Consider the following 115,343-nt stretch of genomic DNA (forward strand, 5'->3'; position numbering starts at 1 on the left):
TCTTCCCGTTATAAAGACCTTGCATAGCTTCATCTTTGAAGCGTTCAAAGTCGAATGGGGTCTTTTCTTTCATGACCATGTCGTTTGAATAATTAAATATAAAAAATCTTATTAAATTATTCCCTTGACACAGTTCACGTTACAATCTCTAGTGATTTGATTTTTATAGTTTTATTCTAATTGGTAGTTTGCTTATTTATTTACGATTTAACTTAACTAATATAAAAGAAATATTCAAACTACATCACTATCGCCGAATTTTATTGCTCATACGGCATCTTGATTACAGATATATATGCTTATCATTTAGATTTTATTTTCTGGATTCTTTGAAGGAGAGAAAGTTATTAAAGATCTTCATTATCGGCCAGTGGAGCAGGATGGCTATGTTGAAAATGAGCGTAAGGTTATTTTCGATCTGTATTGTACCGGCATTGATGGTGAGCATTTCATTATTGAGATGCAACAGCTATATCAAGATTTTTTTAAAGACCGAACCGTTTTTTATACATCCAGGCTTATCAATAAACTTATACCTAAGGGCTATAAGGGAAATATATATGAACTTCCCGAAGTATATTTTATCGGTATCTTAGAGTTTGAATTATGAGAAACTGAACGGGGTAAGTATTTTTATGATGTTGCTCTCTGCGATAAGCAGAATAATCGTGTTTCTTATGAAAAGCTTGGTTATAAGTTTTTTAGTATTACCAAATTTCACTAAGAATGAAACTGATATAAAGACAGATATGGATATTTGGTTATATCTATTGAAAAACATGAGTAAACTTGATAAAATATCGGATTTTTTGGATAAGCGGGTATTTGGTCTTATATTTTACATAGGCGAAGTCGCAAAATTAACACCAGAGGATAAGATTGCATACGAAGCAAGTTTAAAACATAAGCGTGATGCAGAGAATACCTATTCTACTGCTCAGCTTATTGGGCATGATCGAGGTTTAAAAGAGGGCTTAAAGGAAGGTATTGCTAAAGGTGCACACAAAAAAGCCATTGAGACAGCTTTGAAATTTGAAAATATGGGTTTACCTATAGAGCAAATTGCTGGGGGTACCGGGCTTACGATCGACGAGATCGAAAGACTGAAATAAAATATATAGGTCATATAAAAACAACTAAAGCCATTCTGTTAAGAATTGCTTTAGTTGTTCAATACCTTCCTTAAGGCTTCCCTTATTTTTTAATCAAACCGATTAACACAACAATCCCATTGTAGCAACAGCCGTCATTGGAGACAGTACTTTAAGTGCTTATTGTAGTTTACACCTACAGATATAAATAAAAAGCCAATTATCGATGATTTTATATTACTGTTTAATTCTTGGTAAGAGAACTTCCTGCATTTGCAATAACAACATGCTGAAATGCCCCTACATCGGGATTACCAGAAGATAGTGCATTTCCAGAAAAATCCTTTCCACCATTATTTCTAATAAAAATACCTGCATTAAGAACCGGTGCTCCCTTCCTGACTTGATAACCTTTCGCTGCATCAAGTCCGTTTCCGCCAACAGGATTAACAAATAAAGGGTCTTTATAAAAATTATTACTAAGAACAGTCGTCCCCCAATTCAAAGCAGTAAATGTACTCGCCGGATATAGACAATTATTGTTAAACCGGAGGCCGGTATCTGGCTGAGTAGAAAGACTGTTTATTGTTGAGGTTGTATAAAAAATATTATTTGAAAAAGTTGCATAAGGTTTTCCTGAACTTTCCCCATTCATGACATGAAACAGGCTCTCCACTGGATTTTTGATATAGAAAACATTATTGTAGATCTCACGTGAGTCATATATCGTTCTTTCGAACAAAAATAGTTTCTTTAACTGAGTTGTACCGATATCATTGACAGAGACATTATAACGTACCTTAATATTCTTGGATTGATTCATAAAAAGCATAAAACCACCATTATTATCATGCGAATAATTGTATTCAAAGATATCACCATCGGTCTCAGAATCATTATCATATCCATCCGCATCAAAGGCTACACCATCGTTGACTCCACCACCTGTCAAACCATATACTTCATTGTAAGCCACAAGTGTGTTCAAGCTACCGATTGTCCATATACCTGCATAATTATCTGATCCAGTGTTCATACAAGCTTTGTAAACCGTATTGTGCGTGATCTTGCTTCCACCAGTTACCCCGGACATGACAATACCATCACCATAGATATATTCAATCAAGTTATTATCGATTATAATATCTTTAGATCTTGCAACCATTGCTCTATCCCCAGTTGTTCTTATCCCTTCCACGGAACAATTCGCAACATGACAACTTTGTATCAATGCACCATATATTTTGCCATCAAGAATAATTCCACCAGAACCTTTGTTATAATTCTTATTTCCATCAATAGTGCCATTCACATCATGGACATAACAATTCTTAATCACAATATTATTAATTGCCGGCTCTGATGGACTACCTCCTGCCACACGGATGCCGGTAGACGCATAATTTGTACCCGTTGATACTGTATTGGTCACTTCTAGATTATTCACCTCGAAATAAGAAACTTTATTGAGAAAAAGACCATTAGATCCATTTCTCTGTCCTCCTCCATTTATAATTGGCCGAACATCGCCACCATATTTATCTATGATAATAGGCGCTTTCGCTGTTCCCGAGTTTTTCATATGTAAAGTATCATTCCATACCCCTCCGCTTTTAAACAAGATACGGTCACCCGGACCAAACACCGAAGCATTGATTTTAGCGAGTGTTTTCCATGCCCCTATTATACTCGTACCCGTGCTGTCATCATCTCCAGAAGGATCTATATAATAGGTTTTACCCATATTTTTCACATCTATTTTTGTTTTCTGTGCGATCAAACTATGCAACTCAATAGGTTTATGAGAGCTTAATAATCCAACCATTGCAACTGAAATCAACATAATAAATTTTCGCATATCTTATTTAGTGTTATAATGCTTATCGTTTGTTGCACATGTAGCTAATGTGCTGATGACATAAAGCCGTAAATTAAGAAAGAAAACGGAATATATCATCATTAAAAAATGAATAAAAGTATGGAGAACCATACAGCGCAAAAAAATTAAAGAAACTACAGATGATATCTCGTTTCCTTTTCGGATTAGTACATTATTTGTTTTTCGCTTTTCCTTTATCATATTGGTTCGCAGATCGCTTTTTTCTCCAAACATATACGTACAATGTAGTTATTGGTTGGAGTGTCTTTGTACTTTCAGTAGCAGGTGTTTTGTTATTAGCAATTGCAACAGTAAGCACTCAGGCTATCAAAGCGGCCTTAACCAACCCTGTGACATCGTTGAGAGATGAATAAATCAATTAGACTGTTGGAATTCAAATACAATTAGAACAGTTGCAGTACGATCAACATTACTCATCTGGATTAAAAAAGCCTCGTCAATCACAGTTAAAAAAATTGAGGATGGTCTACATCGACGAGCTACTGAGCTTCAGGCGGTGGAATTGGTATAATTAAATATAAATTGGTTAGTTGAGTATTATAGGTTAATCGTATTAAGTTACGAATAAATACCATATATACATCATGGAAAATAGTTGCAAATTCTTGAAAATCCATATACATCAAAAGGGCCTAATTCTCATTAGACCCTTTATCTTGGCGTTTAACTGCACAGTAATTTTTATGTTTCTTATCGTTTCCTCTTTTTTGTTTCATCATCCAAATTGTTTTGAAGCAATTGGATTTATTTACTGTACTACGTCATTTATCGTTATACACTTTCATGCTGAAAGTATGTTCGTTATCGCTTTGTATTATAAGAACACCTGTTGAATAGAATAGTTCAAAAAAGTTTAAAATAATTTCACCTCTTCATTTTGACCGTTCACCGAGTTTTTAGTTGGTTTAGTCTAATTGCCATAGGGTAGGGACGATCTACATCCTACTTTTGAATCAACAAATAAGAACTAACAAACTATAAAATAAAGACATTATGAAAACTTTAGCAAAAACATTCGCAGCGGCAGCCTTGATCGCAGTCTCTACTTTCACTATGGCAGCAGGCAAACCAGAGGTATCAAACCCTAAAAAAGCGGTGGTCAATTTATCTACAGCAGATCTCGCCATTGATCATTACGTTGCGGTTATGACAGAAGGACAATCGGCAGGAGTAGAGCAGTTGTTTACAGCAGATTTTAGCCAAAAAGTAAAGGCATCAGAAGATAAAACCAATAGTCGTTCAGAAGTTATTTCCTTCTTGAAAAAGCAAAAAGGTGAGCAGTTAAACTGTAAAACAAGTACCACCATCGTACAGGAGTCAGCAGACTATATGATCGCCAAAGTAACGATGCAGTTTGAAGGTTTTACCAAAACCGATCTCGTGACTTTAGTCAATGAGGGCGGTAATTGGAAAGTATCCCAATCGATCAATTCTTATAAGTAATCAAGTTTAATCCATATATTAACTAGAAGCCACGTCATGAGATGTGGCTTTTTTTGTGTCCGGAAAGCAAGACTAGGTTAACAGGTTAATGCTTTTGTTGCCAGCTAGCCGACAACAAACGATTACTGTCGACTACAAACGTTTAATAACCGGCTAATAATTTTAGTTTTTCTGATGTTTGCTTAGCAACATTAATTATTTAAGCAAAGCATATTATTATGAAAAAGACAAAAAGTAACATGGGCAAGTATGTTGGTTTTAGTGGCGACTGGAGCTTTAAATTTTATTTTGGAAGAGAAGAAAATAAGCCGATTTTAATTGGATTTTTAAATGGACTCTTTAAGGGAGAGAAAGTTATTCAAGATCTTCATTATCGGCCAGTGGAGCAGGGTGGCGATGTTGAAAATGAGCGTAAGGTTATTTTCGATCTCTATTGTACCGGTATTGATGGTGAGCATTTTATTATAGAGATGCAACAGCTTTATCAAGATTTTTTTAAAGACCGAACGGTTTTTTATACATCCAGGCTTATCAATAAACTTATACCCAGGGGCTATAAGGGAAATACATACGAACTTCCCGAAGTATATTTTATTGGTATCTTAGAGTTTGAATTAGGAGAAACTGAATCCGGAAAGTATTTTTATGATGTTGCTCTTTGTGATAAGCAGAGTAATCGTGTTTTTTATGAAAAGCTTGGTTACAAGCTCTTAGTATTACCAAATTTTAATAAGAATGAGGCTGATATAAAGACAGATATGGATATGTGGCTATATCTATTGAAAAACATGAGTAAACTTGATAAAATACCGGATTTTTTGGATAAGCGGGTATTTGGTCTTATCTTTGACATAGGCGAAGTCGCAAAATTAACACCGGAGGATAAGATGGCATACGAAGCAAGTTTAAAACATAAGCGCGATGCAGAGAATACCTATTCTACTGCTCAGCGTCTTGGACATGATCGAGGTTTAAAAGAAGGTTTAAAAGAAGGTATTGCTCAAGGCCAGCACCAAAATGCTATTGAGACAGCTTTGAAATTTAAAAATATGGGTTTACCTTTAGAACAAATTGCTGAGGGTACCGGTCTTACCATCGAAGAGATTGAAAAACTGAAATAAATCAAATAAATTATATAGATAAACGTATAAAGCCATTCTGTCAAGAATGGCTTTATACGTTTAATACCCTCCTTACGGCTTCCCGTATTTTTTAATCAAACCGATGCTTTATTTTGGGGCTTTTAAAACAGTATTCATCATACATCATGATCGTTACCAGTACCAATAACATCGAGGGGAGAGAAGTCCAGCGTTATTTTGATCCCATATCAGCAACAGCTGTTATTGGAGCTAATGCTCTGAGTGAAATCGGAGCGAGCTTTGTAGCGTTTGCTTCGCAGATCCCTTCGGGATTCTTCGGTGGGCGCTCCCGCAATTATGAAAACAAAAACAGGAGCTATATAAGAGCGTAGTGGAGTCTTTAAAGCAAAATGCACGTAGCCTATCGGGCAGATGCCGTTAAAGGTTTCAGCGTCAAATATTGATGAACTCTCTGGCCCAGTTATACCATCTAAGATGAAAAGGAAAGTGTTAAGGCTAAATGTAGAGGGAGATGGTCATTGAGCAATGGAATGTCGCTGGGAGCGACATCGGAGTAAACATTCAATCTTTGATTATCATAAAAAATTAATAGAAAGTTCCTTTATGAAAGGATCTGTAAATATTTTAAGTTGCATTAAACCGAATATTCAACCGTTAAAACTTTTAAATATGCTCTATTTCGCGTGATTAAATTATTATTTTTGTATCAAAAAAGATATGCGCCAATTTTATTATGTATTTATTAGTTTTATTTTTCTTTCTCAAAGCCTTATTTGTCAAAATTCGTTATCTCAAACGATTTATAGCAATGAATTTAAATGGTCAATAAAGATTCCTGAAAATTATAAAAATTTAAGTCATTCAGAATTAGAGAAATTAAATGATTTGGGCAAAAGGGGGATAGAGAATACTTACAATGAAAAAGTTACAAGTAACCCTAAAATAATATTTTCGTTTAAAAACGATGAGTACAATTTTATGCAAGCAAGTTATCAAATTTATAATCGAGATAAAAACGGTGATTTTGCAAGATTGTGTGCTGGGATAAATAAGGTCCAGTATGAGACTTGTAAGAATCAAATTCCAGGTGTGAAAATTGATGCTACTAATGGAATTGAGAAAATAAATAATTTAGAATTCCATAGATATAAAATGGTATTGCACTATCCTAGCGGACAAGTACTCCATTGGATCACCTATTATAGATTATTTGGTAAAAAGTTTTTAACCATTAGTGTTACATATATTGACAAGGACAAAGGACAAGAGGCCATTCGCTGTTTGGAAAAATCAAAGTTCGGGAAATAAGCAAGCAACAAAACCTAATAACTTTAAATACCATTAAAACCTTTATCATTATTTAAAAGTTGAATTAAGAAAAGCAATTGGAAGAGACTAAAGCAGAAGGCGAACACAAAAAAGCCATTGAGACAGCTTTAAAATTTAAAAAGATGGGGTTATCAGTAGAGCAAATTGCTGAGGGTACCGGCCTTACCATCGACGAGATTGAAAAACTGAAATAAATCAAATAGATCATATAAAACATCTAAAGCCATTCTGTCAAGAATGGCTTTATTCGTTTTATCCCCTCCTTACGGCTTCCCGTATTTTTTAATCAAAGCGATCCTTTATTTTCGGGCTTTTAAAACAGTATTCATCATAGACCATGATCGTTACCAGTACCAATACCATTGAGGGGAGAGAAGTCCTGCGTTATTTTGATCCCATTTCAGCAACAGCTGTTATTGGAGCCAATGCTTTGAGTGAAATCGGAGCCAGCTTTGTCGACTTCTTCGGTGGGCGCTCCCGCAATTATGAAAACAAATTACAGGAGCTATATAAAAGCGTAGTGGAGTCTTTAAAGCAAAATGCTCGTAGCTATCGGGCAGATGCCGTTATAGGCTTCAGCGTCAATATTGATGAGATCTCGGGCAAGGGCACGCAGATGTTTATGATCACCGCTATCGGTACACCAGTATTGCTCAATGAAATTAAACATATACAAGTAGAAGCTGAAGATATTATTTTATTGAAGCAGTATTTATTTTACTGAAAAGGTGTATATTATATCAATTATGACCTTAAATGAAATCAGAAGGAATAAATGTTTTACTTTTGTTTATGGGTAACGATTAAAATAAAATCTAAATTAAAATATGTGCTCATTTATCAAAAATATATGTATTGTTTCTTTTTTTCTTCTGTTCATTTCATGTGATGATAGATTACAAACAATGTCACTAGAAAAGTATGCTAAAACCGTATTTAATCTACCGCTTGATTTGAAAAAAGATAGTGTCATATCTGAGTTTAGAAATTTTGGAGAGGAAGAAAATAAAGGTCAGGCTATAATTGTTGTTAGTGTAAAGGGGGAAAAAGTGAAAAAATTCATTAGCCGCATCCCTTGGTCAAAACCTAAATTACAGTCATTGGATCCTGAAAGTATTAAACAGTATAAAGAGTTTAAAAATATTACTGTATTTTTTGATATTCAGAATCAATATGTTCAGATTTGGTATTCTGAAATGGAAAGTAGATTTATAAAATTCGCAAACTATGCTATAGGTAACAAAACCAATGATGTATATTATTATAAAGAATTTTTTTCTGATGAGTATGGTCAACTTCAAAGGAAGCTTCTTCTTTTTGATAAAAAAAATCAGATACTATTCTTGCTTTTTAATAATATGTGAATTTAACATTGGAAATATCTCTCAATAACTAAATACCGAATTACCCCTGTCTGATTAGAAGCAATTTTTTATTCATACAAAAAAACCTATAAAGCAATTCTGCCAAGAATGGCTTTATAGGTTTTATCCCCTCCTTACGGCTTCCCGTATTTTTTAATCAAACTGATGCTTTATTTTTGGACTTTTAAAACAGTATTCATCATAGACCATGATCGTTACCAGTACCAATACCATCGAGGGGAGAGAAGTCCTGCGTTATTTTGATCCCATTTCAGCAACAGCTGTTATTGGAGCCAATGCTCTGAGTGCAATCCGGAGCCAGCTTCGTGGCGTTTGCTTCGCAGATCCCTTCGGGATTTTTCGGTGGGCGGTCCCGCAATTATGAAAACAAATTACAGGAGCTATATAAGAGCGTAGTGGAGTCTTTAAAGCAAAATGCCCGTAGCTAACGGACAGATGCCGTTATAGGCTTCAGCGTCAATATTGATGAGATCTCGGGCAAAGGAACCCCAATCGTTTATGATCACCGCTATCGGTACTCCTGTATTGCTCAATGAAATTAAACATATTCAAACAGAAGCAGTAGGTGGAGATATCGATGGATCTGTTATTAAGAACAAAGTCAAAGCAAGCTTGATCATAGAACGCAATACCGGTATCTATACCATGGACAATACTACAGCGGAGTTTATAGCCACATCCCGATTGACCGAATTTGTACCCCTGCTATTCAAAGCGATGAATGAAACAGGGGGGGGCAGACGTTACTTTAAGGTCACTCCATCTTACATAAAAAATAATGAAAAAATTTTAATCGCAAGATATAAAAATTTTATAAATTTTTATATCTTCGACAATTAACTGAACCATTTTATGAAGAAAAAACTATTATTTGCTATAACGACATTTATATTATTGAATTTTAACGCACAAGCTCAAAATAAAGATGTCCAAAACATTGTACTACGATTTTTAGACTCCGTACAAACCAATTCTTATATGAGTCTGAATGTGAAATGGGATTCTGTTCGTCCAGATTTTATAGAACAAACTAAAAATATTAATAATATTAATGATCTCAAACCTCATTTAACTTCCTTTATCAAAACATTGAAAGACGGTCATTCATCAGTTATATTTTTGAACAAAGAAGAAGATAATACAGAAGAATCCAAGTTTGCTTTTTACAAATTAATTGGAACAACTACTGATGCGGAGGCAGGTCTTCCTCCCAAAAACTTCCAACATCGCATACTTCAAGATAAATATGCTTATATTAATATACCATCGGTAGCTCTTGAGAATCGTAAATTTGTGGATACCATTGGAATACAATTAAAAGAGTTGGATGCGAAAAATCCAAAAGCGTGGATTATTGATTTAACCGAAAATAACGGCGGAAATATTATGTCTATGATTTGGCATTTTCCAACATTAATTGATGTGAATCATTGTTATTCGTATTTTAGTCGTACTAAAGATGAAAAAGTTTCTACAAGGTTTATTGAAACAAGTCCTGATGATATAAAAGTTGCTCAATTGATAAACTTAGAATATGAAAAAGTCCTACCTATAAGTATTAAGAATAATAATGTGCCAATAGTGATTCTGACGAGTCAAATAACGGCTAGTTCAGGAGAATTATTTGCGGCTTATTTCAAAGGTCAAAAAAATGTTAAATTAGTAGGTCAAAAAACAACTGGTTTGACCTCTAACAATAGCCCTATTGATATTGGCGGAGGTATTACTATAAATTTAACAACTTCTGTTTTGAAAGATCGAAATGGAAAAATTTATAAAATTGGTGAAGGAATTGATCCTGACATTCAGTTGAATATTGATTATACAAAACAGGAAGGAAAAACAGATTTGACCTATCAAGAATTGAGTCAGGCTATAAAAAAGAACAAACAAAAATATTTGGATGAAGCTATCAAGATTTTGGGAAATGATAGCTTCAAATAATATAATGCTTAATTAATATTGCTCATTATATTGCCAAGTCTAAGTACTTAAAAAAAAATAGATACCAAATTATAACAATGAATTAATATGACTAACCAAATTAAAATCGAACAATTGTCAGCGATATTAGAGGTATTGCAGTTAGCGGAAAAATTGAAATTTGAACTGAGACATAGTTGGTTATCCAATGGTCGACAAGAAAGTGTTGCTGAGCATACCTGGAGAATGTCACTAATGGCAGTTCTAATCGAACCTTTGCTGGATAAAAAGATTGATCTCGCTAGATTGTTGAAGATGATCATTATTCATGATCTTGTTGAAGCCGAAGCCGGAGATGTATCCGTTCTTGATCAGATCCGTAATCCAGCGATCAGAAAGGTAAAACAGCAAAATGAAGAAAAGGCTATAGAGAATATACGTGAAATGCTTAGTAAAAGTAATGGACAAGAGATTTATGATCTATTTTACGAATTTGAAGAAAAAAATACATTTGAAGCTAAAGTGGCTAACGCTATTGATAAACTAGAAGTGCAATTACAGCACAACCATGCTGATATAAATACTTGGGAAGAAATTGAATATGATCTTTCATTTGTTATTGGTAAACACGTTCAATTTGATGAAACCTTCACTTTACTAAAAGATCTCATTGAGAAGCAAGCAGAACAAAAACTGCATATAGCAGGATTTGATATATTAGAGATACGTGATCGGGCTCTTACTAATTTTAATTAAAATAAATTGAAAGTCAATTGACCACATACCTGGATTGGAACCTAAAACATGTTGGTAAAGTGAAAAATAAATCATGAAAAATATAGTTGAAATATTAAAAAGTCATTTTATTGTTTTACAAATAGTTATTGAAAATTTTACCATTTTGGATAGTAATTTGGAAATACTTATTAAAATTAAATCATCAGATTTTGATGAGAAAACGATACTTTTTGACAGGGTATCAAGCATTAATATAAATTCAGATTATTATTTTTGTTCCTCCAAATCTTCTATAATTATAGAAGATTTGGCTCATGCACAAATAGAGGGAGTTAAATACAAAATAGCTGTTGCAGAAGATTCAATGACCTTTTATTGTGAAAATATTATCTTGGCTAATTAATGCCACTAAGAGGAGAGTTGCAAATTGAAGAGTTTTTGGTTTAGACTTCTAATAGTTCTCTTCATATCAACTACATATTTTCTTTGAGATTGTAACGTGAACTGTGTCAAGGGAATAATTTAATAAGATTTTTTATATTTAATTATTCAAACGACATGGTCATGAAAGAAAAGACCCCATTCTATTTTTCATTCGTATTTGTTTTTTAATTGTATTCAAGAGGGCTTCGCCGTATTGAACGCTTCAAAGATGAAGCTATGCAAGGTCTTTATAACGGGAAGAGTTTATCTCCCAACGACGGCGTTCTAGCGCCCTTAATGAAGCATTTATTGGAGTCAATGATGGATGGCGAGCTAGAGAGTCATCTTCAGGAAGATAAGGCCTCAGGTAATTCCAATCGTCGTAATGGTAAGACCAAAAAGACTGTCCGCGGCCTTAATACAGGTACTTTTGAACTGGAGTCTGGACGGGATAGATCCGGTACATTTGAACCTAAGGTAATTCCCAAACGTCAGCTCATTATTACAGAACAATTAGAAGGCCATGTTCTAAGTATGTATGCCAAAGGGATGAGCACACGTGCTATAAGTGATTTTATCCGTGAGATGTATGCTATGGATATTTCTGCGACCGAAATATCCCGTATCACAGAAAGTGTTATGCCAGCCGTTAATGAGTGGCGAAGTCGTCCGCTAGAGGCCGTCTATCCCTTTGTTTTCCTAGACTGCATGCATTATAAAGTCCGTCAGAACGGCACGGTTGAATCTAGGGCTATTTATAATATATTAGGTGTAGGAATGGATGGACACAAAGATCTGATAGGTCTTTATAGTTCAGAGAATGAGGGTGCCAAGTTTTGGTTATCTGTTCTCACAGACCTAAAACAGCGTGGTGTCCAAGACATTCTAATTGCCTGTGTCGATGGTTTAAAAGGCTTTCCTGAAGCTATTGAAGCTATTTTCCCTAAAACTAAAGTTCAGTTATGTATCGTTCACCAGATCAGATCAAGTATGCGCTATGTTACAGAAAAGGATAAAAAGGCTGTCATTGAAGACCTAAAGCCCGTTTATTAAGCTGTTAACGAAGAAATGGGCTATGAAAACTTAATTATCTTCGAAGAGAAATGGGGTAAGAAATATCCAATTGCTGCTAAATCCTGGATGGATAATTGGACGAACTTATCTACTTTTTTTGAATACGATGAACAGGTACGTAAGACTATTTATACTACTAATCCTATTGAAGGAATGCACCGCCAGATTCGTAAAATAACGAAGTCTAAGGGTGCATTCAGCTCTGAGCAGGCGTTAATGAAGTTAATGTTCTTGATAATAAGGGACATCTCTAAAAAATGGACGATGCCAATGCACAATTGGGGCTTGACTATATCTCAACTTTATATTAAATTGGGGATAGACTAAAGCTCGACAGAGGCTATTAGGAGTAAGCTAATTATCCAATGACGCAGTTGAAGTTACACTCCCCAACGTTATACTATGCTTCGCTTTTTCGTTTTTTATGAAAATTTCATCAATATCTTCCATGTAGATTTCAAAGGGCAATTCATTATAAATGTCCTTAAGAACATTTCCAGATAAAAAAAAGTCCTTCGCTTTCTTTAAATATATCGACGCGGCGGAATACTTTTTCTGTTCGTATAATACTTTGCCTAAGTAATAGTTTGCATCGCTACTCTTTGGGTAATCTTCTAGCACCTGATTTATCAACTTTAAAGATTCATCTAAATCGCCAATTTCAAACAATGCAATTGCATAGTAAAGATTAATTTTATAATCTCTTGCATTTTCCGCAGTAGTTTTGACTGCACTATCAAATTCCTTAAGTGCTTCTGATCTTTTATTTAACTTAAAAAGACAGACAGCTTTGAGCATATGTATGTTTTCACTCATTGGGTAATCTATGTGAAGAACAGTCAGAGAATCTAATTTTATAAAATCATTTAATGCTCCTTGGTAGTCTCTTATTTTGTAAAGCTTAATCCAGCCTCTGTAACCTAAATGTGAAACTGGTTTCAATTGAACTGCTTTATCCAAATAAGTAAAACCTTGATGATACAATCCTCTTTTATTGTACGCTACAGATCTTTCACGATAGTACTCGCTATTGTCTGGAAACCGATATGTTAAGTAAGAAAATATCAGGTCAGATTTGAGACTTCCTTGATTTAATTCAGCGTATTTAAATTGTTTTTCTTCGGGCAGTGAGATTAATTTTATGTAAGAAAAAAGTATAAAGAAAAGCATAGTAATCTTTACCGTTAATATTATTATGCTACTATTTCTTTTAATAAATTTCATTAATTTTGCATTTAAATATCTTAAATTGAATTTTTTGGTGATATTTTCGAATTTTGCCATTAATAAAACCTTTTTGCCAATTACAGTTATTTATCAAAAAGTATTTAATATCTTCAATATGACTTAATTCGGCCGTAATTGGATTGAGTTTTTCATCTAATTGACTGAAACTTAATAGTTCGGCTTTACCATTTTTATTGATAAGTATCCTGAAAATCAAATATCCATCATTGTTAAAACTAAATTCATGTTTAGTGATAAATCTTTGGATTGATTTTTTTAAAGGATATTTGTTTATAGATTCATCTAACTCATAATATTGATAGTAATTATTTCCAAGACTATTAATATGTATTTCAGTAGCAGAAGTTGCACTTAATAAATCACGATGCAAAAAGAGTACATCTAAAAAACAAATTGTTATTGCGAGTATAAGTAAAATGTTTAATAATTTATGTGCATTTTTCATACAAAACGATTTTTATATATGGTATTTTAAAAATTCAAGATGCTCAAAAATAATTATTGCGATCTTATTATCTTTCAATAAAACCTATCTCGTGGCTTTGGAAATCATGGCGTTAAATGGAAAGTATCACTATCGATCAGCTCGTACAAGTAATTTACCGTGTAATCATTTGTTCAGTTACAGCCAGGTCGTGAGATGTGACTTTTTAGAGCCTCTGTATTTAATATAAAGAGTGATTTCAATAAGTTATTATTTAATTTTAAATATAGGAGTTTGTACTTTTTTTAGTGGCCAATCCTTTTTTCTTGTAACCAATTCCTCCTTAAGCCCGTCAGAGGAGTAAGATGGTCTTGACTGCCTAACATATATCGGGACATTATAATTTGGGATCACATCCAATTCAGCATAACATTTTTTTGCCATGTCAACTATTGCTGTCCTGTTTTCCTCTGTACCTGCGATCTGACTAGCAATGTAAGAATCAGGGCCATACAGTTGTTCATATATTTTTGAATCTTCAAATGTCGTGAATTTTGCACGCATCATAATCTGAACTAATACTGAGTATAAGCTATTATCTTGAGGAGATAATTCTATTTGTTGCAATATATTGGGGATCTCCTCCCACATGATCAATTCTACCAATAGATCTTTTGTGTTATCACCAATAAATTTTAAATCGGACCACATTTGATCCACGTAACCAATGATTTCTTTTCTATTCTTATGTAAAAATTGTAATTGTCTATCGCTCCAATACTCTAAAGGTAAATCTGATCGATAAAAGGCACCGTATATTCCTGTTGATTTAAATCGACCAAGACTTCCACAATTTTGCATATAGTATTCTTGTGTCATCATACAGTAGTTAAATCTATCGCGATTGTTTAGCGAATTAAATGTTTTGGCTGAAAGATGGTGGCTCAATGCATAATAGCGATCCTTACTTAAGGTCTCATTTCCTGAGACCAATTCATCAATGTAATATTCTCGCAACAGAGTACTTACAATTGATTTTCTATCAATAACCGGTATATTTTTATATTTATACTGGTCCAACCTGTTTACATAAGCCGGCAAATTATTTTTTACAAATTTCGTGGTATCCATAAGTTTGTATTGAGAAAAACACAACATAGGACAACTAAAAAAAAGTAATATTGAAATGTATTTTAATAAGTTTTTAAGAAAAGGCGTATAATTGGTCAATATCATATGAAGCAAAGCTATTATAAGTCAATAATATTATATTTCATTTATTAAGATAATGAAATTAACGTCCTCATCCTATTTTTTAATATAATTAATTAAGAAAGCCATTGCTCTTCGTTTATGATTTGTTAATTGATCTATGTTTTCAAGTCTCGCTTCGTCTTACATATTTTATTCTTTTCCTACCATTATTTTTTGATCGTTTCTATTTAAGGTGATTTGGTCATGATCATTTATTTCTATATAAGATCTAGATTTTCATAATTGATAATTAAAGATAACATGAAATTCTGCTTGTTTTGTCTTCAGTTTTTTTAAATAACTATTAAGCCAATAAAACTAATATTTATAGTAAATAAAAGCTAATATATTTAGTTTTTATTTGTATCTTTATCTCTGTTAACCAATTGATAGACAGTTATGAGTGTAGATTCAAGACATTTAAAGCCTGCCAAGAAGAATGATGAGCTTTTGAAAGCCATTTTTGAGGATAATTTTCCTGATTTTTTACGGTTTATGTATCCAGATGCCGATGCTACCTTTGATCTAGGGCGTGGATTGACTTTTATGGATAAAGAATTGTTGGAGATCATTCCCTTCCGTGAGCGTAAAAAAGGGAAGCGTGTGGCAGACCTTCTGGTCAAGGTTTATTTAAAAGACGGAAGCGAGAAGTGGATTTTAGTGAATACCGAAATCGAAGGCGGACATGATTCCGATTTCTCACATCGTATCTTTCAGTATTTTTACAGGCTATTAGATCGTTACCGTGTTCCTGTGGAGACCATTGCTGTTTTTACTGGAGGACGTTCGCAGCCATGTACTGATGAATATCATTTTGCTGTTTTTCGCACGTCGTTACGCTTTCAGTACCTGAGCTATCAAATTTTTGATCATGACGAATCAGAGCTACTCGATATGGACAATATATTTGCTTATATTGTCTTGGCATGCCAGAAAGCTTTAGATGAAGATAAGGTTCCAGAGCAGGAGCTCGCAGAGCAGCGTAGCACAATCGCAAGAAGGCTTATCGAGACCAATAAGTATAGTAAAGATCGCATAATGAGCTTTTTAGTTTTTTTAAAGAGTTTTCTTTTTATACGAGATAAAGAAATAAATAGTAACTTTGATCAATACATTTATCAAGTGACAGGAGGCACAATCGAAATGGGTGTAATAGAAACAATCAAACGACAAGAAAGAGAAAAAGGAATCCAAGCTGGAATCGAAAAGGGAATTCAGTCTGGAATTGAAAAAGGCAAACGAGAAGAATCAATTGCCATTGCTTTAGAGTTCAAGAAAATGGGCTTACCTATTGCCGATATTGCAAAAGGTACAGGCCTTACCATTGAAGAGATTGAAAAACTGAAATAAATCAAATAAATAATATAGATAAACAAATAAAGCCATTCTGCCAAGAATGGCTTTATTTGTTTTATACCACCCTTACGGCTTCCCGTATTTTTTAATAAAACAGATGCTTTATTTTCGGGCTTTTAAAAACAGTATTCATCATCGACCCCTGATTGTTAATGGAACTGCCCAAGACGATATTATTGAGCTATTGTTATTTACTTTGTTAATAGTTTTTCTAAGGTTGCCATCAATTGCTCCCCTCTCAGTCCTTTTGCTATAATGACACCATTTGGATCTAGTAAGTAGTTTTCAGGAATAGATGTAATTAAAAATCTCTTAGCAACTTCATTATTAAATCCTTTTAGATCAGAAAGCTGAGTCCAGGTTAAACCATCATCATGAATTGCTTTTAGCCATGATTTTTTCTCCTTATCAAGCGAAACTCCCACAATTTCGAAACCTTTTGACTTAAATGTCTCATACGCTTTAATCAAATAGGGGTTTTCTGCTCGACATGGCCCACACCAAGATGCCCAGAAGTCGACGAAGACGTACTTGCCACGAAAACTAGACAATTTTATAAAGTTCGATGCGGTATCCGGCTGCTCAAAATCTGGTAGTACCTGACCGATCTGACTCATTTCGTTACCGGAGATTTTAGAATAGATTTCTTTCCCTAAATAGGTCGAAGTAAGTGATTCAGGATAACTCGAGATCCATTTCTTTACTTGTTGAATTTCAAAAATTTTAGTTGTTAATTTTTTATTAATCAAATATAATCCATAATAGTTTTTAGGTTCACTTACAATAAAAGTATTTGTAATGCTATCATAAACTGCTAATGATTCATCATTGTTTAATTCAGACCCCTTTTGTTTCTTACGAGAATCTAGCGCCTCGGACCATTTCTTTTTATAAATTTTATCAAGACTATCTAAGACCGAATTTCTAAGTTCATAGCGGTCCGATCTTGAAGCCAGTCCATGTAAACCTTTTATTAACCATCCGCTGTTACCTTTTAATAATATCGTTTTGCCTGGCTCTACCCAAAAAGAATAGACAATAAAATCTCCTATGATTCTATCGTTGTAAATATTGGGCACGCTTAAGGAAAAAATTGTTGGTTCATGAATTGTAGCCTGATATATAAAACTGCTATTTTTATCCAGTGTTATTGTATCATGCATTATTTTATTGGCATTTGCATATCTTATAAAGTAGGTTGCATTAGGTACGGTATCGATGACAGCTTTTAATACAAACTGATCTTTTGACTGCGCAGACAAATTTGTAATACCTGAAAAGATAAACGTTAAGAGGAGAGAAATTCGAATAGCTTTTATCATTTATTTGTGGTTTAAAATTAGGGTAAATTGACCAAAAAGGGTGACTGTCAGTAATTTTACGTTTAATTCTATTTGAAGTTAATAATTTTGATTGATATATTTCATTTTTAAGCTATCATTTAGGTCGAAAAGTTTATTTATTGTTAAATATTATAAAAGCATTAATTCTGAAAATAAAAATTCAGACATATTGAGCCGGCTCATACTGAGTATTTGTCATGTACTGCTAACATAATCTACAAAAATTGAATAGCAAGGTAGTTTGTTTAGGACCGTCACAACTTCACCTATCCATTTCCTTCATTCACCGAGTTTTTAGTTGGTTTAGTCTAATTGCCATAGGGTAGGGACGAATTACATCCTACTTTTGAATCAACAAATAAGAACTAACAAACTATAAAATAAAGACATTATGAGAACTTTAGCAAAAACATTCGCAGCAGCAGCCTTGATCGCAGTATCAACATTCACTATGGCAGCAGGCAAACTAGAATTAGCAAACCCTAAAAAAGCAGTGGTCAATTTATCTACAGCAGATCTAGCCATTGATCATTACGTTGCGGTTATGACAGCAGGTCAATCGGCAGGAGTGGAGCAGCTGTTTACAACAGACTTCAGCCAAAAAGTACAGGCATCAGAAGATAAAACCAATAGCCGTTCTGAAGTTATTTCCTTCTTGAAAAAGCAAAAAGGTGAGCAGTTAAACTGTAAAACAAGTACCACCATCGTACAGGAGTCAGCGGACTACATGATAGCCAAAGTAACGATGCAGTTTGAAGGTTTTACCAAAACCGATCTCGTGACTTTAGTCAATGACGGTGGTAACTGGAAAGTATCCCAATCGATCAATTCTTACAAGTAATTTACTATTTAATCATATGTTTAGTTAAGGCCACATCGTGAGATGTGGCTTTCTTTTTTACCATAATTGCTCATGCTGAGTTCTTCAAAATGAACGACTTTTCGGTAGATCTCGTTTACCGCTTAGATAACACCTATTCTTCTTAGATCCGCTTAGGGTTAGCTATACTTTTGTTGTACAAATTTAAAAAACATAAAATATGGCAAATCAATTTTTAATTAAGAACACGATGGCAGATATGCGTAACTTATCTGCAATTGAAATCGCATCATTGCAAGGCTCAAACCCAACATATGCTGGAGTGGAGCTATTGGGATATTACGAAAAGGGTGATACACCAGCGCCAATTATTTATTACCTAGCTCCAACGAATTCAGATCCTGGAACAGATGATGGTGGTAGCGTAATCGAAGTTGGGGGAATTAATTTAATACATGATTTCGCTGGAGATATCAATGTGTTATATTTTGGATGCAAGGCTGATTTTAAGAATGCTATTAGTACCTTTTTTGACAATACACCTTGCATAATAAAATTAATCAATTATGCTAACAGTATAACTTCAATTGCTCGTACTGTATCCTATAAATTTCGTATTATCTTTCCAAACACATCTAATCCATACCTCGGATATAGTGTTAATGGCAAATTAAAATTTGGAAGTGGGTATGATATAATTATGGAAGCTCCTCTTATTTATACTGGAAGTGATAATTCGGTGGGGGTGTTTTTAGATATTGGCGATTATAGCGATAACGATAGACTTACTACAACTAATCGGACCTACAAATTGAATGCTAGAAACAAAACAATAATTTGGAATGGAGACGGATTTATTGGAATTAAGCTGAATAATATAATAAGAAGTATAATAGATATCGTTGAATGTCATGGTTTTGACGTTGGTGTTCAATTCAAAGGACATAATGCGGGATTTGCTTATTCAAAAATTAATCTTGGAAATCTTTCCGATAATAGAATTCACGCTGATTATACCTCTTATTCTCCATTAGGTGATTCAAGTGGCTATATTACTTCGACAATAACAAGTATGTATGGAAGAATGGGAAATTCAAATTATACTGCGGAAAAAGATTTTGATCGAGTAGGTATTAGGATAGGCTTCGAGGGCTCCAAAGGATATGCTCCAGAGTCATTGACATTCGAATGCGGGATTATTGAAGGGTTAATGCATATAGATACCCCAAACCAATTTCGTGGAATCCCTGTTCAAATTGTAAATGGAAGTCTAAACACTTTTAATAATTTTAGACATGAAGGAAATTTTAAAACATCACAAAGCCCTACATTTCTGCAGGTGAAAAATGGACAAGGTAATCTGGCTACATTGACAATCGTGGTGCCTGTTGGCACGACCGGAGAATCAAACCTGAGTGATTCAGCTTTTTTGGAGGATATGAGTACCGTAAAGCAGGGGAATAGTGTTATCTCTCGCAGAAGTATTGCTCAAAAAGAGAGCTTATATCGCAATAATGTTGTTTTCGACTCAGGTTTGTTTTCCAAAAATATTATTCCTTATGATTCTACTGGTAAATGCCAAATAAAAAACTTTGGAAGAGTTAATAGTACTGGGGCTACATTCAGAGATTTACCACCCAATAGTTTACCCCAACATTATCAAATTGATGTAGATGGTTATCTGAATATACCAAGCGGCGGCGGTCTATATTTGGAGATCGATACAGAAAACTGTAAACGATTTGCAATATATCCTGTCGAAAAGAACTCAAATACCGCCGCAAGTAAGCTTTTTTATTACGCTTATGGTAATAATAGTGAGACATTGATGCCCGCTGGAAATATATTTGGCGTATTGTCTAATACTAATGTAAATACATTCGGTATTAATGGAGCTGCAGATTATGCTGAAGATGGTATTCTGAAGATTAGGAGCTCTGTTAGGTTTATCTCCTTATCCAATGATGTAAAGAAATTAAGAATAATAATCTCAGGACTTAACAATACTAAAGTAAAAGCGCTCAAGATATTATCCTTAGATGGAGAGGGAAGTACTGGTAATGTAAGTGTATTTGCCGATGATAAGTTTTATGCAATAGAGCCTCCTAATTCAGGTAATTATAGAAAAGGAGATATTGTCTTTCATGACAATTCATCTTCAATTTTAGGCTGGATAGCGCTTGCTAGTGGATCTAATAATACTATTTGGAAGGAGATTCCCTATGGTAAGATGTTAAGCACTGAAGGAGTTTATTTAGCACCCGCTGATGGAACACGATTATTGGGTACTGCAATAGTTGGAACAATTTCAAGCGCCACTATACAAACGACTGGACACACCGGTTATCCCATTAGCTCAGGCGGAGCTGTATTTACATTTGGAGGAGCAACTTTTCAAAGAAGTATGTCCATGTTTTTTCCTAATCTTTCATCCAATATTACACATTATGTCCAATATTATAATCCATCTGGGGAGGGTTTGGGATGGCATCCTGTAAACAAACAGGCATTGTCGTCACCAAACTCAGCACTAAACCCGGGAGTAACTTATGAACAGTCAGAGGTGCAAGGAATCTTGACGGAGCTTCGCGATTTAAAGGCAAAGTTGAGAGTAGCAAAGTTACTAGCTCCTTAGAATACAAATTACGATAAGAAAAGTGTGGTATTTGGAAAATACCACACTTTTTTTGAAAAGAGCATTAAAAAATGAACGACTTTTCGGTAGATCTTGTTTACCGCTTAGATAGCAGCTATTCTTCTTAGATCCCCCCACTGTTAGCTATACTTTTGTTGTACAAATTTAAAAAACATTAAATATGGCAAATCAATTTTTAATTAAGAACACGATGGTAGATATGCGAAACCTATCTGCAAGTGAAATCGCATCATTGCAAGGCACAAACCCAACATATGCTGGAGTGGAGTTATTTGGGTATTACGAAAAAGGGGATACACCGGCTCCTATATTATATTATTTGAGTGATACAATAGCAACCGACGATGGTGGAAGTGTCATTGATGGTGTTGGGTATAAATTGGAACATAATTTTGAAGGAAGTGTAAATATAAAATATTTTGGAGTTTCGGAATCTCTAGAAAATACAGATATTATCCAAAAAACTGTAAATTATGCAGTAAATAGTAGATGTGCTATTACATTTCCTGAAAATATGTCGATACACATGAATGGTCAAATTACATTACAGAGTAATACAAATATTGAAGGGAATCACTGTAGGCTTTACAGAACAATTCAAAGTGCTAACTCAAGCTTCTTTTATGGTGATAATATAGAGAATTTTTATATCAGTAATATAAAAATTGAAGGTGTTACAATTGGTATAGACTCTGGCTATGATTCTAATAATTGTGGAATTAGAATATTAAGATCGAGTAACATATTCATTCACAAAGTAGAAGTATTAAAGATGAGCTCCGCTTTTCAAATTTATCATGGCAGCAACGCACAAATAGATTCTTGTAATATTCATCATAATGTACTTACTGGCATATCAGGTATTAACCATTATTTTAAAATAACAAATAATACTTTTTCAGACAATGGAATGTTACATCAAACAGGATTGACGCATGATATTTATTTGATCAATTCTATTAGATCAGAAATCCTTAATAATACTTTTTATAATCATATAGATCCAAGTAGTTTTCATATAGTATACAAATTGCTAGATCAGGCAATAATTGATGGATTTGATGAAGCTAAAGATTCTTTGATAGCATATAATAATTTTTATAGTAATAATGCGGCAATTTATGTGCTATCACAATTTGTGACTGATAATTTGTTAGCTTATAATCCGGTAAAAAATGTTCTGATTAAAAGTAATAATGCTCCCAATGGTCAGATTAGAATCGTTAATGGAGTTAATATTACATCTCAAAATAATATATGTAGCTCTTTAAGTACTGCAGGAGCTATGAATATTGAAGGAATACAACACTCAGTAAATTCGATTGATGATACGGTTGGGTATATTTTGAATGCTAGTATAAATGCGACAAGAGATATTGATAAGTACTTCACAAAATTCATAAGAACTACAATTACTAATGAGGTAGGGTTTAGGCACGATACTGGTCAAGGTGGTGTACCATCTTGTACTATAATTACTCCAGTTATAAACGGAGGTATGATGTCAATATTTGATGATAATTTTAGGGCAAATGTCAAAGCCGGACGGGTTATAGTATTATCAAATGAATGTCTAGAAGATTATAATAATAATCTTAGCATAAATGAAATATCAACAGAGTATTCACCTCGAAACAACAGAGATAGAAGTCGCTTTTTTTATTACAGTATTACAACATTGCCCATCAATATTATTAAGCCTAAAGAATCAATTGATGGAACTACTATAAAAATTGCGATTCGTAAATCTTCTTCTCCAAATTATGTTCCAATAACTTTTTCTGATGATTATAAAATTACACAAAGGACACAAGATATACTCAATACCAATGTTAATGGTAGTATATTAATCATAGAGTTTTTGTTTATAAATGGTTTTTGGCATGAGGTCAATTGTAATGGATGGTCAGGGAGGAATAAATTTCAGAAGGATCCTATTTTTAAGTCCGTAAATACACGTGCCGGTTCGGTTGGAGTCCAACCAACAGATTCTGTCATTAAAGTTGGAGCAGCCATTGCAACCGTATTTAATTTACCATTAGCAAGCTTGATGCAGGGACGAGAATTGACGTTTATAAAAAATGTTGGTGAAAAAGTTAACTTAATACCTTCTTTAGGAGATAGGATAGAAGGTGTTCTTGGAGATTATGTTTTAAATTATGAAAACCAGTATGTTACCTTAGTTGCTAATGAGAATGTTTGGTTTATTTTAAATGCAAATAAAATGGCAACACTAACAGAATCTGGTAGCGTGAGGCAAGCTTCTTTATCGCTGGATTCTGCGACAGCGCCTTCACAGACTTATACTCAGTCTGAAGCACAGGCTATGCTTATTGAACTTCGCGATTTAAAAACGAAACTTCGGACAGCCGGCATATTAGCAAGTTAGTTATCTGAACAATGTTATTAAGTTTCTACCGTAGAAACATATGAGGCGGCACCTATTTCAGGTGCCGCTTTTTTTATTGAAACCATTAAAAACATAGACTTTTCGGTAGATCTCGTTTACCGCTTAGATAACAGCTATTCTTCTTAGACTCCCATATGGTTCGCTATACTTTTGTTGTACAAATTTAAAAAACATACAATATGGCAAATCAATTTTTAATTAAGAACACGATGGCAGATATGCGAGGTTTATCTGTAAGTGAAATCGCATCATTGCAAGGTACAAATCCAACCTATGCAGGAGTGGAACTATTGGGATATTATGAAAAAGGAGATACACCAGCACCGATCAAATATTATGTTGATGAAATCAACTCTAGACCAGATGATGGAGGAAATATCATTATCGTTAGTGGAATGAGATTAATGCATGATTTTAACTCAGAATTGGATATCAGATATTTTGGTGCAAAGAGCGAGAATGCCAATAACTATCTTTTCATTCAAAATGCTTTAAATTACTTAGCATTTACAGGGAAGTGTAGGTTAAGCCTACCTTCAAATCAAATATTCAAAATTTCTTCTAAACTTGTTATTTCATCATCATTGGAGATCCAAGGAAACAATGCTACTATTAAGTCGAATACAATTACTACTGACTTGATTGAATTTATCTCAGACCACAACAGAATTAATGGGTTAAATGTTGAAGGAAGGTATATTAATCAAACTGGAGATTTAGTATTTCGTCACTCAAATTTTAATCACATTACCAACTGTATCTTTAGATCTCCAAGTAATGCTGGCTTACTATTTGAAAAAAGCACAGGTAATTTTGTTCACAATTGTCGATTTGAAGATAAGTCATTTGGCATCTTACTAAGAGATTCGTTTGGTAATACCATAACAAGCAATTATTTTACAAGAGGTTATAGAAGGGGAGAACTGAATGAGGCTGGTTATCAGATTGTTCCTCTAGGTGACGGAATTAAGATGAGTACAGGGCTAACAACCTTTGATAACATCAATGGTGGCGTTAAGTCAATTATTTCAAATAATGTATTTGATAACGTATGGCGTGATGCTGTAGATTTGTTTACTGACGGTGAAGATATTGTTTTTTCAAATAATATGATTATCAAACCAGAATCATTAGGAATGGACATAAAAACCATCTATAGGTCTAATCCTGATATTGACGGTGGTACATCAACAATTGAAACCAGTCAAACCAAAAGTATTATAATTTCTGGAAACTATTTCGAGGATTGTGGTCTAACAAATGCGGATTCATCTGCTATAAGTGTTAAGCATGCAGAAGAAAGAGAGGGTGAAGTACCATCAATTGAAAAAGGAGTACATAATATTACGATAACGGGTAATCAGTTTCATAGAGGAAAAAAAACGGCAATAATTCTAGGATATTCAAAGAATGTACAGATTACGGGAAATTTATTTAAGGATGTCCCTAGGGAAAATATTTATATTTATCGTGAAAGTCGAGATATTATTATCGCTGACAATATATTTGATACTTCGCATGACAGATCTTATCCGATTTACGCTACTCAAAATGAAAACTATAAAGATATTACAATAACAGGAAATATTATGAAAAATACTAATAGCTCACTATATGGTGTAATCCTATATGGTAAGGATATGCTTATTAGTAATAATAATATTAGTGGATTCGCGACGAGCATTTATCTGGAAAGGGCCGAAGGTATACAAATTGCAGGTAATAAACTATATAATGCTTCTAATCAAGCTATCAGACTTTCGTCACAGAGTTATAAAGTTAAAGATACCTATCTATTTAATAACAATATCGTAGAATGTGAAAGGGGTGTAGTATATAATACAAATACTTCCAATATTGTGTCATCTGGTAATGTTTTCAAAAATTGCACAATAGGAACAGAGATAAATGCCAACCTTTTTGTAAACTATCAATCGAGTGGTAATTTTACAATTTTATAATGAATAATAATTTAGTTGTACTACGAAGTTGGTAAATAGATTGATTTTTAGTACAACCTTAACAAATAGGATTTTACGAGTGTAATTATTTAGTCGTTTGAGAACAAAAACATCCCAGTGAAAAATATGATAACAGAAAAGTTTGTTTGAGCTTTTTGGGCTTAAAGATTTTATGTCATATAATCCTTATTTGATGGCTATTTAATAATAAGAATGTTTCGAATCTAATTGTAAAAGTTCATTTTTCTGATTAAACAGATAAATAAATAGATTATACAAAACGTATAAAGCCATTCTGACAAGAATGGCTTTATACGTTTTATACCCTCCTTACGGCTTCCCGTATTTTTTAATCAAAGCGATCCTTTATTTTCGGGCTTTTAAAACAGTATTCATCATAAACCATGATCGTTACCAGTACCAATACCATCGAGGGGATAGAAGTCCTGCGTTATTTTGATCCCATATTAGCAACAGCTGTTATTGGAGCTAGTGCTCTGAGTGCAATCCGGAGCGAGCTTCGTAGCGTTTGCTTCGCAGATCCCTTCGGGATTCTTCGGTGGGCGCTCCCGCAATTATGAAAACAAATTACAGGAGCTATATAAGAGCGTAGTGGAGTCTTTAAAGCAAAATGCGCGTAGCTATCGGGCAGATGCCGTTATAGGCTTCAGCGTCAATATTGATGAGCTCTCGGGCAAGGGAACCCAAATGTTTATGATCACCGCTATCGGTACACCTGTATTGCTCAATGAAATCAAACATATACAAGCAGAAGCAGTAGGTGGAGATATCGATGGATCAGTTATTAAGAACAAAGTCAAAGCAAGCTTGATCATAGAACGTTATACCGGTATCTATACCATGGACAATACAACAGCGGAGTTTATAGCCACATCCCGATTGACCGAATTTGTTCCCTTGCTATTCAAAGCAATGAATGAAACAGGGGAGGATCAAGAATTCAAAGACCGTCAAGCCACGCTCTTCCGTTATTTTGATTTCCTGGACAAAGATCAAGCTATAGCTATACTCTATAGACAGTTGCTGTCCGATGATTTAACCGGTGCGCAGTTTAAGATCATTAGCAAAGCTATCAGCAGTTCCAATCTTATCGATTACGATCAGGTGGAGAAACTGTTAGCAGGATCTTTATTGGCAAAAAAGGCAGCATTGAAGGTACTTACCTTAGACAAAGACTGGTATTCGGCTCAAGATATTACCTATCTACAGACATTGAAAGGAGAGGGCTTGGTAAAGTTATTTCAAGAAGTAGTTACCGTTAAAGAATCAAAGGGCATGTTTTCATCGGGCAAAGAAGTATGGGAATGTTTATGTGGCTATAGCAATAAGCTGGATGCTACAGCATGTAGCTCTTGTACCAAAGATAAGCGAGGTTTCGGTGCTGAGGAATTAAAACCTGAAGCTGTACAGAAATTGATTAATCGGACGTTAGCAGTTATTGATGAGATTTAATGGGAAATAGAATTATTTTACTTTTTATTTTCAAATGTTTAATTTTCGCTTTATATTGTGGTTGATCTTGAGAATAAAATATTAAGCCAATAGTCTAAGTTATTTTTTATTGTAATTGTACTGCAGTTTAATTAATGGAGAAATCAATTGATAATTCTTATTCCTGATGCGCTGAGGTGTAAGGTTATCCCTATACAAGGCTTGAATTTTTTTTAAAAATCTGATACTTATTCAATTTTGAATAAGTACTATCTTTTTTTGTTGTTAATAAATGTGTATAGATGAAATATTATTTTTTGCTTGTGTTTTTCCTTTTTGCACAGAACTTAAGGGCGCAAAATTTTTCTTTAAAAGTAGAAGAAAAAAAAGGATTGGGGAATGTCAAGTATCAAGTGATTCCTTTTCATATCCAAGATTCAGTTTTATTAAAGAATTTCATTTATGATCACAAAATTGAAGAATATAAATCTCTCTATTTAATCACCTTTACTAATGGTAATTCTCATCCATCATACCTTAGGGATTCTTTGTTTTTATTAATGAATATTGATAAATCTAATAATAGAAAAATTCAGCTAGATGATGACTTTGATGCTAATTTTACAAACAATACTGAACATGTTTTTACTCCGGAAACTAAATCTTATCCTATTATCAACATCCGTCGTAGACAGGTAATAGGTAATGATACTGTTGTATTTTATTTACCCTACGAACTCCGCGCATTCGATAATAGAATAGCAATCGGCAAGATAAAGAAGGAATTAACATTAACAGAAGCTTGGTATAAAGAAGGGAAATTTAATTATCAAGGTCAAGAATATGTAATAAGATTGAAAGAACCACTACTTACTAAAGATGGTAAAAATGACATTTTTTTTAGGTATAAAATTGCGAATGATACATCGGAATTTTCAAATCCCTATAGAATCGGAGATACAATCAGGCTTGATACTAAACGATATGTGTTGAATTTAGATCAAGATAATTTAAGATTTACCTATGTAGGGCAATATGATCCTACTACTTACAATTTCAATAGAAAAGATTTTATATCTCAAAAAGAGATACAATTATCACAATTTAAAGGCAAATATATTTTACTTGACTTTTGGGGAAGTTGGTGTGTACCTTGTATTGAAGGAATTCCGGATCTAAAACAATTAGCTAAAGATTATAAAGGTAAGATCGAAATTGTTAGTATAGCTTTCGATCATGATGAAGATATTTCTAAATTAAAATCTATCATTTCGGAACATGAAATGGACTGGACTCATATTAAAGAACCAAGGATATTCAATAATGAATCAGGTTTAAACAATAAATTTGATGTGAAAAGTTTTCCTACATTTATACTCATCGATAAAAAAGGTAATATAATTTTTAATAGCGCTACTTCTTCAACATTGAAAGGTCTTAAACAGTTTTTATCAAAAATTGATGATTTATAATTGAAGACTTACCAAAATGGGAAGGCTTCAATCTATTTGTTTTTTCGAAAGATTAAGTAACAGTTCGCTGTCAATATGTATAATTATGAAATTGGCTCAAAAATAAAATATGGCTAGTTATTTTATAGACTAAATTTAATTACAAATATTGATTGTGCAAATTTTTATAAAAAAAAATAAACTTAAATATCATTTTGTAACAGTGGTATATGAAGGCATTTCTGAAAATTTAAAAATATTTTAAATTCTTATTTTATAATTATTTGATGATAATAGTGTTTTTAATATAACGTACTACAAAATTAATGGTTCTTTATTTGATTGTTATTACAATCGGGCCGATGTAATAGCAATTTAGATGCAGTCCCTGAGGAATAGATTGGTGTTTTAACAATGCAAATATTATGGTGCCGGAGGGACATTAAAATGTTGTGTATATCCGATTATGAATAATGAACATTCTTGTATTGTATTGATTTACTGGTTATTGATAGATTGAAAAATCCTGTAAGTCTTCGATGAAAAATTATTTTTCATCAAGCAATGCACTTGATATCTGAGTATAAATATGGATTATCTTTTTAGAATTGCTATTATCTCTATGAAACATCATCGATGTATAAAGTTTTTGGGTTTCTTGGTCCCCTAAATTGAAACTAATTATATTGTCAAGTTTTATTATAGCATGATGATATGGAGAATTTTTGTACCATCTATCAAAGATGTCATGACGCAATTTGGATTTTTTGTCATCATCAGAACAGATATATATTAACGAATTTTCAACCGTTTGGAAAAATTTTTCGACAATGTCTTCTATTGTCTTAGAAACTTTAGCATCGTAAGATTCAAGAGTTTCAGTTGCTTTTTCCACAACTAATTGGAACATGTTAGGAATGGTCTCTCCAGATATTGCTGAAAAAGTTTCATCCACCACAAACGCAACCCTGTATAAAATAGAATTTCTTGTTACAAAGTTATACGTATTTGTAATATTATCGAAAACGTAATTATAATGGTTTTGCAAACTTGATACCTTTCTTATCCAGTTCTTGAAGTGTTGTTTTACCTTTCATGTATGAACGCACAGCTTCCTTATCAGCAATCATTTGAGATACTGAAGTTATAATCACTTGCTTTTTAATTTCTTGTTTTTTCATACTATCACAAAGATAATAAAAAAAACATTAATTATCTATATTACAGCGTTATGCTGTAAAAATTCTTTAAGCCAAACATCTAAAGCCATTCTGCGAAGAATGGCTTTTAGGTTTTATCCCCTCCTTACGGCTTCCCGTATTTTTTAATCAAACTGATGCTTTATTTTCGGGCTTTTAAAACAGTATTCATCATTGACCATGATTGTTACCAGTACCAATACCATCGAGGGGAGAGAAGTCCTGCGTTATTTTGATCCCATTTCAGCAACAGCTGTTATTGGAGCCAATGCTTTGAGTGAGATTGGAGCCAGTTTTGTGGCGTTTGCTTCGCAGATCCCTTCGGGATTTTTCGGTGGGCGCTCCCGCAATTATGAAAACAAATTACAGGAGCTCTATAAGAGCGTAGTGGAGTCTTTAAAGCAAAATGCCCGTAGCTATAGGGCAGATGCGGTTATAGGCTTCAGCGTCAATATTGATGAGATCTCGGGCAAAGGAACGCAAATGTTCATGATCACCGCTATCGGTACACCTGTATTGCTCAATGAAATTAAACATATACAGGCAGAAGCGGTAGATGGAGATATCGATGGATCAGTTATTAAGCACAAAGTCAAGGCAAGCTTGATCAAAGAACGCTATACCGGTATCTATTCAATGGACAATGCTACAGCCGAGTTTATAGCCACATCCCGATTGACCGAATTTGTACCCCTACTATTTAAAGCAATGAATGAAACAGGGGAGGATCAAGAATTCAAAGACCGTCAAGCCATGCTCTTCCGTTATTTTGATTTCCTGGACAAAGACCAAGCTATAGCCATACTCTATGGACAGTTGCTGTCGGAAGATTTAACCGGCGCACAGTTTAAGATCATTAGCAAAGCTATCAGCAGTTCCAATCTTATCGATTACGATCAGGTTGAGAAGCTGTTAGCAGGATCTTTATTAGCAAAAAAGGCAGCATTGAAGGTACTTAGCTTAGACAAAGACTGGTATTCCGCTCAAGATAATGCCTATCTACAGACATTGAAAGGAGAGGGCTTGTTACAGCTATTTCCAGAAGTCGTTACCGTTAAAGAGTCAAAGGGCATGTTTTCATCGTGTAAAGAAGTTTGGGAATGCTCATGTGGCAATAGCAATAAGCTGGATGCTACCGCATGTAGCTCTTGTACTAAAGATAAACGAAGCTTTGGTTCTGAGGAATTAAAATCTGAAGCTGTGCAGAACCTGATTAATCGGAGATTAGCGGTTATTGAAAGGATCTAATTAGGTCAATTACTCCCCTATGTTAATTAATCAAATCTCATACATGACAAATAATTATTTTATGAAATCCTTTTTGATTTTAATCTTGAATGATTTATGTTTTTTGATTGAAATTAGACATCGACATTCCCCTGTTAATTTTTTACAGTCCATTCCAGTGTTAATGCACTAAAATTGTTAAATTCAAATTATCTTACTTACAAAAGCACTTCAAGCCATACGGGTTTCGCCGTAGAAAATTCCAACGACTTATCCTTTTAATTGATCTTTTCGAAAAACGGTCGGAGTTACACCGAACTGTTTACGAAATGCTGCCGTAAAATATGTCCCGGACGAAAAACCTACTTTTTCTGCAATTTCATTTACATGTAGGCCTTCGAGCAATAGGTTTTGTGCTTTAGCCATACGCCGTTGTAATAGATAGTCATTGACACTGCAATTTAATAATGCTTTTGTTTTTCGATAAAGTTGTATCCGTGATAAATTCAGTTCCTTGGCAATGTCCTCGACACTCAGGGTTTTATCGGAAAGATGTCCTTCGACAACCATGGACAATCCCTGTAAAAAACGCTTGTCCTGCGGAGTATGTGAATCAATTTCTGTTTTATTTTCCGAAGGCTTGAGCAATGTGCCATACTGCTCTTTGAGTTTCTGACGGGACAGAATTAAGTTGGCGACTACTGCTTTAAGGTGGTCCACCTTAAATGGTTTTGTCAGATAGGCATCTGCCATATGGCGCATTCCCTCAATGATACTTTCCTCCGTATCAAGAGCACTAAGTAGAAGTACGGGTATTTGGTTGAACTGCGAATTGTTTTTAACGGTTTTCAATAATTCGATACCTGTTTCATCAGGAAGCATAATATCGCTGAGGATCAGGTCAGGATAATTGTTTTTCATTTTTTTAAGAGCGTCGGAATAGCTTTTGGCAAAAATGAGATTATATTCTTTTTCTAAAATTTCTTTCAAGAAACGCATAATATCAGGATGATCTTCAACAATCAAGATATTCGCTGCTCTGTTGGAACAGAAGGAGACCGAATCAACATCAAAATCTTCCAAATTTTCCTGTGGCAAGTTTCTTTCAAAATGTAATATTGAAGGCTCATATTGGGAGTTCTTTTTTTCTTCTTCCAAAAGATGAAGATGACCCGTAGGCAAGCGTAAAGTGAAAGCAGATCCCATTCCTTTTTTACTGCTAGCGGTTACTTGTCCATGATGAAGTTCAACAATCTGTTTTACATAAGCAAGACCTATTCCTGATCCAGGAAGATGCTGTTCACCTTTGTAGAAATTGTCAAATATATGATCTAAATCACTGGCTGCGATACCTGATCCATTGTCAATTACACGGATAAGAAAATAATCTCCAAATGTATTTTCTTCTACGGTCAAGCTGATGGTTCCTCCTCTAGGGGTATATTTAAATGCGTTGGATAGCAGGTTCGAAAAAGCATGTTCCATCAGTTGCTCGCTTATCCAGATCTCTTTCAGAGGTGTCTTGCTGAGATAACTTAAGGAGATGCCCTTCTTCTTAGCCAAAGGTCTAAAATTAGCAATGATCTGTTGGATGAAATTATCAATGTGTACCGCAGTAACCTGTAATTTTAATTTAGATTTATCAATCCTATGGATATCAATGAGGTCGTGCACGAGGTCTTGAAGTTTTTTAGCATTCCGTTCGATGTACGCCAGTTTTTCTCTACTGTTAGCGGAAAGAGATTTTTCTTTTTCTAATTCTTCAAGTGGTCCCATGATAAGGGTCAGGGGAGTCTTGAATTCGTGGGAAACATTGGTGAAAAACTTGCTCTGTTCTTCTGCTCCATTTTGAATCTGTTGATTCATCTCAACAATCTGTTGCTGTTGTTGTAAAATTTCTTCGTTCTGATTTTTAAGTTGCTTGTTTTTTTTACGGTTGTTGCCAATCATAACAATCGAAATACCTCCTAGAATAATCGAGATCACCAGGCTCGTCATGACAACCTGGAGAGTTGTTTTTTGGTTGTTGTAAATCTGATTTTGCTTTACGATAAACTCCTGTCTTTTGTCGATATCTTTTTGTTGTTCTTGAATCTTATTCGACTGGAGCATCATCAGGTTCGCATTCTCTTTATTTATAACCAGCGTGCCCAGTATGTTTTCCCGTTTATAAGGAGTTTTTTCTAAAATTGCTATTGCCGTCCGGATCGCTTCTGTGCCCCCGGTTGGGTAAAGCATAGAAGCGTAAAGCGTGCCATTTGCTATTTCTTCCAAGCCATTTTTTGCTCCAGGCAATGCATCGATACCGATAATTTTCTTTTTGTCATTACCATTTTCACGGAGAGCCTGGATGGCCCCAAAGGCCATCTGGTCATTAAAAGCGAAGATAAGATCTTGTTTCTGTAAATCTTCAATTTGTTTTTTCGCTAAAGCATAAGCTGTAGCCCTGCTCCAATCAGAATGAAGTTCCAATCCTACCTGCGTTTTACCGGCACTATCTAGCCCCATCATCAAGCCTTTTTTTCTTTCTATAGAAGCTGAAGTACCCTTTAAACCAGTAATAACCCCGATTTGTCCCTTTCCATTAAGAACATTTGAAATATATTGTCCCGCTAATTTACCAATTGTAAGATTATCAGCTCCAACATAAGCATTGTAAAGACCCGAAGACGTTTTTCGATCTGTAACGATGACAGGGATTTTCATTTGGAAAACCGAGTCTACAATTGGTGTCACGGGAGCCGCCTCATTCGGAGAAACAATTAAGAGATCAATATCATTTTTTAGCAGTTCCCTAATTTGCGAAATCTGTACTTGGTTACTCCCTTCAGCATCTCGATATATAAATTTAACATTAGGATAGAAAGACAACTCTCTTTTCATTTCCTCCAACATGGTCTCCCGCCAAGAATCATTACCAGTACATTGTGAGAATGCTATTGTATAATTTTTGCCCTCATTCTTAGGATTACAAGAATGAAACAATAGCGATATCATGATCGACAATACACAGTATACTCTTAACATGTTGGATTAATGGATTATTGATGATATATGCTCAAACTTAGATGTATATATTGCTTCATATACAATTGCATCACATATTAAACAAATATATTGATATCTCCACTGTCATCAAGAATTATTTTTATAGAAAAAAACGAACCGTATTTTTTTTAATCACCCAATTGCTTTTTCAGCGTATTTGATAAATTGATTTTATTCTAAATTATATTTCAAGATTGCAGAAAATAAAACCGATCATCTTGATCAATTATGATAAAGCGCAGATCCTTGTGTAGACAAATGTCAAATTTCACCCATTTTCAAAGATTTTAAAATAACCTTAGTGTAAAAACAACACAGTTTTTGATTTATAGATGAATGTAACATCATCTATGTTTTTTGTCAAAAAAACATTTTTTCACTGTTTAGGAAGTCTTATTAAGGTGTTGTTTTTTAAGTATTTATGTGTTTTTTGATCTTGATATAAATTTGATGCAATTTGTCATATGAAAATTCAGGTCTTGTAATCTTAGCTGTTAATTTTGAGTAAATCAATTATAAATTTAAAATGAACAAAAATTCAGTTTTGATATGGTCATTCGTGGTGGCCTTGGGGGGATTTCTCTTCGGTTTTGACACAGCAGTTATTTCAGGTGCCGAGAAGGCTGTTCAGGTATTCTGGTCTCTAAGTGAATTTCAACATGGTCTTACGATGGCGATCGCGTTATTAGGTACAGTTATAGGAGCAGCAATGGGCGCATATCCATCGGACCGATTAGGACGTAAGAATACTTTGTTTCTGGTTGCCGCACTTTATTTTTTCTCCGCTATTGGTACAGCTCTGGTCCTAGATTGGAACATGTTTATTTTGTTTCGATTTCTAGGCGGGATAGGAGTCGGTGTCTCTTCTGTAACCGCACCAATTTATATTTCTGAAATTTCCCCTGCAAAATCCCGTGGCAAGCTAGTCGGATTATTTCAGTTCAATGTTGTGTTTGGGATCTTGGTCGCATACCTTTCAAATTATTTTATAGGTCAAACAGGGGAAGAGTCTTGGCGTTGGATGCTCGGAGTACAGGCAATCCCATCATTGATTTTCTTTGTGCTGATATTCTTTATTCCGGAAAGTCCCCGTTGGTTGCTTTTGCACCGAGGTAAAAAGGACGAGGCAATAGCGATTATGCGTAAAGTAAGCGGTGATCAAGCTGAAAATGATGTTGAACAGATGTTGAACAGCCGTCAAAGAGGTCAAGAAAAAGGTGAGAGCCAATTATTTTCCAAATCGAACCGTACACCTGTTATTCTAGCGGTACTATTTGCAGTTTTTAATCAAGTATCCGGCATCAATGCCATTATTTATTACGCGCCACGTGTTTTTGAGATGGCAGGTTTAGGCGGTCAGAGTTCGTTACTTTCTACTGTTGGTATTGGTGTTGTTAATTTTGTGTTTACTTTGATTGGTATAAATTTTATCGATAGGATTGGCCGTCGCAGACTGATGTTCATTGGTTCATTTGGGCTAATCGCTTCTCTTTCTCTTGTTTCGCACGCTTTCTTTGCGGGTCAAATTGAGGGAATAAAAGTCACCATTTATTTGATGATGTTTATCGCATTTTTTGCACTCTCGCAGGGAGCGGTAATCTGGGTTTTTATCTCTGAGATTTTTCCGAATGATGTCCGTGCCAAGGGGCAAACATTGGGAAGCTTAACCCACTGGGTGATGGCCGCAGTAATTACATTTTGTTTTCCTGCATTAACAGAACTGCTTGGTGGAGGTTATACCTTCATGATTTTTGCAGTTTGCATGTTTTTGCAGCTATTGTACGTATGGAAGATGATGCCAGAAACCAAAGGAAAATCTTTGGAAGATATGGATGGACCGATGCCCATGCACTAAGTCAGGATTTAAAACAGAATTACGGTTAATTAAGATCATATACATCTGATTCAGATAAAAATATTATGAAAAACGAGGTATTAAATATTAAAGGGGTTTGTTTCGGAGAAATTCTTTGGGACAATCTGCCTACAGGAAGAAAATTAGGTGGTGCTCCGCTAAATGTTGCCTATCACCTCAATAAATTGGGGATTTATACCGATGTGCTTACAAGGGTAGGGAGCGATGCAAATGGTCAGGAAATTGTTTCATTGTGCCGTGAGCTTTCGATTCCTTTAACATTATTTCAGGAAGATCATATCTTACCTACATCTACAGTAGAAGTCCATATTGATGACAAAAAAGATGTTCGCTATGAAATCGTCTATCCCGTCGCTTGGGATCACATTACACTTGGCGAACTAGAATTACAAACAGTTCGTGAAGCAGATTTTTTTGTGTTCGGGAGTTTATCCACACGAAATGATGTCAGCTACCAGACATTAAAAGGCTTAGTTAAACAAGCAAAATATAAGATCCTTGATGTCAATCTTCGCGCACCATTTTATACAAAAGAACGGATTTTTGAATTGATCGGCTATGCTGATTTAGTCAAAATGAATGAAGAAGAATTGGGCTTTGTTTCGGCGTGGTTAGGCTTACCTCCAGATATGAGCGATCAGTCGAAATCGGAGGCCGTGATGAATCATTTTGCAGTTCCGGAATTGATCGTGACATATGGCGCCACCGGTGCAATCTATCATTCTACAGCAGGACATTTCAGTCATCATTATCCTGCTCTGAAAGTGGAAGTGAAGGACACAATTGGTAGTGGCGATTCATTTTTAGCCGCTTTTCTATCGTTACGTTGCCGCAATGACAAGAATATCCCTGCAGAAGAGATATTGGAGTTTGCAGCTACGCTAAGCGGTTATGTTACGCAGAGCAGCGGTGCATGCCCAAATTATGATGCTACGGCTATAAATCGATTTGTGTGGCTGAATGAGTTGCAATAATTAAATTTTACATAAGAAAATCAATCTAAATAATTATCCATTTATAAAATAACCAAATTATGTTTACGAGAGAGAAAATCATGCTGTTTCTGTCTTTGATTCTTTTTTCTGTAGCCAGTTATGCACAGCAGGCAACCATTAAAGGAAGAGTCACAGATAGTGGAACGGCAGCACCATTAGAAGGTGCATCTTTGATTGCCAGAGGTACGGGGCAGGCAACCAAGACAGATGAAAAAGGAGAATTTACGATCCAGGTATCCAGTAGCAATCCTACACTTGAAATATCGAATGTAGGCTATACAACACAAACTATCGCAATCGGGGAAAAGAAGTTTGTGGAGATCCGTCTAGTCAACACAGAACAAGGGCTTGATGAAGTCGTGGTGACGGGGTACCAGACAGAGCGGAAACGAGATCTCACAGGTGCAGTCAGTGTGGTCAATGTTACAGAAATGATGAAAGCCCCTGAAAATAATCCCATCAAAGCACTTCAGGGCCGGGTGGCAGGAATGACCGTAACATCTGATGGTAATCCAAGCGGTGCTGCTACAGTGCGCATGCGAGGAATCAGCTCAATCAACAGTAGTCAGGACCCACTATATATTATCGATGGGATGCCATCACAGGGTGGTATGCACGAACTGAATTCCAATGACATTCAAAGTATTCAGGTATTGAAAGATGCTTCATCGGCAAGTATCTATGGTTCTCGTGCTGCCAATGGTGTCATTGTAATTACGACAAAGAAAGGCAAAATTGGAGCCCCAAAGCTTACATTCGACGCATTTCTAACCAACACCTATTTTAATAACCGTATGAAGGTGCTCAATTCCCTGGAATATGGTCAAGCTTTATGGCAGGCAACCATGAACAGTGGCGGAAATCCTAATGGTAATAATATTGGATATCAATTTGATTGGAACAATAATGCCAATGGTGATCCACAGTTAAATCATGTGTACGTTTCTAAATATATTGACCGGGAGCATACCATGTATGCTGCTGATACAGATTGGTTCAATGAAGTTTCCAAACCAGGTTTGCTCCAATCTTATAATGCGACACTTAGTTCAGCGACAGAAAAATCGAGTTCGTTTTTTTCTTTAGGATATCTGCACAATAACGGTACAATTAAACATACAAGTTTCCAACGGATATCAGCACGTATGAATACTGACTACAAACTCTTCGACGGTAAGTTGGTTATCGGAGAAAATTTCACGGTCAACAATACGGGTGAAGTTCAAGTACCGGGGGATGTCCTCGATCTATCTTTAAAAGCCTTGCCGATTATACCGGTACATACCGTAGACGGAGCAGGATGGGGTGGTCCGTCATTAGGTATGAACGACCGTCATAATCCAATGCGTTTACTGTATGATAATCGAAATAATAAATATAATTTTTGGCGTCTATTTGGCAATGTCTATGCCGATCTACAGATCATAAAAGACTTACATGTCCGTACCAGTTATGGTATTGATTATAGTAATTTTTACAAACGGAATATGGAGTTTTCTTATCGTTCGGGCTTCATGAACAGCGATCGGAGCGGTGTGAATATGGAACAGAAGCACGGTATGAAATGGACCTTATCCAATACGGCAACCTATAGGAAAGTTATTGAAAAGCATGCAATTGATTTATTAGCTGGTATGGAAATGAATCGTCAAAATGATATCAGCTTCAATGCATATACTGCAGGTAATGGTGCCTTTGCTATTGAAACACCTGAATACATGTGGCCAGGTGTAAGTACTGGAACAGCAGCAGTAGGTGGCGGTTCAACCGGCTTTTCGCTTCTTTCTTACTTCGGAAAGGCGAATTATGCATACGATGACCGTTACCTTGCTTCTTTTACTGTGCGACATGACGGTTCATCACGATTCGGAAAAAATAACCGTTTTGCAACATTTCCAGCCGTGACCGCAGGATGGCGGATTTCAGGAGAGCGCTTTATGGAAGGAACAAAAGGTTACATATCAGATTTAAAACTTCGTGTAGGTTGGGGGCAGACCGGAAATCAAGGAATTGGAGATCTAGCTACTTATGCACTGTTTGTGCCAGAGTATGGTATTGGCGATCCAACCTGGAATATTATAGACGGGACCGCATACGATCTTTCGGGAACAGGATCGGGAATATTGCCATCAGGATACCGTAAAATTCAAACCGAAAATAATGATCTGAAGTGGGAAACAACCACACAGACCAACATTGGGTTAGATTTTTCATTCTTTAATCAGAGTCTATATGGATCGATCGACTGGTATGTCAAAGCAACAAAAGACATGTTGATCAATCCTGCCTATATCGGTGTAGTAGGAGAAGGTGGCTACCGTTGGGCGAATGGAGCTTCGATGGAAAATAAAGGTGTGGACATTTCTGCAGGATATCGTAATAAAACTGCTTTTGGTTTAGACTATGATATAACAGGAGTTTTTTCAGCATTTAAAAATAAAATAACCCATTTACCAGAAGCAGTTGAAAATTCATATGGTGGCCGTCAGGGTGATAATATCATAGGTCGGCCATTAGGCTCATTCTATGGTTATGTGACTGACGGAATCTTTCAGAATCAAGATCAGGTCGATGCGCATGTCAATCAGGCAGGTAAAGGTATTGGGCGCCTAAGGTATGTGAATGTCTATGATGGCGATAGTCAGATTACAGATCTGGACCGTACTTGGATCGGTAGTCCGCACCCCGATTTTTCATACAGTCTAAATATTGCATTGAAATACAAAAGGTTTGATCTATCGGCTTACTTTCAGGGAGTACAAGGTATTGATGTTGAAAATTGGTTAAAGAAGCAGACCGATTTTTGGAGTGTTGATGATGTAAACTCCAATAAAGGTACCCGCTTACTCAATGCCTGGACGCCACAGAATGCTAATTCTACTATTCCAGCACTGCAGACAGTAAACAATAACGATGAGGGACGTCTATCCAATTATTTTATAGAAAATGGATCGTATATGAAACTTCGTAATTTATCTCTGGGCTATACATTACCAACAGATGCCGCCTCGCGGTTACGCATGAGCCGTTTACGCATATATGTTACCGGTCAGAATCTATTTACTGTAAAATCAAAGAATTTTACGGGTGTTGATCCTGAAAACGTCGGATGGGGATATCCCATACCGACCACATGGACAGCAGGACTTAACATTGGTTTCTAATTAATGAGTGTGTGATTAAAAACAAATTATTCTCATGAAAACAACATTTAATAAAATAATAATAACGGTATTGGCCGCAGGACTTTTGTCCGGATGTAATAAGTTCTTGGACGAAACACCAAAAGGCGTATTGAGTTCCGATCAGGTGAAGGAGCCTGAAAGATTACTTACAGCCACTTATGCAGCATTGGGAAACGATCACTATGATGTTCCATTTAGTTTATGGCCATATGGAACGGTACGATCTGACGATGCCTATAAAGGAGGTTCAGGGCCTCAAGATATACAGGTCTTTCATTTTCTGGAAACGGCAAACAATATTACACCGACTTTTGATGAAGTAAACCGTCTCTGGTTTCAACTATATGTATCGATTTCCCGTGCTAATACCACGATCCGGACGATTCAGGAAATGGGTGATTTTGCGAATAAAGACGAAAAAATGGCAGAAGCAAGATTTCTCCGTGGACACTTTTATTTTATGCTCAAGATCCTTTTCAAATATGTACCGTATATTGATGAGCAAGTGCCGATAGATAGTTATGAAACGATTGATAACCGAGCGTTAACCAATGATGCATTATGGCAGAAGATCGCAGATGATTTTCAATATGCAGCAGATCATTTGCCAGTTGTTCAGACAGAGGTTGGTCGTGCCAGCCGTATTGCGGCTGCCGCGTACTTAGCAAAAACATATTTGTATAAAGCTTACCGTCAGGACAATCAAGAGCGACATGCGGTCACCAGTATAAATCAGACAGATCTTGAAAAAGTAGTACAGAGTACAGATATTGTCTTATCCTCAAATCGTACATTAGAAACAGATTTCGGATTTAATTTCCTGCCGGGTCAATATGAAAACGGTACCGAAGCACTTTTTTCGATTCAATTTTCCAAAGATGACGGAACGAAATTTGGTCGAGTGAACTTATCTGATGTCCTTTCTGTGCCGATGGGATTGGGGTGCTGTGATTTCAATAAACCTAGTCAAAGTTTGGTGAATGCCTTCCGTACCACGGGAAAAGGACTGCCGTTGGATAACTATAATACGCTTAATACATTTAATGTTGCGGAGAAATACGATCCTCGGCTTTTTCATACTGTTGCAATTCCAAATTTACCATATAAATACAGTGCGAAACATGTGTATGAAGAAAGCTGGACCCGTAATCCGTCGGAATACGCTATGTATGCCTCTTTGAAAGAAAATGTTGATCCAGACTGTGATTGTTTTGTTCCGATGGTACCCTTTTATGCGAATACAAAAAATCGTATCGTCATTCGTTTTGCCGATGTATTGTTAATGCGTGCCGAAGCACTTATTGAACTTCACCGTTCCCAAGAAGCACTACCATTAATCAATCAGGTACGCATACGTGCAAAAAACAGTGTGACACTGACGGGCTATGCAACAGATAAGATGCTCATTGAAACGTATAAAAATGGAGAAAATATCATTTGGAACGAAGAAAATGCACGGAAGGCCTTACGTTGGGAGCGCCGATTAGAATTGGCCATGGAGAACGGACGATTTTTTGATCTCGTGCGCTGGGGGATCGCAGGTGAGTCTATGAACGCCTATTACGATGTCGAAAAATCACGTAGATCATATTATGCTTCTTCCCATTTTACTGACGATAAGTATGAGTATCTGCCTATTCCGGAAGCACAGATCAGATTAAGTAAATACTTGTATAAGCAGAATGCAGGATATTAACACTTGTTCATTTTGTGATGGTGAAATGAAGTGGAAAAAAATTAGTTAATGAAAAGATCCTGAATGTATCCTTTGTAACTGTACAAAGAATATGTTCAGGATAGTTTTCTGCTAAATAAATAAGAGACATGAATCAATCAATGCTCGAATGCATTGATATCACTTGTAAAACAATTATAAATCAATGAAAACATTAAATAATATTATAGGCTTAGGAATTTTCCTGCTCTTTATCGGATTGTTTACATCTTGTAAGGAGGAATCAGCTACATCGCTCGATTTGAGTTCGGATGTCAATATTCTTTCTTTTAAAGTGGGAAATACAGCAGGCGTCGTCGATAACGAGAAAGGAACAATTAGTGTGCTTGTACCAGCAGGGACGGATCTTTCTGCGGTAAAGCCGAGTATTGCGCTACCTGAAAATGCAACTGTCGCCCCAGCTTCTGGAAGTGCTCAGAATTTCACCTTTTCTTCAACAACACCGTTAGTTTATCGTGTATATAATGGAAACGTTTTTAATACCTACCAGGTAACAGTTAAGGAGATTATAGCCGAAATAACAGCTTTCCGTATCGGTAACAAAGTGGCTATTATTAATCAAAAAAATAAAAGTATCACCATATATCTACCGGTTGGTACAGCTGTAAAAGAACTCAATCCATCAGTAGAATTTACTAATGGAGCAAGTATAGCACCGGGCCAGGGCGGATATGTTGATTTCAGTTCAGCCGTAAAGTATACGCTTACTTATATGGGGCAAACATTTCCATACACGGTGACTGTAGTTTTGGGCGACGAACCAGCATAAAGAATATGTATACTGCCGCTTTTATAATTCACATATTATAAATCAAAGTTTGAAACTTTTTTAATGAATTGATTAAAGTTAGCGGAATTAAACGGAGAAATAATAATAAAACAATTAATTTGTATTTGATAAACCTTATAGAAAAATTTAAATCATGATGAAGAAATTAGCATTTATATTACTAGCACTTCCTTTATTTAGCTACGCTCAGACTGGAAGTACGAAACAAGATAAGCAAATGGTACAAGTGGAAAATTATCGCCCTTTATATCATTTTACACCTAAAGAAGGGTGGATGAACGATCCAAATGGAATGGTATATAACAATGGTACTTATCATCTTTTCTATCAGCATAATCCAGATGAACCTAAATGGGGTCCCATGCATTGGGGACATGCTACCAGCACAGATCTTGTGCATTGGGAAGAACAGAAAATAGCGCTATATCCAGATAGCCTGGGGACCATATTTTCAGGGAGCGCTGTTATTGATAAAGATAATACAGCTGGTTTTGGTAAAGATGCCATGGTCGCAATCTTTACGCATCACAACCACAAAGAAGAAGACAAGAGAACCGGTTTACATCAATACCAGAGCTTGGCATATAGTTTAGATCAAGGTAAAACTTGGGAAAAGTACAAGGGAAATCCTGTATTACCTAATCCTGGAATATGGGATTTCAGAGATCCAAAGGTGATGTGGCACGAAAAGTCACAGGTATGGATCATGACTTTAGCAACAAAGGACTGTATCACATTTTATTCCTCTAAAAATCTGAAAGAATGGAAGATGGAAAGTAGTTTCGGAAAAGAAATCGGAGCTCATGGTGGCGTATGGGAATGTCCAGATCTGTTTCCAATGACAGATAATGGGGTAACAAAATGGATATTATTGGTCAGTATAAATCCAGGAGGACCAAATGGTGGTTCTGCGACACAGTATTTTGTTGGCGATTTTGATGGAAAGCATTTCACAACAGATGATACCCAGATTAAGTGGTTGGATTGGGGAACAGATAATTATGCGGGTGTAACCTGGAATAATGTGAAGGATCGTCATTTATTTATCGGATGGATGAGCAATTGGCAGTATGCGAATGAGGTACCCACATTAAAATGGCGGTCGGCTTCTACGATCCCACGTGAATTATCACTGACAAGCATAAATAAACAGTATTATGTAGCAAGTAAACCCGCTAAAGAAATTGAAAATGCTTTTAAAATATCGAAAACAATTGCTCCTAAAAAAGTAAACGAGATTCTGTTAAGTGATCATCTGCCTACAGGATTCCAATTGGACATCAGTAAACTGAAAGTACAGGATTTTAAGATTATTTTATTCAATAAAGAAGGAAATGAGCTAACAGTTGGGTATAATAAGGCCAAAGATCAGTATTTTATCAATCGTAGTGAATCTGGAAATATATCGTTTAGTCACGATTTTCCTAAAAAACATGTAGCTCCCCGTCTTTCAAAAGAGTCTCAAGTAGACATGAACGTATTTTTTGATGTGACTTCTGTCGAGTTTTTTGCCGATAACGGACTTTCGGTGATGACAGACATATTTTTCCCTGATAGTCCTATGACCCATTTAAAAATTACAAGCAATGCTCCTTTAGAATATCAAAATATCATTATTTCAGAATATAAAAAATAGTCAATTACAGCAATAGACGGCTATAGGAATTAATTTTAGCCAGCCCAGAAACGCTTTCTTCATTAGATTGGAGGAAGTGTTTTTTGGATTTGAGCGTAGGTGTGGCATCAATTTGGTTTATTTATTTACACTCAAAACTTCACTTATTCGCAACTTAGTATTATAAATTTATAATATGTTTAAAATTAGAAAAGCCAGCTTCTATTAAAAAAGCTGGCTTTTGTGATAAAGTGAAAATTTGCAATAATTTTTTAATATTAACCTAGCACAACCGCACCATTGTACGGTAGTAATTTTCCCTGCTATTTTAATTTTAAATCTAGTATTTTTTAACCTTTAAAGGGTTTCTTTGCAGCTTCGATCAACTCCTTCATTTCTAATTTTATATAGTCAACATTCGGCGTTGATCCTGTTAAGAAATATCGAATATTTCCTTCCTTATCAATAATAAATTTAGCAGGAATACCTTTCACACCAAATTTGGCAGCCATTACCTCACCAGTTTGAGGATCTTTTTGATCATCATAAAGAACTTCAAAAGGATAATTATTTTTTGTTATAAAAGACAACACATTTTCTTTATAATTTTTGTCGCGTTCCCAAGTATTCATAAACAAGAATTGAACATCTTTATCATTTGCATATGATTCCTGCGCAGCTTTCATCCCCGGAAATGAACGCACACAAGGCTGACACCAAGTAGCCCAGAAATCAAGAACGACAACTTTTCCTTTTAAACTGGCTAACGATACCTTTTCATCTTTTAAATTGAGCAATTCAAAATTTGGAGCAGGTTTGAAGGTTGCCATCTCTTTAATATGGTCACGTATGGTCTGTGTTAATGCTTCTTTTAATGATGCATTAAAATTTTCGTAACCCTGAGCAGATCCGTTCAATTCCAAATAGAGTTTTTTAAGATCATTTTCAACAGCAAATTGTCCTTTAGCATATAATTTCGTCAAAATATTGTATGCCTCAAGTTTTCGTCCGGTTCCCATCAACGACTTGTAGTAAACCATTGCTAATCCGTCAGCTTGTTCAGGAGCTGCTTTCAGTGCATTTTCTATGTAACCAAGTGCATCGTTATATTTTTTCTGAGCTACTAAGATATTGACATAAGCAGACATAGAGCTGGCATAACCCATGGAAGCAAATCTTGCTTTATTGTCTTTTTGATCCTCAGGCAGGCTTAGGTAATAATAACTGTCATCCATCGCAGTTTTTAGGATCGGTGCTGCGGTGACTGTATCTCCTGCCGATAATAAAATCTGGCCTACGGGTAGATATCCATTGCCACGCCAAAATTTTTCTTTCATTTCGCCAAGGTAATGGATAGCTTTAGGGGCATTTCCATCATTTGCAAATCCCTGCGCTAAATTGGCTAAAACATAATCATAGGTCAAAAGCTCTTCGCTGAAGTTTTTGGACGGCCACTTTTTGTTCAAGTCATTATAAGCTTTTTCTTTCTCCTGGACAGTAGATGCGTTATAAAAAACATTGGTAATAAAAGAATCGCGGGTCAGTGATCCCTTAGGATATTTTTTTTTCGCAATAGCTTCTACCGAAGCCTGTTGCTGTTCCTTTCCCAATGACCTTAGGATATTGATTGTTGTACGGAACTCTTGCTCTGTTTTATAGCTCTTAATTTCGGTCAAAAGTACATTTGTAAGCGAATCTTTTTGAGCTATGCTGCCTTTTTCTATTATAGGGAGATATTTTTGAAATTTGTCTCCTGATGCCTTTTGTGCCATTACATTAGCTAGGGCAAAAGTCAAGGCAATGGTTAAGATTGTTGTTTTCATTTTTTAATAATCAGTTTAGATAATAATTTAGTTTTCGTATCCAGGATTTTGTGTCAGTTTAGTATTGATCAGAATTTGAGCCTGAGGAATTGGAAAAAGCACATCTGTAGGTTGCCAATTTGATTTAACAGGCGAAAGAACCTCGTTAGCACGTTCAGTACGTTTAAGATCAAGCCAGCGATGGCCATACTCGCCAAAAAATTCATGAAGTCGCTCTGTTTCTATCGCGGTCAATAACTGTGTTTGATTACTGCCGATATTGATACCTGTTAATCCGGCACGATTACGTACAGCATCAATATCAGCGCGTGCACCGCTTAGATTATTGAGTCTGCTTCTGGCCTCTGCACGTATAAGATACTGTTCAGCCAAACGTAGTATGATATGATATTCTGCACCTGTTCCAGAAGCTACTTTATACTTAGTGATGGCATAGTAGTTCTTACCTGAAATGGTTTTAAGACTTGTCCAGTTCATTTTTCTTAAATCAGTTGTGGACGATGACTCGAAACTGTTGTATACTGCATCGGGAAGCGTATAACCAGGGACAGCAGTCACTGCGGTAATGTAGTTTGCTCCGAAAGTTGTGATACCCGTCAGATTTCCCAACTGAAGGATAACCTCGTTGCTCGTGTTTTGGAAGTTTTTGTCTGGAGCAGGCATACCATAATCAGAAGACTGCAGTACTTTTGTTGCGTACAATTCGGCATTTTGATAGTCTTTTTGATATAAATATACTCTGGCCAATAGGGCACTGGCGGCAGCTTTATTTGCCCGTCCTCTTGGACTGGCAGTTGCATCATAGCTGGTCTGCATTTTACTCTCTGCATCTTTTAGGTCACTGACGATCTGATTATAGACCTGCTGTTTATCTGTCCTTGGTAGAGAAGCATCTTCAAATGCAAATAGGTCATTCCGCAATTGTAAAGGAACATCACCATATAGATTCACAAGATAGAAATAGGCATAGGCTCGGAAAAATTTAGCTTCACCGATTAGCTGATCTTTTATGGTTGGTGTCAGGGAATTTGATACTTCCAAACCTGAGATAGCGTTGTTGGTGTTCTTGATCAATTGATAACAATTATACCACAGGTTAGCGACATTATTATTTGTATTTAATATATTATTACTTGCGAACTCTGTTATACCAGCATCTGTCGCATTATATTGAAGATCGTCTGCCGCGATTCCGGTAAAGAACGTGGTTGTGCCGGACAAGTTGATATTTAATACTGTGCTGTACAATCCACGGATCACACTATTTGCTGATGCATCTGATGCAAACGCATCTCCAGTGATAACCTGAGTCGGTGGAGCGCCAAGATCTACAAATTTTTCGCAGGAACTAAATAAAAGTGCCCCATTGGTCAGTATAAGCGATATGATGGTTTTATTGTTTAATTTCATTGTTGTACGTTTTAAAATTGACAGTTAAATCCAAAGACAATTGTGCGCAGTGGAGGTAGCACTTGTGCGATAGTTCCTGTACCTAAACCAGATGGACCACCCTGGACGGTAGTTTCCGTATCGAGTACATACTTATTTTTTGCCCAGGTAAACAGATTCTGGCCCTGCATAAATACACTACAATTGGACATTCTCAATCTTGAAGTCCAGTTTTTTGGCAGGTTATAGGAAAGATTTATAGATCTCAATTTAATATAAGATGCATCCCCGTACACAGCATCAGAGCTACTGTATAGATTGTATGAATTGTTTAAAGCAGTTCCTGTAGGCGTAGAAGTTGGTGATGAGGGTGTAATCGCACCAGGAATATCAGTATTCGGATTCGTTGGAGACCATCTTCCAAGCCAGTATTCATTCTGGTTAACCATTGCTCCAGGTCTTGTATTTAAAATTTTGGTTACTCCAAATCGATGGTTAAACTGGAAAAATACACCCAGCTCAAATCCCTTGTATGAAAAAGTATTGTTAAATCCACCATAAAATGGTGTTCCCAAGTCAGCAACATAACGATCATCTGCATTGATAACCCCATCACCATTACGGTCTTCATAAGTTGCTCTGCCAGTTGTTTCATCAACACCCTGATAATGATAAAGACGGATTAGATTGAGTGGCTCTCCAACGAGAAAACTGCTGGCATAGAATGTATTTTCAATTCCCGGAAATTCCACTAATTTATTTTTATAGAATGTGAAGTTGGTCGATGTTTTCCATGTAAAATTTTCCGTAACAATATTGGTGGTATTCAATTCAAGTTCCAGTCCTGTATTTTGAATAAGTGCGGGAAGATTAGCCTTATAACTGTTATACCCAACTTGAGTACTTAGGATAACGTCGGTAATCTGGTCGCCTGAACGATTTCTAAAATAGTTACCGGTGAATAAGATACGGTCTCTCAAGAAGCCAAGATCCAGTGCAAATTCCATCTTTTTGGTCGTTTCCCATTTGATATATTCATTAGGTAGCGTCCCAATGTTCATCGAAGGATTATTTAGATAGGCCGTAGCAGAGGAGTAGAGCGGCAGATACATGTAGTTTGATATCTGATCGTTCCCGGTCGTACCATAACTAGCTCTCAGTTTACCAAAACTGAGAAAAGGCAGCTTGTCCTGCACAAAATCTTCTTTTCCGAATACCCAGCCTAGGCCGATTGCACCAAAATTTCCAAATCTGTTTTTTGGACCAAAACGTGAAGAACCATCTCTTCGGAATGTTCCGTTAAATAAATACTTCTCATTCCAGTCGTAATTCACTTTTCCAAATACAGCATTATATTTGTAATAAACAAGATTGTTGCTTGCTGTGAAAGTTCCCGCTGCACTGAGCGATCCTAAAAGTGCATCATTGCTGTAGTTGGATCCATTAGTTGTCTGTGAACGTGATGAATTCTGCTGAAAACTCGTGCCGATCAATGCTGTTAGTTTGCCTTGACCTATATTTTTGACATAATCCAATGTGGGTTCGATAATCCAGTTCTCAGCTTTTGTATTTGAAAAAGCAGATGAGCCCAATGGATTCGTCAGGGTATTATTTAAGGACGAAATCGGTGTCTGGTTATTTTGGTTCAGCTGTGTTATGGTGTACCCGAAATTTGTTTTCACGGTCAGTCCAGGGATAATCTTATAACTCAAGTTTGCATTTGAAATAAGGTTATTCGTAGTTCCTATGTATTTTCTGTTGAGCATAGCAATAGGATTGTTGATCCCTGCTGATGACGGTAGCCAATAAAATCTGCCGTTGTCATCATAAATAGGGTAGTTGGGAGGCAGGTTGTACATGGAAGTAATATCCGAAGATGGCATATCCGAATTATCATTGGCATAACTTACAGATAGTGCCGCATTAAACTTCTTGTCTGCAGACGTATGATCCAGGTTGAGACGAGAGGTAAACCTGCTATTTTTACTGTCTCCATAAAATACCGTGCTTTCGCGTCTGTATCCGGAGTTAAAGAAAAAGCGTGTAGACTCATTTCCACCGGACATATTCGCTTGCATATCGGTAATATGACCTTTATTGCCGATCAGCATTTTTTGCCAGTCTGTAGATTTATTCTGGTCCCACAACAAAAGGTCTGGAGCATTTGTTGCAGTTGGTACCGTACCATCATTAACAAAAGCTTCTTTTCTCAAGGATAGGTATTCTTCCAGATTCATCATCGGGATAAATCGATTAACTTCCGTAAATCCAGTGTTAAAATTAACACCGATGCGCGTGCGTCCCGATGATCCTTTTTTTGTTGTGATCAATACGACACCATTGGCACCACGGCTACCATAAATTGCTGTGGCATCGGCATCCTTGAGTACATCTATACGTTCAATATCAGAAGGATTAATCATACTAAATGGACTTAGACCGCCAGAAGATCCAGAAATACCAAAAGAGTTTAGATTGTCGGTTGCAGGTTGACCGCTGTTAAAATTAGTGAAAGGTACGCCATCAATAACGTACAGAGGAATAGATCCTGAGGTCGTCCCGCTTAATGAAGCCTGGTTTCTGATCTGTATCTGTACAGCACTTCCGGGTACACCATTATTTTGTGCAATCAATACACCAGACATTCTACCGGCTAATGCAGCCAGGGGATTACTTACAGGTTGAGATGCAATATCTTTGGCTGTAATTGAAGCGACTGATCCCGTATTTAATCGACGTGTTGTTGTTCCATATCCGATCACGACAACTTCTTCTAAACTGCCTTCTTCAGGCTTCAACCGGATAGGAGTAGTGTTTGCAAGAAGCTGTTTGGCTGAGATCTCCACCTTCTGGTAACCCATGAAAGAAAATATGATGGTGATATCTTCATTGGGTATCCTCAATCCCCACTGTCCATTCACATCAGTAGCTGTACTTGTCTGTATATTACGATATGCTTCTTTTTGCCAGTCTTTTATTATTACCGATACTCCTGCTAACGGAGAACCATTTTCATTAAGTACTTGTCCGGCCAAATGTAGCTGACTTTGTTTCTTTTCTTTTATGGCTATTATATTATTATCCAGCAGTTCCCAGGTCAGATTACTTCCTGAAAGAGATTTTGAGAGTACGTCCTTGATACTGATTTTGTCAGCTATAATATTTACTGTTGAATTGGGAAGTATAGCCTTGCTGAAGAACATTTTGTATTTACTGTTTTCATTTATTGTCTGAAACACGTCTTCCAGTTTGCCAGACTTTATGGATACATCAATTTTTTCAGTTTGTGAATAGGCAAAACTCTGCACATGCACTGTGCTGAGACAAACCAGAAGCAGTGCCAATCTGGATTCTTTTTTAAATTTAGGTACTGTTTTGTTCATATGAGTTATGTAGGTTAGTTTGTTTTAAAATAGCTGTATTTGATTGTTACCTGTCTTTTTGATCTGGAAGTAATTGACCGTCTGCAGTGCTTTCAAGATATTGTCTAAATCTTCATTTTCAAATGTTGCAGAGAAGCGCTGAGTTGCGATTTTACTACTTAAGATCTGTATCTCCACACCATACATGCGTTCTAATTTTATAACAATATCTGCCAATCTTTCATCACGGATGGTCATCCGTTTAAGCATCCATTCTGTTTCGAGTGCAGTACCGTCTTGATTTGAGACAACTAAAGGCTGGACTGCAACTGTGGCATTTTGCAGAGAAACAACTTTTGGATTGGTAGATTGTGCATTGTTATGGATAATCGCATTAGAGAGCACAAACTTTTCATTCGGGTTCAAGATAAATTTTTTATCCGTATGGCCAGTTTTCCATATCGAAACTTTTCCTCGTATTAAAGCAGTTTCTGCATTTCTTTCATTTTCATAGTCACGAACATTAAAAGCAGTTCCCAGGACGCTGATTTCCATTCTAGGAGTATGGATGATAAAAGGTTTTTTTGGATTTTTAGCGACATCGAAAAATGCTTCACCGATTAAAATCACTTCACGTTTAGAAGAGTCTTTAAAAGAATTAGGATAAATAATTCTACTGGATGCATTTAGCGTAATTTTTGTTCCATCTTCTAAGGTAATATGGCGCTGTTGTCCGTTTGCTAAGTTGATTTCTATATTTTTTAAGCTACTGTTTTTGTACAGATATTGATATGCAATAGAAATACAGAAAAGTGCTACAGTCGCGGCAATAGCAAGTTTAATCATACCGATTTTTCGGATGGGTGTTGGAGAAATTTTCTTTACGACATTTTCCTGGATTCTTCTTTTTATTTCATTCTGTTTTTCATGATCAAGTTGATCCAAGATATCTGGGCGTGATGAAAAACTTTCAAAAAAATTTTCGACAATTTCCGCTTCCTCTTTGTTGCATTTACCTTTTAAGTATTTATCTATGAGATTTTGAAGCCTTGGGTTATGATGTTCCATTTTTGATTAGTACAGTATTTATATATACAGTGTACTTAAATCGGAATATCGTACTAGTCTAAAAGTGATTTATTTGCAACTTGCTTGAAATCAATGAAATAAAGTTAGTATAAAAACTAAAAAATGTTGAATGATTAATTTTCTTAGTTTAGCAATGGAGATCCCTAAATGGTTTTGTATTGTATTTTGTGAGCTTTCAGTCATTTCGCTTATTTCTTTTGTAGAAAGTTCATCGAGATATCTCATTTTAAAAATTTCTTTTCTTTTCTGTGGCAAATGGGCAATCCATTCTTCTATTAGAGATTTTAAATCTTTTTCAGCATATTGATCATATTCGGAAATCTCATGTTTCTGCATTAACGATAGATTTTCTTCGAGCATTGATTTTGTTCTCCTGTTTTTCTTGTAAACTTCAAAAACTTTGAACTTCATACAGGTACGCAGATAGGCTTCAAGATTCTGGATATCTCTCACCGCTCTCTGCTGCCAAAGGTCTATAAATACATCTTGCACCACTTCCTCACAAAGAGCCATATTATTAAGTCGTTTAAAGGACTCATTCACTAGAACGGACCAGTATCGCTCATAGATAACGTTGAAAGCATCCAGATCGCCCATTTTAAGACGCTCTAGTAAACTCTCGTTACTATGCAATACATGTTCGTTTTTCATTATGATTTTAGTGTGAATCATTTGGTTTTGGCTTCCAAATGTTTAAATAATATTGTATTTTTTTTCAATTATAGTAATATTTATGGCTTGTGACAACTTTTTTGTTAATTTTATTCCTATCTCTATTGTAAAAAAGCGTATGAAGCCTGTAGCCGTGTAAATATTTGAATGGATAGAGGTGCTCTTGGTTTTTTAAATAAGAATTATTGTCATGATGTAAATAATCAATTGGTTTGTAATCGAAGTTAACATTTGTTTATGAAGAAAGCTTAACAGCGTTTTACTTTCGAATATATTATTGTATTTAAATTTTATTGTACTGATATGCTGAATTTTTTATTGCATACTGTTAGTTTTTCAATATTTATTATTGTTTTATATTAAATAATCGTTTTATGATTTAAGAACGGAATTCTTATGTGAATTAAATGTTGAAATATTCATCATTAATCAACATATTTGATAAGGGATATTAAAGCGTCTATTTAAAATGGGTACATTTGATTTTTTGAAACGATGGAATAGCAAACCTTCGATAAAGGAGAGATTAAGAAAACTGCTTAATTCCCTTAATGAATCATTTGCTGATAAGCAATATTTTCAACAAAGTGTAGAATATAACCATCAGGAGGAGTGGGAGCTTGCAATTGAAAGTCTGATAGAATTGGGTGTTACAGGACCGTCGCATTTTACTAAAGAAGTGTGGGTTGAACTTTGCAAATTGGCTAGTGAAATAGGGCTAGATGAAAGCGCAAACTATTGCCGAAAACAAATTGACCTGATAGCATCTGAAATTTGTGAAATAGACGAGGTTGATGAATTAGGATTTACTAAGTCTGAATTGGAAGAGTATGACAAGCACGTCAGGTTTTACTATACCAATATCGTCAATTCGCTTATTCTGTTCACTTATAAATCTAGAGAACTGGAACTTATGGCATCTCCAATTTACGACCCAATGACAGAGCTTTATGAGGAATTGGAATATGCGTATACACCGGTGTGCTTCGAAACGGTATTTAGAAATAACCTAATACCAATCATATACAAACAAGAACTACTGACGTTCAAAACTAAGGTCGATCAAATGCCAAGTGAGATATGGGATTGGGAATATTTGGAAGAACATCCGAGCTGGATAAACATAAGAACTGATGCTGAAGAAATATTAAAGAAAATGGGAATAACGCACCGCGTATATGATTATTCATTCACCAATATAATATCATCAAGTGGAGAAGTGATCAAAAAGAAAGAATAGTAATAAGATTTTGAACAATAATCTTGAATCAAAACATGTTAATTTTTAAATTAAACTGGCTCTTTCAGGACTTAGATAATTTAATTCTTTTTCTTCAAAAATTGTCTCTAGAGCATCATATCCAAATTCAATTTTAAAATCCCGTTCAGCTTTTGTTATAGGAATATACCAAAAGCATTTGATGGTTTTATGATCTATATCTATTTGCTCAAAGTCAGGTTTTTCCAGATAAGGAAAAGATATAAAGCCATGGTCGCATAACGATTCCCCCAACCAAGGTTGTCCTAAATTAACTGTGTGATGTAAGTTCAATGGCGCATCGTTTCGATGGTAGCTTGCACAGTAGCAGAGAAGGTCTACAAGTAATGAATTCTTTTCAGCGGCATAAATGAATAACTCAATCAAGTTTTCATCCCACCTGTTTAATGACATTCCTACTGTACAATAGGTGTACATATTATGAATCTGATTGGGAGGAAACTCTAATATGAAAAATTCAGGATCGAGTTTATTTATTGGTCCCTTATCAATTTTATGCACAATTCCTGAAATACCAAAGTATTGTTCATAATGCCTCTTCAACTTATCTCTATAAACATTGATCATATTTTATAAAACAATTTATGTGCTGAATTTAGCATTTTGAATCCATCTTCACAACTTCACCTATCTATTTCCCTCATTCACCGATTTTTTAGTTGGTTTAGTCTAATTGCCATAGGGTAAGGACGATTTACACCCTACTTTTGAATCAACAAATAAGATAAAACTAACAATATAACATAAAGACATTATGAACCATCATGAGTACATTGGTAATTAGTTGCAGAATTTATACTCATGATAGCCTTATCACCTTTAAATAACAAATTATCTAGATAAAAAACTTTAGCAAAAACATTCGCAGCAGCAGCCTTAATAGCAGTATCTACATTCACTATGGCAGCAGGCAAAGCAGAGGTATCAAACCCTAAAAAAGCAGTGGTCAATTTATCTACAGCAGATCTGGCCATTGATCATTACGTTGCGGTTATGACAGAAGAACAATCGGCAGGAGTAGAGCAATTGTTTACAGCAGACTTCAGTCAAAAAGTTCAGGCATCAGAAGATAAAACCAATAGCCGTTCAGAAGTTATTTCCTTCTTAAAAAAGCAAAAAGGTGAGCAGTTAAACTGTAAAACAAGTACCAACATCGTACAGGAGTCAGCAGACTATATGATAGCCAAAGTAACTATGCAATTTGAAGGTTTTACCAAAACCGATCTTGTGACTTTAGTCAATGACGGCGGTAACTGGAAAATATCCCAATCGATCAACTAGTATAAGTAATTAACTGTTTAATCACATATGTTTAGTTAAAGCCATGTCATAAGATGTGGCTTTTTTTGTGTCCGGAAAGCAAGACTAGGTTAACAAATTGATGCTTTTGTTGCCAGCTAGCCGACAACAAACGACTACTATCGACAACAAACGTTTAATAACCGGCTAATAATTTTAGTTTTTCTGATGTTTGCTTAGCAACATTAATTATTTAAGTAAAGCATATTATTATGAAAAAGACAAAAAGTAACATGGGCAAGTATGTTGGTTTTAGTGGAGACTGGAGCTTTAAATTTTATTTTGGAAGAGAAGAAAATAAGCCTATTTTAATTGGATTTTTAAATGGACTCTTTGAGGGAGAGAAAGTTATTCAAGATCTTCATTATCGGCCAGTGGAGCAGGGGGGCGATGTTGAAAATGATCGGAAGGTCATTTTCGATCTCTATTGTACCGGTATTGATGGTGAGCATTTCATTATAGAGATGCAACAGCTTTATCAAGATTTTTTTAAAGACCGGACCGTTTTTTATACATCCAGGCTTATCAATAAACTTATACCCAAGGGCTATAAGGGAAATACATACGAACTTCCCGAAGTATATTTTATCGGTATCTTAGAGTTTGAGTTAGGAGAAACTGAACGCGGTAAGTATTTTTACGATGTTGCCCTTTGCGATAAGCAGAGTAATCTTGTTTTTTATGAAAAGCTTGGTTACAAGCTCTTAGTATTACCAAATTTTAATAAGAATGAGGCTGATATAAAGACAGATATGGATATGTGGCTATATCTATTGAAAAACATGAGCAAACTTGATAAAATACCGGATTTTTTGGATAAGCGGGTATTTGGTCTTATCTTTGACATAGGCGAAGTCGCAAAATTAACACCGGAGGATAAGATGGCATACGAAGCAAGTTTAAAACATAAGCGCGATGCAGAGAATACCTATTCTACTGCTCAGCGTATTGGACATGATCGAGGTTTAAAAGAAGGTTTAAAAGAAGGTATTGCCCAAGGCGAACACAAAAAAGCCATTGAGACAGCTTTGAATTTGAAAGAGATGGGTTTGTCTACTCAACAGATTGCCAAAGCTACAGGCCTTACCATCGACGAGATTGAAAAGCTGAAATAAATCAAATAGATCTTATAAAATAAACAAATAAAGCCATTCTGTCAAGAATGGCTTTATTTGTTTTATATCCTCCTTACGGCTTTACGTATTTTTTTAATCAAACCGATCACCACAAAAATCTCTTTTCAGCACCAGCTGTTATTGGAGTCAATGCTTTGAGTGCGATCCGGAGCGAGCTTCGTCTTGTTTGCTTCGCAGATCTCTTCGGGATTTTTCGGTGGGCGCTCACGCAATTATGAAAACAAATTCCAGTAGCTATATTGACTACTTTAAGTCACCCTTATTCTAGATAATTCTCCTTTTCCATTTCTTGTATCTCTTTTTCGATTTCATCATCGACAATGCTAGAAAGATTAGTTTTAACTTCTTTAATAGATTTGTATCTCCTTACGTCTTTATAAAATCGTGATATATAAATATCTTTTTCCCACTGTAGAAGATTAAAACTGAATGTAAAATAGTCTGAAGGTGATTTTATTACACAAGTCACCACGTAGTTGTCGCTACCTTTTTTATCAAAATATGTTTCGTGATAGGAAGAGTTCGTATCAATGTTCAGTTTATTGGCTTTAACTTTTAGTTCATTCCAAGCAACGGGTAATTCCAATTCCGAACCTTGTAGCATTCCTAAGACAAATTCAGCAGGACTATCTTTAAAACTAGAAAAATCTTCTTTTGGAAACAGACTTTTAAGTTTAAGCGCATACTTGAAATCTTCGATTTTTCCTCTTTGTATTAAAAATTCGGTGGTTCTTTTTCCAATATCTTCAATTTTGGTATTGATTTGTGATCGCAAAATGTTGTGCGTAAAAAGGGAGATGATAAGTAAAATTAATTTCATAAATATATTATAGTATTAAGAGTATTTTTCAATGGATAAGTACTCCCCATTGTTAGTACAATCATCATCAGTGGAACCATTAACAGTTAATATAGGAAAATCGTATATATAAGTCCCAGTGATTCAATTTTGAAAATAATCATTATCAAGTGCGATTGAAATCCCAATAAAGAATACTACTAAAAAAAAGTATAATTTGTTTAATTTCTTTTTTCTTAGTATTGCGTATAATCAAGTTTTAAAAATTTGTGATTTAAACACCATTTAAATGCCATATGTAGCTATTGTCTTTTGATAATCTTAACTTTAAACATTATAAGCATATAGGTTAACCGCATTAAGATACATATAAAAACCAAATATCTATCATGTAAAATAGTTGCGAATGCTTGAAAATCCATATACATCAAAAGGGCCTAATTCTCATTAGACCCTTTATCTTGGCGTTTAACTGCACAGTAATTTTTATGTTTCTTATCGTTTCCTCTTTTTTGTTTCGTCATCCAGATTGTTTTAAAGCAATTGGATTTATTTACTGTACTACGTCATTTATCGTTATCCACTTTCCTGCTGAAAGTATGTTTGTTATCGCTTTGTATAATAAGAACACCTGTCAAATAGAATAGTTCAAAAAAGTTTAAAATAATTTCACGTATCTATTTCCTTCATTCACCGAGTTTTTAGTTGGTTTAGTCTAATTGCCATAGGGTTGGGACGATTAACACCCTACTTTTGAATCAACAAACAAATAGAACTGCAAAGCAGGCATCAGGGTTTGAGTTGGTGGATGTGGGGCTGATGCAACTTAATAACAATATAACATAAAGACATTATGAAAACTTTAGCAAAAACATTCGCAGCAGCAGCCTTGATCGCAGTATCAACATTCACTATGGCAGCAGGCAAACCAGAGGTATCAAACCCTAAAAAAGCAGTAGTTAACGTATCCACAGCAGATTTGGCCATTGACCATTACGTTGCGGTTATGACAGAAGGACAATCGGCAGGAGTAGAGCAATTGTTTACAGCAGACTTCAGTCAAAAAGTTCAGGCATCAGAAGATAAAACCAATAGCCGTTCGGAAGTTATCTCCTTCTTGAAAAAACAAAAAGGAGAGCAATTAAACTGTAAAACCAGAACTACCATCGTACAGGAGTCAGCAGACTATATGATCGCCAAAGTAACGATGCAGTTTGAAGGTTTTACCAAAACAGATCTTGTGACTTTAGTCAATGACGGCGGTAATTGGAAAGTATCTCAATCGATCAATTCTTATAAGTAATCAAGTTTAATCCATATATTAACTAGAAGCCACCTCGTGAGATGTGGCTTTTTAGAGTATCTGTTTTTGATATAAAGAGTGATTTCAATAAGTTATAATTTAATTTTAAATATAGGAGTTTGTACTTTTTTTAGTGGCCAATCCTTTTTTCTTGTAACCAATTCCTCCTTAAGCCCGTCAGAGGAGTAAGATGGTCTTGACTGCCTAACATATATCGGGACATTATAATTTGGGATCACATCCAATTCAGCATAACATTTTTTTGCCATGTCAACTATTGCTGTCCTGTTTTCCTCTGTACCTGCGATCTGACTAGCAATATAAGACTCAGGGCCATACAGTTGTTCATATATTTTTGAAGCTTCAAATATCGTGAATTTTGCACGCATCATAATCTGAACTAATACTGAGTATAAGCTATTATCTTGAGGAGATAATTCTATTTGTTGCAATATTTTGGGGATCTCCTCCCACATGATCAATTCTACCAATAGATCTTTTGTGTTATCACCAATAAATTTTAAATCGGACCACATTTGATCCACGTAACCAATGATTTCTTTTCTATTCTTATGTAAAAATTGTAATTGTCTATCGCTCCAATACTCTAAAGGTAAATCTGATCGATAAAAAGCACCGTATATTCCTGTTGATTTAAATCGACCAAGACTTCCACAATTTTGCATATAGTATTCTTGTGTCATCATACAGTAGTTAAATCTATCGCGATTGTTTAGCGAATTAAATGTTTTGGCTGAAAGATGGTGGCTCAATGCATAATAGCGATCCTTACTTAAGGTCTCATTTCCTGAGACCAATTCATCAATGTAATATTCTCGCAACAGAGTACTTACAATTGATTTTCTATCAATAATCGGTATATTTTTATATTTATACTGGTCCAACCTGTATACATAAGCCGGCAAATTATTTGTTACAAATTTCGTGGTATCCTTAAGTTTATATTGAGAAAAACAGAGTAAAGGACAACCCCAAAAAAGTAATATTGAAATGTATTTTAATAAGTTTTTAAGAAAAGGCGTATAATTGGTCAATATCATATGTAGCAAAGCTATTATAAGTCTATAATATTATATTTCATTTATTAAGATAATGAAATTAATGTCCTCATCCTATTTTTTAATACAATAATTTAGAAATCAATAATAAAGAGATTATTCATAATTGAGATTATAAATTGTATTGACGTGTTATAAAAACGCATGAAATTTAACGTATTTTATTGACGTGTTACAAAAACGTTAAAAAAGTAACATCAAAATGATTAGTTGTCCGGTCTGATTGATACATTTTAGCTGTCAATGAACTAGTATTATACAGTTTATGAAGAGCATGTCCTGGATTATTTATGTATTTGTAGATATTGTTGATATGATTCTACAATTATCACATTTGAAATCATAAAGATTATGTAATTGTGTTTTTAAGGTCCATTTTTTCTTACAATTTGGGCAGAGTCTATTTTTATCATCTCCACTATTTTTCTTGTAATTGTATAAATAATAAAATGTTGGAATTGTCGTTTGTTCTTCAATTTGTTTACATATATCCAAACCTTGCTTTGATAATGGTGATTTTGTTTCTTGCATCTGATTTAAAGACCAACGTTCTCCGACCTCACAATTCATTTGTAAGCTATCACAAGCTTGATAGTTTGTTTCCCAACTTAAAATTGGCATATAACCAAAGTCGTAAAATTTTGGTAGCTTATAAATTGGGACAGATTTGTTACATGTACCACACGTTAATGGAGAGTCAATCGAAATGTAGTTTGTGATAAGAATGTAAAATTCAGATTTACAACATATACAAGGTTTCTTATACTCTGAACTTGTTTTACCTATATTCTTAATTGAAATTGTCGATCCACTAAGTTTTTCAATTTTGTCTATTTGGTCTTGGACATATTTGTTATTATACTTTTTACTAAGTGATTTTTTTTCAAGTGTATATGGAAGACTTACAATTTTATTCTTTCGCAAAGAGCCTGTTGACAATGGTGATTTCTTATTTGTTCATTTTTTTTTATAAAAATTCGTTGGCTTGAATATACGGTTAAATACAAAACTAAATAGTATTAAAATTGGTAAAGCTAACCAAGCTGTAAATACTAATTCCAGTCCATTTTGTCCGCCATGACCATGGCACAATGTGTTTCCGCTTATAAACAAAGGTGTCAAACTTGATTGAATAAAAATATAATTAAATAGTATTAGACGTTTTTACAGAATGATTCTATTCGTCTATATCCTCATATATTAATTCATTTTTCAGTTTGCTTATCGTAATTTTTCTAAAAGTAGGAGTATAATTATTTTGTCCACTGGGTTTAAAATACTCCCTAACATAAGCATCTTCTGTTTCATAATTCTGTGTAATTTTTGGACCCCAATATTGATTTAATGAATTATAAGATACAATGTGATTAGAATCTTCGTTCGAATGGAAATTTTTGGAATTTATAATTTTCGAAATAGCTTTTTGTTTATCCAAATTAGAGATGTTAAGCGTAAATGTTTCATAACTCTCACCAATTGCAAACGATGAGTTATAGTTACTGATCTTAAATTCATCTACTAATGTTATCGCTTGTTCTTCAACAAGTTTGAGCGCATCAGATTTTGTAAAAAAATAATCACTAAAAAATAGATAACATGTAAATAATAGGCAAATAAAACCATAGGTAAATAGCAGATATCTTGCAAACCTTGGGTATCCCAGTTTTTTAGGTATTATATATATCAATAATCCCACGACAATTGGTGTACCTATGAAGATGAGAAATAAAATCAAAGGAAAAAGAAAATCATCCATAAAATTAAATGATTAACAACAATCCCAGTTGAACCAAGCTTTGTCAAATCGCTTATTTATAAAATCTTCAGGGTGAATTAGTGTTTGCATATTTTAATTCGTTATTAGTTTGGTAATCCTTTCCAATTTAACAAAAGAAATGATAGGTTACAACTTCACGTATCTATTTCCTTCATTCACCGAGTTTTTAGTTGGTTTAGTCTAATTGCCATCGGGTTGGGACGATTAACACCCTACTTTTGAATCAACAAATAAGATAAAACTAACAATATAAGATAAAGACATTATGAAAACTTTAGCAAAAACATTCGCAGCAGCAGCCTTGATCGCAGTATCTACATTCACTATGGCAGCAGGCAAACCAGAGGTATCAAATCCTAAAAAAGCAGTGGTCAATTTATCTACAGCAGATCTCGCCATTGATCATTATGTTGCGGTTATGACAGAGGGACAATCGGCAGGAGTAGAGCAGTTGTTTACAGCAGATTTTAGTCAAAAAGTACAAGCCTCTGAGGTGAAGACAAACAGCCGTTCAGAAGTTATCAGCTTTTTGAAAAAGCAAAAAGGTGAGCAGCTAAACTGTAAAACTAGTACCACCATCGTACAGGAGTCTGCAGACTATATGATCGCCAAAGTAACGATGCAGTTTGAAGGTTTTACCAAAACCGATCTCGTGACTTTAGTGAATGACGGCGGTAACTGGAAAATATCTCAATCGATCAACTCGTATAAGTAGATGAAGTTTAATCCATATTTTTAGTTAAAGCCACGTCATGAGATGTGGTTTTTCTTTTTTCAGCATTGATGCTATCTCGGGAAAAGAAACGCCAATCTTTTAAGATCCCCTTTGTCGATACACCCGTACTTCTACGGTCAAGAAAATAAATAAAAATGCTAATATATTTAGTTTTTATTTGTATCTTTATTTCTATTAACCAATTGATAGACCGTTATGAGTGTAGATTCAAGACGTTTAAAGCCAGCCAAGAAGAATGATGAGCTTTTGAAAGCCATTTTTGAGGACAATTTTCCTGATTTTTTACGGTTCATGTACCCAGATGCGGATGCTACCTTTGATCTCGGGCGTGGATTGACATTTATGGACAAAGAATTGTTGGAGATCATTCCCTATCGTGAGCGTAAAAAAGGGAAGCGTGTGGCAGACCTTCTGGTCAAGGTTTATTTAAAAGATGGAAGCGAGAAGTGGATTTTAGTGAATACCGAAATCGAAGGCGGACATGATTCCGATTTCTCACATCGTATCTTTCAGTATTTTTACAGGCTATTAGATCGTTACCGTGTTCCTGTGGAGACCATTGCTGTTTTTACTGGAGGACGTTCGCAGCCATGTACTGATGAATATCATTTTGCTGTTTTTCGCACGTCGTTACGCTTTCAGTACCTGAGCTATCAAATTTTTGATCATGACGAATCAGAGCTACTCGATATGGACAATATATTTGCTTATATTGTCTTGGCATGCCAGAAAGCTTTAGATGAAGATAAGGTTCCGGAGCAGGAGCTCGCAGAGCAGCGTAGTACAATCGCAAGAAGGCTCATCGAGACCAATAAGTATAGTAAAGATCGTATAATGAGCTTTTTAGTTTTTTTAAAGAGTTTTCTTTTTATACGAGATAAAGAAATAAATAGTAACTTTGATCAATACATTTATCAAGTGACAGGAGGCACAATCGAAATGGGTGTAATAGAAACAATCAAACGACAAGAAAGAGAAAAAGGAATCCAAGCTGGAATCGAAAAGGGAATTCAGTCTGGAATTGAAAAAGGCAAACGAGAAGAATCAATTGCCATTGCTTTAGAGTTCAAGAAAATGGGCTTACCTATTGCAGATATTGCAAAAGGTACAGGCCTTACCATCGACGAGATTGAAAAACTGAAATAAATCAAATAGAATATAAAAAAACGTATAAAGCCATTCTGTCAAGAATGGCTTTATACGTTTTATACCCTTTTTACGGCTTCCCGTATTTTTTAATCAAAGCGATGCTTTATTTTCGGGCTTTTAAAACAGTATTCATCATAGACCATGATCGTTACCAGTACCAATACCATCGAGGGGAGAGAAGTCCTGCGTTATTTTGATCCTATTTCAGCAACAGCTGTTATTGGAGCCAATGCTCTGAGTGAAATAGGAGCCAGCTTTGTCTTGTTTGCTTCGCAGATCCCTTCGGGATTCTTCGGTGGTCGCTCCCGCAATTATGAAAACAAAAACAGGAGCTATATAAGAGCGTAGTAGAGTCTTTAAAGCAAAATGCACGTAGCTATAGGGCAGATGCCGTTATAGGCTTCAGCGTCAATATTGATGAGCTCTCGGGCAAAGGAACCCCAATCGTTTATGATCACCGCTATCGGTACACCTGTATTGCTCAATGAAATTAAACATATACAAGCAGAAGAAGTAGGTGGAGATATCGATGGATCTGTTATTAAGAACAAAGTCAAAGCAAGCTTGATCATAGAACGCTATACCGGTATCTATGCGATGACCAATGCTACAGCCGAATTTATAGCCAAATCTCGATTGACCGAATTTGTACCCTTGTTATTTAAAGCAATGAATGAAACAGGGGAGGATCAAGAATTCAAAGACCGTCAAGCCACGCTCTTCCGTGATTTTGATTTCCTGGACAAAGATCAAGCAATAGCCATACTCTATGGACAGTTGGTGTCGGATGATTTAACCGGTGCGCAGTTTAAGATCATTAGCAAAGCTATCAGCAGTTCCAATCTTATCGATTACGATCAGGCGGCGAAACTGTTAGCAGGATCTTTATTGGCAAAAAAGGCCGCATTGAAGGTACTTACCTTAGACAAAGACTGGTATTCCGCTCAAGATATTGCCTACCTACAGACTTTGAAAGGAGAGGGCTTGGTACAGCTATATACAGAAGTAGTTACCGTTAAAGAGTCAAAGGATTCTATTACTTTTTCAACATCAAAGAATGAGCTGGATATGGAATTAGAATGAAGTGATCTGGTACTGATTGTGACAGGTATTCCTTTAATTTGTATATTTGATAAACGCTTAGAAGTTTCAATACTATGCTCGTAAACCAAACGATTATAACCGACATCAAAACCATAATTGCACAATCAAAAGATAAAGCGATTCGTGCCGTAGATCATCACCGGACATTGATGTATTGGCATATAGGTAAACGTATTTTTGAAGAAGAACAAGATGGGAAAGAACGTGCTGATTATGGTACTTACCTTATCAAATATCTTTCGGAAAAATTACAGCCCGAATTTGGAACTGGTTTTTCAATAAGACAAATCAACTTGTATCGTCAGCTTTATCGGACATTTCCAATTGTGCACGCACTGCGTGCACAATTAAGCTGGACACAGTACAAATTGCTTTTAGGTGTTGACAGTGAGGAGAAAAGAGAGTTTTATATCGCTGAAACCATAAAAAATAATTGGACGTCAAGACAGTTGGAACGCCAAGTTTACAGCAATCTATACGAACGCCTTTTATTAAGTAATGATAAAGATAGTGTATTAGCAGTTGCTAAAAATGAAAAACTCCCATCGGATGCCAAAGAAATTATTAAAGACCCAATGTTTTTAGAATTTCTAGGTTTGAAACGTGAAACCTCTTACTATGAAAGAGATTTAGAAAATGCCATCATTACCCATTTACAAGAGTTTTTGTTAGAATTAGGAAATGGATTTTCATTCGTTTCCAGGCAAAAACGAATTCATTTGGATGGCGACGAGTTTTTTGTTGATTTGGTTTTTTATAACCGATTATTGCAGTGTTTTGTCATAATCGAAATCAAAACGCACAAACTAACCCATCAAGATATAGGTCAGTTGCAGATGTATGTCAATTATTACGACCGAATAGAAAAATTATCGCACGAAAATCCAACCATTGGTATCCTGCTGTGCGCTCATAAAAACGATACCGTTGTAAAATTTACATTACCCGAAGAGCAGAGGCAAATTATCGCCAGCCAATACAAACTTTACCTACCAACGGAAAAACAACTTTTGGAAGAAGTAAAAAAAGAATTGGATAGTTTTGAGGAGAAAGAAAATATTTGAAAATAAGTAATCACTAAGATTCTTTTTTATGAGTTTTAATGGTATGTTGATATACTAAAGAAGTTCTAGCAATTGATGATATTTTTTAGAGATTTTGAATAGATGTACACAGATTTTCTATTTCGGGCTTTTAAAACAGTTTTCATCAGACACCATGATCGTTACCAATACTAACTACCGCATTGTTGAATTTGAAAATATAGATAAGATAACAATATAGAATTTTAAGGAATATGATGAAATCCACATTATTAGTAATAAAACTGGTTGTTTTATTATGTTTTTTTGGTTGTAAAAAATCGACAAATTCGGAGGAAAATGAAAGTCACGATCCTCAATATGATGTTTTTATTGCAGGAACGGAAACTAACGGTTCAAATACTTTTGTTCAATTATGGAAAAATGGTCAATATACTAATCTTACAGATGGGAAATCAGTTGCAACTGTGAGCGATATGTATATATCTGGGAAAGATGTTTATTTAGTTGGTTATATATGGCGCAACAATAAAAATTTAGTGGCAGCCTTATGGAAGAATAATGAATTAATTGAATTAACAGATGGGAAATATTCTTCTCAGGCAAATTCAGTTTGGATAGATGGCAACGATATATATATCGTGGGATACGAAGGATCACCTAACGGAGATATTGCCAAATTATGGAAAAATGGCATTGCATCAAATCTGTTGGATAAGTCAAAAGAAGGACAAGCTAATTCCATTTTTATCAAACAGAATGATATATATGTAGGAGGTACATATTATGATATAGGCAATAGAGGTGGGTTTATATGGAAAAATGGTGTTGTGACAGATTTAGGTAAAGAAAACATATATGAATCAAATTCCATAAAAAAGATATTTGTAACTGACGGTGCTGTGTATGCTGTAGGATGGCGGGCTTTTGGTCAAGTTACATATGCAACTGTTTGGAAAGATGGTGTTGTGACACTATTTGACAAGGATAGAGAATCTAGTTTTGCAAGTTCAATTTATGTTAAGGGGGATGATGTATATGTCGTAGGACAATCTAGTGCCTCTGATAACAGTAAAGCAGTTCTATGGAAAAATGGCGTAAAGACAATTTTATCTCAGGATGATATGCAGGCAAGTGCAATAGATATTAAGGTTATCAATAATGATGTTTTTATTACAGGTTTTGAAATGCCTAAAAAAGGGACAATCAGTGTTATGTTATGGAAGAATAATACACCCTTTAAGATTTCCAATAGTAACAAATATGCCGCAGGTAAAAGTATTTTTGTCTCAAAGAGATAATTTTAATTGAATAACTTGAAAAACTGAAATAAATCAAAGAGATCATATAAAATAAACGTATAAAGCCATTCTGTCAAGAATGGCTTTATACGTTTTATACCTTCCTTACGGCTTCCCGTATTTTTTAATCAAACCGATGCTTTATTTTCGGACTTTTAAAACAGTATTCATCATACACCATGATCGTTACCAGTACCAATACCATCGAGGGGAGAGAAGTCCTACGTTATTTTGATCCAATTTCAGCAACAGCTGTTATTGGAGCCAATGCTCTGAGTGAGATCGGAGCGAGCTTCGTAGATTTTTTCGGTGGGCGCTCCCGCAATTATGAAAACAAACTAGAGGAGCTATATAAGAGCGTAGTGGAGTCTTTAAAGCAAAATGCACGTAGCTATAGGGCAGATGCGGTTATAGGCTTCAGCGTCAATATTGATGAGCTCTCGGGCAAAGGAACACAAATGTTTATGATCACCGCTATCGGTACACCTGTATTGCTCAATGAAATTAAACATATACAAGCAGAAGCGGTAGGTGGAGATATCGATGGCTCTGTTATTAAGAACAAAGTCAAAGCAAGCTTGATCATAGAACGCTATACCGGTATCTATACCATGGACAATGCTACAGCCGAATTTATAGCCACATCCCGATTGACCGAATTTGTACCCCTGCTATTCAAAGCGATGAATGAAACAGGGGAGGATCAAGAATTCAAAGACCGTCAAGCCACGCTCTATGTATAGTTGATAATTGGCACTGTTGATTATTCCAATAAAAGTTTATCAATTTCTTTTGTCAATCTTTCTTTCTCACTAGGTCTAGGGGCTTTCATATTAACAAATTCACCATTCTTGTTTAATAATAGGTACGAAGGAAAAGCATTGATCCCAAGTCTTGTTTCTATACTTCGTTGCTGCTCTTCATCTAGATTGTAGTGAATGACATTTTTTCCTTCTAGATCTTTTCTTTTTATAAAATTTTTCCAAGCATCCTTTGGTGTTCTATTCGCAAAATATATAAACACCACATCTTTGCCTTCTAACGCTTTCTTTAAAGCAGGTACATATTCCATTTCAGCAACACAAGGACTGCACCATGTTCCCCAAAAATCTATGTACACGACTTTGCCTTTGTGGGGAGTTAGAATTTCTGCCAGCAGTTTATCTGCATCTTTAGAAGATTTGAGATGTTCAGTTCTTCTTAAATTGTCTTCATATTGCATCGAACTCTTCGACAATTTTAATAAACTATTATTTGATGCCTTTATTTCACCTACAACGTATGAATTGTTTATAGGTTCTGTTATTTCACTAATTGTTTGTTCATCAAGAGGAACAGGTTCAGATTTTAAAAACTTCAAAATGTTTTCAGTATGAAATATATCGCGTAGTTCTGGAGAAAGATTTGCTGAAAAATATTGCAACGGGTTTATTACGCGTAAGCACAGAGAGCTACGTTGTGCAATTAGATCTTGGTACTGCTTATCAATCAAATTATACTGATGGCGAATTGTACTGTCTTTTTTCAATAAGTCTTCAATAAGTAATTTGTTCTTTTTATTTGACTCCCGATCCGATATTAAATGTGAGTACTGCACTACCTCGGGTGTAACGTTTATTTTCTTATTTATAATTAAATAATCAATAACATCAGTATAATAAATAAGCTTATTAGATGTGGAGTCCATTTCCTTTTTATAACTGATATAATCTCTCAAGAATGTAGCATTATCCTGTAAAAGGCTTGTCGGTTTAAGTTTATCATAAAAATTATCTGTTACTGTCTGCATATACAATTCAGAAAAATGCTCTTTCTTATTGCGATCTAGAGAAAATTTCTTTTGCATTAATTTAGATGCAATTTGAAAGTCAGTATTTTTATCAATATAGTATTTTGTTCTATCGGATAGTGTCGTATAGTTATTTAGAAATAGGGAATTAATGTATTTTAAACTATCTAATTCTTTTATTTTATAGCTAAGAAAGTCATCTCCACGCAGAGCCTGTTCCTGATTGTATTTTGCTCTCGCCACGTCAGCAGTCATTGATTTATATAATTTGTCGAAAATAAAATCATCGTATCTTGCCAATTCATTTTGAACACGTACATCTGTTCCTGCAAAAAACAGTTGTTTGCTGTCTAAATCATTGAACAGGCTATACTTTTTGCCCGGCTCTAATACCGTTCTAATAAAACTTGTTGGTGTCAACAACATATAAACCTGAGTCGTATTTATCATAGGAATTTTCACTGAAAAGCGTCCCAGACTATCTACATCCGCAAAGTAATTATCATTTTCATCTTTGAGCCAATTATGAACACTAATTTTGACAGGAGCATTCGATGTGCTATTTCTAAGATAACCAGTCACAGTTGTGGTATCTACTCCCTTGAATTCCGAATCATAGAATAAGCGATGATCCACGGTCGGATCATTTTTCAAGAATTTATCTATTCGGATTAGTTTAGATTTATTTTTTTCTGTTTTTAAAAACAGTTCATCTTTTTGAACAGACCCTGTTAATACAATTTCTTTATTATTCTGTGAAATCAGATTTATTTTAATGGCATTTTTTTCCTTGCTGACACTTTTATAATCGAAAAAATCACCATTAATTATCGCAAAGTCTTCAAAAAAACCATATTCCCAACTATTAGTTTTGGGATTGTACCAATTTCCATACAGATTGGATAGGGCTTTATTTTTTTCTTCTTTATTACTGGAATCAAATTTTGAAAACCCATGAATATCTTTCTGTGTCTGCGCAGAAGATATAACAATAGCCAATAAAAGGCAAAATGTTAGTATTAATTTTTGCATGAAAATATATATATGGTTCAATTCGTAATTGAGTTTTGGTTTTATAATTGTAATCTAAAGTTATATTAATAAATTACACTTATCAAGTGGTGTTTTAAAGCAATCGATTGTTTAATTTTTAGTAATAAAATTAAAATGATCTATGTTTTTGTTGTGGAATTCTTATGTAATAGAAGAATGAGCTCTTATTTTAGCTATTTTAAATGTAGATCTTACGTGGGTAAAAATCAATTTAATTATAAATACCATCGTTACCGCTTCCCGTATATTTTAATCAAACCAATTACCACAACAATCCCATATCAGCAACAGCTGTTATTCAAGCCAATGCTTTGAGTGCAATCGGGAGCTAGCGCATGTCGGCGATATAGGCATACTGGAGTTTGGGAAAATATTAAATATGTTTATCCCGACTATCGATCTGCCTTTGGATAAACTGGATGGAAATAGGGCATCACGAGCTAACCACCATTACTTTTCATAGCTATATTATTTACGAGCTGAATTCCTTTTCAATTGAAAGATAATATAACCAATAAGCGGAAGTGTGGACGAAAGAATAATGTAAATGCATTGCGCTTGAAAATGAGTTACACTTGGAGCTTTATTCAAAATTTTATATATTAATACATCATAGAATATATAATAAGCCTCAATTGTCCCCCACAAGAACGATATATCTATGTTCTTATTAAACTGATAACCTCCCGTTATCAGAATACACGATACAAGTATTACAAGTCCAATCAATCCGGGCAAGAATATGGATAGTATCCTTTTATTATTTTGCCCCTGTACATATCCAGCATAAATAAGCCCTGCTGCTTGTATCCCAAAAATAACTAGATTAAAATTTAAATTCTCAGTAAAATAAAGTAGCCAATCCCGATCTGTGAATAACGCATAAAAAGTCATGATCATAAAACAGAGATGAACAAATAGTGGAGCGTTCATTTTTTTCATTTTACCACTGTTACTTCTTATAAAATCGCAATGTTCTTACTGCATTTAGAAGATCCTTTTCGTTTTGTACTTTTAAATCTGCTCCAGTAAGATTAAATCGCGTTTTTGAAGAACCTCTCTGCCATAGACTGTCAATGTAAACTCCTGTCAATCCATTTCCGGATATTCTAGGAAATACTATTTTAGCACGTCTATTATCAATAGTATCCCAAGATACATTTTGTTTTCTAAACCGATCGGCATCAAGATCAAAATCCAACGGTATGTCCTTTAGAATAATATCTTTCATGGAGTCGGTAGCACTTTCCTCCATCATCTGTCTCGTGATTATTTCTATGTTAGGCTCAGTCAAATTATTAGAATACATACCCAGATCAAAGTACAGTGTATCAGATTTATCTATAGCAATAGCACCTACATAACTATCTATTCCATTTTTTTTAACCTGCTGCCATTTATAAGGGACATCAAGTGTAAATAGACCAAAATCCATTTTCTTTGTTCGATGTGGATCTTCACAGCCAATAAAAAGCATCATAAGGATAATAACTTGGACTATTTTTAAAAAATTCATACTATGGATTGTCTGAATAAAATACAATATACCTATTTTTATATATTCATTTCAAATTATCATTTCTACGCTTATTAGCTTTTTATTTTTCTAGTGTTTTCCAATTTCCTTTTTTAAAATAAACATTATTAAAGATAGGGGAATGAAATACCAGGTTGAAGCTCCAAGCACTTCGATAGATTGTAGGATTACTAACTATTATGTGATGAGTAGGGAGGTCCATTATTATTTTTAGACGTTCTGAATTATAGGGTTTTACTGTTGTGATCTTTCCGCGATATGTTCTAAGTATTTTCTCTTGATTAGTTACGTAAAAATAAATCGAATCATTTTCTCTTATTTCAAATCTAAAATTATTGTATTGCCAATCGGCTTGTTTTCCTGAGAAATAATTGCGATTGACAATATATTGTCCATAGTAATCCTCTTTTTCTAACTCGGTTTTCGAAGTTAACCATTGAACAGAAATTGAAAAAATAATAAGACAAAGTAGTCCAAGACCAATAAATCCTATAATGCTAATTATGATTGTTTTTTTGTTCAATAAGAAAATTACAAGAAGAATTCCTAGAACAGGAAGAAGAATGAAAGTGAAAAACAGATTAAAACCAAATCCCATTTTAAGTATTAATTATTTGTTATTGCGCAATAATTTTGAATAGGTAAGAATAATAAATTTTTTGAGAATTGTATACTCCAATGCTCAAAAAGCAATAAATTATACCGCAACTTCCCTTATACTTCTCCTATTTTTTTTATAGTTGATATTGATACCCATTGGATCACATTAAGTATTTTTTTTATATAAGTTTTATGTGGCGAAGGTAAGAACTTTTAATAACCTCATTTTTAGTTCTTGTAGTAAAATTGAATTATTTTTTGAGATGATCGAGTGTTGATATTAACCAATCTTCAGGTATAACCTGTTCTATTTTGTTTTTAATTATTTTATCTTCTAGTAATGTAATAAATTCTTTGTCATTAAATACTTCAATTGCTTCTAAAGTGTAAGAACTGTTAAAGTCAACTGTTTCCAGTTCTTTCTTCAATACTTCTTTTATACGTGCATCTTTTCGTGTTGCTAAACCAAAAATTGCTTCATTTTGTATTTCCTTATCTGAATCCGTAACTCTTTCCCATAAAGCTTCTCTGATAGCATCATTGTCGTTGATAATTAGTGCAGCTATTGCGAAAGTAGCCCAGTCGCGCACCTCAGAATCTTTGTCCTTTGAAAGTTTTATCAGTGTATGAATTGCATTTTTATTTTCTATTCCTGAAACTGCAAAAGTTAAACTATGTCTCACTGTTGAACTTTTATTAGAATCATAATGACATATGAAGTCAATTTGGTTTTCTGTAAGTTTTTCGTTGTTATGCCCGATAGCATACAAGATTGAACTTACTACATAAATATCATTTTCCTCTTTTAGTAAATTGAAATAGATTCTTAAAGTTTGATTTTTGTGTATTCTAGGGTTTCCGAATTGTGCTAAAATATTTATCCCGATTATCTTTTCTTTTTTATCACTAGATTTTGTCAATTCTATAGCGCTGTTATAAATCTCTGAGGATTTTCGTTTACGGAGCTCCATGATATACCTCCAATAATTAGTTTTAGACTTATTATTTAAAAGTCTTCTAAAAATTTCGGATGTTGAAAAAGATGTGATTTTTGTTCGAATCATGATAGTTTAATTTTAGGTATAAAAAAACTTAAATTACAGAAAATATTCCTTCTGATGCTAACACTAATTAGAAGAATAATCCGATTGCACCAAATACCAAACCGATTGTAAAACTAGCAATAGGACTCAGGTTGTTAGTTTTCATTTTATCAAAATTCACATTTTCTACATTCGCTTTTAATTTTGATGATATTTTTAATCCTACTGTTCCATCGTAAAGACCAATTACTCCACATAGCAATAATGCCCAAAGAGAAGAAGTGACGAATGAAAGGTAAAATCCAGTCAATACATATGTAGCAAGAGAGAAGATACTAAAAAAGCTATAGTTGAAATTGAATTTACGTGAAATAATTGATCCTAAGGTGTCTATTAAAGTGATTGATAGTAGTGCCAGAGCCATAATAAAAAGTATTTGCTGTATCATAATCATAATTGTAATTGGACTACTTATCTTTATATAAAGTTAATAATTATTTAAGCAGATCCTAAAATTATGAAAAATCACGTTCAGCCCGTTTTTATTGATCCGACCACCGGTGAGGGCTTTAAACGGTTATTCGGATACAAGGTCAACCTGATCAACTTTCTTAACATCATCTTTCGTGGTAGAAAGACTATCGTTGATCTGACGTATCGGGATATCGAGCGTATCGGTGCAACCGAAGAGATCATCATCGAGATACAGACCAGCAGTCATTCTAACCTAAGAAACGCATGCTTTATTATAAGGAGTCTAAAATCAAAAGTGTAATCGAGAACTTTATTAAGATCAACTACCAGCAAAAGTTGATTATGGCATCTGCCATTTATTCAATTTTAATTCAATAAATTCGAAGTTTAATTTTCTAAGTTTTACAATGATAATAATTTGATCTTTAATGGCAGTTCAACAAATTGAGACAGAAAGAATTCTTCTAATTCCCTACGATAAAACTCTGATAAATAAGATACAAGTAGCAGATTATTCGATGTTTAATGATATGGGGATAATTCTAGCTGAAGGTTGGCCGGATGAAGATGTTTTAGATACATTGCCACGGATATTGATTAATTTAGAAAAGGTATTATCTCCAACAGGATTTGAGTCATGGATGATTATCGTAAAAGAAAGGAATGAAATTATCGGTGACATCGGATTCAAAGGTCGGCCAGATTCTCTGGGAAGGATAGATCTGGGATATGGAATTGTTGAAAGTGCTCGGAAGAAAGGCTACGCAAGGGAAGCTGCTTTAGGCTTGATAAATTGGGCATTTAAGGATGTACAAGTTATTGAAATAATAGCTAAATGTGACGTTGGAAATATTGGATCCATCAATTTATTAAGTTCTCTTAATTTTGAAAGAAAGAATACAGAAGAAAATATGATAGGCTGGAGTTTGGTCAGAAATTAAATTTTGCAGGAAGAGTCTATGTTTGTCTATTGATCAAATTGCTGAGATTACAGGCCTTACCATCGACGAGATTGAAAAGCTGAAATAAAATATATAGATCATATAAAAACAAATAAAGCCATTCTAGCAAGAATGGCTTTATCTACCCTCCTTACGGTTTCCCATATTTTCTAATCAAACCGATCAACACAACAATTCCATTGTAGCAACAGCCGTCATTGGAGCCAGTACTTTAAGTGCGATCTGGAGACAGCTAGATTGTTATGATACATGAATCCTTTAGGTTTTTCTGTAGTTATTACGATAAAAACAAGTAATTTTTTAATTCTACAAGTTTATAAATTGCAAAGTTTAATTCATCTTGTTCTGCACCGTATTCTTGTATTTCACCTTCATATTTGAATTCAGAAATATTAAACCCTTCTTCTATATCATTGTAATATACTACTAAGTTTTTAAATTTAGCTACTACCCAAAAACCATTTCCTTCATCTCCATATTCAGCTTCAGACCATTTTTTTGGTACAGTTTTTATTTTATCCCAAAAATCTAAAAGATTCTGATCCATATTATGTTCACCATTTGAGATCAAAATTTTTAGTTCTTCAAAAGTTATCGGTGTCCAGTTCATTGCTTTATTTTTAAGAATTTATATGATTATTTTACGACGATTGTATCTGGGAACAGCTTGTTTTCTGAATCTTTATTATTCCATGTAGATAAAATTAATATATTTTTATCCTGACTATAGTCTACATTTAATTCATGCGCATAGGCGTTAATATCGTAGTATTCTTTTTTTACGATCAAATATTGTAAAACGGGAAAGAAAGCGATTTTTTTAGCAATCTCAATACGTTTACCTTTGTAATCATTTAGTGCATTACCCAATGTAAATTCAGTATAAGTTAGGCTAGTTGCTATTTTTTTTGACATTTTAGCCTCATATTCACCTAGTATAAATGCAGTTCCAAGTGCACCAATGGACCCAGCTGACATGCCGAAAAAAAAGGTAAATAACATAAGAATGATGGTGGTCACTTTGATGAATTTATTTTTATGATCTTGTAATATCCAAAATAATAAACTAATTGTAAGGTAAATAGTCATTATAATAACCCAGTTTATTTCAGTAGATAATGTAGATACACCAACTCTCATTCCCACAATAGCCAATAAATCCAAGACAATTAATGACCATAATACTCTTCTTAATAATACTGGTTTTCCCTTTGTCAATTGGTAAATAATATAACTTAAAAATGTCAATATTGAATACCATATCCAATAAATTCAATCGTATTAAGTTACGTATAAAATGATATATTAACACTGTAAATCATTATGAGAATTAGGTCATTTTTATACATCAAAAGGGTCTAATTCTCATTAGACCCTTTATCTTGGCGTTTAACTGCACAGTACTTTTTATGTTTCTTATCGTTTCCTCTTTTTTGTTTCATCATCCAAATTGTTTTCAAGCAATTGGATTTATTTACTGTACTACGTCATTTATCGTTATACACTTTCATGCTGAAAGTATGTTTGTTATCGCTTTGTATTATAAGAACACCTGTCGAATAGAATAGTTCAAAAAAGTTTAAAATAATTTCACCTATCTATTTCCCTCATTCACCGAGTTTTTAGTTGGTTTAGTCTAATTGCCATAGGGTAGGGCCGATTTGCACCCTACTTTTGAATCAACAAATAAGAACTAACAAACTATAAAATAAAGACATTATGAACACCTTAGCAAAAACATTCGCAGCAGCAGCCTTAATAGCAGTATCAACATTCACTATGGCAGCAGGCAATCCAGAAGTAGCAAACCCTAAAAAAGCAGTGGTCAATTTATCTACAGCAGATTTAGCTATTGATCATTACGTTGCGGTTATGACAGAAGGTCAATCGGTAGGAGTAGAGCAGTTGTTTACAACAGACTTCAGTCAAAAAGTAAAGGCATCAGAAGATAAAACCAATAGCCGTTCGGAAGTTATTTCCTTCTTGAAAAAGCAAAAAGGTGAGCAGTTGAATTGTAAAACAAGTACCACTATCGTACAGGAGTCAGCAGACTATATGATCGCCAAAGTAACCATACAGTTTGAAGGTTTTACCAAAACCGATCTTGTGACTTTAGTCAATAACGGCGGTAACTGGAAAATATCCCAATCGATCAACTCGTATAAGTAATTTACTGTTTAATCATATGTTTAGTTAAAGCCACCTCGTGAGATGTGGCTTTTGTTTTTTCTGCATTGATGCTATCTCGGGAAAAGGAACGCCAATTGTTTAAGATCCCGTTATCGATACACCCGTACTTCTAAGGTTAAGAAAATAAAGAAACAAATGCTAATATATTTAGTTTTTATTTGTATCTTTATTTCTGTTAACCAATTGATAGACAGTTATGAGTGTAGATTCAAGACGTTTAAAGCCGCCTAAGAAGAATGATGAGCTTTTGAAAGCCATTTTTGAGGATAATTTTCCTGATTTTTTGCGGTTTATGTATCCAGATGCCGATGCTACCTTTGATCTCGGGCGTGGATTGACATTTATGGATAAAGAATTGTTGGAGATCATTCCCTATCGTGAGCGTAAAAAAGGGAAGCGTGTGGCAGACCTTCTGGTCAAGGTTTATTTAAAAGACGGAAGCGAGAAGTGGATTTTAGTGAATACCGAAATCGAAGGCGGACATGATTCCGATTTCTCACATCGTATCTTTCAGTATTTTTACAGGCTATTAGATCGTTACCGTGTTCCTGTGGAGACCATTGCTGTTTTTACTGGAGGGCGTTCACAGCCATGTACTGATGAATACCATTTTGCTGTTTTTCGCACGTCATTACGCTTTCAGTATTTGAGCTATCAAATTTTTGATCATGACGAATCGGAGCTACTCGGTATGGACAATATATTTGCGTATATTGTTTTGGCATGCCAGAAAGCTTTAGATGAAGATAAGATCCCAGAGCAGGAGCTCGCCGAGCAGCGTAGTACAATCGCTCGAAGGCTCATCGAGACCAATAAGTATAGTAAAGATCGTATAATGAGCTTTTTAGTTTTTTTAAAGAGTTTTCTTTTTATACGAGATAAAGAAATAAATAGTAACTTTGATCAATACATTTATCAAGTGACAGGAGGCACAATCCAAATGGGTGTAATAGAAACAATCAAACGACAAGAAAGAGAAAAAGGAATTCAGTCTGGAATAGAAAAAGGAATTGAAAGAGGCAAACGAGAAGAATCAATTGCCATTGCTTTAGAGTTCAAGAAAATGGGCTTACCTATTGCAGATATTGCAAAAGGTACAGGCCTTACCATCGAAGAGATTGAAAAACTGAAATAAATTAAATAGATCATAAAAATAACATATAAAGCCATTCTGCCAAGAATGGCTTTATGCGTTTAATACCATCCTTACGGCTTCCCGTATTTTTTAATCAAAGCAATCCTTTATTTTCGGGCTTTTAAAAACAGTATTCATCATAAACCATGATTGTTACTAGAACTGTCCAAGACGAGATTGTTGAGTTATTGTTATTTACTTCGTTAAAAGTTTTTCTAAGGTTGCTATCAATTGCTCTCCTTTCAGTCCTTTTGCAACAATGACACCATTTGGATCTAGTAAGTAGTTTTCTGGAATAGCAGTAATTAAAAATCTCTTAGCAACTTCATTATTAAATCCTTTTAGATCAGAAAGCTGAGTCCAGGTTAAACCATCATCCTGAATTGCTTTTAACCAAGATTTTTTCTCCTTATCAAGCGACACTCCCACAATTTCGAAACCTTTTGACTTAAATGTCTCATACGCTTTAATCAAATATGGGTTTTCTGCTCGACAGGGCCCACACCAAGATGCCCAGAAGTCGACGAAGACGTACTTGCCACGAAAACTAGACAATTTTATGAAGTTCGATGCGGTATCCGCCTGCTCAAATTCTGGTAGTACCTGACCGATCTGACTCATTTCGTTACCGGAGATCTTAGAATAGATTTCTTTCCCTAAATAGGTCGAAGTAAGTGATTCAGGATAACTCGAGATCCATTTCTTTACTTGTTGAATTTCAAAAATTTTAGTTGTTAATTTTTTATTAATCAAATATAATCCATAATAGTTTTTAGGTTCACTTACAATAAAAGTATTTGTAATGCTATCATAAACCGCTAATGATTCATCATTGTTTAATTCAGATCCCTTTTGTTTCTCACGAAGATCTATGGCTTTGGACCATTTCTTTTTATAAATTTTATCAAGACTATCTAAGACCGAATTTCTAAGTTCATAGCGGTCCGATCTTGAAGCCAGTCCATGTAAACCTTTTATTAACCATCCGCTGTTATCTTTTAATAATATCGTTTTGCCTGGCTCTACCCAAAAAGAATAGACAATAAAATCTCCTATGATTCTATCGTTATAAATATTGGGCACGCTTAAGGAAAAAATTGTTTGTTCAGGAATTGTAGCCTGATATATAAAACTGCTATTTTTATCCAGTGTTATTGTATCCTGCATTATTTTATTGCCATTTGCATATCTTATAAAGTACGTTGCATTAGGTACGGTATCGATGACAGCTTTTAATACAAACGGATCTTTTGACTGCGCAGACAAATTTGTAATACCTGAAAAGATAAACGTTAAGAGGAGAGAAATTCGAATAGCTTTTATCATTTATTTGTGGTTTAAAATTAGGGTAAATTGACCAAAAAGGGTGACTGTCAGTAATTTTACGTTTAATTCTATTTGAAGTTAATAATTTTGATTGATATATTTTATTTTTAAGCTATCATTTAGGTAGAAAAGTTTATTTAATGTTTTGATTAGTTGAAGATTCCAGTTTTCGATCAATTCTAAAGCATTTTTCATGAGACATATTTGATTGATAAAAGAAGAGAATTATATAAAATGTGAAGGATACAACAGTATATAAATCCGTATCTGACTCTTGCGTAACCCAAGATAAGTCCACTGGTGAAATAGAATGCAAATACAAGAGGAAGTAATAGTATAATCTCCAAACTTATTTCATAGTGTCTATAATGTAGAATTGAAAAAAGAACTGCTGACAGAAGAATAATCTTACGTTGATTATTCTTCCAGAATCTTTCTAATGAATCTTGATTTTTTGATTTAATAAAGTAAAATATAAAAATAGATTCCAGTATTGAAATAGAAAGCCAGCGATAATTCTCGTACCAAGGCAAATTAAGATTACTTCCAAATAATTTGTAAATAATGATCCCAGAAGCAATAGATAGAGACCAGGATATATATATTCGGTTATAAACAATCCATAATCTCCCAACTAATTCTTCAATAATTGGAATAATAAAAGCTAGGGAAAGAGCACTGATTAAATTTTGATTAGCAGAAGAGTTTTTTATTCTAGGCCAATCATTGATTAATCCCGATGAGACTAAAAGAATAGGTATGATCAATTCAAAAATAAATAATGCAGCGAAATTCATAACTAATAGAAAGATGCAGCCTATTAGCTTCTGTTTAACGGAAAACGCCTCATTACATTCTTTATTAGGTTTTAAATAGAACCAAAAAAATTTTTTGATATAATTCATTCAATTTATTTTAAGGATGGGAAGATCTCTATGCGATCATTGTGAAAATCTAAAATTGTTTAACATCATCCCATGGGTGGTATCCCTGTCCAATGTACTAAAATCCTAATTTCTCATAATATCCGATATGGTCAGTGGAGAGATTTAGATATGAAAAGCCAATTTTTTTTGTATCCATCTTAGCCTGTTCGATAAGTAGGTTTCCATAATTCTGGCCTCTGTACTGCTCATCAATGAATAGCGCACACAACCAGAGATACAAATCCAATCGGCTAATGAAATCATTTGTAATCAAGTTTGCACAACCGATAATTTCATTATCTTTCCCTAGAGGATACCATTGTGATAGTGTTTGCGGAGCATTTATACAGTTTGAAATGCAATCTTCATAGATAATTGGTAATACTTCAGACCAACTATTTTGGAAGTATTGGATTGCTTTCTCTTTATATTCTGGATTTTCTCTTCCGGAAATTATTTTCATTTTATCTGTGTTCTTGTATGTAAATACTCGTTATATGTTCTGTTCATTATTCTTTTTATTTATAAAGCGTACACAAATTAGGATTGAAGAATGATTTTGGTTCTCTTATAGCTTTGTCACCACTTTTAATTTTTTTTTATGAAAATTAATGAAATAAATTTAATCACATGATGTAAAAATTTATAAAATTTTTATACTTTCGACAATTAACTGAACCATTTTATGAAGAAAAAACTATTATTTGCTATAACGACATTTATATTATTGAATTTTAACGCACAAGCTCAAAATAAAGATGTCCAAAACATTGTACTACGATTTTTAGACTCCGTACAAACCAATTCTTATATGAGTCTGAATGTGAAATGGGATTCTGTTCGTCCAGATTTTATAGAACAAACTAAAAATATTAATGATCTCAAACCTCATTTAACTTCCTTTATCAAAACATTGAAAGACGGTCATTCATCAGTTATATTTTTGAACAAAGAAGAAGATAATACAGAAGAATCCAAGTTTGCTTTTTACAAATTAATTGGAACAACTACTGACGCGGAGGCAGGTCTTCCTCCCAAAAACTTCCAACATCGCATACTTCAAGATAAATATGCTTATATTAATATACCATCGGTAGCTCTTGAGAATCGTAAATTTGTGGATACCATTGGAATACAATTAAAAGAGTTGGATGCGAAAAATCCAAAAGCGTGGATTATAGATTTAACCGAAAATAACGGCGGAAATATTATGTCTATGATTTGGCACTTTCCAACATTAATTGATGTGAATCATTGTTATTCGTATTTTAGTCGTACTAAAGATGAAAAAGTTTCGACAAGGTTTATTGAAACAAGTCCTGATGATATAAAAGTTGCTCAATTGATAAACTTAGAATATGAAAAAGTCCTACCTATAAGTATTAAGAATAATAATGTGCCAATTGTGATTCTGACGAGTCAAATAACGGCTAGTTCAGGAGAATTATTTGCGGCTTATTTCAAAGGTCAAAAAAATGTGAAATTAGTAGGTCAAAAAACAACTGGTTTGACCTCTAACAATAGCCCTATTGATATTGGCGGAGGTATTACTATAAATTTAACAACTTCTGTTTTGAAAGATCGAAATGGAAAAATTTATAAAATTGGTGAAGGAATTGATCCTGACATTCAGTTGAATATTGATTATGCAAAACAGGAAGGAAAAACAGATTTGACCTATCAAGAATTGAGTCAGGCTATAAAAAAGAACAAACAAAAATATTTGGATGAAGCTATCAAGATTTTGGGAAATGATAGCTTCAAATAATATAATGCTTAATTAATATTGCTCATTATATTGCCAAGTCTAAGTACTTAAAAAAAATAGATACCAAATTATAACAATGAATTAATATGACTAACCAAATTAAAATCGAACAATTATCAGCGATATTAGAGGTGTTGCAGTTAGCTGAAAAATTGAAATTTGTCTACTGAAATTCCTACAATTGAGAATCCATTTTCTTTATGCGTTCTAAATAGTTCCGCCAGCACAGGAAATTGCGCGATACATGGTCCACAGTTACTATACCAATAATCAATTAAGGTAAATTTATTATTGTTAATTAGGGTATTAAGATCAGTAACTACATTATTTCTGTTTGTCAGAGAAAACTTTGGAAACTCGTTTCCAATAGATCCCTGTTCAGCTTTCTTTAATTCTAAATCCAAGATTTGGCCGATCTTACTATTTCTTAGGTTAGTGTCTAATCCGTTATATATTTCACGAAAAATTGGTCGATTTCCAAATGGTAAAAGGTGGGCTACTTTATAAAGGGGAACATAAGAGCTTGAGTAGTCCTTTGCTATCATACTCACAACCGTATCGGTATTATTATAACTTAAATTTAAAGCGAATCTTTCATCTGCATATTACCTAACTGGTGATCTCTAATGTATTTATAGATGTCATAGTTATTAGCAAAAAGATTATTATAGGCTCCATAGCATTTTCTTCCAAATATTTATCCCGTCTTATTAATTGATATTTATTTTGAAAGAGCCTTGCTTGAACAATATTTACTCCAGGATGTAATACAACAGGATTGGTTCGATAATTAGAATCTATAACAAAACTCACGTAGGCGGGATTTCGAATAACAACATTAAAAAGAATATCTTTACCATTTATTGCTTTCTCAGGCAAGGAGTCTAGATAATATTGATTTCCCAGAACTTTTTCAATTTTAACACTGTGCTGTTTCCCATCAGTAAATAGTATACTTAAGTAGTTTTTTCCTGACCAAAAGTGAGACTTCCAATTGAAGATATTAAAATGGCAAGTATTATAATTTGTTTCATTGTAATATCTTTTTTTTTTAGTTTTTAGTATTCCATTTTCTTATCTAATTGACACTCATGGTTTCGAAATCTAAATTTAAGTATGTCTGTGCGGATACTATGGATGTATTGCAGGATAGTAGGAGTAATAGCGCTAGTTTTTGTAATGGTTGCATCTTTATTTGGTCGTAGTCTATAAAATGGTAGGCACAAGATACCTATTTATCAAACTAATCTAAACTTTTAAAACCAATTTTTTTTGAAACGACTGTAACTATTCGGTTCCAAATATTTTTCCATTAAATGTATGTGTACAGCAAGCGCAAAATGGTTTCATATCTTTTGCTTTTAGATCAGGATTAGATAATTGTAAAATATTGTTATTATCAACATATAGACCTGAAAAATAGGATGACTCTCCAATCCTTACAAAGTCTTGCTTTTCGTTTTCTTTTAAAGCTACTATTGCAAATATTGGTTCATCTTTATCTAACCTAGATTTTGCTTCACTAAAAACGTCGTTCCAATCAGATCCAACTTTGGATATTAAAAATCTGTAAAGTGGTGTGTAATCTAAACCGCGCTCTTTTTTAGCAGACATCTTTCCCTTTGCTTGTTCTAATATTTCTTTTTTGCTATTACGAGTGTCTTTATAATCTCCACCAAATTTATGATGAACATTAAATGTCTTAGTATTTACTTTTCTAAATAATTTGGATTTATCTTTGTTCATGTTAAATTCTTAGCAATTAATGCACAAATTTAAAGTTGGTGACAGTTGGATTTTGTTATTATTGATATAAACCAGAACTGTCATACCTAAGTTGATAAGGATAACGTTCATAAATAGCATTATCTTCATTGATCGTGTATCCATTTTTTCGATCTAGCTCCGCTTCCTCTAGTAATTTTGAAGCAGCTTCCGTTTTACCTAGATGTACTAATGAAACAGCTTTATAATACTTCGCGTCAGAAAACTGTTGATATTTATTTAGGGTACGATCAAACGTTTTTATTGCCATATCATATTTCCCTTGCTCGTACTGGGAGATACCATAATAAAATAAATCCAGATGATGGATCCACTCTTCACCAATTCTTAGAACCGTCAAATCAATTTCTTGTTTTAAAATTGCTTCTGCTTTTTCAAATTCATTTAACTGCAATAAGCTCAGCGCTATGTAGAATTTATAGGAGTGGTCCATTATATGACCGTTACCATGCCTGGCTATAGCCTCTTCAAAGTCGACTATTGCTTCCCGATAGGTCTTAGCAAAAATACATTTTATAAATCCTCGATAGTTTAGGTAATTGTCTTTGTCATAAAAAACAGCTTTATCAAGATATTGCATGCCCATTTCATATTTTCCTTGTTTAAACAAGGGCATAGCTTTTTGTTGCCAGAGATAAGCAATCGTAGAATCTTCTTTTAAACCCATATCAATATATTTTCCCCATTCTTTTGAGTAGTAGCTGTATTGACGAGCGCTGTCTGTTAAATATTTTTCTACTATGGCTTCTTGCTTTGCTTTATCACGCTCAGGAGGAGGTTTTTCAATATTTCTGTTTTTACAACTTATTATTGTTACCGCCAAACTTAGTGACAACAGGGTATATTTTAATATGTATATGATATGATGGCTGCTATATAATCTTGGCATTTTCCTTATAAATTGAACCCTCAATATACAATAAAATAGAAGAACTTATTTGAATTTAGCATTTTGAATCGATCCTCACAACTTCACCTATCCATTTCCTTCATTCACCGAGTTTTTAGTTGGTTTAGTCTAATTGCCATAGGGTTGGGACGATTAACACCCTACTTTTGAATCAACAAATAAGATAAAACTAACAATATAACATAAAGACATTATGAAAACTTTAGCAAAAACATTCGCAGCAGCAGCCTTGATCGCAGTATCAACATTCACTATGGCAGCAGGCAATCCAGAAGTAGCAAACCCTAAAAAAGCAGTGGTTAATCTATCCACAGCAGATCTGGCCATTGATCATTACGCTGCGGTTATGATAGAAGGACAATCGGCAGGAGTAGAGCAGTTGTTTACAGCAGATTTTAGTCAAAAAGTACAAGCCTCTGAGGTGAAGACAAACAGCCGTTCAGAAGTTATCAGCTTTTTGAAAAAGCAAAAAGGAGAGCAGTTAAACTGTAAAACCCGCACCACCATCGTACAGGAGTCAGCAGACTGTATGATCGCCAAAATAACGATGCAGTTTGAAGGTTTTACCAAAACCGATCTTGTGACTTTAGTCAATGACGGTGGTAATTGGAAAGTATCCCAATCGATCAATTCTTATAAGTAATTTATTGTTTAATCATATGTTTAGTTAAAGCCACGTCGTAAGATGTGGCTTTTTTTTGTGTCCGGAAAGCAAGACTAGGTTAACAAGTTGATGCTTTTGTTGCCAGCTAGCCGACAACAAACGACTACTATCGACTACAAACGTTTAATAATCGGCTAATAATTTTAGTTTTCCTGATGTTTGCTTAGCAACATTAATTATTTAAGCAAAGCATATTATTATGAAAAAGACAAAGAGTAACGTGGGCAAGTATGTTGGTTTTAGTGGCGACTGGAGCTTTAAATTTTATTTTGGAAGAGAAGAAAATAAGCCGATTTTAATTGGATTTTTAAATGGACTCTTTGAGGGAGAGAAAGTTATTCAAGATCTTCATTATCGGCCAGTGGAGCAGGATGGCGATGTTGAAAATGAGCGTAAGGTTATTTTCGATCTCTATTGTACCGGCGTTGATGGGGAGCATTTCATTATTGAAATGCAACAGCTATATCAAGATTTTTTTAAAGATCGGACCGTTTTTTATACCTCCAGGCTTATCAATAAACTTATACCCAAGGGCTATAAGGGAAATACATACGAACTTCCCGAAGTATATTTTATTGGTATCTTAGAGTTTGAATTAGGAGAAACTGAATCCGGAAAGTATTTTTATGATGTTGCTCTTTGCGATAAGCAAAGTAATCTTGTTTTTTATGAAAAGCTTGGTTACAAGCTCTTAGTATTGCCAAATTTTAATAAGAATGAGGCTGATATAAAGACAGATATGGATATGTGGCTATATCTATTGAAAAACATGAGTAAACTTGATAAAATACCGGATTTTTTGGATAAGCGGGTATTTGGTCTTATCTTTGACATAGGCGAAGTCGCAAAATTAACACCGGAGGATAAGATGGCATACGAAGCAAGTTTAAAACATAAGCGCGATGCAGAGAATACCTATTCTACTGCTCAGCGTCTTGGACATGATCGAGGTTTAAAAGAAGGTATTGCTCAAGGCGAACACAAAAAAGCTATTCAGACGGCTTTGAATTTGAAAGAGATGGGTTTGTCTACTCAACAGATTGCCAAAGCTACAGGCCTTACCATCGACGAGATTGAAAAGCTGAAATAAATCAATTAGATCATATAAAATAAACGCATAAAGCCATTCTGTCAAGAATGGCTTTATGCGTTTATTACCAACCTTACGGCTTCCCGTATTTTTTAATCAAACTGATGCTTTATTTTCGGGCTTTTAAAACAGTATTCATCGTACACCATGATCGTTACCAGTACCAATACCATCGAGGGGAGAGAAGTCCTTCGTTATTTTGATCCCATTTCAGCAACAGCTGTTATTGGAGCCAATGCTCTGAGTGAAATCGGAGCGAGCTTGGTAGACCTTTTCGGTGGGCGCTCCCGCAATTATGAAAACAAATTACAGGAGCTATATAAGAGCGTAGTGGAGTCTTTAAAGCAAAATGCCCGTAGCTATAGGGCAGATGCTGTTATAGGCTTCAGCGTCAATATTGATGAGCTCTCGGGCAAAGGAACCCCAATCGTTTATGATCACCGTTATCGGTACATATCTATTGCTTAAACACTGTTAATAGAATTCATACGTTAACTGAGTTGTACCTTTTGTCGTTTCCAGTAAAATTTCCCCGTCCAAAAAATCATTCCACGAGATCGAATAGTCTTTATTTTCAATTTCTTTAACCTTTTCATAAAAAAGTTTACTACTGGGACGAGGGATATTCGGAGACTGAATATATTTGGTAGGTAGCCCATAATAGAAAATTAAAAACTGTTCGAGCGATTTGTAATAGCTATAATTATCATAAATACTTCGTACTTCTTTTAGGTTGTTATTCTTAATGACAATCTTTTTGATTTTTCCTTTATTGAAAAAATAATCTACGGTAGAAATATAAAATCTATCTAACCATCGTCCTCCAATATGTCTTATATGATCCTTATCATAAACGGCTACAGAGTCACTTTTATAAAAGAAATGACCAATATCTCCTATATGAGATAGCTTACCAAATTGAAATGAATAATTCTTCCTAATATTCATCGGTCTATTATCTTTATTTGCAGGAATCCATTTCGATATATTTTCAAATTTTTGTTTCAATGAGTCTATGCCATTAATATAACCTAAAGAATTTAAATCTAAAACACTGCTGTCTTTCATTGCACTGAATTCTATAATAATTCTTCCATTAGCATGTGGAAAAGCTTTCAAAAGTTCTTCATAAAACTTATATACACCAATTTTGGGCGTTGGTAGAAAGTTTTCATACGAGATAAATACAACCTCTTTATCTTCTTGGCTTTTGGCGATAAAACTTAAAGCTAATAATGAAGCAATTACAAAGCATCTAGCTAAACTATATTTAATACCGCTTGAATACATAGATTTAATTATTGTAAGTATATAGGTTAATCGTATTAAGTTACGAATAAATACCATATATACATCATGGATAATAGTTGCGAATTCTTGAGAATCCATATACATCAAAAGGGCCTAATTCTCATTAGACCCTTTATCTTGGCGTTTAACTGCACAGTAATTTTTATGTTTCTTATCGTTTCCTCTTTTTTGTTTCATCATCCAAATTGTTTTCAAGCAATTGGATTTATTTACTGTACTACGTCATTTATCGTTTTATACTTTCATGGTGAAAGTATGTTTGTTATCGCTTCGTATAATAATAACACCTGTCGAATAGAATAGTTCAAAAAAGTTTAAAATAATTTCACCTATTCATTTCGATCATTCACCGAGTTTTTAGTTGGTTTAGTCTAATTGCCATAGGGTTGGGACGATTTACATCCTACTTTTGAATCAACAATTAGAAACAAAAACTAACAATATAACATAAAGACATTATGAAAACTCTAGCAAAAACATTCGCAGCAGCAGCCTTAATCGCAGTATCTACATTCACTATGGCAGCAGGCAAACCAGAGGTATCAAACCCTAAAAAAACGGTGGTCAATTTATCTACAGTAGATCTCGCCATTGATCATTACGTTGCGGTTATGACAGAAGGTCAATCGGCAGGAGTAGAGCAGTTGTTTACAGCAGATTTTAGTCAAAAAGTACAGGCATCAGAGGATAAAACTAACAGCCGTTCAGAAGTTATCAGCTTTTTGAAAAAGCAAAAAGGAGAGCAGTTGAATTGTAAAACAAGTATCACTATCGTACAGGAGTCAGCAGACTATATGATAGCCAAAGTAACCATGCAGTTTGAAGGTTTTACCAAAACCGATCTCGTGACTTTAGTGAATGACGGCGGTAATTGGAAAATATCCCAATCGATCAATTCGTATAAGTAATATACTGTTTAATCATATGTTTAGTTAAGGCCATGTCGTAAGATGTGGTTTTTCTTTTTACCATAATTCCTCAAGATGAATTATTCAAGATGACCAACTTTTCGGTAGATCTCATTTACCGCTTAGATAACAGCTGTTCTTCTTAGATCCCCTTAGGGTTAGCTATACTTTTGTTCTACAAATTTAAAAAACATAAAATATGGCAAATCAATTTTTAATTAAGAGCACGATGGCAGATATGCGAAACCTATCTGTAAGTGAAATCGCATCATTGCAAGGCACAAACCCAACATATGCAGGAGTGGAGTTATTGGGTTATTACGAAAAAGGTGATACACCAGCTCCGATTATTTATTATCTGAGCACTACTACAGATCCTGATGATGGTGGGAGAGTAATCACTGCTACAAATGTAAAACTAGAACATAAATTTACCAACTATGTTGATACTTCCTATTTTGGATGTCAGAATTCGGGGGACTTTACGACCCAATTACAATATTTATTAAATAGCTACCGTGAAGTCAGATTAGCTAATCATGTTCATTATATAAATAGCACAATATTTTTCCCCTCTGACACGACGCTTAAGGGAAATGGAGATTCATCTGTTATTAAGGCTACCATAAATGGTGATTTTTCTATTGAAGATACTATAATTGCTGTATTTAATTGTAACAAGTCATCCTTAGTCAAGTTTAAAATTGATCAAAATGGAGAAGAAAGAGCAACTAGAATATCTCACAGTGTATTTTTGGCCAGTTGTGATGAAGTGACAGTAGAAAGCATCAGTTTTGTAAATAATGGTAGCTCAATCCAAAATGTTACTGGAGGGGTTTTATTTTTACAAGCGAAGGATACAGAAGATATGCTTCTAAAGGGCAGAATAGGATCAGTAACCAATTGTAAATTTAATAAATGTTCAATTATACAGAACACAACAGCTAAATGTAATTTTGCCATTAGAGTGCATACAAACTGGTTGGACCAGATACCAACCGAAAATTTTGTGCATAAGGTGGAAGGTAATATCTTTAATGAATTAATTATCAAAGGTGATTTCCCTTGGGATATAGTTGAATTTGCTGGTGGAGGTACGGTTTCTAATACTGTTCAAGATTGTTATATTACTGGGAAAACTACAACAGGAATAGATTTTGATAAAGGCTGCTCTTATAATTTAGCTCAAAATAATATAATCGAAAATCTTGAAATACATCCGGATTCCGAATCCATTGTAACTGGAGGATTCATATTCTCTGCTATTTCTGACAAAGGAAATCTCAACGGCTATTCTAATAATTCAAACAAGATTATTAACAATAAAATTATCAATTGCGGTCTCATGAATTTTCATGAGACCAGAGATTGTTTATTGTATCTAAGATTTAGCACTGGTAGTTTGGTATTAAACAATACTTGTATAAATTCAACTTTCACAGGGATGACATTAATGGATAATATCCATAATTGTATAATCGAAAATAACCATATTGTGACGAGTGGTCGTGGCGTTATTAATAACTTTAATACAAATTCAGGAAATATATCGAATGTTAGGATAATAAATAATAATTTTTCATTTGGTCTTTCAGGTATCAATTTAGTATGTGAAAATGTTATTAATCCTGTTACTGATATAATAATTGAGAACAACAATATTACAGTACAAAATTCCTGGTGTATTTTTGGAAATGCAAATACGTCAAATTTCTATATTAAAGGTAATGTTTTGACAAGGGGAGATGGAGAAAAAGTTAGTATATCAACGAATAGGTTTAACTTTACTGATAATATAATAAGAGGGGGAACTCCGACATATCATTTACGATTTGGTTATAGTGGTAGTGTTCAAAATAATATACTGAATGGATCAGGTGCTCCAGTAGTAACTCAAAACGGGGCAAAACCTTACTATTATAATAATTCTTGGTCTTCTAATTATCCGTTTTATAGATCTGATGCTGCGCTATTAACATCTCAGGCAAGTGAGAAGCCTACACAAGATTTCTTTGAAAATTCAGGAATCCGACTGACTACCATTTCATCGGGTATTGGATATCCTACGGCGCAAGGTATGATTGCATCGTTCATAAAAGGAAGCAACGATGCGGGTGGCTGGTTACGAAGCTTCGATATATATAAAGCCTATAATCAAGACAAATTGTATTTTAGAGGTTACAATAGCAACGGTACGCCTCGAGCATTTATAGATATGCAACCTCAGGCTACGACTACAATGAAAGGTTTCGTCAATGAGGCAGTCTCATCATTGGATTCAGCGCCTTCTCCATCTGTCGTTTATTCACAGATAGAGATGCAGGCTATTCTCACTGAGCTAAGGGATTTAAAAACAAACTTTAGAAATGCTGGGCTATTAGCACCTTGACCACTCTTTGATTTACGGCTTGTAAGATTAACATAGTAACCAAATTGCTCCCTCTGCCAGTTAGAGGGAGGCTCTTTTGTTTTAGGGCCGCAACCATGGAGGAATAGAGTTGTCGTTTTGTGCAATGCCAATCACCATGGTAAATATTCTTCCACAATTTAAGCTGTCTATACTTATTGGATTGATGATTTTGATGTGAGTTTTATCTCTCCCAGGAAGCTTTGTAAGTCTTTGTTCCGCGGATCGATCGTAGATCATAAAAATAACAAATAAAGCCATTCTGTCAAGAATGGCTTTATGCGTTTAATACCATCCTTACGGCTTCCCGTATTTTTTAATCAAAGCAATCTTTTATTTTCGGGCTTTTAAAACAGTATTCATCATACACCATGATCGTTACCAGTACCAATACCATCGAGGGGAGAGAAGTCCTGCGTTATTTTGATCCCATTTCAGCAACAGCTGTTATTGGAGCCAATGCTTTGAGTGAAATAGGAGCTAGCTTTGTCGACTTTTTCGGTGGACGCTCCCGCAATTATGAAAACAAACTACAGGAGCTATATAAGAGCGTAGTGGAGTCTTTAAAGCAAAATGCCCGTAGGTATCGGGCAGATGCAGTTATAGGCTTCATCGTCAATATTGATGAACTCTCGTGCAAAGGAACGCCGATCGTTTATGATTACCGCTATCGGTACACCTGTATTGCTCAATGAAATTAAACATATACAAGCAGAAGCGGTAGGTGGAGATATCGATGGATCAGTTATTAAGAACAAAGTCAAAGCAAGCTTGATCATAGAACGCTATACCGGTATCTATACCATGGACAATGCTACAGCCGAATTTATAGCCACATCCCGATTGACCGAATTTGTACCCCTGCTATTCAAAGCAATGAATGAAACAGGGGAGGATCAAGAATTTATAGACCGTCAGGCCACGCTCTTCCGTTATTTTGATTTCCTGGACAAAGATCAAGCTATAGCCATACTCTATGGACAGTTGCTGTCCGATGATTTAACCGGTGCGCAGTTTAAGATCATTAGCAAAGCTATCAGCAGTTCCAATCTTATCGATTACGATCAAGTGGCGAAACTGTTAGCAGGATCTTTATTAGCAAAAAAGGCGGCATTGAAGGTACTTACCTTAGACAAAGACTGGTATTCCGCTCAAGATATTGCCTATCTACAGACATTGAAAGGAGAGGGCTTGTTACAGCTATTTCCAGAAGTAGTTACCGCTAAAGAATCAAAGGGCATGTTTTCATCGGGCAAAGAGGTATGGGAATGTTTATGTGGCTCTAGCAATAAGCTGGATGCTTCAGCATGCAGTTCTTGTACCAAAGATAAACGAGGCTTCGGTGCTGAGGAATTAAAACTTGAAGCTGTGCAGAAACTGATTAACCTGAGGTTAGCGATTATTGAAGGGATTTAATGGTGAATAGAACTATTTTACTTTTTATTTTTTAATGTTTAATTTTCACGTTATATTGTGGTTGATTTTGAGAATAAAATATTAAGCCAAGAATCTAAGTTCTCTTTTTTATAATGCAATTTTCTATTTATTTCTAAAAAGGATAAAGATTATTAACCATTTCTGACCTTGAAATCTAGACTGATAAATGTTAAACAATAATTGTAAAATACCAGTTATAATTTACAGGTAAATATGTAGCATATGTAAGCTATGAAAGAAAGAGCTATAAAAAGAATTTTTGATAATATTTTAAATAAAGCGTTTGATGTTGATGAAATAATTCGAAGCCAACGCGAAGGATTTGATGTTAGAAGCTTATATAATAAAGATTTAGACAGATACTCATGCGTAGAATGTTGTCAAAATCTAGTTGTTTCCTTTAGTAGTTTGGATAATGTATATTTTCGTCATAAGTCAAGTTTTATTTATTGTATTTATAAAGATGAAAATATCAGTAATGAATTACTGAATGCTTATGAAGACGTAAGATTAGCAAAAGAAAGCCCGAGACATAAGGAATTGAAAAACCTAATTGGGAAATTATTGTATGATGAACCAAATGTTGAATTAGATTCTATTGATATAGATACCAAATTTCTAATGAAGGGTGGTGAGAGAAGGAGACCTGATGTATATTGTAAATATGATAATAAAGAAGTTGCTTTTGAAATCCAATTATCTCCATTACCACTGCATTATATACAACATCGGTATCAATTCTATAAAAAGAACAATATTTATCTAATTTGGATATTGGATATAAAGGGTTCTGCTGTAATATTAAAATCTTTTGAAAGGGATGTGAAATATATTTGGAAACATCAAAACCTTTTTATCTTGAATGAACATATAACAAGCCGTTTAGAACTAAATTGTCATTACAAAATACCTTTTAATGACATTGGTTCATATAAAGAAAAATGGTATGAAACCTCAATAAATTTTGATAAACTAAAATTTGATGAAGTAGAAATTTCCTGTTTTTTCTATGATTACTTGTGGATGAAAACAAATGTTGAGACAGAAATTTTAAAATTCAAACAAGAAGAAGTTTTACGTCTCGCTGATGTAGAAAACAAGCAAGCAAAACAAAATGCAGCAGCGGCAATATCTTCTTTAAGGGAAAAAATTAATCGCTGGAGAAATCAAGATTATAGTTTTTATAGAATGGTAGAAACTATTAGCAATTTTGATGTTTTAGAAATAGAGGAATTAAATAGGCAAATTGATCTTAACCTGGTAAAATCTGGTGTACCATTATTCCTTTATTATATAAAGGAATATGTTTGGATCAATAAGGATCCAAAAACTACAATTGTTGAGTTAATTTTATGCAGTCTAAACATACAATTTAATATAAATACCAAGGATATTTCCGGACATGGTGTTATACAATATTTGTATTTAAACAAAAATTTGTCTATACATCTTTATAAAATTCTTCCATTAGTTTTTTTACGAAAATATAAAATATCGGCCTTTGATGAAGTTTTTATTAAGGAGAATTCTTCTGAAGTAGACTTCTTAAGGTTGCATTACTTTTCATTTTGTGAAGATGATTTAGAAATAGAATTTGTTAAAGGTAAATTTAGATTTCTTCAGTTTATTGAATCTGCTATACAGATGAATATGCTTGAATCAAATCAAAGAAGTTGGGTAAAGTACATGATGCCGATTATATCTAATAACAAAGATTTATGGATATATATAAAAGATGTTTTTGAGAAAACTAGATTAGGAGACGAATTAAAAAGAGTAGATAAAAAGGGAACAGTATCAAGGAAAGTTATAGAATTTGATCTTGAAAATATTGATCAAAATATTGAAGCATATCAATTTTTGGTTAAAGTATATCCGGAAATTTTTCTTTAAACTAAATAAGCTGCTATTATGAAATAAAAGGGTTCATTCTTTAAGGTTTCCAGTATATAAAAGCAATTCTTAATTTATACTTTACATGAAATTTATGAACAATTTATAACCAAGTTATAACAATTAACAAAGCATAATTATGAAGTTAAAATCAATTATTTTAAAAAATTTTCGAGGCTATTTCCAGCCGACAACAATCAATATCGATGACCTTACGGTTTTAGTAGGTAAAAATGATATTGGAAAATCTACTGTACTAGAGGCATTAGACATCTTTTTTAATGAAGGGAAGGGTATAATAAAGTTAGATAAAGAAGATATTAACAAAACTGCCTTAGGGGGTGGAGATACTGAAATTGTTATTTCAGTTGTATTTTGTGGTTTACCAGAAGAAGTAATTTTGGATGTTACTAATAAGACAAAATTGGCGGATGAGTTTTTATTAAATTCTAATGGGGATTTTGAAGTAATCAAAAAATATCCAAATGCTGGCAAAGAGAAAGTTTTTATTAGAGCTCTACATCCTCAAAATGAGATCTGTTGTGATTTACTTCTTAAAAAGAATGCCGATTTAAAAAAGATAGTTAAAGACAACGATATTAATTGTGAAAATTTAACAGTGAATGCTGTTTTAAGAAAAGCAATATGGGATCATTTTAATGGAAATCTTAATGCAAAAGAGATAGAGATTGATGTGTCAAAAGGAGAAACAAAATCGATTTGGGATCAACTTCAAACTTTTCTACCTCAATATTCATTATTCCAATCTGATCGTAAAAATAGCGATGGTGATAGTGAGGTTCAAGATCCAATGAAGGAGGCTGTGAAACAAATTTTAGGAAATGATGGCATAATAGCTTCACTACAAGAAGTTGCTCAAAAGGTTGAAGAACATTTAAATGAAGTCGTTGCAAGTACTTTAGAAAAACTAAGAGAAATGAATTCTGATATAGCAGATTCACTTACTCCAGTTATTCCCCCAAGAGAATCATTGAAGTGGGTTGATGTATTTAGAAACGTTTCTATTTGTGGTGATCAAGATATACCAATTAATAAACGAGGAAGTGGTGTAAAAAGATTGGTACTACTAAATTTCTTTAGAGCTGAAGCTGAGAGAAGATTAAAGACAGGTAATTCGCGATCAATTATTTATGCTATTGAGGAGCCAGAGACTTCTCAACATACTAAACATCAAAAAGTACTGATTAAAGCATTTATTGAGTTATCTAAGGCTGATAACACTCAAGTTCTTTTGACTACACATAGTTCAAATGTTGTAAAAGGCCTCGAATTTGATAATTTAAGACTTATTTCAATAGATGATGATGGACATAAATTGATTTTAAATGTTGATGTTAATAGTTTGCCATATCCATCATTAAATGAGGTCAATTATACGGCATTTGGAGAGATTTCGGATGAATATCATAATGAACTCTTTGGGTTTATTGAGTCTGAGGCTTGGTTAGATGATTATAAATTGGATAAAGAGCGTAAAGCTTACAATAAAATTTTTAGAAATGGTGATATTAGAGAGGAGCAGGTAACTCTAACGGAATACATCCGTCATCAGATTCATCATCCAGAAAATAATCATAACCCTAAGTTTTGCGAAATTAATCTGAGTGATTCTATAGGATTAATGCGTAGTTATATCCAAGGTAAAAATTAAAGTAAAAAATATTTTTGTTTTGGTAGTATTTGTACTACCTTTGTGTTGTGGTATTCGAGATGTGTATGATATTTTAAGGGATAATTTATCCATATACATTTAAATTAATTTCGAGATGAAATCTAGTGAATTCCACAAGTTTTTACGTAAAAAAGGCTGGAACCTTATCCGCAGTAGTGGATCTCATTATATTTATGAGAAGGATGGAAGAAAATGTTCTGTTCCATATCATGGAGGTAAAGAGATGGGAGAAGGACTTCGTAAAACAATCATGAAGGATCTAGGGCTTAAATAAGCCTTAGATCCCAAATGAAAACAGAAAGGAGCAAAATATGAAAACTTTAAAAATTGTTATTGAGCGTAGTGCAGATATGTTTAGTGCCTATGCAGAGAATGCAGAAGGCATCTATGGCGGTGGCGATACTGTTGAAGAGGCAAAACAATCTATCTTAGATGCTATTAAAATAATTACTGAAGAGTTTACTTCAGAGAATATACCTTCCATTCTAAAAGGCAAATATAATATTGTGTATCACTTTGATGCAGAGAGTTTTCTTACCTATTACAAGGGCATCTTTACCAATTCTGCTTTAGAGAAGATTACAGGCATTAATCAACGTCAGTTGCAACATTACTCGTCGGGGCTCAAAAAACCGCGTCAACCCCAGCTTAAGAAGATTGAGGATGGGTTACATCGACTTGCAGCGGAACTACAGGCCGTAGAGTTAGTTTAATATTTAATCTGAGAATTCATTTTATATTTTAGACTGTCCATTTCTAATATATTAATAGCTAATATTGAGAATGAATGAATAAATTTAGTGCGTTTGGTATACTTCGAAAATTTAGCGCCACTTAAATTAATGTGAATATTCTCAGACCAAATTAATATATTTGATTTCTCTAAATCAAATAATGATTCGTGTGCTATTTCGTTTCGAATTAAGTTTAATCGATCTAAACACTCAATAATAAAATTATGCTTAAACTGGTTTTCAAAGGTTAGTTCTTTAAAAATCTGTAATTTTTTGTAAAATGACATATCAGTATATTTTTTATTTTCGAACTCAGATAGGAAATCGGTAAGTACGAAATCTAATATGACATGTCCCTTAAGAATAATTAACTCATATTCCTTTTTATCAACTAAGTATCCCCATACAGCTAATTCATATAATGCTTTAATATTACTCTTCATGAATTAAGTCAATTATAATGAACGTGTAATTGATATAAAATTACTGTGTAGTTTCATAATTTACATCATTGGTCTATAGCCAAAAGGGCCAGCATAATGGGGTGAGGGCTCAAATATTGGTTCAACTGTTTCTTCGGGTCTTGAAGTGAATGTATCATCATAGAATGAAATATTCATTTCTCTCATCAACTTAAAAAATTTATTATCTAATATTGGATCAATTTCAGGATCGATCCAACCTTTTAAAATTGACTCATAAATTAACAACCATTTTTCACCATTTAAATCCTCTAACTTGATGATTTCTTTAATGCTATTAACATTAAACGCACGATTTATCAAACCTTTTGAATTGAGATCAAGCAATATTAAAATTGATACAGAGTCTCCTGATTTCACAATCATATCAGCTCTAGATTTGGTTAGTTTAAAAGAAAACTCTTTCATTAACCATAAGGCCCATGTCACTTCGTAATTATGATTGTTTCCAATATTTGTGTCTATTATTTTCCCTAAAATACCTTTAAAAGTATTTTTATCTACTCTTCCTTCATTTTTAACGAAAATCTTTGCTATAGGTTCCATTGCTTTTGGCTCGACCAGCAGGATTTTAAAAAGTATAGCTTGGAAGATATCCCAATATTCATTTTGTATTATTTTTTTTGATAAGATTTGAGTAGCGTAAAATAATATTGAGTCATTTGGATATTTCTTATAAAGATCAAAGGTGATAGATGCAAATCTCTCTATATCTGTTCCTTGTCCTGAAAATTCTCTTATTTTGAAAGTCGATAGTTGAGATGTCCATTTATTTTCAAATTCAAATATTTTTTCTGTAATAATAGTTTTTTCTTCATTAAGCTCTAACTGATGTTCTGTTAATAATATTTGGTATTTTTTTATAAAGATCTCAGCATCTGATAACTTATCGCAATAAGCGTATAGGTCGTCAATATATCGTAAAAATTTTATCTTAGGAAAAGTGGACTGTATAGTTTTATCTATTTCGCTATGTATTAATTCAGATATAATTAACGATGTATCTGGTCCAATTGGTATTCCAATAGTTTGTCCATAATTTCCTTCGCGGAGAATCTTGTCTAATTTGTTTCCTAATAAATTTTTATCAGTCCTATTTTGTTTTGCCTCCATTTTTCCATGAAGTGCCCAAGGAATAGAGTGAGTATAAATGCTGTTATAAAATCTTGAAATATCAGTTTTCACTTCAAATAGCATGTCTGCGGAAGATATTAAACGCTCTTTTGTGAAATCTCCAAAATTTTTTTTGGTAATAAAAGCTCTATTAGAAAATGGATTATAATATGGTTTACTGAAAGATATAGTAGAGTCATTTAGCTTGTTCTGAATGTCGCTCCAATTCAAGGTTATTACTTCCGTTAATTGTATTTGAGAGAAGGGATTTGGGATATTTAAGACCCGCCTAATATATCCATTTTTAGGAATACTATATTTTATTGAGTTAGTTTCTTTATATTTTTGTTTTTCCTCTTTATTTAGCAGATTAAAAACTTTTGTCCATTTGGATCTCAATACAGAATAGTTATTAGCTAATTCCTTAGTATTGAAAGATGGAGGTAGTTCCTTTGGGAAATAACCATTTTGTAAGAGTGTGGATTCTTCCATAAATATTATTGATTATTTAATTTTGAATAAGGATAGTTATATTTTAAAAGGTGAGGGGTAGGGAACTTTCCATCTGGTTTATAACGATTAATAGCACGTGAAGTTTCAGATATTAAATGAAGATTTTTTCTTGCTCTAGATGCTAATACATAAAGCATTTTCTTAGAATTAGCCGCACCATTAATGTCACTAAAATGCGGAATGTAATCGTCTAATAATGCGAAACCAATAACTGTGTCATATTCTTCGCCTTTGGTACCGTGGATAGTGGAGACTGTGATTCCATCACGCTGTCTGAATACCTTTTTGAAGTTTTCAATATCACCTATATACTCATTTCCTTCGTCAATAAGCCTCTTAATTCTACTTTCAGAACTTGCAAAAAATGAAATGAAATGTTCATCTAACACCGGGAAATTGGGTAATACAATTTTAAGCTTTTCGCAAATTTGATTAAAGAAAGTCCTTAGATAAGTTAATCCATCTGTTTCAATAATATCCAAAGAATTACAAATTTTCAAAAACTTCTTACTAGTCACATTTGAAACATCAACTCCTGAAAAATCCAATTCATTTAATATTTCCTTGCTCCACCTTAATCTTCTTACATACATAAAAGGAGAGGGTTCCGTCAATGCAACTCTTGAAACTTTGAACCAAAAATTATCAATATCCCGAGAAAATGGTGCCATTCCTGGTCCGTCAAAACTAAAATCAGGAAGTCTGATGATCAGCTTTCTTGTAATGCTTGCTATGTGCACCCATTGTGGTGCGGTGATGCATATTTCATTGGGGCTAATTCCTGCTTTTTCAACATTAAATATTATTAATTGAGCTAATTCTTCAACTAAATCAGTTACTGAAATGATAGAGTTGAATGTGATTGAACTCGGATAATCTTTTCCTTTTCCAAAAGCTACAATTGGAGTTTCGAAAGTTTTATAATAATCAAAATAGCTTATGATAGCCGAAGATGATCTGTAGTTTTTTTCGAGGCTTAATGGAGTTAGTTCAAATCCTAATAATTTTTCTAATTCATCTTTGGGCATCGGATATCCTCCCAGCGAATCATAAATAGCTTGGTTTGGGTCACCTACAATTAATGTTTTTGAAGTGCCTTTGTTTATGCTTAATATTTTAGATATAATGTGATACTGTATTTCTTTGGTATCCTGGTACTCGTCAATTAAAATAAATGGAAATAGTTTGGATAGAATATTAGCTATAAGCGGTTTTGCTTTGAGTATTTCATATGCAAAGAATAAAATTTGTTCAAAATCAATCTGTTGATTTTTTTTGAGGATACTAAAATATTCCGATAGAATTTTTTGTAGAGATTTATGTTTTTTTTTATCCAGACAGGTTAAGGAAAAATTATCTGTTCTGGCAAGTATGCCACAGTCATAATATGTTATTTTTTCTTCTTTATAGGGTAGACATAATTCGGTTAGAATCTTTTCTGAATCAAAGGAATTGATAACTTTAAAGCCGTTTTTCAATCTTTCAGAATATAAATGATATGGTTTTAAAATCCATTCCATACAAAAGGAATGGATAGTGCCTATCCATAGTTGTGTTGTATCTACGCCTAATAATTCAACTCTTTCCTTGATTTCCTCAGATGCTCTGTTAGTATATGTTATAGCAATTACGAACTCCTTGTCGGACTTCAATCTGCTTAATTCATACGCAATTTTGAATGTCAGGGTTCTTGTTTTGCCACTACCGGGACAAGCAATAAGAAGTACGCTGTTGTTTTCAAGAATTGCATCTTCCTGTTCTTTATTGATACTATCTTTTCCCCAAATAAACATAACTATTTCAATTTATCTATTAACGTTAAAATTTGATCGTCAGGAATAACGAGGTCGAAGTCAAAAGCTAAGTCTTCCAATTTATTTGTTCCATTTCTATATTTCAAAAGTTCCACTTTACAACTTGAAAAATCGAAGGCATTATCAGCTTCAAAATGCTTATTCATTCTATACTGGATAATGTCAGCAACAATGTTTGAGGAATAGGTTTCTTTTGCAAAAAAGATAGCATCAAGAATATATTTTGGTATTACTGTTTTAAAAGAAACGTGTTTACCTAACATAATTGCAAACCAACCTTTACCTTCTTGATTAGCCATTGTTAATACACGTTTACCGTAAATAGCAACATCCTTGTTTTCTAAATCTGTAGTCGATTGATCTTTTGTCGCTTGGTCTATGTAAACTTGATCGATTATTTGTATAACTTCCCATTCATTTCCTGCGGTAACAAAATCAATTTCAAAAGTATGATTTGCATAAAAAGCCTTTATCCAAGTGTTACCAGCTTCAAATGCATCTAATTTTATTTTTCTCGCAACACCCTTGTTTTGAGAACCAGCCACTTTCTTTTTATACTTTTTCAAGTCAACATCATCATCAGCATTTTCGGTTGTATTACAGATGGCAGCATCTAAATCTGTAAGGATAGCACACTTTCTTTTTATGCGGTCTACGTGAAAAAGTTGAGCAACATTTTGGAAACCTGTACTTCTAATGTTGATTAAGCTGATGCCAAGTTCATCAAGGCTAACTCCTAGAACTTTTTTTACCATTATTGGAATTAAAATTTCTTCAGCATCACCCTCTACCAAAATTACACCTTTAGCAAATAACAAATTGGTTCTAACAGCATCTAAATAGCGTTGTACTTGATTGATGTTTTCCGCACCTAACCCTATTGAAGGTTGATATACTTCAGCATAATTTAATTTTTTAGCTAAGATGTTTATATTTTCAACATTACTTACTTCAGATATTTGAGTAGAATGTGTGGAATATATAATTTGAGTATCATCATAATCTAATTTGTCAAATAATGTTTTCTGAATGTGATTATGAATATGGGCTTCCGGCTCTTCAATAATTAAAAAATTAGCAAAAGTATCTTTTGCTTTTCGATACTTAAATTCCAAAAGTTTTAAGGTCAAGAAAATAAGATTAGCGCCACCTAAACTTAGTTCGTGGATACCACCTTCATATTCTTCGCCAGGTTCTCCTATAAATAATTTCAAAGATTGTAGCAGTTTTTCTGCTTCATCAGGAACGCTGGATTTTATCGATAAAGATGAAGGTGAATAAGTAAGCCCTACAGCATCTTGAATAGTAGATTTAATATCATCTCTAATATTTTGTACATCAGGGAGCGCTTCAATGCTTTCATTCAATTCGTTTACCAAATCACTGATGGGTTTGTAATCCACATCCTTTATATCACCACTTTTATTTTTTAAAAGGGTAAGTAACGGATTTGTTCTGTTGTTATGAAAATCACTAACGACATCTCTTAGTGCCTGTATGAAAGTAAAAGAAACCTCCTTTGTAACAGATAATTGATGTGGAATTTTAGAGCCAAATTTAGATGTATCAATAGAGGCAGGAAAAATTACTTTTTCAAAATCGCCTACAAGTTCTTTGTAAACTTCTGGGTCGTTAAAATCTGCAGTGCTTTTCCCTGTAAAAAAAGTTTCGTAATTATCTAAAATGTTAATATCGTCAAGTAAAGCTTGTAATCCTGCTGTATCTCCTTCAGCTAACTCAGAAAGTTTCTGTCTGATATCCGCTTTTGGTCGAAAAAAAAGATTGTAAGTAGCTTTTTCTACATAGTCCTCTTCTAAAACTCCTGCGCCGTGAATAAACAATGATTGAATGGCCTCCTCATCATTTAATTCATCAAATTCAATGCTGATAATAATCCAATGACCTTTCCATCTACCCTTATCTAAAGTTCTATTAAAATCACCCTCGGTAAGTTTATAGGCAAACTGTAGAGAAGCATCTTCTAAAAGTAGTCTGATTGCTTTAAAAACATTGGTTTTTCCGGAACCATTTTCACCTATAATGGTGTTTATTCCTTTATTGAAGTTAAAATATGCGTTTGCAAAATTTCTATAATTGATGAGAGTTACTTTAGATATATACATTGATGTTTTTCTATTAGTAGTGAATCATTATGTCTGATAATTTTTGTTGATATTAGGTTGTTAGGATTTACTCGCTATAAACTATTGTCAAATGTAATAAAACATCCAATTGGCAGGGGAGAGCGAGATTAAGCCTGCCATATATAGATTAAAACAAGAGGATGAACAGTCAGTAAAATCACGTTTAAAAACCCTTAATTTCAAGATTAAACAATATCAATTCGCATTTACAATACTTAAACATCTTTCCAGTATATCTCTATTGTTTATTATTACCACACCAAGTTTTAACCTTGTTCTACTCATAATCTGAAATAACATATTAGATGGGTGATAATAGGGTTGATTTGGGTAATTTTTGGTTGATAGATTCTTTTCGTTTTTATAATAGAAATGTTTGTCAATAACTGCTAGTACCTTGTCATACTCTTGACCGATTACAGTATGTGCATTATCTTGATTGTTTTCAATACTAAATAAGTCATAGGGTAACTTGTGTCTATTCGATGGTGTATAATTAATAACTTTCCAATTATCTTTTTGCTTTTCTAAGAGGAATTTTTTTGCCTGCTGATGATTATTAAAATAATTCAATTCAACATTTGGATGCTTGATTTTTTCAATTTGCCTTCTTTTGTCAAAAAGACAAAGGATAAATGAGGCAATTTCTTTATTAGTTCTAATCTTTCCCGTCAATTCAAATGCAGAGTAGGTTAATACACTATCGATATATTCTTCGTTATTGTTTTCAATTTCTTCTTTTCTTAAGCATTGCTGGCCATCATATGAAAAGATACATTTTGCAGATTCTTTGGCAGTTGTTTCAACAATATGCTTTAATTGATTTGGGTATATTCTCTGTGCCTCATCTACTATTACTAATTCGACTCTATTGAAATTAATTTTAAAAGTATCCCTTGCAGGATGTATGTTCCATCCATATTCTTCACGTAAAGTGTTGTGACCAAGATTAAGTTGGCCACAATGTATTATTAATATATTCTTGCTTTTTGAAATATATTCTTTAGCAATGTCATATGTTAAAAGTGTTTTTCCTGTGCCTGCTTTACCTTTTATAACTAAAATTTCATATTTCTTAGAGTCAAGTTTTTTGAGTATTAAATTTTTATATTCCTCTTGTTGAGATGTTAAAAAATATTTATTTCCGATAAATTGACGTGTTGAATTAAATGGGGAAACCAAATAGTTACTTGGATTAAATAGAGAGTCAAGATCATTTATCTTTTCAAGTACTTGCTGTGATAATACCTCAATTAAATATTCTATTGTTACTTCAGAAAGAACACTACGCTCATTCATCTCAAATAGCTTTTTAGATTGCGAAACATATGTGAAGGTATAGATCCTTTTGCCCAAAAAACTTAAGTAATAGCGATTTCTTTCTAATTGCTTCTTAATCTTTTCATGGGTACTTATACTCTTCAATTCAATATTTATAATATAATTAGGACCAATTCGCAATAAATCAAACTCCTTCCCAATTTGAGGTATGATATATCCCAAGTAATAGCCCTCATAAATAGCAATATTTGTGTTCAAATGATAAATACTATGTATTAAACTTTCTAGATCTTCCATTTCATCACTTTTTATTTGAATGTTGAAGTGTTCTATATAAGATTTGAAGAGTGGGCTGTCTAAGTTTCTGTATGCATTTACAATGGAAATAAGGTTAGCTTCTTTCATGGAATATTTTCTATCGTTTATATTATGTGTAAGAGTTATAATATGATCTTAATAAGCATGCTAGTTTACCATAAAAGGTGTAAACTTTTATGAGACTTGGGAATGATCCAAAAGCTTTAAATCTAATCTAACTTTACTCTCGTTAATAATTGCTTCACCTAAGATATGTAGACCTTTTTGCAAAAACAAGGCTTGCTGTTGATAATATCTTAGAATTTTTAGTTTTCTATTAATCTGTGAAAATAACATAAAATCAAAAGAAATATATACGGGAAACCGTAATACAATAAAATGATAGGAGCACCCTAATTTTAAAATATTGAGTATCAAAATAGACTAAAAATTATAGCAAATTAAACCTAATATATTTAGCTTTATTATTTATCTTTGGATATTGAATAAGGATGGACACGTTATAAGATAACCGGTTGCTCAACATTCTTGCGTGTTCATCCTGTTCAATATTGATTTAATGCAGGGGAGAGTTCTGTAAGTTCACTTTATAGTAAAGGAATTTAAGATCGAAATTTAGACCTGTTTGAAAAAGGCGGAAATAATAAATACTAATTGCGATGAATGTACCATTGACAACCGAGATCTTGAAGGACTTAAAGCATAAGGGATATAATATCCTGAAGTCTGACAATAGTGTGGATGATGTTATACAGCATTTTGTCCCGACAAAAGTAAACGACCTATGGGCGTTTATGAGTGAATTTAAGGAAGCGTCTGCGACAGTCGCGATCGAGCAGATCTTAGATGTGCCAGAGGAAGTGTTAGAAGGAAAATTCTTAAGGGTTTTCTGATTGATCTATGAATTTTTAAAAACTATACAGATGAATTTAAAGCAAATACACCAGGAATATATACTCAATCATCCTACAGTTGTAAGAACAGGTAAAATTAGATCACAGCTAACTTTTAGACAGATTGCGGGTATCCGAGAGTCTGCCTTCAGCATCTCTCAGCTATTTACGTTAGCAGATGGTGGAGAGATTATTAGACAAGGTTTTGCTCGCTGGCCAGATCTTATAGCAGGGGAGTTGGAGCTATTGAAGACGAGATTGGTTGATTAATGAGTAATCAAAATGTACCTATCGTCATTGAATTTCTTTGAATTGGTCATTATATGTTTTTACGTGATATGGAAACTCTTCTTCAAAAAATGGATATGATATACCACAAATTACAATTTCAAAAACGTCACTGTCCATTCCTTCAATATTTGTTACTTGTCCTCTAATTTCAATTCAATTAGAATTTCCAGTTGTTCAATGATTGCTATTGCCAAAAATAGATTTCAGCTTTAGCGTAGATCAGGATAGAAAAACTCTATTGGTGCTTTCTCTTAGCGCAAATTTCTCACTTTTGCGTTCTTAAACAAATTGAAGATAAAAGAAATGATTTCACAGGATTTGTTTTCGCCAGTCCATCTTTATTGTATAATGATTATTACCTTTAAGCGAAGGAGAAAATTGTTAATGTACCAGCATTTTTTATCCATCACTTTAGCTGGTCATCCAATCCTAAAATATGAAATCATAAATATGTGGGATTTAGTTGAGCTTTTATTTATTATCCTTATATTCGATTTAGTTAATATAACATCATAAAGTGTTTTTTTATTGACTGATTTTATTAAAACATATTAGTGAATTACAATGATCAATACAGAAAATGACTTCGATAAAGAATTAGCAGATAATTTTAAAGAGGAAATACGAAAAATTAATGAAAGAATTAGTTTATTAAAAAATGTTAGTTCTAAATTTTATTATGGAGGTACGAATTTAAGTTCAGAATTTCTTTTAAGTGGTAGTTACAAAACAAATTTATCTATTGCAAGCTCTTTAAACAAAAAAGTCAGTGAATCGGGGGTTGATGATAAAATTGATATGTTGACTGAGGCGATATTGCATATGCAAGAACAATACGAATCGCTTTTGCTAGAAAATAAAGTAAAAGATGAAAGATTAAAAAATGAGCTTTCAAAAATAAATCATATAGAATATGAGTATAAAGAATTAAATGAGAAGTTTTATCAATATGTAAATAATCGTGAAAATGATCTTTCAATACAATATTTAAATACTGAGATCTATCTTGATACGGATAATCCAGATGACATTTTTCAGGTTTATACTTCGGTTCTTGATTTTCTAGAAGAAATAGACTTTAAAGTTTATTTAGAACTTGATGCAGTGAAAGGATCATGGTGGAAAAAATTCATAGCTAAATCAGGTGGAGCTTTCACAAGTGAACAGGTAACTTCGAGGCTTAAAGAGGCTGAATATGCGTTAGAAGTCAAAATTTTAAAAGATCAGTCCGAGGTGGAAAAAAATCAATCTGAAGCACTAACAAATATTATTTTATCATTAAAAGATGTTCCAAATGCTGCAATACGGATAGGTTCCTTACTAGTTGTAAAGGTAACAAATGAGGAAGGTGTAGTCAGTCTGAATGTTCAAACGTTGAGTTTGACTCAACTTCATTATTTAAACAAAAATCCTAATTTAATGAACCAGCCTAGAAATATCTGGGATCAGCTGAGCAGAGAGAATGATGATAAAAATCTTTCTTTGCAAAGTTAAGAGATTATAATATATTACTGTGCAATTAGGTAAAACACATTGAGCCAATTTTCTTCATTACTGTAAGTATTGGTAAAAAGGAAACGATGAGACTTTAACGTGAACTGTGTCAACGGAATAATCAATAAGATTTTTTATGTTTAATTATTCAAACGACATGGTAATGAAAGAAAAGACCCCATTCGATTTTTCATTAGTATTTGTTTTTTAATTGTATTCAAGTGAGCCTCACCGTTTCGAACGCTTCAAAGAGGAAGCTATTCAAGTTCTTTACAACGGAAAGAGTTTACCTCCCACGGAAGGCTTTCTGGCGTATTTACTGAAGTCCATGATGGTTGGAGAGCTAAGTAGTCATATTCAAGAGAACAAGACTTCTGGTAACGCTAATCGCCGTGAATATTCAGGGCGCAATGGAAAGACCAAAAAGACAGTTCGAGGTCTTAGCAAAAGTAATTCGCCATTACATTAGCTAAATTAAAAAAAGGCCGCATCTTTTGGTGTTGGATATTCTGGACCATACTGACCCCTCAGAATCGAATTAATTTTAGGGATGAATATTGCGTTAAAGCCCATACTCAACTGCCCTACCTCATGCTCCAGTATATCCACTTAGCATATCAGATATTGCAATGGGAGGGATAGCTTCCGTGAGTGTGGATATGAAAACTATTGCTCTTAAATGCTTTGCATCTAAAATTATCTTATCCCATAATCATCCATCGGGTAAACTAATACCCAGTTCACATGATCACGCAATTACGAAAAAAGCTATTGAAGCTGGTAAGGTTTTAAATATCCAAGTATCTGACCATTTTATCAGACGTATAAATGGGTATTACAGCTTTAGAGACGAAGGATATATTTAGAATTTCAACCTCGTTAAATAATATAAAACGAGGTTGAAAAATTTTAGTTTCATGTTTGGTTATTAATTGAAAAGCATCTTACGCTATGTGTTTAACTAAAAGCTTTTTGCTCTTCCGGTGTTAAATTTTCGAATTCACTTTTTAAAATGCAAACTATCTCATTTTCCCCTATTCCCCTTATATTTACTTTTTTTGTAATGAATTGTTCTTTAAAATTAGTGCTCATAACCTCTGGGTTAATCCCTCTTCTTGAAAAACAGAATCCTAAAGATGATAATTTTTGAAGTCTAGCAGACATGTTAATACAAGGCCCAATAAAATCTTCTCCACTCCCTACTGAATAAATTGCACCTCGCGCGATCCCACATCTGAGTTTTTTAGGTGCATCTGTAATTTTTTTAGAAATTTCGGGATAAAAATTTTTACTATATTCTCTACAAATATTTAGCATTGAAGCAACTATATTTGTTATCTCATTTTGATCCATATTCTCAGTATCCCACAAAAACAATACTCCATCACCTAAAAATTTTGACAAAAATGGAAATGGTGCATAAATTTGATAACCATCTGCAATTACCTCGTCAATTAGTTCTTCTTTAACTCTCTTAAAAATCCATTTTAAAAACTCACTTAAATATTCTGGAACAGCTAATTGTGGGTCAATTTGTTTACAGAAGTTTGTAAACCCCTCTAAATCAAACATTACACTTAAGCCATTTATTAACTTAGATTTGGATTCTATGTCACCAAGATTTAGTATGCTTTCAGAAAATGATTCATATGTTTCAGTTGTAATTATATCAATTACTTCTCCATTATGATCTATTGATTTGGTTTTTGTAATAAACATTTATAAAATTTTTAGGTTATAAGGCATTCCATTTTGCAATTGCCATCATTAAATTACGCCAAATAAAGCTAAAAAAGAAATTGCGAATGGTTATTCATGTAATTAAGGCATTTTTTGAGCCATGAATATTTAATTCTTATATTCCCTAATAATTTTGGTGTCTCATCTTTTTTAGTTCCCTAAATTGAAATTGTGAGGGGATTAAAAGTATATTACCTCGTATAAATTGCAAGATTCTCAATCCAAGCATTTACTCGGTCTGTAATTAAATCTCCTCTTGCTCCTTTATCTGAATAATACCATTCTTGTGTACCAGGACTAAAATATGCTATTGCTTTAAATGTATAATTATCTCGTGTTACTGAAACTACATAAGCAGTATTATCCTCCTGAGGCAATCGGTGTCTTGTATCAATCCAATTCATAATCTATTTTTTAAATCAATATAATAAAGAAATTAGGTGTTTATTGAAATACCATCATAAATATAAGTCAAAGCAAGTTGGAAAACAAATTTTGCGCTGTTATTATACTTTTTCGAAGATCAAGATATAATTTTCTAGAAAAGAAAAATTTTGGCATCTCACTTTTAAACATCACCACTCACTTGAAACCTTTGAGGGTTTCTGTGAGTGGTGATGTTTAAAAGTATTAATCTATGTAATATTTCCAATAAAAACAGTTAGTTCTTTTGCATTTCTAACTTTTAAAACTTTTATTAATAAGTCCTCTAATTCTTTTGATATTCCCGATTTCTTAATATCAAAATCATTATTTTTTCTAATTCTATTAAAATTTTTCATATTTAGAGAATCTAGTATAAGTAAAAAATATAATCGTTTCTCCAAAACGCTTTTAGTTGATTGAAAACTTTTTATTAAGACTTCAGATACAAAAATATTATAATGATGAAAAAAATCAATTTCTATTAGAAATTTAATATGAAAATCCAAATCAACTCCATTACTTTCTAAAATTGTTAAATTTTTATTTAAATCATTAATGTTTTTATCATTTATTTGAATATTCCAGTAATATATGAAGAATTTTCCAATTAAATTTCTAGCATATAGTGGTGGATTTCGATATATTAATTCTTTTACCCCAAAATTATTAATAAATCTCACTGTTACTTCAAGATAATTATCAAATTTTTCTAATAAAAACCCTTCATGAAAATAAACAAGTGTATAAAGATATTTGTTTTCATTTAATAATTTCTCGAAATTATTTTTGCTTTTTAAGGAATCTAATAAGTTATAATCATCTTCATTACTTGGGAAAAACATTATCTCAGCTTGCAATATTAACAAATCTACAAGCTCTTTATCGTCTTTAGGATGAATGGAATTGAATGCAGTAATTAATAATTGTTGTTGTTCATTCTCCGACCATGTTTGAAGTCTAGAAAATACAGATTCTTTTAATTTGCTAAATTTTCCTTTTGTGGTTAATAGATATCGAAATATTGCAACAAGAAGATCATTAACTTTACTATTGCTAACGTTTTTTAAATTATTTACAACATATAATAAAAATATAAATGAACTTGACCTTTTCATATTCTGACTTATGATATCATCTAATATTTCAGCATCTGGCTGATCTTTATCAATCAAATTTAGAAATAGCTCAAGTACTATAGTCCAATAGGGCGTTGCAATGTATTTCGCGATAATTTTATTTCTCTCTTTTGTCTTGTGTTTTTTTTCAATATTAGAATATAGCCAATATGCAGTATAATATTCCAAAAAGGTTTTATGGGTAAAATTATTATCAAAATATATAGATCTTTTCTGTGCATAATCTAAAAATGATTCAGCTAAAATATCACAGTTATCATCGTCGGCTAGATTTTTTTTCAATAAAGAATTTGCAACCGTTCTTTTGGCATTATAGAAACTTATGTTTGGTTCTTTTGAACTCAGTTTTTCATATTGCCAATGTGCCAAATCTGAAAATATAGGTTCTTTTTTTTGAAGGATATCCTTATCAAGATCAATATCTAAATTTTTAATAGCATCCCATTTATCGACTAAAGTATTAGTACAACTTTGATAAATCTCAAGTTTCGATTCGGGAATTTTTAAATTATTTCTATATAGGATAACAATTAAAGATAACAATAGGGGATTTCCCAACAGCTCATTATCTACTTTGGACATTTTAGCGATAAAGTCCCCGCTCTCTCTTTCTCTTTGATTATCGTCATCTTCTTCTAATTCATACCACTTTTTAACATATTCTTTTATTTGACTTGAGTTAAAAGATAACATAGACAACTCACAGAAATTATTATCATCTAATTTTGCATCATTATATCCAATAAATCTAGATGTTACAATTGAACGTACTTTCTGATAAATTTTATGAAAATTTTCTATATCATGTTTTATTTCTATTTTATCTTTCACATCAAATATTTCATCCAGACCATCAAATAGAACTAGAGTTTCATATTCATTGAAAACTGTGGAAAGATTATCGACCAAAATATTACTGAGCGAATAATCATATGATAGTGAATGAGAAATATATTTAACAATATTACCTGAAGATAGCTTTTTATATGCCAGATAGTTTTTTAGTTCTATTCTAAATGGAATTTTTTGCTTTATTGATTGATCGGAAATTTTAATTTTATTATCTCCACAGATATAAAGGAGGATTGATTTTAATAAAAGTGATTTACCTGCTCCTGGATTCCCGAGAATCACAAAATTGTAAGGTCTTTCAAACATATCATTAAATGATATTTTGGTTTTTGCATCTTCAAAAGGATCATCATTCGAATATTGAAATAAATCTCCATCAAATTTAATTCCTTGCTTAGTTTCTTTATTTTTATGATATTGACTATCTAAAATAAAATAAGGAGGTATAAATATTGCAGATAGATCTTTACTCTTTCCTCTTTTTATAGATTGATCTACACCAAGCCCGATGTGATTTACTCTTTTTACATTATTTTCTAATACTTTAAGATAGTTCGATAGAAAATTGTCTATATTAAAACTGGATTTAAACTGACTCTCTAAAAGATTTTGTATCTGTTTTATTTCTTTTTCTTGAAGATTGGAGCTTTTTGCTATTTCTTGAATCGTCTTGTAAATGCCATTCAGAGTTATGTAAATCTCTTTGCTAGCAAGAAGGGGAGCAAATACTATCTCTTTATTTACTTCCTCTTTTAAATAGATTATGTATTTTAGTAGGAATTGTTTTGGTAATGTTGACTTATCAAATTTTTCAGAGATTATTTCTATGTCAATTACTTGATTTACAAATAGAAACTTTATTGATTCTTCAAAGAAAAAATCTTGTCTAAGGAAATAATCAATATCTCCACCAAGAACATCAGGGAATTCTTTGCTAAGTTTTTTTGAAACAGTTTTAATTTTGTCTCTAAATAGTTTATCAATTTCATTTTTATTCGATTGTAAATTATTTAATATTAAGTCAAATCCCTTGTCCGCTAGCTTGCTAGCAACCCATGTTACAAGCGATAAAACAGCTGTTCCTGCCATAAAATAAAAATATAAAATTAGGTTAAACGGCATTCCGTTTTGGAATTACCGTCATAAATATATGCCAAACTAAGTTAAAAACGAAATAATATTACATATAATTTCATTTTCAATGCTTCTCAGTTTGTCATTATTTATGCTTTTCGAGTTTGACTCGCCTGCTTATCGGTCAGTCTCCAATGTATGTATGCTGTCTTATAATGGATTGTGGCTAATTTGAGGAATAGTAATATTATGAAAATCCGTAATTCACAATCAAATCTTAAGTGCGACACAATTAAACCTTTACAAAATTGTAGATTATGTACAAATGTCTGTTTAAAATGGTAAATCGTCTTGCTCCGTCGTATCGCACACCGGTAAACTTTGTATATTTTCACTTACAACTTTTTCTATTTGTTCGTATAGGAAAGCAGGTGGATCTAGTAAAACGTCTATTAAGGGCTGAATAAACATAACTTCTCGAGGATTATTATAACCTGTTAATTCCGATACTTCTGTCAATTTCTTAAACCCTAAACGACGCATTAAGTCATCATATTTATTAGATAGAGTTGAATTGAGAGAATTAACGTCCTCCCAAGTTTTTATATTTTCAATCTCCCCAGTGGTTCTCCAACCTACCCCAAGGTTAAACCTTGCAGTATCAATTGCATAGCGCAATATTAGAATTTCTTCATTTTTGAGTCGTCCCTCCTGTAATTCTTTTAGGAATTTATCTAAATGGATAGAACTAGATTTTGAAAAATTATCTATCTGATCAGAATTTATATTCGAAGTTATTAAACTGTGGTTCTCGATACTTAAATTTGTGTTTGGTTCAATTGGGTTACTTACTTTTAATACATAACTATCGGAAGAAATTACCTCAATTTTAGCTACAAATTCTCTTATCTTTTGACTAACAAAAACTGCTTGTTTTGATATAGGAAAATTTAATCTTAACGATTCTACAAACTCTGTTATTCTGTCATGGTTATTAATCATAAATCCAATTTCTCTTGGGTCTAGTGCGCCACTTTGAAATTCAGAGCTTGAAGGCGAAAATTCGGGAGTAAAAATTATAGTGTGTTCATTTTCGACTATCCACGCGGCTCCCATCTCATTTAAGCAGGCGATACTTCTATAATAATCAGGAGATAATAAGTAAATCACATGTGGTTTTTCTGTAATTTTAGTTTTGAGCCAATTGAATATATTTTGCCCAGAGGGTATCCCAAATGCATCATTACTAGTGAAAATTATTTGATCACTACTAATATCTATCGAGACTAACTGTAAGTAGCAACTTTGTATCAACAGATTTTAGCAAAAGTAATTCGCCATTACATTAGCTAAAATTAAAAAAAGGCCGCATCTTTTGGTGTGAAACAAAATCAATGTCGGCCTCTTAATAAAAACAGAGTTTTTATGTGGTACAAAGTTAAAGAATTAATTGGATCGGGACTAAACATAAGTCAGATTCATGTTGAAACCGGTTTAGACCGGGCTACAGTACGCAAGTATCTGTCACTTTCAGAAAAAGGTTTCCATGACTGGATCTCACGGCCCAGAAATCTCCCCAAGAAACTTTCGGTCTATTACAGTTATGTTAAAAAAACCCTGGAACTTCAGCCCTATCTATCCGCAGCACAGGTTGAGGATCGCCTTATGGAGCGATATTCCGACCTCCCTACGGTACATAGCAAAACCATCTATAATTTTGTCAGGAACATCCGTCTTGAACATGGTCTGGTAAAATACAGGGATAAACAGGCGCGTGATTATGAAAAATTGCCGGATACACCTTATGGCCAGCAGGCACAGGTTGACTTTGGACAGGCCTTTATGCAGACCGACACCACTTACCAGATGAAAGTTTACTTCTTTGCAATGGTACTGAGCCGCTCACGGCAAAAGTTTGTTTACTTCCAGAACCATCCGTTTACCACAACAACAGCTGTTTATGCACATGAACTTGCTTTTGAGTTTTTTCAGGGTATCCCTCAGCAGATCATCTATGACCAGGACCGGGTATTTATCCAGGAAGAAAACCTTGGCGATATCCTGTTGACTGACGGTTTCCGTTCTTTTTGTGACAGTAACCCATTTGAACCAGTGTTCTGCAGAAAGGCTGACCCTGAATCAAAGGGAAAAATAGAAAATGTGGTCAAATATGTAAAGCATAACTTTCTTCGTGGACGCTTATATAAAACAGTTCCTGTCCTGCAGAAAGAGGCTCTGGACTGGCTTAAAAGACGTGGCAACGGAAAAGTACATGGCAGCACCGGTAAGATACCCCATAAGGAGTGGCTGATGGAGCAAAAGTATCTGCAGTCTATCACTGCTGCTCCAACTTTACCTAAGACAATGTTACCTGAATACTTTGTAAGAAAAGATAACTGTATTACCTATCGTGGCAATTACTATAGTCTTCCATCTGGAAGTTATAAAGGTCAGGGAACCAAAGTACTGCTTGAAATCAAGGGGAGCAGTATGTGCATCTATAGCGAAGCGAATCAGATAGTGGCACGGCATATCATCTCACAGCAGAAAGGCTATATCGTACGTCTTGAAGGACATAAAAGAACCGGTTCAGACCGTGTTGAACAAACAACGACAGAAGTGGTCGCTCTTTTTAACAATAATAATGGGGTCATTTATCTTACGCTTTTAAAAGAAAACAGACCGAGGTATTACCATGACAGTCTGAAAGTGATCCTTAAAAATCTCAAGAGTGCATCGCAGGAATCTATAGATCAGACATTGGGCATATGTCTGGAAAACAAAATCTTCAATGCCTATGAATTCTCCCAGGTTCTCAATCTGCAGAAGAAACTGCATCCTGCAGGCACAGAATATCTAACAGTCGGATCCAGTGCTGACACTACGCATTTACAGCAGGGCCTGGATCCTGAAACCAGTAATATCAATTATTATGAATCTATACTCAACTAATCATGGAACAGATCAAACAAATCAAAGAACATGCAGAGACATTGCGTCTGACCAATCTCAAAAAAGCTCCGGAAGAACTGATCCATCGGGCAAAGATCGATAAACCGTCCTATATGGATTTTATCATGGAGATATTGGCAAGTGAAGTGAGCTACCGAAAATCGGCAGATCTGGAAAGAAGAATCCGGCTGGCCAAATTACCCAAGCATAATGATCTGGACAGCTATGACTTTAATGTGTCCAACGGATTATTAAAGGCTGAACTGGCTCAGCTCAGAGAGTTGTTGTGGCTCGAACAGAATTATAACCTGATACTGATGGGACCCAGCGGAACAGGAAAAACATATCTGGCTGCGGGGCTGATCCATGACGCTCTGATCGCCGGCTACCG

General features: G+C 33.9%; 105 protein-coding genes and 1 pseudogene (1 of these 106 cut by a window edge). 63 read left to right on the forward strand and 43 right to left on the reverse strand.

The genetic code is table 11. The annotated features are described in order from the left end of the window. The first annotated feature begins 310 nt into the window (after positions 1-310). Positions 311-610, forward strand: coding sequence for a PD-(D/E)XK nuclease family transposase (locus JAZ75_RS26215; RefSeq protein ID WP_208702507.1), 300 nt, complete (start codon positions 311-313; stop codon positions 608-610). 67 nt (positions 611-677) lie between these two features. Beyond that, a complete protein-coding gene (locus tag JAZ75_RS26085; protein WP_208696799.1) occupies positions 678-1,112 on the forward strand; it encodes a PD-(D/E)XK nuclease family transposase in 435 nt (144 codons plus the stop codon). A 223-nt stretch (positions 1,113-1,335) separates the two neighbouring features. Here JAZ75_RS26085 and JAZ75_RS16815 read toward each other — a convergent pair whose 3' ends face one another. Then, positions 1,336-2,949, reverse strand: a complete 1,614-nt coding sequence (locus JAZ75_RS16815) for a right-handed parallel beta-helix repeat-containing protein (protein ID WP_208696801.1) — start codon at positions 2,947-2,949, stop codon at positions 1,336-1,338. Between the two features lie 161 nt (positions 2,950-3,110). Between JAZ75_RS16815 and JAZ75_RS16820 the strand changes: the two genes are divergently transcribed. From JAZ75_RS16820 to JAZ75_RS16885, 14 genes and pseudogenes are all read left to right on the forward strand, one after another. Next, positions 3,111-3,344, forward strand: coding sequence for a hypothetical protein (locus JAZ75_RS16820; protein ID WP_208696803.1), 234 nt, complete (start codon positions 3,111-3,113; stop codon positions 3,342-3,344). 640 nt (positions 3,345-3,984) lie between these two features. Continuing rightward, the gene (locus JAZ75_RS16825) at positions 3,985-4,434 is read left to right on the forward strand and encodes a nuclear transport factor 2 family protein (RefSeq protein WP_208696806.1); all 450 of its coding nucleotides are present in this window, start codon (positions 3,985-3,987) and stop codon (positions 4,432-4,434) included. A gap of 218 nt (positions 4,435-4,652) precedes the next feature. Continuing rightward, positions 4,653-5,555, forward strand: a complete 903-nt coding sequence (locus tag JAZ75_RS16830; RefSeq protein ID WP_208696808.1) for an Rpn family recombination-promoting nuclease/putative transposase — start codon at positions 4,653-4,655, stop codon at positions 5,553-5,555. 146 nt (positions 5,556-5,701) lie between these two features. Continuing rightward, the gene (locus tag JAZ75_RS16835) at positions 5,702-5,908 is read left to right on the forward strand and encodes a heavy metal-binding domain-containing protein (RefSeq protein WP_208696810.1); all 207 of its coding nucleotides are present in this window, start codon (positions 5,702-5,704) and stop codon (positions 5,906-5,908) included. Positions 5,909-6,254: 346 nt separating this feature from the next. Then, positions 6,255-6,845, forward strand: a complete 591-nt coding sequence (locus tag JAZ75_RS16840; RefSeq protein ID WP_208696812.1) for a hypothetical protein — start codon at positions 6,255-6,257, stop codon at positions 6,843-6,845. A 77-nt stretch (positions 6,846-6,922) separates the two neighbouring features. Further along, positions 6,923-7,060, forward strand: coding sequence for a hypothetical protein (locus JAZ75_RS16845; RefSeq protein WP_208696814.1), 138 nt, complete (start codon positions 6,923-6,925; stop codon positions 7,058-7,060). A gap of 143 nt (positions 7,061-7,203) precedes the next feature. Next, the gene (locus JAZ75_RS16850; protein WP_208696816.1) at positions 7,204-7,590 is read left to right on the forward strand and encodes a heavy metal-binding domain-containing protein; all 387 of its coding nucleotides are present in this window, start codon (positions 7,204-7,206) and stop codon (positions 7,588-7,590) included. A 181-nt stretch (positions 7,591-7,771) separates the two neighbouring features. After that, positions 7,772-8,230, forward strand: a complete 459-nt coding sequence (locus tag JAZ75_RS16855) for a hypothetical protein (RefSeq protein WP_208696818.1) — start codon at positions 7,772-7,774, stop codon at positions 8,228-8,230. Between the two features lie 208 nt (positions 8,231-8,438). Next, positions 8,439-8,615 carry a heavy metal-binding domain-containing protein gene (locus JAZ75_RS26220; RefSeq protein ID WP_208696820.1) on the forward strand — a complete coding sequence of 59 codons (177 nt, stop codon included), beginning with the start codon at positions 8,439-8,441 and terminating at the stop codon, positions 8,613-8,615. 134 nt (positions 8,616-8,749) lie between these two features. After that, positions 8,750-9,091, forward strand: coding sequence for a hypothetical protein (locus JAZ75_RS16865; protein ID WP_208696822.1), 342 nt, complete (start codon positions 8,750-8,752; stop codon positions 9,089-9,091). A gap of 12 nt (positions 9,092-9,103) precedes the next feature. Then, positions 9,104-10,195: a S41 family peptidase gene (locus JAZ75_RS16870; RefSeq protein ID WP_208696824.1), complete on the forward strand. Its 1,092-nt coding sequence runs from the start codon at positions 9,104-9,106 to the stop codon at positions 10,193-10,195. 87 nt (positions 10,196-10,282) lie between these two features. Continuing rightward, a complete protein-coding gene (locus tag JAZ75_RS16875; protein WP_208696826.1) occupies positions 10,283-10,930 on the forward strand; it encodes an HD domain-containing protein in 648 nt (215 codons plus the stop codon). 73 nt (positions 10,931-11,003) lie between these two features. Next, positions 11,004-11,315 (forward strand): hypothetical protein, encoded by a 312-nt coding sequence (locus JAZ75_RS16880; RefSeq protein WP_208696828.1) that lies wholly within the window; start codon positions 11,004-11,006, stop codon positions 11,313-11,315. Between the two features lie 257 nt (positions 11,316-11,572). Beyond that, a pseudogene (locus tag JAZ75_RS16885) lies at positions 11,573-12,736 on the forward strand (IS256 family transposase). A gap of 27 nt (positions 12,737-12,763) precedes the next feature. Here JAZ75_RS16885 and JAZ75_RS16890 read toward each other — a convergent pair. From JAZ75_RS16890 to JAZ75_RS16900, 3 genes are all read right to left on the reverse strand, one after another. Further along, entirely contained in the window at positions 12,764-13,693 is a 930-nt protein-coding gene (locus JAZ75_RS16890; RefSeq protein ID WP_208696830.1) for a tetratricopeptide repeat protein, read from the reverse strand. Further along, complete coding sequence (locus JAZ75_RS16895; protein WP_208696832.1) at positions 13,620-14,102, reverse strand: hypothetical protein; 483 nt, start codon at positions 14,100-14,102, stop codon at positions 13,620-13,622. The genes JAZ75_RS16890 and JAZ75_RS16895 overlap by 74 nt, the downstream gene beginning before the upstream one ends. 249 nt (positions 14,103-14,351) lie before the next feature. Beyond that, positions 14,352-15,212: a hypothetical protein gene (locus JAZ75_RS16900; RefSeq protein ID WP_208696834.1), complete on the reverse strand. Its 861-nt coding sequence runs from the start codon at positions 15,210-15,212 to the stop codon at positions 14,352-14,354. A gap of 522 nt (positions 15,213-15,734) precedes the next feature. Here JAZ75_RS16900 and JAZ75_RS16905 point away from each other — a divergent pair. Beyond that, entirely contained in the window at positions 15,735-16,685 is a 951-nt protein-coding gene (locus tag JAZ75_RS16905; protein WP_208696836.1) for a hypothetical protein, read from the forward strand. A 197-nt stretch (positions 16,686-16,882) separates the two neighbouring features. Here JAZ75_RS16905 and JAZ75_RS16910 read toward each other — a convergent pair whose 3' ends face one another. Further along, positions 16,883-18,013, reverse strand: a complete 1,131-nt coding sequence (locus tag JAZ75_RS16910; RefSeq protein WP_232789240.1) for a TlpA family protein disulfide reductase — start codon at positions 18,011-18,013, stop codon at positions 16,883-16,885. A 412-nt stretch (positions 18,014-18,425) separates the two neighbouring features. On the opposite strand from JAZ75_RS16910, the gene JAZ75_RS16915 reads away from it, so the two are divergent. From JAZ75_RS16915 to JAZ75_RS16940, 6 genes are all read left to right on the forward strand, one after another. Continuing rightward, a complete protein-coding gene (locus JAZ75_RS16915; protein ID WP_208696838.1) occupies positions 18,426-18,875 on the forward strand; it encodes a nuclear transport factor 2 family protein in 450 nt (149 codons plus the stop codon). A 199-nt stretch (positions 18,876-19,074) separates the two neighbouring features. Further along, a complete protein-coding gene (locus JAZ75_RS16920; protein ID WP_208696840.1) occupies positions 19,075-21,489 on the forward strand; it encodes a hypothetical protein in 2,415 nt (804 codons plus the stop codon). A gap of 181 nt (positions 21,490-21,670) precedes the next feature. Further along, the gene (locus JAZ75_RS16925) at positions 21,671-23,899 is read left to right on the forward strand and encodes a hypothetical protein (RefSeq protein WP_208696842.1); all 2,229 of its coding nucleotides are present in this window, start codon (positions 21,671-21,673) and stop codon (positions 23,897-23,899) included. A 200-nt stretch (positions 23,900-24,099) separates the two neighbouring features. Further along, entirely contained in the window at positions 24,100-25,881 is a 1,782-nt protein-coding gene (locus JAZ75_RS16930) for a right-handed parallel beta-helix repeat-containing protein (protein WP_208696844.1), read from the forward strand. Between the two features lie 501 nt (positions 25,882-26,382). After that, entirely contained in the window at positions 26,383-27,354 is a 972-nt protein-coding gene (locus tag JAZ75_RS16935; protein ID WP_208696846.1) for a heavy metal-binding domain-containing protein, read from the forward strand. A 281-nt stretch (positions 27,355-27,635) separates the two neighbouring features. Then, the gene (locus tag JAZ75_RS16940; RefSeq protein WP_208696848.1) at positions 27,636-28,805 is read left to right on the forward strand and encodes a TlpA family protein disulfide reductase; all 1,170 of its coding nucleotides are present in this window, start codon (positions 27,636-27,638) and stop codon (positions 28,803-28,805) included. A 526-nt stretch (positions 28,806-29,331) separates the two neighbouring features. On the opposite strand, the gene JAZ75_RS16945 is transcribed toward JAZ75_RS16940, so the two are convergent. Then, positions 29,332-29,832, reverse strand: coding sequence for a DUF6169 family protein (locus JAZ75_RS16945; RefSeq protein WP_208696850.1), 501 nt, complete (start codon positions 29,830-29,832; stop codon positions 29,332-29,334). Beyond that, positions 29,816-29,965: a hypothetical protein gene (locus tag JAZ75_RS16950; protein ID WP_153197979.1), complete on the reverse strand. Its 150-nt coding sequence runs from the start codon at positions 29,963-29,965 to the stop codon at positions 29,816-29,818. Before JAZ75_RS16950 ends, JAZ75_RS16945 begins: the two co-directional genes overlap by 17 nt. Before the next feature lie 198 nt (positions 29,966-30,163). Between JAZ75_RS16950 and JAZ75_RS16955 the strand changes: the two genes are divergently transcribed. Continuing rightward, positions 30,164-31,231 (forward strand): heavy metal-binding domain-containing protein, encoded by a 1,068-nt coding sequence (locus JAZ75_RS16955; RefSeq protein WP_208696852.1) that lies wholly within the window; start codon positions 30,164-30,166, stop codon positions 31,229-31,231. A gap of 249 nt (positions 31,232-31,480) precedes the next feature. On the opposite strand, the gene JAZ75_RS16960 is transcribed toward JAZ75_RS16955, so the two are convergent. After that, the gene (locus JAZ75_RS16960) at positions 31,481-34,237 is read right to left on the reverse strand and encodes a substrate-binding domain-containing protein (protein ID WP_208696856.1); all 2,757 of its coding nucleotides are present in this window, start codon (positions 34,235-34,237) and stop codon (positions 31,481-31,483) included. A gap of 547 nt (positions 34,238-34,784) precedes the next feature. Here JAZ75_RS16960 and JAZ75_RS16965 point away from each other — a divergent pair. From JAZ75_RS16965 to JAZ75_RS16990, 6 genes are all read left to right on the forward strand, one after another. Continuing rightward, entirely contained in the window at positions 34,785-36,113 is a 1,329-nt protein-coding gene (locus JAZ75_RS16965) for a sugar porter family MFS transporter (RefSeq protein ID WP_183914166.1), read from the forward strand. 65 nt (positions 36,114-36,178) lie between these two features. Beyond that, the gene (locus tag JAZ75_RS16970) at positions 36,179-37,108 is read left to right on the forward strand and encodes a carbohydrate kinase family protein (RefSeq protein WP_208696858.1); all 930 of its coding nucleotides are present in this window, start codon (positions 36,179-36,181) and stop codon (positions 37,106-37,108) included. A gap of 59 nt (positions 37,109-37,167) precedes the next feature. Next, positions 37,168-40,293 (forward strand): SusC/RagA family TonB-linked outer membrane protein, encoded by a 3,126-nt coding sequence (locus JAZ75_RS16975; protein ID WP_208696860.1) that lies wholly within the window; start codon positions 37,168-37,170, stop codon positions 40,291-40,293. Positions 40,294-40,327: 34 nt separating this feature from the next. Then, positions 40,328-42,010 (forward strand): RagB/SusD family nutrient uptake outer membrane protein, encoded by a 1,683-nt coding sequence (locus tag JAZ75_RS16980; protein WP_132773302.1) that lies wholly within the window; start codon positions 40,328-40,330, stop codon positions 42,008-42,010. A gap of 184 nt (positions 42,011-42,194) precedes the next feature. Next, positions 42,195-42,818 carry a hypothetical protein gene (locus JAZ75_RS16985; RefSeq protein ID WP_208696862.1) on the forward strand — a complete coding sequence of 208 codons (624 nt, stop codon included), beginning with the start codon at positions 42,195-42,197 and terminating at the stop codon, positions 42,816-42,818. A 154-nt stretch (positions 42,819-42,972) separates the two neighbouring features. Continuing rightward, positions 42,973-44,475, forward strand: coding sequence for a glycoside hydrolase family 32 protein (locus JAZ75_RS16990; protein ID WP_232789241.1), 1,503 nt, complete (start codon positions 42,973-42,975; stop codon positions 44,473-44,475). A gap of 329 nt (positions 44,476-44,804) precedes the next feature. On the opposite strand, the gene JAZ75_RS16995 is transcribed toward JAZ75_RS16990, so the two are convergent. From JAZ75_RS16995 to JAZ75_RS17015, 5 genes are all read right to left on the reverse strand, one after another. Beyond that, positions 44,805-46,277 (reverse strand): TlpA disulfide reductase family protein, encoded by a 1,473-nt coding sequence (locus JAZ75_RS16995; protein WP_208696864.1) that lies wholly within the window; start codon positions 46,275-46,277, stop codon positions 44,805-44,807. Between the two features lie 27 nt (positions 46,278-46,304). Continuing rightward, complete coding sequence (locus JAZ75_RS17000) at positions 46,305-47,687, reverse strand: RagB/SusD family nutrient uptake outer membrane protein (protein ID WP_132773307.1); 1,383 nt, start codon at positions 47,685-47,687, stop codon at positions 46,305-46,307. Between the two features lie 11 nt (positions 47,688-47,698). Next, the gene (locus JAZ75_RS17005; protein ID WP_208696866.1) at positions 47,699-51,049 is read right to left on the reverse strand and encodes a SusC/RagA family TonB-linked outer membrane protein; all 3,351 of its coding nucleotides are present in this window, start codon (positions 51,047-51,049) and stop codon (positions 47,699-47,701) included. Positions 51,050-51,073: 24 nt separating this feature from the next. Next, positions 51,074-52,096: a FecR family protein gene (locus JAZ75_RS17010; protein ID WP_208696868.1), complete on the reverse strand. Its 1,023-nt coding sequence runs from the start codon at positions 52,094-52,096 to the stop codon at positions 51,074-51,076. Between the two features lie 90 nt (positions 52,097-52,186). After that, entirely contained in the window at positions 52,187-52,768 is a 582-nt protein-coding gene (locus tag JAZ75_RS17015) for an RNA polymerase sigma factor (RefSeq protein ID WP_208696870.1), read from the reverse strand. Positions 52,769-53,258: 490 nt separating this feature from the next. Between JAZ75_RS17015 and JAZ75_RS17020 the strand changes: the two genes are divergently transcribed. After that, positions 53,259-54,029, forward strand: coding sequence for a hypothetical protein (locus tag JAZ75_RS17020; protein WP_208696872.1), 771 nt, complete (start codon positions 53,259-53,261; stop codon positions 54,027-54,029). A 45-nt stretch (positions 54,030-54,074) separates the two neighbouring features. Here the strand turns inward: JAZ75_RS17020 and JAZ75_RS17025 are convergent, their stop codons facing one another. Continuing rightward, on the reverse strand, positions 54,075-54,635 hold the full coding sequence (locus JAZ75_RS17025; protein ID WP_208696874.1) for a suppressor of fused domain protein: 561 nt from the start codon (positions 54,633-54,635) through the stop codon (positions 54,075-54,077). A 333-nt stretch (positions 54,636-54,968) separates the two neighbouring features. Here JAZ75_RS17025 and JAZ75_RS17030 point away from each other — a divergent pair, with 333 nt between their 5' ends. Both JAZ75_RS17030 and JAZ75_RS17035 read left to right on the forward strand, forming a co-directional pair. Beyond that, complete coding sequence (locus JAZ75_RS17030) at positions 54,969-55,349, forward strand: nuclear transport factor 2 family protein (protein ID WP_208696876.1); 381 nt, start codon at positions 54,969-54,971, stop codon at positions 55,347-55,349. A gap of 230 nt (positions 55,350-55,579) precedes the next feature. Beyond that, complete coding sequence (locus JAZ75_RS17035) at positions 55,580-56,482, forward strand: Rpn family recombination-promoting nuclease/putative transposase (RefSeq protein ID WP_132773317.1); 903 nt, start codon at positions 55,580-55,582, stop codon at positions 56,480-56,482. A gap of 280 nt (positions 56,483-56,762) precedes the next feature. Here the strand turns inward: JAZ75_RS17035 and JAZ75_RS17040 are convergent, their stop codons facing one another. Next, positions 56,763-57,323, reverse strand: a complete 561-nt coding sequence (locus tag JAZ75_RS17040; RefSeq protein WP_132773319.1) for a hypothetical protein — start codon at positions 57,321-57,323, stop codon at positions 56,763-56,765. Between the two features lie 832 nt (positions 57,324-58,155). Here JAZ75_RS17040 and JAZ75_RS17045 point away from each other — a divergent pair. Beyond that, positions 58,156-58,605 (forward strand): nuclear transport factor 2 family protein, encoded by a 450-nt coding sequence (locus JAZ75_RS17045; protein ID WP_021190167.1) that lies wholly within the window; start codon positions 58,156-58,158, stop codon positions 58,603-58,605. 92 nt (positions 58,606-58,697) lie between these two features. Here JAZ75_RS17045 and JAZ75_RS17050 read toward each other — a convergent pair whose 3' ends face one another. The 4 genes from JAZ75_RS17050 to JAZ75_RS26225 form a co-directional block, all read right to left on the reverse strand. After that, a complete protein-coding gene (locus JAZ75_RS17050; RefSeq protein ID WP_206368194.1) occupies positions 58,698-59,666 on the reverse strand; it encodes a hypothetical protein in 969 nt (322 codons plus the stop codon). Between the two features lie 306 nt (positions 59,667-59,972). After that, the gene (locus JAZ75_RS17055; protein WP_168126116.1) at positions 59,973-60,623 is read right to left on the reverse strand and encodes a DUF2310 family Zn-ribbon-containing protein; all 651 of its coding nucleotides are present in this window, start codon (positions 60,621-60,623) and stop codon (positions 59,973-59,975) included. Positions 60,624-60,861: 238 nt separating this feature from the next. Then, complete coding sequence (locus JAZ75_RS17060; protein WP_021190178.1) at positions 60,862-61,440, reverse strand: hypothetical protein; 579 nt, start codon at positions 61,438-61,440, stop codon at positions 60,862-60,864. Positions 61,441-61,452: 12 nt separating this feature from the next. Then, a complete protein-coding gene (locus JAZ75_RS26225) occupies positions 61,453-61,530 on the reverse strand; it encodes a DUF1963 domain-containing protein (RefSeq protein ID WP_132773383.1) in 78 nt (25 codons plus the stop codon). A 196-nt stretch (positions 61,531-61,726) separates the two neighbouring features. Between JAZ75_RS26225 and JAZ75_RS17070 the strand changes: the two genes are divergently transcribed. The 7 genes from JAZ75_RS17070 (at position 61,727) to JAZ75_RS17100 (ending at position 67,537) form a co-directional block, all read left to right on the forward strand. Beyond that, on the forward strand, positions 61,727-62,176 hold the full coding sequence (locus JAZ75_RS17070; RefSeq protein WP_168126117.1) for a nuclear transport factor 2 family protein: 450 nt from the start codon (positions 61,727-61,729) through the stop codon (positions 62,174-62,176). A 216-nt stretch (positions 62,177-62,392) separates the two neighbouring features. Further along, positions 62,393-63,343, forward strand: coding sequence for a hypothetical protein (locus JAZ75_RS17075; RefSeq protein ID WP_168126118.1), 951 nt, complete (start codon positions 62,393-62,395; stop codon positions 63,341-63,343). Positions 63,344-63,487: 144 nt separating this feature from the next. Continuing rightward, positions 63,488-63,694 (forward strand): heavy metal-binding domain-containing protein, encoded by a 207-nt coding sequence (locus JAZ75_RS17080; RefSeq protein WP_208696877.1) that lies wholly within the window; start codon positions 63,488-63,490, stop codon positions 63,692-63,694. Positions 63,695-63,796: 102 nt separating this feature from the next. Then, positions 63,797-64,429 carry a hypothetical protein gene (locus JAZ75_RS17085; protein WP_132773328.1) on the forward strand — a complete coding sequence of 211 codons (633 nt, stop codon included), beginning with the start codon at positions 63,797-63,799 and terminating at the stop codon, positions 64,427-64,429. 74 nt (positions 64,430-64,503) lie between these two features. Next, positions 64,504-65,514, forward strand: coding sequence for a YhcG family protein (locus tag JAZ75_RS17090; protein WP_208696879.1), 1,011 nt, complete (start codon positions 64,504-64,506; stop codon positions 65,512-65,514). A 233-nt stretch (positions 65,515-65,747) separates the two neighbouring features. Next, positions 65,748-66,794, forward strand: a complete 1,047-nt coding sequence (locus JAZ75_RS17095) for a hypothetical protein (protein WP_208696881.1) — start codon at positions 65,748-65,750, stop codon at positions 66,792-66,794. 179 nt (positions 66,795-66,973) lie between these two features. Next, positions 66,974-67,537, forward strand: coding sequence for a heavy metal-binding domain-containing protein (locus tag JAZ75_RS17100; protein ID WP_208696883.1), 564 nt, complete (start codon positions 66,974-66,976; stop codon positions 67,535-67,537). A 20-nt stretch (positions 67,538-67,557) separates the two neighbouring features. On the opposite strand, the gene JAZ75_RS17105 is transcribed toward JAZ75_RS17100, so the two are convergent. From JAZ75_RS17105 to JAZ75_RS17130, 6 genes are all read right to left on the reverse strand, one after another. After that, complete coding sequence (locus tag JAZ75_RS17105) at positions 67,558-69,615, reverse strand: TlpA family protein disulfide reductase (RefSeq protein WP_208696902.1); 2,058 nt, start codon at positions 69,613-69,615, stop codon at positions 67,558-67,560. A gap of 489 nt (positions 69,616-70,104) precedes the next feature. Beyond that, positions 70,105-70,578, reverse strand: coding sequence for a hypothetical protein (locus tag JAZ75_RS17110; RefSeq protein WP_208696910.1), 474 nt, complete (start codon positions 70,576-70,578; stop codon positions 70,105-70,107). A gap of 10 nt (positions 70,579-70,588) precedes the next feature. Then, a complete protein-coding gene (locus tag JAZ75_RS17115) occupies positions 70,589-71,116 on the reverse strand; it encodes a hypothetical protein (protein WP_208696916.1) in 528 nt (175 codons plus the stop codon). Between the two features lie 118 nt (positions 71,117-71,234). Continuing rightward, positions 71,235-71,771 carry a hypothetical protein gene (locus JAZ75_RS17120; RefSeq protein WP_208696918.1) on the reverse strand — a complete coding sequence of 179 codons (537 nt, stop codon included), beginning with the start codon at positions 71,769-71,771 and terminating at the stop codon, positions 71,235-71,237. Between the two features lie 253 nt (positions 71,772-72,024). Beyond that, positions 72,025-72,837, reverse strand: a complete 813-nt coding sequence (locus JAZ75_RS17125; RefSeq protein ID WP_208696920.1) for a HEAT repeat domain-containing protein — start codon at positions 72,835-72,837, stop codon at positions 72,025-72,027. A gap of 67 nt (positions 72,838-72,904) precedes the next feature. Next, the gene (locus JAZ75_RS17130) at positions 72,905-73,264 is read right to left on the reverse strand and encodes a hypothetical protein (RefSeq protein ID WP_208696922.1); all 360 of its coding nucleotides are present in this window, start codon (positions 73,262-73,264) and stop codon (positions 72,905-72,907) included. A 69-nt stretch (positions 73,265-73,333) separates the two neighbouring features. Between JAZ75_RS17130 and JAZ75_RS17135 the strand changes: the two genes are divergently transcribed. Both JAZ75_RS17135 and JAZ75_RS17140 read left to right on the forward strand, forming a co-directional pair. Further along, on the forward strand, positions 73,334-73,591 hold the full coding sequence (locus tag JAZ75_RS17135; protein WP_208696923.1) for a hypothetical protein: 258 nt from the start codon (positions 73,334-73,336) through the stop codon (positions 73,589-73,591). Between the two features lie 127 nt (positions 73,592-73,718). Next, a complete protein-coding gene (locus tag JAZ75_RS17140) occupies positions 73,719-74,231 on the forward strand; it encodes a GNAT family N-acetyltransferase (protein ID WP_208696925.1) in 513 nt (170 codons plus the stop codon). Positions 74,232-74,529: 298 nt separating this feature from the next. Here the strand turns inward: JAZ75_RS17140 and JAZ75_RS17145 are convergent, their stop codons facing one another. Beyond that, positions 74,530-74,862, reverse strand: coding sequence for a hypothetical protein (locus JAZ75_RS17145; protein WP_232789242.1), 333 nt, complete (start codon positions 74,860-74,862; stop codon positions 74,530-74,532). 26 nt (positions 74,863-74,888) lie between these two features. After that, positions 74,889-75,470, reverse strand: coding sequence for a hypothetical protein (locus JAZ75_RS17150; protein WP_208696927.1), 582 nt, complete (start codon positions 75,468-75,470; stop codon positions 74,889-74,891). A gap of 501 nt (positions 75,471-75,971) precedes the next feature. Here JAZ75_RS17150 and JAZ75_RS17155 point away from each other — a divergent pair. Together JAZ75_RS17155 and JAZ75_RS17160 are read left to right on the forward strand one after the other, a co-directional pair. Further along, positions 75,972-76,421: a nuclear transport factor 2 family protein gene (locus JAZ75_RS17155; RefSeq protein WP_208696929.1), complete on the forward strand. Its 450-nt coding sequence runs from the start codon at positions 75,972-75,974 to the stop codon at positions 76,419-76,421. A 217-nt stretch (positions 76,422-76,638) separates the two neighbouring features. Continuing rightward, positions 76,639-77,577, forward strand: a complete 939-nt coding sequence (locus JAZ75_RS17160; RefSeq protein WP_208696931.1) for a hypothetical protein — start codon at positions 76,639-76,641, stop codon at positions 77,575-77,577. A 195-nt stretch (positions 77,578-77,772) separates the two neighbouring features. Here JAZ75_RS17160 and JAZ75_RS17165 read toward each other — a convergent pair whose 3' ends face one another. From JAZ75_RS17165 to JAZ75_RS17175, 3 genes are all read right to left on the reverse strand, one after another. Continuing rightward, positions 77,773-78,903: a TlpA family protein disulfide reductase gene (locus tag JAZ75_RS17165; RefSeq protein ID WP_232789243.1), complete on the reverse strand. Its 1,131-nt coding sequence runs from the start codon at positions 78,901-78,903 to the stop codon at positions 77,773-77,775. 191 nt (positions 78,904-79,094) lie between these two features. Continuing rightward, the gene (locus JAZ75_RS26230) at positions 79,095-79,808 is read right to left on the reverse strand and encodes a CPBP family intramembrane glutamic endopeptidase (protein ID WP_208696933.1); all 714 of its coding nucleotides are present in this window, start codon (positions 79,806-79,808) and stop codon (positions 79,095-79,097) included. A gap of 97 nt (positions 79,809-79,905) precedes the next feature. After that, a complete protein-coding gene (locus tag JAZ75_RS17175; RefSeq protein WP_208696935.1) occupies positions 79,906-80,292 on the reverse strand; it encodes a GNAT family N-acetyltransferase in 387 nt (128 codons plus the stop codon). A 222-nt stretch (positions 80,293-80,514) separates the two neighbouring features. On the opposite strand from JAZ75_RS17175, the gene JAZ75_RS17180 reads away from it, so the two are divergent. Continuing rightward, a complete protein-coding gene (locus tag JAZ75_RS17180) occupies positions 80,515-81,597 on the forward strand; it encodes a S41 family peptidase (RefSeq protein WP_208696937.1) in 1,083 nt (360 codons plus the stop codon). Between the two features lie 140 nt (positions 81,598-81,737). Here JAZ75_RS17180 and JAZ75_RS17185 read toward each other — a convergent pair whose 3' ends face one another. From JAZ75_RS17185 to JAZ75_RS17195, 3 genes are all read right to left on the reverse strand, one after another. Then, a complete protein-coding gene (locus JAZ75_RS17185; RefSeq protein ID WP_232789449.1) occupies positions 81,738-82,142 on the reverse strand; it encodes a TlpA family protein disulfide reductase in 405 nt (134 codons plus the stop codon). 742 nt (positions 82,143-82,884) lie between these two features. After that, positions 82,885-83,343: a hypothetical protein gene (locus tag JAZ75_RS17190; RefSeq protein ID WP_208696941.1), complete on the reverse strand. Its 459-nt coding sequence runs from the start codon at positions 83,341-83,343 to the stop codon at positions 82,885-82,887. A 58-nt stretch (positions 83,344-83,401) separates the two neighbouring features. Then, positions 83,402-84,271 carry a tetratricopeptide repeat protein gene (locus JAZ75_RS17195; protein ID WP_132767246.1) on the reverse strand — a complete coding sequence of 290 codons (870 nt, stop codon included), beginning with the start codon at positions 84,269-84,271 and terminating at the stop codon, positions 83,402-83,404. Between the two features lie 214 nt (positions 84,272-84,485). Here JAZ75_RS17195 and JAZ75_RS17200 point away from each other — a divergent pair, with 214 nt between their 5' ends. The 3 genes from JAZ75_RS17200 to JAZ75_RS17210 all read left to right on the forward strand — a co-directional run bounded on the left by JAZ75_RS17200 (position 84,486) and on the right by JAZ75_RS17210 (position 86,514). Next, the gene (locus tag JAZ75_RS17200) at positions 84,486-84,935 is read left to right on the forward strand and encodes a nuclear transport factor 2 family protein (protein ID WP_208696943.1); all 450 of its coding nucleotides are present in this window, start codon (positions 84,486-84,488) and stop codon (positions 84,933-84,935) included. A 220-nt stretch (positions 84,936-85,155) separates the two neighbouring features. Continuing rightward, positions 85,156-86,046: an Rpn family recombination-promoting nuclease/putative transposase gene (locus JAZ75_RS17205; protein ID WP_208696945.1), complete on the forward strand. Its 891-nt coding sequence runs from the start codon at positions 85,156-85,158 to the stop codon at positions 86,044-86,046. 147 nt (positions 86,047-86,193) lie between these two features. Further along, the gene (locus JAZ75_RS17210) at positions 86,194-86,514 is read left to right on the forward strand and encodes a heavy metal-binding domain-containing protein (RefSeq protein WP_208696947.1); all 321 of its coding nucleotides are present in this window, start codon (positions 86,194-86,196) and stop codon (positions 86,512-86,514) included. 6 nt (positions 86,515-86,520) lie between these two features. On the opposite strand, the gene JAZ75_RS17215 is transcribed toward JAZ75_RS17210, so the two are convergent. Next, positions 86,521-87,336: a hypothetical protein gene (locus tag JAZ75_RS17215; RefSeq protein ID WP_208696949.1), complete on the reverse strand. Its 816-nt coding sequence runs from the start codon at positions 87,334-87,336 to the stop codon at positions 86,521-86,523. A 479-nt stretch (positions 87,337-87,815) separates the two neighbouring features. Here JAZ75_RS17215 and JAZ75_RS17220 point away from each other — a divergent pair, with 479 nt between their 5' ends. The 8 genes from JAZ75_RS17220 to JAZ75_RS17255 all read left to right on the forward strand — a co-directional run bounded on the left by JAZ75_RS17220 (position 87,816) and on the right by JAZ75_RS17255 (position 96,408). After that, positions 87,816-88,265, forward strand: a complete 450-nt coding sequence (locus tag JAZ75_RS17220; RefSeq protein ID WP_208696951.1) for a nuclear transport factor 2 family protein — start codon at positions 87,816-87,818, stop codon at positions 88,263-88,265. A 199-nt stretch (positions 88,266-88,464) separates the two neighbouring features. After that, positions 88,465-90,654, forward strand: a complete 2,190-nt coding sequence (locus JAZ75_RS17225; RefSeq protein ID WP_208696953.1) for a right-handed parallel beta-helix repeat-containing protein — start codon at positions 88,465-88,467, stop codon at positions 90,652-90,654. A gap of 389 nt (positions 90,655-91,043) precedes the next feature. Continuing rightward, on the forward strand, positions 91,044-91,367 hold the full coding sequence (locus JAZ75_RS17230) for a heavy metal-binding domain-containing protein (protein ID WP_208696955.1): 324 nt from the start codon (positions 91,044-91,046) through the stop codon (positions 91,365-91,367). Beyond that, positions 91,330-92,088, forward strand: coding sequence for a hypothetical protein (locus JAZ75_RS17235; protein ID WP_208696957.1), 759 nt, complete (start codon positions 91,330-91,332; stop codon positions 92,086-92,088). The genes JAZ75_RS17230 and JAZ75_RS17235 overlap by 38 nt, the downstream gene beginning before the upstream one ends. Before the next feature lie 252 nt (positions 92,089-92,340). After that, positions 92,341-94,002, forward strand: coding sequence for a DUF6035 family protein (locus JAZ75_RS17240; protein WP_208696959.1), 1,662 nt, complete (start codon positions 92,341-92,343; stop codon positions 94,000-94,002). A 139-nt stretch (positions 94,003-94,141) separates the two neighbouring features. Continuing rightward, positions 94,142-95,674, forward strand: coding sequence for an ATP-binding protein (locus tag JAZ75_RS17245; RefSeq protein WP_208696961.1), 1,533 nt, complete (start codon positions 94,142-94,144; stop codon positions 95,672-95,674). Between the two features lie 115 nt (positions 95,675-95,789). Continuing rightward, positions 95,790-95,969, forward strand: a complete 180-nt coding sequence (locus JAZ75_RS17250; RefSeq protein WP_208696963.1) for a type II toxin-antitoxin system HicA family toxin — start codon at positions 95,790-95,792, stop codon at positions 95,967-95,969. A 37-nt stretch (positions 95,970-96,006) separates the two neighbouring features. Continuing rightward, positions 96,007-96,408: a type II toxin-antitoxin system HicB family antitoxin gene (locus JAZ75_RS17255; protein WP_208696965.1), complete on the forward strand. Its 402-nt coding sequence runs from the start codon at positions 96,007-96,009 to the stop codon at positions 96,406-96,408. Here the strand turns inward: JAZ75_RS17255 and JAZ75_RS17260 are convergent. The 5 genes from JAZ75_RS17260 to JAZ75_RS17280 form a co-directional block, all read right to left on the reverse strand. After that, positions 96,405-96,872: a hypothetical protein gene (locus JAZ75_RS17260; protein WP_208696967.1), complete on the reverse strand. Its 468-nt coding sequence runs from the start codon at positions 96,870-96,872 to the stop codon at positions 96,405-96,407. The two genes, JAZ75_RS17255 and JAZ75_RS17260, sit on opposite strands and share 4 nt — an antisense overlap. 60 nt (positions 96,873-96,932) lie before the next feature. Continuing rightward, a complete protein-coding gene (locus JAZ75_RS17265) occupies positions 96,933-98,516 on the reverse strand; it encodes an RNA-directed DNA polymerase (RefSeq protein WP_208696969.1) in 1,584 nt (527 codons plus the stop codon). Between the two features lie 5 nt (positions 98,517-98,521). Continuing rightward, positions 98,522-100,330, reverse strand: a complete 1,809-nt coding sequence (locus JAZ75_RS17270; protein WP_208696971.1) for a UvrD-helicase domain-containing protein — start codon at positions 100,328-100,330, stop codon at positions 98,522-98,524. 2 nt (positions 100,331-100,332) lie between these two features. Further along, positions 100,333-102,474, reverse strand: a complete 2,142-nt coding sequence (locus tag JAZ75_RS17275; protein ID WP_208696973.1) for an AAA family ATPase — start codon at positions 102,472-102,474, stop codon at positions 100,333-100,335. 216 nt (positions 102,475-102,690) lie between these two features. Next, positions 102,691-104,181, reverse strand: a complete 1,491-nt coding sequence (locus JAZ75_RS17280; protein ID WP_208696975.1) for an ATP-binding protein — start codon at positions 104,179-104,181, stop codon at positions 102,691-102,693. A gap of 572 nt (positions 104,182-104,753) precedes the next feature. On the opposite strand from JAZ75_RS17280, the gene JAZ75_RS17285 reads away from it, so the two are divergent. From JAZ75_RS17285 to JAZ75_RS17300, 4 genes are all read left to right on the forward strand, one after another. Further along, positions 104,754-104,987: a hypothetical protein gene (locus tag JAZ75_RS17285; RefSeq protein ID WP_208696977.1), complete on the forward strand. Its 234-nt coding sequence runs from the start codon at positions 104,754-104,756 to the stop codon at positions 104,985-104,987. 30 nt (positions 104,988-105,017) lie between these two features. Further along, positions 105,018-105,257 carry a hypothetical protein gene (locus JAZ75_RS17290; RefSeq protein ID WP_208696979.1) on the forward strand — a complete coding sequence of 80 codons (240 nt, stop codon included), beginning with the start codon at positions 105,018-105,020 and terminating at the stop codon, positions 105,255-105,257. Positions 105,258-105,842: 585 nt separating this feature from the next. After that, complete coding sequence (locus JAZ75_RS17295; protein ID WP_208696981.1) at positions 105,843-106,772, forward strand: hypothetical protein; 930 nt, start codon at positions 105,843-105,845, stop codon at positions 106,770-106,772. Between the two features lie 623 nt (positions 106,773-107,395). Further along, on the forward strand, positions 107,396-107,638 hold the full coding sequence (locus JAZ75_RS17300) for a JAB domain-containing protein (RefSeq protein ID WP_410528629.1): 243 nt from the start codon (positions 107,396-107,398) through the stop codon (positions 107,636-107,638). 91 nt (positions 107,639-107,729) lie between these two features. On the opposite strand, the gene JAZ75_RS17305 is transcribed toward JAZ75_RS17300, so the two are convergent. From JAZ75_RS17305 to JAZ75_RS17320, 4 genes are all read right to left on the reverse strand, one after another. After that, a complete protein-coding gene (locus JAZ75_RS17305) occupies positions 107,730-108,491 on the reverse strand; it encodes a hypothetical protein (protein ID WP_208696985.1) in 762 nt (253 codons plus the stop codon). 212 nt (positions 108,492-108,703) lie between these two features. Further along, entirely contained in the window at positions 108,704-108,916 is a 213-nt protein-coding gene (locus tag JAZ75_RS17310; RefSeq protein ID WP_208696987.1) for a hypothetical protein, read from the reverse strand. 231 nt (positions 108,917-109,147) lie between these two features. Further along, a complete protein-coding gene (locus JAZ75_RS17315; RefSeq protein ID WP_208696989.1) occupies positions 109,148-112,015 on the reverse strand; it encodes an NACHT domain-containing protein in 2,868 nt (955 codons plus the stop codon). Positions 112,016-112,333: 318 nt separating this feature from the next. Next, a complete protein-coding gene (locus JAZ75_RS17320) occupies positions 112,334-113,116 on the reverse strand; it encodes a hypothetical protein (protein ID WP_208696991.1) in 783 nt (260 codons plus the stop codon). Positions 113,117-113,425: 309 nt separating this feature from the next. Between JAZ75_RS17320 and istA the strand changes: the two genes are divergently transcribed. After that, complete coding sequence (gene istA, locus JAZ75_RS17325) at positions 113,426-114,952, forward strand: IS21 family transposase (protein WP_208696993.1); 1,527 nt, start codon at positions 113,426-113,428, stop codon at positions 114,950-114,952. A 2-nt stretch (positions 114,953-114,954) separates the two neighbouring features. Next, positions 114,955-115,343: the 5' portion of an IS21-like element helper ATPase IstB gene (gene istB, locus JAZ75_RS17330; RefSeq protein ID WP_208696995.1), read on the forward strand. It continues 388 nt past the right edge of the window; only the first 389 of its 777 coding nucleotides appear in the window; the start codon lies at positions 114,955-114,957; the stop codon falls past the right edge of the window.

Source organism: Sphingobacterium sp. UDSM-2020, assembly GCF_016132525.1.
Lineage (GTDB): Bacteria > Bacteroidota > Bacteroidia > Sphingobacteriales > Sphingobacteriaceae > Sphingobacterium > Sphingobacterium anhuiense.

Bases quoted from the DNA above. Each gene is read 5' to 3' on its own strand.
- JAZ75_RS26085 (WP_208696799.1), top strand. From the start codon at position 678: ATGAAAAGCTTGGTTATAAGTTTTTTAGTATTACCAAATTTCACTAAG.
- JAZ75_RS16815 (WP_208696801.1), bottom strand. From the start codon at position 2,949: ATGCGAAAATTTATTATGTTGATTTCAGTTGCAATGGTTGGATTATTA.
- JAZ75_RS16820 (WP_208696803.1), top strand. From the start codon at position 3,111: ATGATATCTCGTTTCCTTTTCGGATTAGTACATTATTTGTTTTTCGCT.
- JAZ75_RS16825 (WP_208696806.1), top strand. From the start codon at position 3,985: ATGAAAACTTTAGCAAAAACATTCGCAGCGGCAGCCTTGATCGCAGTC.
- JAZ75_RS16830 (WP_208696808.1), top strand. From the start codon at position 4,653: ATGAAAAAGACAAAAAGTAACATGGGCAAGTATGTTGGTTTTAGTGGC.
- JAZ75_RS16835 (WP_208696810.1), top strand. From the start codon at position 5,702: ATGATCGTTACCAGTACCAATAACATCGAGGGGAGAGAAGTCCAGCGT.
- JAZ75_RS16840 (WP_208696812.1), top strand. From the start codon at position 6,255: ATGCGCCAATTTTATTATGTATTTATTAGTTTTATTTTTCTTTCTCAA.
- JAZ75_RS16850 (WP_208696816.1), top strand. From the start codon at position 7,204: ATGATCGTTACCAGTACCAATACCATTGAGGGGAGAGAAGTCCTGCGT.
- JAZ75_RS16855 (WP_208696818.1), top strand. From the start codon at position 7,772: ATGTCACTAGAAAAGTATGCTAAAACCGTATTTAATCTACCGCTTGAT.
- JAZ75_RS26220 (WP_208696820.1), top strand. From the start codon at position 8,439: ATGATCGTTACCAGTACCAATACCATCGAGGGGAGAGAAGTCCTGCGT.
- JAZ75_RS16865 (WP_208696822.1), top strand. From the start codon at position 8,750: ATGATCACCGCTATCGGTACTCCTGTATTGCTCAATGAAATTAAACAT.
- JAZ75_RS16870 (WP_208696824.1), top strand. From the start codon at position 9,104: ATGAAGAAAAAACTATTATTTGCTATAACGACATTTATATTATTGAAT.
- JAZ75_RS16875 (WP_208696826.1), top strand. From the start codon at position 10,283: ATGACTAACCAAATTAAAATCGAACAATTGTCAGCGATATTAGAGGTA.
- JAZ75_RS16880 (WP_208696828.1), top strand. From the start codon at position 11,004: ATGAAAAATATAGTTGAAATATTAAAAAGTCATTTTATTGTTTTACAA.
- JAZ75_RS16890 (WP_208696830.1), bottom strand. From the start codon at position 13,693: ATGGCAAAATTCGAAAATATCACCAAAAAATTCAATTTAAGATATTTA.
- JAZ75_RS16895 (WP_208696832.1), bottom strand. From the start codon at position 14,102: ATGAAAAATGCACATAAATTATTAAACATTTTACTTATACTCGCAATA.
- JAZ75_RS16900 (WP_208696834.1), bottom strand. From the start codon at position 15,212: ATGGATACCACGAAATTTGTAAAAAATAATTTGCCGGCTTATGTAAAC.
- JAZ75_RS16905 (WP_208696836.1), top strand. From the start codon at position 15,735: ATGAGTGTAGATTCAAGACATTTAAAGCCTGCCAAGAAGAATGATGAG.
- JAZ75_RS16910 (WP_232789240.1), bottom strand. From the start codon at position 18,013: ATGATAAAAGCTATTCGAATTTCTCTCCTCTTAACGTTTATCTTTTCA.
- JAZ75_RS16915 (WP_208696838.1), top strand. From the start codon at position 18,426: ATGAGAACTTTAGCAAAAACATTCGCAGCAGCAGCCTTGATCGCAGTA.
- JAZ75_RS16920 (WP_208696840.1), top strand. From the start codon at position 19,075: ATGGCAAATCAATTTTTAATTAAGAACACGATGGCAGATATGCGTAAC.
- JAZ75_RS16925 (WP_208696842.1), top strand. From the start codon at position 21,671: ATGGCAAATCAATTTTTAATTAAGAACACGATGGTAGATATGCGAAAC.
- JAZ75_RS16930 (WP_208696844.1), top strand. From the start codon at position 24,100: ATGGCAAATCAATTTTTAATTAAGAACACGATGGCAGATATGCGAGGT.
- JAZ75_RS16940 (WP_208696848.1), top strand. From the start codon at position 27,636: ATGAAATATTATTTTTTGCTTGTGTTTTTCCTTTTTGCACAGAACTTA.
- JAZ75_RS16950 (WP_153197979.1), bottom strand. From the start codon at position 29,965: ATGAAAAAACAAGAAATTAAAAAGCAAGTGATTATAACTTCAGTATCT.
- JAZ75_RS16955 (WP_208696852.1), top strand. From the start codon at position 30,164: ATGATTGTTACCAGTACCAATACCATCGAGGGGAGAGAAGTCCTGCGT.
- JAZ75_RS16960 (WP_208696856.1), bottom strand. From the start codon at position 34,237: ATGTTAAGAGTATACTGTGTATTGTCGATCATGATATCGCTATTGTTT.
- JAZ75_RS16965 (WP_183914166.1), top strand. From the start codon at position 34,785: ATGAACAAAAATTCAGTTTTGATATGGTCATTCGTGGTGGCCTTGGGG.
- JAZ75_RS16970 (WP_208696858.1), top strand. From the start codon at position 36,179: ATGAAAAACGAGGTATTAAATATTAAAGGGGTTTGTTTCGGAGAAATT.
- JAZ75_RS16975 (WP_208696860.1), top strand. From the start codon at position 37,168: ATGTTTACGAGAGAGAAAATCATGCTGTTTCTGTCTTTGATTCTTTTT.
- JAZ75_RS16980 (WP_132773302.1), top strand. From the start codon at position 40,328: ATGAAAACAACATTTAATAAAATAATAATAACGGTATTGGCCGCAGGA.
- JAZ75_RS16985 (WP_208696862.1), top strand. From the start codon at position 42,195: ATGAAAACATTAAATAATATTATAGGCTTAGGAATTTTCCTGCTCTTT.
- JAZ75_RS16990 (WP_232789241.1), top strand. From the start codon at position 42,973: ATGATGAAGAAATTAGCATTTATATTACTAGCACTTCCTTTATTTAGC.
- JAZ75_RS16995 (WP_208696864.1), bottom strand. From the start codon at position 46,277: ATGAAAACAACAATCTTAACCATTGCCTTGACTTTTGCCCTAGCTAAT.
- JAZ75_RS17000 (WP_132773307.1), bottom strand. From the start codon at position 47,687: ATGAAATTAAACAATAAAACCATCATATCGCTTATACTGACCAATGGG.
- JAZ75_RS17005 (WP_208696866.1), bottom strand. From the start codon at position 51,049: ATGAACAAAACAGTACCTAAATTTAAAAAAGAATCCAGATTGGCACTG.
- JAZ75_RS17010 (WP_208696868.1), bottom strand. From the start codon at position 52,096: ATGGAACATCATAACCCAAGGCTTCAAAATCTCATAGATAAATACTTA.
- JAZ75_RS17015 (WP_208696870.1), bottom strand. From the start codon at position 52,768: ATGAAAAACGAACATGTATTGCATAGTAACGAGAGTTTACTAGAGCGT.
- JAZ75_RS17020 (WP_208696872.1), top strand. From the start codon at position 53,259: ATGGGTACATTTGATTTTTTGAAACGATGGAATAGCAAACCTTCGATA.
- JAZ75_RS17025 (WP_208696874.1), bottom strand. From the start codon at position 54,635: ATGATCAATGTTTATAGAGATAAGTTGAAGAGGCATTATGAACAATAC.
- JAZ75_RS17030 (WP_208696876.1), top strand. From the start codon at position 54,969: ATGGCAGCAGGCAAAGCAGAGGTATCAAACCCTAAAAAAGCAGTGGTC.
- JAZ75_RS17035 (WP_132773317.1), top strand. From the start codon at position 55,580: ATGAAAAAGACAAAAAGTAACATGGGCAAGTATGTTGGTTTTAGTGGA.
- JAZ75_RS17040 (WP_132773319.1), bottom strand. From the start codon at position 57,323: ATGAAATTAATTTTACTTATCATCTCCCTTTTTACGCACAACATTTTG.
- JAZ75_RS17045 (WP_021190167.1), top strand. From the start codon at position 58,156: ATGAAAACTTTAGCAAAAACATTCGCAGCAGCAGCCTTGATCGCAGTA.
- JAZ75_RS17050 (WP_206368194.1), bottom strand. From the start codon at position 59,666: ATGATATTGACCAATTATACGCCTTTTCTTAAAAACTTATTAAAATAC.
- JAZ75_RS17060 (WP_021190178.1), bottom strand. From the start codon at position 61,440: ATGGATGATTTTCTTTTTCCTTTGATTTTATTTCTCATCTTCATAGGT.
- JAZ75_RS26225 (WP_132773383.1), bottom strand. From the start codon at position 61,530: ATGCAAACACTAATTCACCCTGAAGATTTTATAAATAAGCGATTTGAC.
- JAZ75_RS17070 (WP_168126117.1), top strand. From the start codon at position 61,727: ATGAAAACTTTAGCAAAAACATTCGCAGCAGCAGCCTTGATCGCAGTA.
- JAZ75_RS17075 (WP_168126118.1), top strand. From the start codon at position 62,393: ATGAGTGTAGATTCAAGACGTTTAAAGCCAGCCAAGAAGAATGATGAG.
- JAZ75_RS17080 (WP_208696877.1), top strand. From the start codon at position 63,488: ATGATCGTTACCAGTACCAATACCATCGAGGGGAGAGAAGTCCTGCGT.
- JAZ75_RS17085 (WP_132773328.1), top strand. From the start codon at position 63,797: ATGATCACCGCTATCGGTACACCTGTATTGCTCAATGAAATTAAACAT.
- JAZ75_RS17090 (WP_208696879.1), top strand. From the start codon at position 64,504: ATGCTCGTAAACCAAACGATTATAACCGACATCAAAACCATAATTGCA.
- JAZ75_RS17095 (WP_208696881.1), top strand. From the start codon at position 65,748: ATGATGAAATCCACATTATTAGTAATAAAACTGGTTGTTTTATTATGT.
- JAZ75_RS17100 (WP_208696883.1), top strand. From the start codon at position 66,974: ATGATCGTTACCAGTACCAATACCATCGAGGGGAGAGAAGTCCTACGT.
- JAZ75_RS17105 (WP_208696902.1), bottom strand. From the start codon at position 69,615: ATGCAAAAATTAATACTAACATTTTGCCTTTTATTGGCTATTGTTATA.
- JAZ75_RS17110 (WP_208696910.1), bottom strand. From the start codon at position 70,578: ATGAAAAAAATGAACGCTCCACTATTTGTTCATCTCTGTTTTATGATC.
- JAZ75_RS17115 (WP_208696916.1), bottom strand. From the start codon at position 71,116: ATGATGCTTTTTATTGGCTGTGAAGATCCACATCGAACAAAGAAAATG.
- JAZ75_RS17120 (WP_208696918.1), bottom strand. From the start codon at position 71,771: ATGGGATTTGGTTTTAATCTGTTTTTCACTTTCATTCTTCTTCCTGTT.
- JAZ75_RS17125 (WP_208696920.1), bottom strand. From the start codon at position 72,837: ATGATTCGAACAAAAATCACATCTTTTTCAACATCCGAAATTTTTAGA.
- JAZ75_RS17130 (WP_208696922.1), bottom strand. From the start codon at position 73,264: ATGATACAGCAAATACTTTTTATTATGGCTCTGGCACTACTATCAATC.
- JAZ75_RS17135 (WP_208696923.1), top strand. From the start codon at position 73,334: ATGAAAAATCACGTTCAGCCCGTTTTTATTGATCCGACCACCGGTGAG.
- JAZ75_RS17140 (WP_208696925.1), top strand. From the start codon at position 73,719: ATGGCAGTTCAACAAATTGAGACAGAAAGAATTCTTCTAATTCCCTAC.
- JAZ75_RS17145 (WP_232789242.1), bottom strand. From the start codon at position 74,862: ATGAACTGGACACCGATAACTTTTGAAGAACTAAAAATTTTGATCTCA.
- JAZ75_RS17155 (WP_208696929.1), top strand. From the start codon at position 75,972: ATGAACACCTTAGCAAAAACATTCGCAGCAGCAGCCTTAATAGCAGTA.
- JAZ75_RS17160 (WP_208696931.1), top strand. From the start codon at position 76,639: ATGAGTGTAGATTCAAGACGTTTAAAGCCGCCTAAGAAGAATGATGAG.
- JAZ75_RS17165 (WP_232789243.1), bottom strand. From the start codon at position 78,903: ATGATAAAAGCTATTCGAATTTCTCTCCTCTTAACGTTTATCTTTTCA.
- JAZ75_RS26230 (WP_208696933.1), bottom strand. From the start codon at position 79,808: ATGAATTATATCAAAAAATTTTTTTGGTTCTATTTAAAACCTAATAAA.
- JAZ75_RS17175 (WP_208696935.1), bottom strand. From the start codon at position 80,292: ATGAAAATAATTTCCGGAAGAGAAAATCCAGAATATAAAGAGAAAGCA.
- JAZ75_RS17180 (WP_208696937.1), top strand. From the start codon at position 80,515: ATGAAGAAAAAACTATTATTTGCTATAACGACATTTATATTATTGAAT.
- JAZ75_RS17185 (WP_232789449.1), bottom strand. From the start codon at position 82,142: ATGATAGCAAAGGACTACTCAAGCTCTTATGTTCCCCTTTATAAAGTA.
- JAZ75_RS17190 (WP_208696941.1), bottom strand. From the start codon at position 83,343: ATGAACAAAGATAAATCCAAATTATTTAGAAAAGTAAATACTAAGACA.
- JAZ75_RS17195 (WP_132767246.1), bottom strand. From the start codon at position 84,271: ATGCCAAGATTATATAGCAGCCATCATATCATATACATATTAAAATAT.
- JAZ75_RS17200 (WP_208696943.1), top strand. From the start codon at position 84,486: ATGAAAACTTTAGCAAAAACATTCGCAGCAGCAGCCTTGATCGCAGTA.
- JAZ75_RS17205 (WP_208696945.1), top strand. From the start codon at position 85,156: ATGAAAAAGACAAAGAGTAACGTGGGCAAGTATGTTGGTTTTAGTGGC.
- JAZ75_RS17210 (WP_208696947.1), top strand. From the start codon at position 86,194: ATGATCGTTACCAGTACCAATACCATCGAGGGGAGAGAAGTCCTTCGT.
- JAZ75_RS17215 (WP_208696949.1), bottom strand. From the start codon at position 87,336: ATGTATTCAAGCGGTATTAAATATAGTTTAGCTAGATGCTTTGTAATT.
- JAZ75_RS17220 (WP_208696951.1), top strand. From the start codon at position 87,816: ATGAAAACTCTAGCAAAAACATTCGCAGCAGCAGCCTTAATCGCAGTA.
- JAZ75_RS17225 (WP_208696953.1), top strand. From the start codon at position 88,465: ATGGCAAATCAATTTTTAATTAAGAGCACGATGGCAGATATGCGAAAC.
- JAZ75_RS17230 (WP_208696955.1), top strand. From the start codon at position 91,044: ATGATCGTTACCAGTACCAATACCATCGAGGGGAGAGAAGTCCTGCGT.
- JAZ75_RS17235 (WP_208696957.1), top strand. From the start codon at position 91,330: ATGATTACCGCTATCGGTACACCTGTATTGCTCAATGAAATTAAACAT.
- JAZ75_RS17240 (WP_208696959.1), top strand. From the start codon at position 92,341: ATGAAAGAAAGAGCTATAAAAAGAATTTTTGATAATATTTTAAATAAA.
- JAZ75_RS17245 (WP_208696961.1), top strand. From the start codon at position 94,142: ATGAAGTTAAAATCAATTATTTTAAAAAATTTTCGAGGCTATTTCCAG.
- JAZ75_RS17250 (WP_208696963.1), top strand. From the start codon at position 95,790: ATGAAATCTAGTGAATTCCACAAGTTTTTACGTAAAAAAGGCTGGAAC.
- JAZ75_RS17255 (WP_208696965.1), top strand. From the start codon at position 96,007: ATGAAAACTTTAAAAATTGTTATTGAGCGTAGTGCAGATATGTTTAGT.
- JAZ75_RS17260 (WP_208696967.1), bottom strand. From the start codon at position 96,872: ATGAAGAGTAATATTAAAGCATTATATGAATTAGCTGTATGGGGATAC.
- JAZ75_RS17265 (WP_208696969.1), bottom strand. From the start codon at position 98,516: ATGGAAGAATCCACACTCTTACAAAATGGTTATTTCCCAAAGGAACTA.
- JAZ75_RS17270 (WP_208696971.1), bottom strand. From the start codon at position 100,330: ATGTTTATTTGGGGAAAAGATAGTATCAATAAAGAACAGGAAGATGCA.
- JAZ75_RS17275 (WP_208696973.1), bottom strand. From the start codon at position 102,474: ATGTATATATCTAAAGTAACTCTCATCAATTATAGAAATTTTGCAAAC.
- JAZ75_RS17280 (WP_208696975.1), bottom strand. From the start codon at position 104,181: ATGAAAGAAGCTAACCTTATTTCCATTGTAAATGCATACAGAAACTTA.
- JAZ75_RS17285 (WP_208696977.1), top strand. From the start codon at position 104,754: ATGAATGTACCATTGACAACCGAGATCTTGAAGGACTTAAAGCATAAG.
- JAZ75_RS17290 (WP_208696979.1), top strand. From the start codon at position 105,018: ATGAATTTAAAGCAAATACACCAGGAATATATACTCAATCATCCTACA.
- JAZ75_RS17295 (WP_208696981.1), top strand. From the start codon at position 105,843: ATGATCAATACAGAAAATGACTTCGATAAAGAATTAGCAGATAATTTT.
- JAZ75_RS17305 (WP_208696985.1), bottom strand. From the start codon at position 108,491: ATGTTTATTACAAAAACCAAATCAATAGATCATAATGGAGAAGTAATT.
- JAZ75_RS17310 (WP_208696987.1), bottom strand. From the start codon at position 108,916: ATGAATTGGATTGATACAAGACACCGATTGCCTCAGGAGGATAATACT.
- JAZ75_RS17315 (WP_208696989.1), bottom strand. From the start codon at position 112,015: ATGGCAGGAACAGCTGTTTTATCGCTTGTAACATGGGTTGCTAGCAAG.
- JAZ75_RS17320 (WP_208696991.1), bottom strand. From the start codon at position 113,116: ATGGGAGCCGCGTGGATAGTCGAAAATGAACACACTATAATTTTTACT.
- istA (WP_208696993.1), top strand. From the start codon at position 113,426: ATGTGGTACAAAGTTAAAGAATTAATTGGATCGGGACTAAACATAAGT.